General features: G+C 48.2%; 93 protein-coding genes, 1 pseudogene, 1 riboswitch and 1 other annotated feature (2 of these 96 cut by a window edge). Of the genes and pseudogenes, 29 read left to right on the top strand and 65 right to left on the bottom strand.

Annotation, left to right across the window (positions count from 1 at the left end; translation table 11 throughout):
* From ABID47_RS11675 to ABID47_RS11655, 5 genes are all read right to left on the bottom strand, one after another.
* Nucleotides 1–1,616 carry the 5' portion of an alpha-L-rhamnosidase-related protein gene (locus ABID47_RS11675; RefSeq protein ID WP_354496820.1) on the bottom strand. 784 nt of this gene lie to the left of the window's left edge, so 1,616 of the gene's 2,400 nt are visible here — the first part of the coding sequence; the start codon lies at nt 1,614–1,616; the stop codon falls past the left edge of the window.
* Between the two features lie 56 nt (nt 1,617–1,672).
* Entirely contained in the window at nt 1,673–3,379 is a 1,707-nt protein-coding gene (locus ABID47_RS11670; RefSeq protein WP_354496818.1) for a hypothetical protein, read from the bottom strand.
* A gap of 374 nt (nt 3,380–3,753) precedes the next feature.
* Nucleotides 3,754–7,218, bottom strand: a complete 3,465-nt coding sequence (locus ABID47_RS11665) for a DUF5722 domain-containing protein (RefSeq protein ID WP_354496816.1) — start codon at nt 7,216–7,218, stop codon at nt 3,754–3,756.
* Nucleotides 7,219–7,648: 430 nt separating this feature from the next.
* Complete coding sequence (locus ABID47_RS11660) at nt 7,649–8,716, bottom strand: glycoside hydrolase family 88/105 protein (RefSeq protein ID WP_354496814.1); 1,068 nt, start codon at nt 8,714–8,716, stop codon at nt 7,649–7,651.
* 100 nt (nt 8,717–8,816) lie between these two features.
* Nucleotides 8,817–10,871 carry a beta-galactosidase gene (locus ABID47_RS11655; RefSeq protein WP_354496812.1) on the bottom strand — a complete coding sequence of 685 codons (2,055 nt, stop codon included), beginning with the start codon at nt 10,869–10,871 and terminating at the stop codon, nt 8,817–8,819.
* A 123-nt stretch (nt 10,872–10,994) separates the two neighbouring features.
* Between ABID47_RS11655 and ABID47_RS11650 the strand changes: the two genes are divergently transcribed.
* Nucleotides 10,995–11,849 (top strand): AraC family transcriptional regulator, encoded by an 855-nt coding sequence (locus ABID47_RS11650; protein WP_354496810.1) that lies wholly within the window; start codon nt 10,995–10,997, stop codon nt 11,847–11,849.
* 241 nt (nt 11,850–12,090) lie between these two features.
* On the opposite strand, the gene ABID47_RS11645 is transcribed toward ABID47_RS11650, so the two are convergent.
* From ABID47_RS11645 to ABID47_RS11635, 3 genes are read right to left on the bottom strand one after another with little or no spacing between them, the layout of a single operon-like run.
* Nucleotides 12,091–12,588 carry an SRPBCC family protein gene (locus tag ABID47_RS11645; RefSeq protein ID WP_116231525.1) on the bottom strand — a complete coding sequence of 166 codons (498 nt, stop codon included), beginning with the start codon at nt 12,586–12,588 and terminating at the stop codon, nt 12,091–12,093.
* A 19-nt stretch (nt 12,589–12,607) separates the two neighbouring features.
* Entirely contained in the window at nt 12,608–12,931 is a 324-nt protein-coding gene (locus tag ABID47_RS11640; RefSeq protein ID WP_105443903.1) for an ArsR/SmtB family transcription factor, read from the bottom strand.
* Between the two features lie 19 nt (nt 12,932–12,950).
* A complete protein-coding gene (locus ABID47_RS11635) occupies nt 12,951–13,286 on the bottom strand; it encodes a DUF1801 domain-containing protein (RefSeq protein ID WP_354496808.1) in 336 nt (111 codons plus the stop codon).
* 258 nt (nt 13,287–13,544) lie between these two features.
* Here ABID47_RS11635 and ABID47_RS11630 point away from each other — a divergent pair, with 258 nt between their 5' ends.
* The 5 genes from ABID47_RS11630 (at nt 13,545) to ilvB (ending at nt 21,874) form a co-directional block, all read left to right on the top strand.
* Nucleotides 13,545–14,642 carry an AI-2E family transporter gene (locus ABID47_RS11630; RefSeq protein ID WP_354496806.1) on the top strand — a complete coding sequence of 366 codons (1,098 nt, stop codon included), beginning with the start codon at nt 13,545–13,547 and terminating at the stop codon, nt 14,640–14,642.
* A 182-nt stretch (nt 14,643–14,824) separates the two neighbouring features.
* Nucleotides 14,825–17,071: an EAL domain-containing protein gene (locus ABID47_RS11625; RefSeq protein ID WP_354496804.1), complete on the top strand. Its 2,247-nt coding sequence runs from the start codon at nt 14,825–14,827 to the stop codon at nt 17,069–17,071.
* Between the two features lie 4 nt (nt 17,072–17,075).
* Nucleotides 17,076–18,722 carry a thiamine pyrophosphate-binding protein gene (locus ABID47_RS11620; protein ID WP_354496802.1) on the top strand — a complete coding sequence of 549 codons (1,647 nt, stop codon included), beginning with the start codon at nt 17,076–17,078 and terminating at the stop codon, nt 18,720–18,722.
* An 18-nt stretch (nt 18,723–18,740) separates the two neighbouring features.
* A complete protein-coding gene (locus ABID47_RS11615; RefSeq protein WP_251674058.1) occupies nt 18,741–19,133 on the top strand; it encodes a carboxymuconolactone decarboxylase family protein in 393 nt (130 codons plus the stop codon).
* A 373-nt stretch (nt 19,134–19,506) separates the two neighbouring features.
* Nucleotides 19,507–19,778: a binding site (T-box leader), on the top strand.
* A 389-nt stretch (nt 19,779–20,167) separates the two neighbouring features.
* On the top strand, nt 20,168–21,874 hold the full coding sequence (ilvB, locus tag ABID47_RS11610) for a biosynthetic-type acetolactate synthase large subunit (RefSeq protein ID WP_354496800.1): 1,707 nt from the start codon (nt 20,168–20,170) through the stop codon (nt 21,872–21,874).
* A gap of 487 nt (nt 21,875–22,361) precedes the next feature.
* Here ilvB and ABID47_RS11605 read toward each other — a convergent pair whose 3' ends face one another.
* Nucleotides 22,362–23,039 (bottom strand): DUF1796 family putative cysteine peptidase, encoded by a 678-nt coding sequence (locus ABID47_RS11605; protein ID WP_354496798.1) that lies wholly within the window; start codon nt 23,037–23,039, stop codon nt 22,362–22,364.
* Nucleotides 23,040–23,338: 299 nt separating this feature from the next.
* Between ABID47_RS11605 and ABID47_RS11600 the strand changes: the two genes are divergently transcribed.
* Complete coding sequence (locus ABID47_RS11600) at nt 23,339–24,529, top strand: GDSL-type esterase/lipase family protein (protein ID WP_354496796.1); 1,191 nt, start codon at nt 23,339–23,341, stop codon at nt 24,527–24,529.
* A gap of 167 nt (nt 24,530–24,696) precedes the next feature.
* Here ABID47_RS11600 and ABID47_RS11595 read toward each other — a convergent pair whose 3' ends face one another.
* The 8 genes from ABID47_RS11595 to ABID47_RS11560 all read right to left on the bottom strand — a co-directional run bounded on the left by ABID47_RS11595 (nt 24,697) and on the right by ABID47_RS11560 (nt 32,342).
* The gene (locus ABID47_RS11595; protein WP_354496794.1) at nt 24,697–24,930 is read right to left on the bottom strand and encodes a glutaredoxin family protein; all 234 of its coding nucleotides are present in this window, start codon (nt 24,928–24,930) and stop codon (nt 24,697–24,699) included.
* A gap of 22 nt (nt 24,931–24,952) precedes the next feature.
* A complete protein-coding gene (locus tag ABID47_RS11590; RefSeq protein ID WP_152401705.1) occupies nt 24,953–25,156 on the bottom strand; it encodes a heavy-metal-associated domain-containing protein in 204 nt (67 codons plus the stop codon).
* A 55-nt stretch (nt 25,157–25,211) separates the two neighbouring features.
* Nucleotides 25,212–27,647 (bottom strand): heavy metal translocating P-type ATPase, encoded by a 2,436-nt coding sequence (locus tag ABID47_RS11585; RefSeq protein WP_354496791.1) that lies wholly within the window; start codon nt 27,645–27,647, stop codon nt 25,212–25,214.
* A 244-nt stretch (nt 27,648–27,891) separates the two neighbouring features.
* Nucleotides 27,892–28,242, bottom strand: a complete 351-nt coding sequence (locus ABID47_RS11580; RefSeq protein WP_285854921.1) for a metal-sensitive transcriptional regulator — start codon at nt 28,240–28,242, stop codon at nt 27,892–27,894.
* Nucleotides 28,243–28,452: 210 nt separating this feature from the next.
* Complete coding sequence (locus tag ABID47_RS11575) at nt 28,453–29,898, bottom strand: MFS transporter (RefSeq protein ID WP_354496789.1); 1,446 nt, start codon at nt 29,896–29,898, stop codon at nt 28,453–28,455.
* Nucleotides 29,899–30,129: 231 nt separating this feature from the next.
* Nucleotides 30,130–31,209: a sensor histidine kinase gene (locus ABID47_RS11570; RefSeq protein WP_354496787.1), complete on the bottom strand. Its 1,080-nt coding sequence runs from the start codon at nt 31,207–31,209 to the stop codon at nt 30,130–30,132.
* A complete protein-coding gene (locus ABID47_RS11565; protein ID WP_354496785.1) occupies nt 31,206–31,898 on the bottom strand; it encodes a response regulator transcription factor in 693 nt (230 codons plus the stop codon). The genes ABID47_RS11570 and ABID47_RS11565 overlap by 4 nt, the downstream gene beginning before the upstream one ends.
* 243 nt (nt 31,899–32,141) lie before the next feature.
* Entirely contained in the window at nt 32,142–32,342 is a 201-nt protein-coding gene (locus tag ABID47_RS11560; protein ID WP_076169045.1) for a copper ion binding protein, read from the bottom strand.
* A gap of 170 nt (nt 32,343–32,512) precedes the next feature.
* Here ABID47_RS11560 and ABID47_RS11555 point away from each other — a divergent pair, with 170 nt between their 5' ends.
* A complete protein-coding gene (locus ABID47_RS11555) occupies nt 32,513–34,024 on the top strand; it encodes a multicopper oxidase family protein (protein ID WP_435530620.1) in 1,512 nt (503 codons plus the stop codon).
* Between the two features lie 70 nt (nt 34,025–34,094).
* On the opposite strand, the gene ABID47_RS11550 is transcribed toward ABID47_RS11555, so the two are convergent.
* From ABID47_RS11550 to ABID47_RS11515, 8 genes are all read right to left on the bottom strand, one after another.
* Nucleotides 34,095–34,565, bottom strand: a complete 471-nt coding sequence (locus ABID47_RS11550; protein WP_354496780.1) for a C40 family peptidase — start codon at nt 34,563–34,565, stop codon at nt 34,095–34,097.
* Between the two features lie 4 nt (nt 34,566–34,569).
* Nucleotides 34,570–34,701: riboswitch (cyclic di-AMP (ydaO/yuaA leader) on the bottom strand.
* A 323-nt stretch (nt 34,702–35,024) separates the two neighbouring features.
* Nucleotides 35,025–36,035: a stage II sporulation protein P gene (locus ABID47_RS11545; RefSeq protein ID WP_354496778.1), complete on the bottom strand. Its 1,011-nt coding sequence runs from the start codon at nt 36,033–36,035 to the stop codon at nt 35,025–35,027.
* A gap of 137 nt (nt 36,036–36,172) precedes the next feature.
* Entirely contained in the window at nt 36,173–36,493 is a 321-nt protein-coding gene (locus ABID47_RS11540; RefSeq protein ID WP_354496776.1) for a hypothetical protein, read from the bottom strand.
* A gap of 308 nt (nt 36,494–36,801) precedes the next feature.
* Nucleotides 36,802–37,368: a YdhK family protein gene (locus ABID47_RS11535; protein ID WP_354496774.1), complete on the bottom strand. Its 567-nt coding sequence runs from the start codon at nt 37,366–37,368 to the stop codon at nt 36,802–36,804.
* Between the two features lie 361 nt (nt 37,369–37,729).
* A complete protein-coding gene (locus tag ABID47_RS11530; RefSeq protein WP_354496772.1) occupies nt 37,730–39,064 on the bottom strand; it encodes an ISL3 family transposase in 1,335 nt (444 codons plus the stop codon).
* A gap of 19 nt (nt 39,065–39,083) precedes the next feature.
* Entirely contained in the window at nt 39,084–40,271 is a 1,188-nt protein-coding gene (locus ABID47_RS11525) for an MFS transporter (protein ID WP_354496770.1), read from the bottom strand.
* A gap of 75 nt (nt 40,272–40,346) precedes the next feature.
* The gene (locus ABID47_RS11520) at nt 40,347–40,622 is read right to left on the bottom strand and encodes an ArsR/SmtB family transcription factor (RefSeq protein WP_425281307.1); all 276 of its coding nucleotides are present in this window, start codon (nt 40,620–40,622) and stop codon (nt 40,347–40,349) included.
* Nucleotides 40,623–41,062: 440 nt separating this feature from the next.
* Nucleotides 41,063–41,959, bottom strand: a complete 897-nt coding sequence (locus ABID47_RS11515; RefSeq protein ID WP_354496768.1) for a TetR/AcrR family transcriptional regulator — start codon at nt 41,957–41,959, stop codon at nt 41,063–41,065.
* Between the two features lie 247 nt (nt 41,960–42,206).
* Here ABID47_RS11515 and ABID47_RS11510 point away from each other — a divergent pair, with 247 nt between their 5' ends.
* Complete coding sequence (locus tag ABID47_RS11510; RefSeq protein WP_354496766.1) at nt 42,207–43,649, top strand: DHA2 family efflux MFS transporter permease subunit; 1,443 nt, start codon at nt 42,207–42,209, stop codon at nt 43,647–43,649.
* Here ABID47_RS11510 and ABID47_RS11505 read toward each other — a convergent pair.
* A complete protein-coding gene (locus ABID47_RS11505) occupies nt 43,582–43,935 on the bottom strand; it encodes a TetR/AcrR family transcriptional regulator C-terminal domain-containing protein (RefSeq protein WP_354497299.1) in 354 nt (117 codons plus the stop codon). The two genes, ABID47_RS11510 and ABID47_RS11505, sit on opposite strands and share 68 nt — an antisense overlap.
* A gap of 485 nt (nt 43,936–44,420) precedes the next feature.
* On the opposite strand from ABID47_RS11505, the gene ABID47_RS11500 reads away from it, so the two are divergent.
* Nucleotides 44,421–44,960: a methylated-DNA--[protein]-cysteine S-methyltransferase gene (locus tag ABID47_RS11500; RefSeq protein ID WP_163877623.1), complete on the top strand. Its 540-nt coding sequence runs from the start codon at nt 44,421–44,423 to the stop codon at nt 44,958–44,960.
* A gap of 280 nt (nt 44,961–45,240) precedes the next feature.
* Here ABID47_RS11500 and ABID47_RS11495 read toward each other — a convergent pair whose 3' ends face one another.
* The 16 genes and pseudogenes from ABID47_RS11495 to ABID47_RS11420 all read right to left on the bottom strand — a co-directional run bounded on the left by ABID47_RS11495 (nt 45,241) and on the right by ABID47_RS11420 (nt 60,766).
* A complete protein-coding gene (locus ABID47_RS11495) occupies nt 45,241–46,755 on the bottom strand; it encodes an alpha/beta hydrolase family protein (RefSeq protein WP_354496763.1) in 1,515 nt (504 codons plus the stop codon).
* 145 nt (nt 46,756–46,900) lie between these two features.
* Nucleotides 46,901–47,674 (bottom strand): ABC transporter permease, encoded by a 774-nt coding sequence (locus ABID47_RS11490; protein ID WP_354496761.1) that lies wholly within the window; start codon nt 47,672–47,674, stop codon nt 46,901–46,903.
* Complete coding sequence (locus ABID47_RS11485) at nt 47,667–48,587, bottom strand: ABC transporter ATP-binding protein (RefSeq protein WP_354496759.1); 921 nt, start codon at nt 48,585–48,587, stop codon at nt 47,667–47,669. The genes ABID47_RS11490 and ABID47_RS11485 overlap by 8 nt, the downstream gene beginning before the upstream one ends.
* A gap of 140 nt (nt 48,588–48,727) precedes the next feature.
* Nucleotides 48,728–49,660 (bottom strand): sensor histidine kinase, encoded by a 933-nt coding sequence (locus tag ABID47_RS11480; RefSeq protein ID WP_354496757.1) that lies wholly within the window; start codon nt 49,658–49,660, stop codon nt 48,728–48,730.
* Nucleotide 49,661: 1 nt separating this feature from the next.
* The gene (locus ABID47_RS11475; RefSeq protein WP_354496755.1) at nt 49,662–50,378 is read right to left on the bottom strand and encodes a response regulator transcription factor; all 717 of its coding nucleotides are present in this window, start codon (nt 50,376–50,378) and stop codon (nt 49,662–49,664) included.
* 200 nt (nt 50,379–50,578) lie between these two features.
* Entirely contained in the window at nt 50,579–51,019 is a 441-nt protein-coding gene (locus ABID47_RS11470; RefSeq protein ID WP_354496753.1) for an NUDIX hydrolase, read from the bottom strand.
* Nucleotides 51,020–51,230: 211 nt separating this feature from the next.
* A pseudogene (locus tag ABID47_RS11465) lies at nt 51,231–51,347 on the bottom strand (MerR family DNA-binding transcriptional regulator); the annotation flags it as partial.
* Nucleotide 51,348: 1 nt separating this feature from the next.
* Nucleotides 51,349–51,660 (bottom strand): SDR family NAD(P)-dependent oxidoreductase, encoded by a 312-nt coding sequence (locus ABID47_RS11460; RefSeq protein WP_354496751.1) that lies wholly within the window; start codon nt 51,658–51,660, stop codon nt 51,349–51,351.
* A 352-nt stretch (nt 51,661–52,012) separates the two neighbouring features.
* Complete coding sequence (locus tag ABID47_RS11455; protein WP_354496749.1) at nt 52,013–53,392, bottom strand: ABC transporter substrate-binding protein; 1,380 nt, start codon at nt 53,390–53,392, stop codon at nt 52,013–52,015.
* Nucleotides 53,373–54,752 (bottom strand): ABC transporter permease, encoded by a 1,380-nt coding sequence (locus ABID47_RS11450; RefSeq protein WP_354496747.1) that lies wholly within the window; start codon nt 54,750–54,752, stop codon nt 53,373–53,375. Before ABID47_RS11450 ends, ABID47_RS11455 begins: the two co-directional genes overlap by 20 nt.
* A gap of 42 nt (nt 54,753–54,794) precedes the next feature.
* On the bottom strand, nt 54,795–55,934 hold the full coding sequence (locus tag ABID47_RS11445) for an efflux RND transporter periplasmic adaptor subunit (RefSeq protein ID WP_354496745.1): 1,140 nt from the start codon (nt 55,932–55,934) through the stop codon (nt 54,795–54,797).
* 18 nt (nt 55,935–55,952) lie between these two features.
* Nucleotides 55,953–56,825, bottom strand: a complete 873-nt coding sequence (locus tag ABID47_RS11440) for a carbohydrate ABC transporter permease (protein WP_354497297.1) — start codon at nt 56,823–56,825, stop codon at nt 55,953–55,955.
* 23 nt (nt 56,826–56,848) lie between these two features.
* Entirely contained in the window at nt 56,849–57,688 is an 840-nt protein-coding gene (locus tag ABID47_RS11435) for a carbohydrate ABC transporter permease (protein WP_354496743.1), read from the bottom strand.
* A 173-nt stretch (nt 57,689–57,861) separates the two neighbouring features.
* Nucleotides 57,862–59,136, bottom strand: a complete 1,275-nt coding sequence (locus ABID47_RS11430) for a sensor histidine kinase (protein ID WP_354496741.1) — start codon at nt 59,134–59,136, stop codon at nt 57,862–57,864.
* Nucleotides 59,136–59,813 carry a response regulator transcription factor gene (locus ABID47_RS11425; RefSeq protein ID WP_251673981.1) on the bottom strand — a complete coding sequence of 226 codons (678 nt, stop codon included), beginning with the start codon at nt 59,811–59,813 and terminating at the stop codon, nt 59,136–59,138. Before ABID47_RS11425 ends, ABID47_RS11430 begins: the two co-directional genes overlap by 1 nt.
* 773 nt (nt 59,814–60,586) lie before the next feature.
* The gene (locus ABID47_RS11420; RefSeq protein ID WP_354497295.1) at nt 60,587–60,766 is read right to left on the bottom strand and encodes a DUF2961 domain-containing protein; all 180 of its coding nucleotides are present in this window, start codon (nt 60,764–60,766) and stop codon (nt 60,587–60,589) included.
* Nucleotides 60,767–60,914: 148 nt separating this feature from the next.
* Here ABID47_RS11420 and ABID47_RS11415 point away from each other — a divergent pair, with 148 nt between their 5' ends.
* A complete protein-coding gene (locus ABID47_RS11415; protein ID WP_354496739.1) occupies nt 60,915–61,220 on the top strand; it encodes a hypothetical protein in 306 nt (101 codons plus the stop codon).
* 226 nt (nt 61,221–61,446) lie between these two features.
* Here the strand turns inward: ABID47_RS11415 and ABID47_RS11410 are convergent, their stop codons facing one another.
* From ABID47_RS11410 to nfsA, 4 genes are all read right to left on the bottom strand, one after another.
* Nucleotides 61,447–61,791, bottom strand: coding sequence for a response regulator (locus tag ABID47_RS11410; RefSeq protein ID WP_354496737.1), 345 nt, complete (start codon nt 61,789–61,791; stop codon nt 61,447–61,449).
* Nucleotides 61,792–62,350: 559 nt separating this feature from the next.
* Nucleotides 62,351–63,082 (bottom strand): NADPH-dependent F420 reductase, encoded by a 732-nt coding sequence (locus tag ABID47_RS11405; protein WP_354496735.1) that lies wholly within the window; start codon nt 63,080–63,082, stop codon nt 62,351–62,353.
* Between the two features lie 141 nt (nt 63,083–63,223).
* Nucleotides 63,224–63,649, bottom strand: a complete 426-nt coding sequence (locus ABID47_RS11400) for a MarR family winged helix-turn-helix transcriptional regulator (RefSeq protein WP_354496733.1) — start codon at nt 63,647–63,649, stop codon at nt 63,224–63,226.
* A 106-nt stretch (nt 63,650–63,755) separates the two neighbouring features.
* On the bottom strand, nt 63,756–64,496 hold the full coding sequence (gene nfsA, locus ABID47_RS11395) for an oxygen-insensitive NADPH nitroreductase (RefSeq protein ID WP_354496731.1): 741 nt from the start codon (nt 64,494–64,496) through the stop codon (nt 63,756–63,758).
* Nucleotides 64,497–64,784: 288 nt separating this feature from the next.
* Here nfsA and ABID47_RS11390 point away from each other — a divergent pair, with 288 nt between their 5' ends.
* Together ABID47_RS11390 and ABID47_RS11385 are read left to right on the top strand one after the other, a co-directional pair.
* Nucleotides 64,785–65,153 carry a winged helix-turn-helix transcriptional regulator gene (locus ABID47_RS11390; protein WP_354496729.1) on the top strand — a complete coding sequence of 123 codons (369 nt, stop codon included), beginning with the start codon at nt 64,785–64,787 and terminating at the stop codon, nt 65,151–65,153.
* 354 nt (nt 65,154–65,507) lie between these two features.
* On the top strand, nt 65,508–67,808 hold the full coding sequence (locus ABID47_RS11385) for a hypothetical protein (RefSeq protein WP_354496727.1): 2,301 nt from the start codon (nt 65,508–65,510) through the stop codon (nt 67,806–67,808).
* A 115-nt stretch (nt 67,809–67,923) separates the two neighbouring features.
* On the opposite strand, the gene ABID47_RS11380 is transcribed toward ABID47_RS11385, so the two are convergent.
* From ABID47_RS11380 to ABID47_RS11350, 7 genes are all read right to left on the bottom strand, one after another.
* The gene (locus ABID47_RS11380) at nt 67,924–69,081 is read right to left on the bottom strand and encodes a glycoside hydrolase family 172 protein (RefSeq protein ID WP_354496725.1); all 1,158 of its coding nucleotides are present in this window, start codon (nt 69,079–69,081) and stop codon (nt 67,924–67,926) included.
* A gap of 29 nt (nt 69,082–69,110) precedes the next feature.
* Nucleotides 69,111–69,944, bottom strand: a complete 834-nt coding sequence (locus ABID47_RS11375) for a carbohydrate ABC transporter permease (RefSeq protein ID WP_354496723.1) — start codon at nt 69,942–69,944, stop codon at nt 69,111–69,113.
* Nucleotides 69,941–70,789, bottom strand: a complete 849-nt coding sequence (locus tag ABID47_RS11370; RefSeq protein WP_435530619.1) for a carbohydrate ABC transporter permease — start codon at nt 70,787–70,789, stop codon at nt 69,941–69,943. The genes ABID47_RS11375 and ABID47_RS11370 overlap by 4 nt, the downstream gene beginning before the upstream one ends.
* A gap of 179 nt (nt 70,790–70,968) precedes the next feature.
* Nucleotides 70,969–72,360 carry an ABC transporter substrate-binding protein gene (locus ABID47_RS11365; RefSeq protein ID WP_354496719.1) on the bottom strand — a complete coding sequence of 464 codons (1,392 nt, stop codon included), beginning with the start codon at nt 72,358–72,360 and terminating at the stop codon, nt 70,969–70,971.
* Nucleotides 72,361–72,473: 113 nt separating this feature from the next.
* Nucleotides 72,474–74,270 (bottom strand): cache domain-containing sensor histidine kinase, encoded by a 1,797-nt coding sequence (locus tag ABID47_RS11360; protein ID WP_354496717.1) that lies wholly within the window; start codon nt 74,268–74,270, stop codon nt 72,474–72,476.
* Between the two features lie 10 nt (nt 74,271–74,280).
* Nucleotides 74,281–75,888, bottom strand: a complete 1,608-nt coding sequence (locus tag ABID47_RS11355) for a response regulator (protein ID WP_354496716.1) — start codon at nt 75,886–75,888, stop codon at nt 74,281–74,283.
* A gap of 54 nt (nt 75,889–75,942) precedes the next feature.
* On the bottom strand, nt 75,943–76,818 hold the full coding sequence (locus tag ABID47_RS11350; protein ID WP_354496714.1) for an ROK family protein: 876 nt from the start codon (nt 76,816–76,818) through the stop codon (nt 75,943–75,945).
* Nucleotides 76,819–77,010: 192 nt separating this feature from the next.
* On the opposite strand from ABID47_RS11350, the gene ABID47_RS11345 reads away from it, so the two are divergent.
* From ABID47_RS11345 to ABID47_RS11320, 6 genes are all read left to right on the top strand, one after another.
* Nucleotides 77,011–78,480: a glycoside hydrolase family 32 protein gene (locus tag ABID47_RS11345; protein ID WP_354496712.1), complete on the top strand. Its 1,470-nt coding sequence runs from the start codon at nt 77,011–77,013 to the stop codon at nt 78,478–78,480.
* Between the two features lie 69 nt (nt 78,481–78,549).
* A complete protein-coding gene (locus ABID47_RS11340; protein WP_354496710.1) occupies nt 78,550–79,893 on the top strand; it encodes an ABC transporter substrate-binding protein in 1,344 nt (447 codons plus the stop codon).
* Between the two features lie 99 nt (nt 79,894–79,992).
* Nucleotides 79,993–80,868: a carbohydrate ABC transporter permease gene (locus ABID47_RS11335; protein WP_354496708.1), complete on the top strand. Its 876-nt coding sequence runs from the start codon at nt 79,993–79,995 to the stop codon at nt 80,866–80,868.
* 1 nt (nt 80,869) lies between these two features.
* The gene (locus ABID47_RS11330; protein WP_354496706.1) at nt 80,870–81,703 is read left to right on the top strand and encodes a carbohydrate ABC transporter permease; all 834 of its coding nucleotides are present in this window, start codon (nt 80,870–80,872) and stop codon (nt 81,701–81,703) included.
* A 30-nt stretch (nt 81,704–81,733) separates the two neighbouring features.
* The gene (locus ABID47_RS11325) at nt 81,734–82,822 is read left to right on the top strand and encodes a glycoside hydrolase family 172 protein (protein ID WP_354496704.1); all 1,089 of its coding nucleotides are present in this window, start codon (nt 81,734–81,736) and stop codon (nt 82,820–82,822) included.
* Nucleotides 82,823–82,862: 40 nt separating this feature from the next.
* Nucleotides 82,863–83,861, top strand: a complete 999-nt coding sequence (locus tag ABID47_RS11320; RefSeq protein ID WP_354496702.1) for a LacI family DNA-binding transcriptional regulator — start codon at nt 82,863–82,865, stop codon at nt 83,859–83,861.
* 77 nt (nt 83,862–83,938) lie between these two features.
* Here the strand turns inward: ABID47_RS11320 and ABID47_RS11315 are convergent, their stop codons facing one another.
* The 7 genes from ABID47_RS11315 to ABID47_RS11285 form a co-directional block, all read right to left on the bottom strand.
* Complete coding sequence (locus tag ABID47_RS11315; protein WP_354496700.1) at nt 83,939–85,363, bottom strand: glycoside hydrolase family 32 protein; 1,425 nt, start codon at nt 85,361–85,363, stop codon at nt 83,939–83,941.
* A 43-nt stretch (nt 85,364–85,406) separates the two neighbouring features.
* Nucleotides 85,407–87,686, bottom strand: coding sequence for a GH32 C-terminal domain-containing protein (locus ABID47_RS11310; RefSeq protein WP_354496698.1), 2,280 nt, complete (start codon nt 87,684–87,686; stop codon nt 85,407–85,409).
* Nucleotides 87,683–90,148 carry a PfkB family carbohydrate kinase gene (locus tag ABID47_RS11305; protein ID WP_354496696.1) on the bottom strand — a complete coding sequence of 822 codons (2,466 nt, stop codon included), beginning with the start codon at nt 90,146–90,148 and terminating at the stop codon, nt 87,683–87,685. The genes ABID47_RS11310 and ABID47_RS11305 overlap by 4 nt, the downstream gene beginning before the upstream one ends.
* 27 nt (nt 90,149–90,175) lie before the next feature.
* The gene (locus ABID47_RS11300) at nt 90,176–91,804 is read right to left on the bottom strand and encodes an ABC transporter substrate-binding protein (protein WP_354496694.1); all 1,629 of its coding nucleotides are present in this window, start codon (nt 91,802–91,804) and stop codon (nt 90,176–90,178) included.
* A 123-nt stretch (nt 91,805–91,927) separates the two neighbouring features.
* Entirely contained in the window at nt 91,928–92,824 is an 897-nt protein-coding gene (locus tag ABID47_RS11295) for a carbohydrate ABC transporter permease (RefSeq protein WP_145949425.1), read from the bottom strand.
* 13 nt (nt 92,825–92,837) lie between these two features.
* Complete coding sequence (locus ABID47_RS11290; RefSeq protein ID WP_354496692.1) at nt 92,838–93,788, bottom strand: ABC transporter permease; 951 nt, start codon at nt 93,786–93,788, stop codon at nt 92,838–92,840.
* Nucleotides 93,789–93,951: 163 nt separating this feature from the next.
* Nucleotides 93,952–94,920: a LacI family DNA-binding transcriptional regulator gene (locus ABID47_RS11285; protein WP_354496690.1), complete on the bottom strand. Its 969-nt coding sequence runs from the start codon at nt 94,918–94,920 to the stop codon at nt 93,952–93,954.
* A gap of 89 nt (nt 94,921–95,009) precedes the next feature.
* Here ABID47_RS11285 and ABID47_RS11280 point away from each other — a divergent pair, with 89 nt between their 5' ends.
* Entirely contained in the window at nt 95,010–95,297 is a 288-nt protein-coding gene (locus tag ABID47_RS11280) for a hypothetical protein (protein ID WP_354496688.1), read from the top strand.
* A gap of 144 nt (nt 95,298–95,441) precedes the next feature.
* On the opposite strand, the gene ABID47_RS11275 is transcribed toward ABID47_RS11280, so the two are convergent.
* From ABID47_RS11275 to ABID47_RS11260, 4 genes are all read right to left on the bottom strand, one after another.
* A complete protein-coding gene (locus ABID47_RS11275) occupies nt 95,442–96,092 on the bottom strand; it encodes a response regulator transcription factor (RefSeq protein WP_354496686.1) in 651 nt (216 codons plus the stop codon).
* Entirely contained in the window at nt 96,093–97,283 is a 1,191-nt protein-coding gene (locus tag ABID47_RS11270; protein ID WP_354496684.1) for a sensor histidine kinase, read from the bottom strand.
* Nucleotides 97,284–97,493: 210 nt separating this feature from the next.
* Nucleotides 97,494–99,710, bottom strand: coding sequence for an MMPL family transporter (locus ABID47_RS11265; protein WP_354496682.1), 2,217 nt, complete (start codon nt 99,708–99,710; stop codon nt 97,494–97,496).
* Nucleotides 99,711–99,910: 200 nt separating this feature from the next.
* Nucleotides 99,911–100,099, bottom strand: a complete 189-nt coding sequence (locus ABID47_RS11260; protein WP_354497292.1) for an Asp23/Gls24 family envelope stress response protein — start codon at nt 100,097–100,099, stop codon at nt 99,911–99,913.
* A 398-nt stretch (nt 100,100–100,497) separates the two neighbouring features.
* Between ABID47_RS11260 and ABID47_RS11255 the strand changes: the two genes are divergently transcribed.
* The 4 genes from ABID47_RS11255 (at nt 100,498) to ABID47_RS11240 (ending at nt 104,730) form a co-directional block, all read left to right on the top strand.
* A complete protein-coding gene (locus ABID47_RS11255; protein WP_354496680.1) occupies nt 100,498–101,499 on the top strand; it encodes a ketoacyl-ACP synthase III in 1,002 nt (333 codons plus the stop codon).
* A 265-nt stretch (nt 101,500–101,764) separates the two neighbouring features.
* Nucleotides 101,765–102,664, top strand: coding sequence for a LysR family transcriptional regulator (locus ABID47_RS11250; RefSeq protein ID WP_354496678.1), 900 nt, complete (start codon nt 101,765–101,767; stop codon nt 102,662–102,664).
* A gap of 158 nt (nt 102,665–102,822) precedes the next feature.
* Nucleotides 102,823–103,308, top strand: coding sequence for a DUF1572 family protein (locus ABID47_RS11245; protein WP_354496676.1), 486 nt, complete (start codon nt 102,823–102,825; stop codon nt 103,306–103,308).
* Nucleotides 103,309–103,560: 252 nt separating this feature from the next.
* On the top strand, nt 103,561–104,730 hold the full coding sequence (locus ABID47_RS11240; protein ID WP_354496674.1) for an MFS transporter: 1,170 nt from the start codon (nt 103,561–103,563) through the stop codon (nt 104,728–104,730).
* Between the two features lie 303 nt (nt 104,731–105,033).
* On the opposite strand, the gene ABID47_RS11235 is transcribed toward ABID47_RS11240, so the two are convergent.
* The gene (locus ABID47_RS11235) at nt 105,034–107,760 is read right to left on the bottom strand and encodes an alpha-L-rhamnosidase (protein WP_354496672.1); all 2,727 of its coding nucleotides are present in this window, start codon (nt 107,758–107,760) and stop codon (nt 105,034–105,036) included.
* Nucleotides 107,761–108,282: 522 nt separating this feature from the next.
* Here ABID47_RS11235 and ABID47_RS11230 point away from each other — a divergent pair.
* The 5 genes from ABID47_RS11230 to ABID47_RS11210 form a co-directional block, all read left to right on the top strand.
* Entirely contained in the window at nt 108,283–109,155 is an 873-nt protein-coding gene (locus ABID47_RS11230; RefSeq protein ID WP_354496670.1) for an AraC family transcriptional regulator, read from the top strand.
* A 73-nt stretch (nt 109,156–109,228) separates the two neighbouring features.
* Nucleotides 109,229–110,161, top strand: coding sequence for an AraC family transcriptional regulator (locus tag ABID47_RS11225; protein ID WP_354496668.1), 933 nt, complete (start codon nt 109,229–109,231; stop codon nt 110,159–110,161).
* Nucleotides 110,162–110,254: 93 nt separating this feature from the next.
* A complete protein-coding gene (locus tag ABID47_RS11220) occupies nt 110,255–112,141 on the top strand; it encodes a class I mannose-6-phosphate isomerase (protein ID WP_354496667.1) in 1,887 nt (628 codons plus the stop codon).
* 41 nt (nt 112,142–112,182) lie between these two features.
* The gene (locus ABID47_RS11215) at nt 112,183–113,109 is read left to right on the top strand and encodes an ROK family protein (protein ID WP_354496665.1); all 927 of its coding nucleotides are present in this window, start codon (nt 112,183–112,185) and stop codon (nt 113,107–113,109) included.
* A 72-nt stretch (nt 113,110–113,181) separates the two neighbouring features.
* Nucleotides 113,182–115,343 carry the 5' portion of a glycoside hydrolase family 38 N-terminal domain-containing protein gene (locus tag ABID47_RS11210; protein WP_354496663.1) on the top strand. It continues 352 nt past the right edge of the window, so the window shows 2,162 of its 2,514 coding nt (coding positions 1–2,162); the start codon lies at nt 113,182–113,184; its stop codon lies beyond the right edge, outside the window.

The raw sequence follows: 115,343 nt of genomic DNA, 5'->3' as shown, positions 1-115,343 counted from the left end.
TGCGTAAAGGAATTCCCGCGCTCCTCTTCGCCCAGCTCATACGCCAACGCGGCGGCCGTTTTCAAAAATCGATAGTAGAAGCAAGAGATGGCGGTTACGCGGTCCTCCCGGTGGATTTCATCCGACCAGTCAATAAAGCACCACATACCGTCCCGATCCGCGTCGGCAAACAATCCGGCGTCATCTTCCTGCTCCGTAAACCACGCGGCAAGCTTCACGATATGCGGCCATAATTCCTCTAAAAAAGCCCGATCCTTCGTATAATCGTAATATTCGGCTACACCAAACAGCCAATGCGCGCAAAAATCGGGCAACAAATAGGCGTTCCGCTGCGGTCCGGTGCCGGGTATGGAACCGTCGGCGTTTTGTATTTTCGCCGCCTGCAGCAATGACTTCCGGACGAGCCGGGGATCGTTGAACGTTTGATAGACCACTTTGGCCATGACAACCGAGTCGGCCACCCACAGCGCACCTTCACGATAAGGGCAATCCTCAAAATGGTTCTGGCTGTTGACCATGGTCGTATACCGGCCGACCTCCCAAATCCGGTTCAGCTTATCATCGCTGCTGTGGAAATGTCCCCCGTCCTTGTACGGATAATGAACAAAACGGACCCGAAGGTCACAAATACGCAAGGGAACGGGCGTCGCCATGACCCCAACCTTAAGATAGCGAAATGCACGCCTTCCGAACGGAGTGATCTTGTTTACGCCTTTGCAGAGGAGGTACGTATCCCTCAAATCCAATTCCAGCGACTCCCCATAAAACAGCTGCAGAACCCCGCCTTCCTCAGCAATGACTTCAAGCTCCGGATAGCCGACGATCTCAGCTCCGAAGTCATAGGTAATCTGGGGAAAAGAGCCGGGAATCGAAGCGTCCATGACCACCGGTCCCCTTCCTTCCGCCGTGTCAGCAGCTAATTGCGCTTCCGGGGCTTGGATGGACCCAAGTAACGATTCAGCCGATACCACTCTTACCGGGGATACCAAGTCTTCCTGCAGATACGGAATATCGCGCGCGACCAAGCGTGGCCAGGGGGAATCCTCCTTCTCTGCTGCTGCAATCACTTCGGCGGGCGGCCAGGATGAATCGTCATAATCTTCGCATTCCCAGCCGTCTTCCCGGGACATATCCATCAGCTCCCGGTATCCACCCCACATATGAAGGCGGCTTACTCCCGTTTTCCACCGGGGGGACCGCCTGCATTTCCATTCGGAGCTGCTGGCAACCGTCAGCAGGCCTGCCCCTTGGTCGTCAGCGCCGTATACGTCGAGCTGGCATATCAATCCGCCGGGCCCCTGCAGCTGCTCGGTGACGATTCTGTCCTTACCAAAATTGTGTGCTGCCACCGCAATGCAGTTCCGGCCGTTCCGGAGCAGTGCGGCAACGTCGTGCGTATCGAAAGACATCCATAACAAGTCGGATGGCGCGGGGCCTCTGCCCGCCTCGATGCCGTTAATGTACAGCTTATAGGATTGGTTGGCGGAAATCCGTACAAACGCTTTTGTAAAGGGTATCGTCAGTTCAAAAGATTGGCGGGCTTCCACATATACGTTATTTTCATTCCCCGTTCCCTCGGCCCAAATCCATTCCGCTTCCCAGCTTGGTCTATTCATCGCTTTACCTCCAGCTTGTGCTGATCTCGAGTATCCAGAAAATGAGTGCTTATGAATTATGATTCGTCGACCGATCTGTACACAAAGTTCAATCGTCCTTCCGGCGCCGTGTCGCCGTGCAGATAAAAGTCTGCGATATCCCCTTCGTTCTGCATATTGTCTATCCACTTGAACTCGATCCATATTCCTTTCGCCCGGTCCTCCGGATCTTCATCGCCCCTTAGCAGTGCGAGCGGGATTTCAACATACATTTCATTCCCCGAAACGAAATAACAGATCTCTGCCGACGCTTTCCAGTTCCACTCCCCTATGCTGTGTTCCAACAGCGTCTTGGAACGATCTATGACTGTCCTGTTCACAATGTAATGGTACCCCTCCCATCCCGGGCTATGTAGTCTCCGGTTACGGATGAGGAGCATCATCCAGTGATGGTCCGTATGGGGTGTGATGGGATCTTTCGTTTTTGCGTAAAAGTATAGACAGTGATCCGTATGAGCGGCTTTCAGGGTAACCAAATCATTTCTGCCCGTGTCTTGAAAATAATGAAAACTCCCATATCCGGCATGATCCCGGCGCATCGTATCCCCTTCAAAGTCCCTGTACAGCTCCGGTACAGACGGCCATGTCGTAAAGTCCGGCTCTGCGGCGAGGAAGGTTCCGCTGTGCACCGGTTCGGACATGCCCTTGTAGCGGCGGATATCACCAATTAGCTGCATATAATAATGGTCTTGATACCCGCCCTTCATCGGCTCGATATCCCGGCTGAATGCAAGCGTAGCTTGATCAACGAACAAAACCGGCCGATCCGGTGTTCCTTGCAAGCGCATGGCGATCCACTCGTTCCAGCCGGTAACGAAAATGATCTGCGGGTCCTCTGCAATAGCAAACTCCCATTGTTCGGCGATATTCATGCCCCGATGAATGGATTCGGGCAGATCAGTTTCCGGTTTCTCCATCCCTTCGTGATAATCTCTCCCCCAATTGTTCCCGTACCCGTAAAAGGGCGTATCGCTCATCGCTACACTGGGATGCTGCGCAACGGAAACGCTGATCACTTCCTTCTCCCCTTCATCATTAAAATACACCCGCTGCGGCCGTTGAAATTCGATCCATGGAAATCCGTTTACCTTCGCTTCTTCATTTGGCCATTGATTCCGGCGAAAGGTGAAAAAGGCCCGCTGTTTCTCCGTGCATTCCGCCGGATCTCCAATGATCAAAGGTTTGCCTTTCCAGTGAAACCATAGATGCTTATAGCGCCCCGGTCTGTATATATCTTCGTACAATTCCGCAATCGTTGTTCCTGAATCCGTATTCGTGTAAAAGGCAAACTGCGGTACGGTAAAGCCTTGTCCCCATACCTCGTCCAGCACGCGAAACAATACGTCGTATACCTTCTTGTACGTAACGGCATTAGTCGTGTCAAACACGATAAAATCCACGCCCGCACTCGTCAGAAGCTGCACGTGTCTGCGAAGCACCCAGGCATCGTCATTCAAATAATAGCCATACAAAGGCTCGCCCCAGAAGTGAAATGCATTTTCCCGCCCCCAGGCCGGGTGGGCTGGATCCCTCACCGCTTCGGGATATTGGCCGAGAATTTCGCTGTTATCAAAAGGGCCTGACGTTCCGTGCTGCCCCAGCCACAGAAAGTAAAATAAACCTACGTACCTGCCTTCGCGCCTCGGCCCCGTTTCTGCCCGCGTTGGAAGCTCCCTTCCCAACCCGTCAATGCCTCCCCATTGATCGGCGTGCGTTCGACTCACATGATTCCGCATCCTTTCTGCTCCTCCCAACGGATCCGTGTCACACATAGGCGGCTCGACCTCCATTAACGAATATCGAAAGCACTTATTTCTCTCATTAAGTATTCTTATTAATTATATAATATACTTTGTATAGGATGTTTACAACTAAATATATACATTGACTGGACCGTTCCCCAAGGTTCAGATTAAAGGACAACTGCTCGATATCAAAAAAAAGACTGCGGCACTCTACCGAGCACCACAGTCATTTCTTTATAAGTCGAGAAGCTTGAATGGATGATGGACGCAAGTACGTAAAATGTTCCTATGATCGCTCTTGTTTTCGAATTTCTTGATTGGATTGAAGGAATCATGCTGCTCCCTTGCTTGCATCATTCCAAAGGAAAGGTGAATTTACGGGAATCATAGTCCAACGTCAAAGTCAGATCCTTTTCATTCATCGGAGCAAATTGGGTAATCTGTAAGGTGATGTTCTTGCTCATCCCTGTTCCAACGTCGCCAAGATCCATACTTCCCGGGGATGCTTGAATTCCTTGGGGGAGCTCCACCCTCAGCTTCTTGTTCAGCTTCTGGGATCCGAGATTGGTGACCGTGACGGTAAGCTTCGCCCCAACCTCAAACTTGGGCGTCAGCTGCTGTACCGAAATCTTCAGGTTGGACGAATGAGGATCATATTTCACTTTTTCGGCAAAACGGGCTTCATCCACACGGAGTTCTCCCTTCAACGGGGCTCCTCCCTCGGAGCGCACCCAGATTTTCACCCGGTCAACGGACTTTGCTCCCTTCCATCCCCCAAGCGGAAGCGAGACCAGCTGCCATCCCTTCTCCGCATCCAGCTTGGCAGTTCCTTCGATCCGGTCGAATCCGCTGTACACAATAATTTTCGCCTCATATGCCTTTTCCGGATTCACATCGGCCAGCCGAAGCGCGGCTGTGAAATATGGTGTTTTTCTGGCATCGACCGGCTCCGTGAACTGTTTCTGCACGCCGGCCCAATTTTTCGCGTACGGGCTGTTGAATCTGGCTGCGAGGTAGCCCGTTCCGTTGAAGGCATCGCCGGAAGCTTTGCTCACTTCCTGCACCTCATCCGATGCGGCATAGCCGTCGGTCCCGGATTCAAAACCGCTTCCTTCCCTTGGCTTCTGCACGTCACGAATATAATCGAGGCCACCGATCGAAGGAATCGTCCGGTCCTGAAGCTGGCCGGGATTAAAATTCGGAATCACTTCCCGCCAATCCGAAATCCCGATGATCGGCTTGGCAAACTCGGTTACTTCCAGCGAGCGGGCCGTATCGATATATTTAAAGACATCATAAATATATTTCGGTTGATCCGGCGTCACGACGCTGTCCGGAGTATGGGTCCACAAGCCGAGATTCAGCCCGCCCTCTTGTCCATGGTCAACATGACGGTGGAGGATGAAGGCATCAATGCCATCCAAAAACTTCACTTTATAATAAGCATAGGCATAAGCAGCGGCCTGAAGCTTCTGATGCTCTTCCGAATTGGTCAAGCTGTGGAAGCCCTGCTCCGACAGAATGATTCGCCGCATCTGCCCGTTATGGAGAAGCTCCGGCTGCTTCATATAATCCACAAGAACGCCCAGGTTTTTAAACGTAATGCGCTGGGTGTCAAACGAATCCGTTGCCGTGGCATCATTCCAGAAACGCGGGTTGAACAAATCCTCCGGGTAAGGATGCGCGGCGATGTTCCAAGCGAAATCGCCTTCTTTACGCGATAATTCCGCCATTTTATCGACAATGACCTTGTTGTCGTATTTCCAAAGGGAAGCATCGTCCAGCTTTTCATTCCAGAAATGGTCCAAAGATACATACGTTCTGGCGTTGGCGTATTCGCCTTTGACGATCGTGTCGATCAGCCGGAAGGTCTGGACATACTCCCGGACGTAGGCATCCACCTTTTTGGGCCCCATATTGTTCCAAACTTTATTCTGGCCGACTTCATTGCCGACGATATAATTGACGGCTCTCCCGAATTGTTCGCTTGGCATGGAATAACGCTGTGCCATGAACTTGGTTGCCGCCTTCACGTATTTTACGCCCATTTCATTACTCGTATTGAGCGCATATACGGTTCCTCCAGGCTCGGAATCCGGATGGATCAGGAACTCATTGGGTGAATCGGGATCCTTGATATCATACATGATTAGGATCAGGGAGACGATAATGCCGTTGTCGGACAAGCTTTTGATGGCGTTATCCATACGTTCGATCCGGTCTTTGCGGAAATAGAAGGTTTCCCCTTCAAGGTCATAAGATATCGTGTTCTCCGGATGGTTAGCGGATTTGTACATCAGTTCGTTGTAGCTTACATTCAGTGCGGCATGGCTGATCCCAAGCTCCTGGGCGTCACCCGTCATTTGTACCTGAAGCCCCTTAATGCTTTGCGCCTCCGGATAGGGCTCAGTGTTACGAGAGGTGGCTTCCGGATTCGTGATATACTGCGGAGCGTCCATTGGGGTATATGTGGCGTCTTCCGCACGGAACGCAACGGCGAATTTGGAGTAGAGTCGGCTCCGCTGCCCGTCATTTACAGCCGTTTCGAACCGGAACGACTCGCCTATAGCGGTCTGTGCAAGAGGCGTCTTGGCTGAAAGCACATCCTTCGCATCCTCGTAGGTCGCCAATTCAAACAGCTCCAGCTGTCCTTCGGGATGAGCAGACACAAAGTCTGGATTAACTGTTCCTTCCACGATGATCCTGCCGTCCTGATCTATTCTGGCTTCCGCTTTGCCTGCATACGGCTGCTCCATTTCCGGCATCTGCCTGAAGCGAATCTGGTCCAGCTTGATCGTGCCGGCTGCTGCTTCCGGAATGATGCGGAATCCGGTGACGATGCCCTGCCATCCGGGATGATCCGAGAAGTTGAAATCTTGCGAGAAGGTGCCGCTAGCCGGAACGGTGAACGATTTCACCTGATCGTCAGACCATTCTCCCCCCTCGGTCCGCCACTGGATTTTCAGTTCCTGAGCGCCCGTCTCGTTCGTCATGTCGATCGTCATGCCGTTCCTCTGCGTCGTATCGATCTTGATTTCCGGTGATTCGATGTATCCCCCTTCAGCCTCCATGCGGTATGCCAATGCCCCGTCCTGTGCCTGAATTGAGCCGTTCATGGCGGTGAAGCCCTCGGTTTCCCCTTCCTGATTAAATCCAAGATCAATCACGTTCGTCGCGCAGATATAATCGATCTGAAACCGTCCATCCCAGGAATCGTATCCCGGCTGGCCCGGCTGCACATTTTCCAGATCAAAATTTTGCATAAAGGATATTTCCATCTTGGTGACGGCATGTTTGCCTTCCCAATCCCCCAGCCGGATGAAGATCCGCTTCCATTGATCCGGGCGGATATGGGCAATGCTCTCAAATTCGTCGTCTCCACTGAACAATTTCACCTTCATCACATAGTCTGCAGATGACTGCCACCCATAGCTGTCTGCCGCAAACGCCAGGAAACGGTATGCAGACAGGTCCTTCGGCTGCTCGTATTCCGTATAAATCGTGCGCCATTCATACACTTTGACCGGGTCCGGGACCTGTTCCAGAGCACCGCTTCCTTCATACGGCGAGTTCGGGCCGTTTAGCATACTTGTCACATACTTGACCTCTTTGGTGTTGGTTCCCGCTTTCCATGACGCTACATCTTCAGGTGTGTTGAAATCGTGGAGGACGAGGGCTGGGATCAAATCCTGGCCCGTGAGGACATGACCGGATTGCGGAAGATCCGGTACATACGGACCTGCGTGCACCTTGAATACCGGAACGAGCTGAATGAGCATGACCACGGACAAAATACCTGATAACAGTCGCAGACGCACTTTGTGAACCTCCTTTATCATTATATTCGGTATGTATTTTATATTCTAAGTATTCTTAATTCAATTATTATTTTTCAATGTATACTTAAATAATTCTCCAGGCCTATTCGTTCCGTTCCTCGATGGCAAAATTCCCTTGAATCAAGCAATTCTCTGCGATTTTTGCGAAAGTTTGCGATGTGAGATAATCAAGGTAAATGCCTCCCCGGGTCCTAGCCGGATTCTCGTTCTCTGTTATCAAGGAAGCTACTTTAATGAGCTTTCAATGTTTTGCTGCGGACTTGGATGAGCCCAACCGGCTATCTCTTCTAGACTTCAATGCTAGCTCAATCATAAAAAAGCAACGAATCATGTTTGATTCGTTGCTCTCTTGAGTGGTAATCCAACGCTCTCTATCACGATCTGTTACAAGAACATCATTCTATTCATCTCACAAAGCATCCACCGACTTGTGATCCACTCTCGCTTCATTTTTCTTGAGCTCCTCAATCACCGAGGTCAGAAACGCGAGCGCCAGTCCTTGCCCCCAGCCCTGGGCCCATTTCCTGTCGATGCCGAGGTATCCGGAGATGTCGTTCATGACAGCGGTGCCGCCCGATACGTTCAGCACGCGGCCGTTGCCGGCAATGTTCGCCAGCAGGCCGTCAAGCGCCTTCTGCACATATTTTGCGTGCAAAGGATTGCCTTGGGTTACCATGGCCGCCCCGATACCCGCCGTGGCCGATACCTCGCCGTAAGCTTCCGGATAATCCAGAACCGTTCCCCACAGGCCGTCTTCCTTTTGAAGCTTCTTAATCGCGGCTAGCTGATCGCGCAATGAGCTCCAAATATGCATCATTGGGGGATACAGATACCCTTCCGGCAGAATACGTGCCGCGCGGGCCATCGTATAGGCAGCCCAAGCGTTCGCACGCGCCCAGTAAATACCTGACATATGGTCCTGTTTAATATGGTTGTAGCCGTGATACCAAAGGGCGTCGTTGTCGTCCTGCAAGTAGTTGATATGCCAGAAAAATTGATGCAGAGCGTCGTTAATGAGGTGTTTTTTATCGAACAGAATGCCTGCACGCAGCATGAAATATGCCGCCATGAACAGCGTATCCGCCCAACATTGCTCCGGAAAATCGTTCCCCGACGATACCGTATGCTGAAGCACCCGATCGCCGAAACGCAGCGCATCATTCTCCAGGTAATCGAGTTTGCTGTGAATGATCTCCGCATACTTCTCGTCTTTTGTCTGCTCGTAAAGCGTGAGCAGCATGTGACCCATGGCGCATGTATTCACCGTCCAGTCCGGCAGACCGGCTTCGATATATTCATCCACCCATTCCTTCATCCGTTCAAGGTAGGCCTGCTCGCCCGTTACTTCAAATGCTCTGCTGACGCCATAGTAAGCGACGCCTCCCGGCCAATCCCACGTCAGGTCCATGTCGAACGTGTACGACGCCACTCGTCCGACGATTTGCTCCAAGTCGCTTAGGTTTGCGTTTATTTTCATCTCAGTTCATCCCCTATTCTCGTAATAGAGCCATGCGGTAACCAGGAACCTTAAGTTGTAACTCTGCCAACCTGATGAGCTTGCTTCCTGAGACGTTATGCTACCGATCGAGCTTGACAATCCATACATCATGTCCCATCAGTTCCGCCCTTCCGCCTTTTAGCGTACGGCCGGTCAACAGGTCGATGCCGGCCCGATCCCCCAGTTCGACGGTTTCAGCATCTGCATTATGATTGAGCACAAATAGGTAGTCTTGGCCTTCCTTGGATCGAAGCGTCGTTTCCACGCCTTCCGGCGCGGAGGGAATGTGGGGCTTAATCCCACGGGAGGCGCACAATTGCGACAGCCAGTCTTGAAGGAATGACGCCTCCGGGCTTGTCGCCACATACCAGGCTTCACCTGAGCCAAACTTGTTCACGGTTAGCGCCGGCATGCCGCGGTAGAAATCTTCGCCGTATACCGCCTTGACCTCGGCGCCTTCCGAATGAATCAAGTCACAGAGCAGGCCGCATTCGTATTCCGGCTTCATACCGGGGGTGCCGGCAGATACGACAATGCGGTTGCGCTGGTCCGGAAGCAGGGCATCGATTTCTTCCGCCCATATCCCGAGAAGCTTGCGCAGCTCGCCGGGATATCCGCCCGTCCGGACAAGATCGTTTTCATCGACAATCCCACTGAAGAAAGTCGTAACAAACGTGCCGCCCGCTTGTACGTATTTCTCCAGCTTGTCCGCTACGCCCTGCTTCACCATATACATCACTGGCGCAATGACCAGACTGTAGCTGCTAAGGTCCGCCTCTACGCTGACGACGTCCGCCGCAATCCCCGAACGATACAGCGCGTCATAGAACTTATGGACTTCGTCTACATAACGCAGAGCGATTGACGGACCGCTCGACATTTCGACCGCCCACCAGTTCTCCCAATCGAACAAAATGGCCGTTTTGGCCTGAACACGTGCGTCAAGCAGCGTATCCCCGAGCTGTGCAAGTTCCTTGCCCAGCTGGGCACATTCGCGAAACACGCGTGTATGCTCGTGACCGACATGCTCGATCACGGCTCCGTGATATTTCTCGCAGGCGCCGATTGATCGGCGGAGCTGGAAGAACAAGATCGTATCCGCCCCTCTGGCCGCTGCCTGGTAGCTCCACAGCCGCATGACGCCAGGCCGCTTAAGCGAGTTGTAAGGCTGCCAGTTTTGCTGGCTCGGCGTCTGTTCCATGAGCATAAACGGCTGCCCCGCTTTTAAACCGCGCATCAGATCATGCATCATGCCTGTGTAACTGTGGGGCGTATCAAAACGGGGATAGTTGTCCCATGACACGACGTCCATGTGCTGAGCCCATTTGTGGTAGTCGAGCTTTTTGAAGGCGCCCATCAGGTTCGTCGTTACAGGAACGTCCGGTGTGTGCTTTTTGACGGCTTCATACTCAAGCTTGTAGCACTCCAGCAGGCTGTCGGAATGGAAACGGATGTAGTCGAGCGAAATGCCCTGGAAGTTCGTCTCCGTCCGCCCGTTTGCCCCGGTCCATTCCTCGCTGAGTCCGCTCGGCAGGACGATATCTTCCCAATCGTAGAACGTATGGCCCCAGAATCCGGTGTTCCAGGCCCGATTCACCTCATCAAGCGTGCCGTAACGCGCTTTGAGCCATTCCCGGAAAGCCGCTTCGCAGTTGTCGCAGTAGCAGTTCCCCGCACCGCCGTATTCGTTGTTAATATGCCAAATAAGCAATGCCGGGTGGTCTTTGTAACGCTCCGCCAGCTTCTCGGCCATACGTGCTGCAAACTTGCGGTAAGTCGGGCTGTTCGGGCAGGAATTGTGGCGTCCGCCGAACTTCCGTTTACGGCCATGAAAATCGACTTGAAGCACGTCAGGGTACTTGCGCGCCATCCATGCAGGATGGGCTGCTGTACTTGTGGCGAGGCAGACGCCGATTCCATCCGTGTGAAGCTTGTCCATCATCTCGTCGAGCCAATCGAAATGGTACGTGTCTTCGTCGGGCTGGTTTTTCGCCCAGGCAAACACATTGAGCGTCACGACGTCTATACCCGCCAACTTGAACATACGTAAATCTTCGTCCCAGACCGGTTTCTCCCATTGATCCGGGTTGTAATCTCCGCCATACCAAATTTTCGCCTTTTTCGTATTGATCAACTTGTCACACCTCAATGTATATGATAAAACTGCAATGGATAACCCTATCTTAATGGCTTATGATATCTGTAAAAAATATAAAATTCGGGATTTTATATATAAGAATATGGAGGTTTTTATAAGATGCGCCGAGTCGTTCCCGCCTTCCCTTCGGAGCTGCTGCCCCTGCAGCTGGAGACGATTGGGATCAAACCCGACCAGGAGACCATAGCAAGGCCCTCGGGCTATCCCTATTTCCATTGGCTTCAGACATTACATGGAGAGGGAGAACTATCAATTAACGGGTACACGTGGAAAATGACGGAACGATCGGGCGTTCTTCTCGCCCCGGGTACGCCTCATCGATATGAGCCCAAAGGCGGCGGCTGGCAGACCGGTTATATCACTTTTCATGGAAGTATCGCCGCCAGTTTCGTCCGTTCCCTCGGCTGGAGTGCCGCTGAATGGTTTCAATGGGAAGCCGGCCATGATCCGATAACCGACCAGCTAAAAGGCATGCTGGCGTTCGCCGAATCGGGCGGCGATCCGTCGGGATGGCGGTATTCCGCGGATTTATACCGATTTCTTACGCTGCTTCGCACCGACGCCCGCACGGACAAGCGGCCCTCCATCTCGAAGCGGCTGGACCGGGTTCAAGGCCTGCTGAACTGGCTGGAACACGAATTCGCCAACCCGGAAATCGGCTTGGCGGAGATGGCTGCACAGCTCGGCATTAGTGAACGGCAGCTGAACGAAAGATTTCGTGACCTGTTCGGAATGACGGCTTATGCCTATCTCATTCAGCTAAGGCTCCGCAAGGCGAAGGAATGGCTCCCTTACCGGCCCGATTGGACCGTGCGCCGCATCGGAGAAGCGGTCGGGTTTCGCGACGCGAGTCACTTCGTGGCTACGTTTCGGCAGAAGGAAGGCATGACGCCGGAGACCTACCGAAAGCTGTACGGCACGGGGTCTGACCCGGAACGTCGACTGGACAACTAGCCGTAGGCTGATCAAAGGTAGATAAAGCCAAAAAGAGCTCAGCTGAACGCTGAGCTCTTAGCCCTTCCCTCTACTGCAGATTCTAGTTGGAAACCCTCTGCTCCCGGCGGTACCACCGGAAGTCTGGACAGAGGCGAATGAAGAAGTTCGAGTTTCCTTATGTTGCAATCTATTACCATGAATAGCAAAAGCCGCGGAGCAAATTCTCTCCGAGGCTTTCAGATGACCCTGGGTATTGGCTTTATTGTTGGCTAGCCAGGTAGTTTGTAAGTTGCTCAAAGGTACCTTCGAATCCTTGTGCAACCATTGGCGCCATCGAGTCGAATGCTTCCTGCTCCTCCTTAGAGGCATTGAGCGGTCCACCTTGCAGCGTCAGCACCGTCTTCCCCTCATTTTCCTCAAGCGTCAGAATATTCAGAATTTCCAGCGGCCAGTTCGGATTGAACGGAGCGCGAACGGTGTTACCTTCTTCATCGGAAAAGGACTGAACCCATACCAGCTTCTCCGGTGCCTGCACTTCCTGGTAAACGAATTTGCCCCACATCGCCTGCTGTCCATCCGGCGACTTCTGGCAGCCGAGAAACATCCCGCCTGGCCGAACGTCCATCTTAGCCACTTCAAGCGAAAACCCTTTTGGTCCCCACCAGTTGCCAAAGTGCGCCGGATTGGTCCAGACCTCAAATACCAGCTCCCGGGGGGCGTCAAACTCACGTTTCAATAAAAGTCCTTGAGTATTCATTAGATCTCCTCCTTGGAATTTAGGGATAATCTGATTTTTTTAATTGATTAAGATAATCCGATAAACGGTCAAAACGGTCTTCCCACATACTGCGAAACGTATGGAGCCATGCATCCATTTCCATGAATGGCTCGGGGCGAAGCCGGTAGATTCGCCGGTTGGCGTCCGCCCGAACTTCGACAAGGTCGGCTTCACTCAAAACTTTTAGATGTTTGGACGCTTGAGGTTGCCGAAGGTGCAGCCGATCCGCAATTTCCCCGACCGTAAGTGGACCTTCTCGCAACAGTTCAATGATCTGCAATCGGTTGGGTTCCGCAAGCGCGTTCAAAGTTGTCGTTTTCATTGTCCCCCCCGATTTCCTGTTACAACGTGCTGGAAGCTTGCTTCAGTAGACCTGACAGCAGAGCCAGATCTGGAGTGTCGCCTTCCCGCAATTTGATCCATTTCCGTTCAGCAGGCCCGTCGAATCCCTTTGGAAACTCGATGCTGTCTGCGTTCATGATCATGAACGCAATGGCGTCCTTTGCTGGCGAGATCACCGCTGCATAATGGCCGTTTTTCAAAAAATGCGGTTTCTTGTACTGAATGCGTTCTTCGACTTCCGAAATCGTCTCATGAACCATATTCCGCAGGGTTGAACTCATCTCTCCCTGCCATTTCGGCAGATTTTCGATGTAGGCTGTAACTTCCTGATTCATCCCGTTTTTCCCTCCCATTTGAATAGTGCTAAGCTTATGAGAAAAATATACCACCACAGGAATATTCCCGTCAAGGAATATTTGTTTTTTTTATTATCAATAAATTAAAGCGTTCTACCTTAATGACTGATGTTCATTACATTATGAAACGTCATTCTTAAGCCAGCGTAAAAGTATGTATCTTTAATACTATTGTAGAGATGAGACTGAACGCAGGATGCCTTTATTCGCGCATCAAGCAGGGGAGTTTTATACAAAATGGAGGGGAATCATTTGTTCACCACAAACAAAGCATTGCGCTTTGGCACGCTTATAGTATTACTGTTTTTGATAATTTTCTTAGGTTCCAAAGTAAGTTTCGTATTTCGTCCGATCATTGCATTAATCGAGGTAGTGTCCATCCCGCTGCTTCTATCCGTATTTTTTTACTATTTGCTCAGGCCGCTGGTGAAGTTAATGGAAAAATATAAAGTTAACCGGACCTTGGCCATTTTGATTATTTACGTCATTTTCGCGCTTGCCATCGTTTGGTTCATTACTAGCAAATGGCCTGTGCTCTACGGACAGTTTATCAGCTTTCTAGATAATGTCCCAAGTCTCTTGAGTTCCGTAGGGGAACAGATCAATGAGCTTGAGAAGAACGGATTCCTCGCTTCCTTATTTCCGGCCAATGAAAGCAATGGACTCTCTTCAATCACCAATTACTTAAACAAAGGCTTTTCCTTCATGTCGAATTATTTAGGCGGTTTGTTTTCGTTTGTGTCTAATTTTACGATTATCCTGTTCACCTTCCCTATCCTCCTGTTTTTCATGCTAAAAGAAGGAGAGAAGTTCGGAAATTTACTTGTGCGCGCAACGCCAACTCGTTATCAAAACGATTCCCGTGAGATTGTCACAGGAATCGACCATATGTTAAGCGGATTTATCGTCGGAAGAGTGATTGTCAACCTTTCGTTGGGTGTCTTAATGTATATCGGCTTCCTGATTATTGGCTTACCCTATGCTTTTTTGCTTACGGTCATATCCGTCATTGCAAACTTTATCCCGTTTGTCGGTGCCATCCTGTCTGCGATTCCGATTGTCATCGTAGGGCTGACGCAATCGCCGGCGACGGCTATATGGTCGCTTGTCATCATACTGGTTGCTCAACAAGTTCAGGACAACTTGATCGCTCCCTATGTATTCGGTAAAAAGCTGGATATTCACCCTCTTACAACCGTAATCCTTGTCCTGGCTGCCGGCAATATCGGGGGAATCATCGCGATGATTGTTATCATTCCCGTTTATATGATGCTGAAAATCATTGCGGTTCGCGTCTTCTCTCTATTTTTCAAAGAGAAATGGATGAAGCTGTAACATCAACCCAGTGCTCTCATTGGGGCTTCTTTTTTGTTTGCCATAATCACCCAGAATCTAACAGAAAATAAATTGAAAAAAACTTGGAGCGCCGTCATAATGAAAATAGAACCGGTAAATTTCAGCTACATATCATTCAAGTAAATTTATTGCATTTTTCTTGGTAAAGTAGGGGGATTGATTTGACGAAGTTATCCTTAATCTCGGAGTCTAAAATGAGATGTGAAAAGCTAGGTATTGATCCACAGGGGATTCCCTCCTTTACTAACTTTTTATCAGAAAGCGATTTGAATCTAAAACGGGCAGAATACGAGGAAATACTGTCCGTCATTGATTTCTTTGTTCATAAGTTGTTGGAGCTCATGAAAGGACTCCCGCTGCTCATCCTGATTACCGATGAGAACGGCTGCATACTGGAAATGGCCGGGGATGAAGCGATCAAGACTGTGATTCAGCAATCGGGCATTAAAGTTGGCCTCGTGTTCAATGAACACGAAGCGGGAACCAACAGCATTAATTTGGTTTTGGATCATCGTGAGCCGATTCAACTTGTCGGGGACGAGCATTATTATGAATTTTTATGGTCCTCGGCCTGTTATACCGTACCCTTTCAATATACAGATATCTCCAATTTGCTCGGAACCATTACGATCATGACGACGATCGACCAGCATAACCCCTTTTTACTGGCGATGCTATGCACGGTTGTCGATTCGATCGAAAGAGAACTGCTATTGAAAAAGCAAAACAGACGATTGCACATACTGAATCAGGTGGTCATCGAAACGACAAGAAACGGCATTATTATTACGGATCGGGATGGAAACATTACGGAGTTCAACAAGTTTGCTGAAATTTTAACCGGTGCCAAAAAGCAGGATGTCATCAATAAACCTATTCCGAATGCCAAAACAAACGACTTCATTAAAGAGGTCCTTCAAACGGGGAAAGAGTATGAAGATATGGAATTCATGCTGCGTCCTAAGATGGGACAAGACGAGCGGGTCTGCCTGTTTGACGCCTTCCCTATTCGTGATGAGAATATGCAGATCATGGGCGCATTCGCACAGTTTCGGGACATCACGGAGCGTTATCATACGCAAAAGCAAATCAATTATTTAGCCTATCATGACGATTTAACCGGTTTGCCGAATCGAAGGTTTTTCACCGGCCATATTGGTGAATTGCTGAGACAAGGGGTGAACGAAAACCGTATCTTTGCCGTCATGTTTCTCGATCTGGACAGTTTCAAGAAGATTAACGATACGCTGGGTCATAACAACGGCGACGTGCTGTTGCAGATGGTTGCCGAGCGTCTGAAAGCTTGCTGCCATGCTTCGGACCAACTGGTTTCCAGAATGGGCGGGGATGAATTCACGATCCTCTTGGAAGAGATTACGGATCAGACGGAAGCCATTCAGGTTGCGGAAGAGATTATTAGAGCATTTGAGAAACCATTTGCAGTGGACGGCTATGAGTTATATATAACAGCCAGCATCGGTATTGCCTTCTATCCTCAAGATGGCAGGGATGTCGAAATGCTGATGAAGAACGCCGACATTGCCCTTTACCAGATGAAAGACGATGGAAAGAACAACTATAACATTTTCAAATCTATCCCGAGCGGCGGCGGTATTGAACGGCTTACGCTGGAGAATTCGATCCGTAAAGCGCTGCAGCTAGAAGAATTCGTGTTATATTACCAGCCCCAGATCGATTCAAAGACAGGGGAAATCATCGGTACCGAGGCGCTTGTTCGCTGGAATCACCCGACTCTTGGCTTGATCCCCCCGGCTAAGTTCATCCCGATCGCCGAAGAAACAGGACTTATTGTCCCCCTCGGAAAATGGGTGCTCAAAACGGCCTGCCTTCAGCATCAAAAGTGGAAGGAAAAAGGGTTTACCCCGATGCGCGTGTCAGTGAATCTCTCTTCTCGCCAATTTTCAAAGCATGATTTGGTAGAGACCATCAAAGAGATTTTACTTGAAACCCACATCGATCCCTCCTATCTGGAGCTCGAAATCACAGAGTCGATGACGATGAATGTTGAAGTTGCAATCGAGATACTCGGAAAGCTGAAGGAACTAGGTATACTGATCTGCATCGACGACTTTGGGACAGGTTACAGCAATCTCTCCTATCTGAAACAGTTCGCGATTGACCGGCTGAAGATTGATCAATCCTTTGTCAGGGATATCATGACGGATTCGAATGACGCAGACATTGTGGCTACGGTAATCGCGATGGCCCATAAGCTCGGAATCGATGTGATCGCAGAAGGTGTAGAAACGAAGGATCAGCTGAATTTCCTGCGCAGTCAGAACTGCCATGAAGTACAAGGCTTTTATTATTACCCACCTATACCAGCAGAACAAATCGAACAGTTGTTGATGCAAACGACGACCATAAAAACCAATTTGCAGGGGTGATAAGATGAAACAAAGAGTGTATACAATATTAGTCGAGCATTTTAAAAAATGGGGAATTACCCACGTGTTCGGCATTCCCGGAAAGTCCATCTCTCCGCTGATGCTGGAACTCGAAAACTATGATATTCAATATGTGCTGGGTCGTCACGAAGCTGGCTGTGGGTTTGAAGCGTCCGGTTATGCCCTGGCAGCAAAAACGATGGGGATCGCGATCGGTACTTCCGGGCCGGGAGGAACAAACCTGATTACAGCCGCAGCGCAGGCCAAAGAATTCCAGCTGCCTGTATTGTTCATTACCGGACAGCCTTCGATGCAAGAGACTGGTCGCGCTTTAAGCCAGGATTCAAGCCAGTTCGGGGCAGATTTGGTTAAAATGTTCGAACCTGTCACCTTGTTCAGTGCTCGCATCGAACGGGGGGACACTCTCTATCTCTACCTTAAACATGCCTTGGAAAAAGCCTACACCGGTGAAAAGGGACCTGTTCATCTGTGCATCCCATTTGATGTGCTAATGGAGGAAGTGGAGACCTTCTACCTGCCATTGCCGGACCATATTTCACCCGTTGTATCTCCCGATATTGATAAGGCCATATCGTTGCTGGACGAGGCCAAGAAACCTGTCCTCTTCGTGGGCAAAGGGGCCGTCATGTCGGATACCTATGACCAATTGCAGACAATTGCAGAACATTGGGGAATTCCTGTAATGACCACCCCTGGCGGGAAAGGGGCCTTTCCTACCAATCATCCCTTATACTTGGGCGGATATGGCCTCGGGGGTTCCAAGTATGCAACTGATTATTTGAAATCCGGCGTTGACCTGATGATCGTCGTCGGCAGCAAATTGTGCGACATGTCTTTGTCCGGATTTACGGCCGATATGGAGCCGGACAAGGTTCTGCAATTTGAGTATGACCTTACGTTCGCAGGCAAAACCATTCAGGCGCCGACGCAATTGATCCTTGGCGATATTCGCTCCAACTTGACTCAACTTATTTTGCGGAGCGGAGCAACGTCCAAAGAGCATGAGATGCTGACACCGCGGGCACAAGCGGCTGCTGCGTCCTCCCAGATGGAATCCACCATGTTGTCAGCGGGGGCGGCGTTCAGGAGCTTGCGGGCCGTGCTTCCGAAAGAGGCGGTACTCTTCGGAGACGCAGGAAGTCACTCCTTTCATGCCGTACAGCATTTCGAAATCATCGAGCCCGGGACATTCTTTTTCGATGAAGTGTTCATCGCGATGGGGGCGGCGATCGGCTATTCGATCGGAGCGAAACTAGCTATGCAGGATCGCCCTGTCGTCTGTGTGACCGGCGACGGCTGCATCATGATGCACGGCACCGAGATATCGACAGCAGTGAACCACGGAATTCCGGTTATCTTCTTTGTGCTGAATAACGGTCGCTTAGATATGGTGGAAAAGGGAATGTCCTATAACACGGGACGCTCCGTCGGTGCTGTCTATGAGCGGCCACTGGATATTAGCTTATTTGCCCAATCCATGGGCGCAACGGCATTTCGCTGTGAGAATGAAACCGACATCAAGCAGGCGGTTCAAACAGCTTTGCAGTCGAATACGGCAACGGTCATCGAGGTCATGGTGGACCCGCAAGAAATCCCGCCGATCCTTACCAGACTGCTTAGCTTAGATTAAAACTTACGGAGGACGTATATGGAATCGAATCGGTATGATAAAGGAATAGATGTGTTACAACGGATGGTCAGTGAAGAAACGCTGAACGCGACGGTTAAAAAAATGGAGAAATTCAGTCCTGACATGGCCAAGCTGATTGTCGAGTTCCCTTATGGCTCGCTGTATTCCCGTCCAGGTCTGGATTTAAAGCAGCGGAGCCTGCTTACGATAGGGGCTATGATTGCTTCAGGAGCCGCCGCTCAACTCGATTTCCATATTCAAGGGGCTCTGAATGCCGGGCTTACGCCCAATGAGATTGTAGAGGCCGTCATGCACTGTGTATCTTATGCGGGCTTTCCCAAGACGCTGGATGCCATGTTTGTCGTCATGAAAGTGTTTGATGAACGGGGAATTACATACGAAGAAGCATGACACTTAACTGTCATGCTTTTTTTCTGCGTCTCTCCCCCCTGTGTGTTGTCAGAATTGGTGAGAAAAACCAACGGGGGAAAGCGCGCTGACAACTACTGTATTGTCTGGGGTCGGCATTGATTATCATCCACCGAACCCAGGTTTCATGGTCTATCAAGCCATCGTGAGCGTACCGGCAGTTGTCTCCATATTTCCGACATATACGGGTCCGGAAAGCTTCAATGCCGAGGCGTACTCGAACCCACCTACGATGTAATAATTAACTAAACCGGAATGCATGCAGCTTTCCGGTTTTACTAATCTTAAAACAAATATGAATAAGAACCTGTTGAAAAAATAATCGAGTCTGTGATAATATCCTCATAATATCATTTGAAAAGCGATGAAGAGGAAAAAGTACCAAGGGCTCTTATGTCCAGAGAGCAAAGGAAATGCTGAAACCTTTGCCTTAACCCCTTGTATAATAGTCACCTCGGAGCTGTTGATCGAAAACCGGATCCGATTGTTGATTTGGTGAGTAGTTCCAAACGGATGGGCACACGTTATCGTGCTGAAGTAAGGGATTCCTTACTTCATGAGGCCGGAATCGTGAGATTTCAGCAAACCAGGGTGGTACCGCGAAAATAACCCCTTTTCGTCCCTATCGTTCGGCAGATCGCTGCCGAGCTTGGGAGGAGAGGGGTTTTTATGTATATAACAAACAAGCGATGAAGAGAAAAAAGTGTCAAGGGCTCTTATGTCCAGAGAGCGAAGGAAATGCTGAAACCTTTGCCTTAACCCCTTGCATGACGTCATCTCCGAGCTGTTGATCGAAAACCGGATCAAGCGCTTGATTCAGTGAGTAGTCTCAACCGGATGGCACACGTTACCGTGCCGGAAGTAAGGAAACACTTTACTTCGTGAGGCCCAAAATCGTGAGATTTTAGGCAAACCAGGGTGGTACCGCGAAAATCAACCCCTTTCGCCCCTTTAGTACGGCAGTATGCTGCCGGCTTTTGGGATGAGAGGGGATTTTTTTATTGGAGGGATATCACATGGAAACGAAGAGAGACAAAGCTGAACTCATCACAGGATCCGAATGCCTTTTGCGCTGTTTATTGCTCGAGGGGGTTGAACATGTTTTTGGTTATCCCGGAGGCAACGCGCTGTACATTTATGACGCTATGGTCGACAATCCGGAGTTCAAACATATTCTGGCCCGGCACGAGCAGGGAGCGATACACGCAGCAGACGGTTATGCCCGGTCGACAGGGAAAGTCGGCGTCTGCATCGCCACATCCGGACCGGGAGCGACAAATCTGATTACGGGGATTGCGACGGCCTATATGGATTCCACACCTCTCGTCATCATTACGGGCAACGTGTCGACTACGGTCATGGGCACGGATGCTTTTCAGGAAGCAGATATCGTCAGCATGACCATGTCCATAACGAAACACAGTTACTCCGTTCGTCATGTGCAAGACCTGCCGCGTATCGTGCACGAAGCCTTCCACATTGCGAATACGGGCAGGAAAGGTCCTGTATTAATCGACATTCCTAAGGATGTATCCAATCACAAGCTGTATTACCAACCCGCGGAGGCGATTCATCTTCGAGGATACGATTCCGATCCGAAATTGGATACAGACCCGATCGATACCTTGATTCAAGCGATTACCGAATCCGAAAGACCGGTCATGATCGCCGGAGGAGGAGTGGTTTATTCAGGCGCAACCAATGAGTTGCTGGAGTTCGTGAATAAAACCAACATTCCGGTGGCGACCTCATTGCTTGGCTTGGGAGGCTTTCCAAGTGCTCACGACCTGTGGCTGGGCATGGCGGGCCATCATGGTGCATATGCAGCAAATATGGCCATCCAGCATGCCGATCTGATTATTTCGATGGGGTCGCGGTTTGATGACCGGGTGACCATGAGGGTGGATGGCTTCGCCCCACATGCCAAACGGATTGCCCATGTCGATATTGATCCGGCTGAAATTGGCAAAAACATCAAAGCAGATATTGCATGCATCGGTGATATCAAGGCTGTACTGGATTATGCGAATACGAAAGCTGCCGCCTCCCCATCCGATCGTTGGATCCAAGAAATTCAGGAATACAAACGAAAATTTCCGTTTCGGTACAAAGATTCGGATACGGAGCTTAAGCCCCAATATGTCATTGAAATGATCCATGAAACCACACAAGGCGAGGCGATCATAACTACGGATGTAGGCCAGCACCAAATGTGGGCAGCTCAATTTTACAAGTTTAACCACCCCCGCTCGCTGATCACCTCAGGAGGTCTTGGAACGATGGGGTTCGGGTTACCGGCCGCCATTGGCGCTCAGATCGGGAATCCGAAACGTCTTGTGGTTTCCGTAAATGGTGACGGGGGCATGCAAATGTGCGCGCAGGAGATGGCTATTTGTTTCATTCATCGGATTCCTGTCAAAATTGTCGTGATTAACAACCAAGTGTTGGGAATGGTTAAGCAGCAGCAGGAACTCAGTTACGCCAAGCGTTACAGCCAAATCGACCTTGCCGGCAGCCCCGATTTCGTAAAGCTGGCTGAAGCCTACGGAATCAAAGGGTTGAGAGCGAGTAATAAAGCAGAGGCTATCCGCGTTTGGCAAGAGGCTCTAAATACACCTGGTCCCGTACTTGTGGAGTTTGTCGTACCGAAAGAAGAGAATGTATATCCTATGGTCCTTGCAGGAACGGCGTTACATGAAATGATTCTGGGGGATATCGAATGATTTGTACGTTCCAACCCCGTGAGTAGGCTACTGCGTCGGACCGGTAGTCTGCAGCCGGCCGTTGGAAGGCAACACTGCATTTTACCGGATATCCGCCGCGATTTCGCATTTCATGTCCAGGCATCCCTAAATCTCGTCATATTCTATATAGTGAATATGACGAGTACCCATTTCACATATCCAAGCGGCTGATTACAGAAAAAGAACCTTGGTATCAAAGTCCAAAGATCTCTAAACAAACGAGTGACAGATTATTATCATTCCAGTTTATATGATGCTGAAGATCATTGACGTTCACGTCTTCTCTCTTTTTTTCCTAAAAGAAACGGATGAAGTTGTAAAGTTGATTTTTTCATAGGTTTACATAGATGCAGAAAGAAGTCCTGCGGTTTCTTTTTTTTAGAAGCTCGACATGTTTGGTCAAGGAGAATAATGAACCAAAGTGAAAACATAACATCGTGTGCAACTTTATTCCCCGCTACCAATACTACCAATGCCCCGTTAAAGACTGACCGTTCATGGTACAATCCCAAGCGGATTCATGATAGGGCTCATCGAGGGGAACCTGCAACGTAGCGATGCCGTCATGTCCCCAATCAATCTCTTGAATCGACTGCAACCCGGATACGGTCTGCATGAATAGTATTTTGCAGTTGCCCGGAGTCAACGAGGATACGACAGCATGAAGCTTGACGGCTTCCGCTTCCCCGATTTCTCCCCACCTGATGAACAGAACAGAACGACTGTGATCGAGCACATGTAAAAACCTTTGAATTCGACGAATAAGTCTCTCACTGTACACGCCGTAGGTGGCCGTCCAATCCTGGTAGGGGATAACGGGGAAATCATGGACGGAGATAACATTATAGCGTGTATCTAGAATATAATGAGCGTTATGATATGTCCCGGCTCCTTGCGGTACTGCGATTCCGTCTTCTAAATAGGCAGAAGTGCCTTCAATCTTCCGGAGCTGCCCAAGATCCATAAAACCTTCGAACCGATTCTCTAACAACCGGGTCACGTCCGTGACCGAATTCGAGATCATCCAGTCTAACGGAAAGGAGAAACGTCGCAGCTGACGTCGCCACAAAAAGATGGATGGCCCGCACCAGCTTCCCAAGCCGATTATAATGTCATAAGCACCTTTCACGTTCTCTATCTTCATACTCGTCACCACTTTCTAGATGCTAGATTTGATATATTCTATGCGCTCTAATGACAAGCCGTATAGACGTATGGACGCGCAGGGCGTCTGCTGATAAGTTTTTTCGGTAAGGTGCTATTTTGTCCTACCTATAGTTTGGTTTACGTCGTCTAAAATCTAATTTTAATTGCATCAATCCAATAGAAATGTTCCATCCACTTGTTCACTTACGGGCTAGTTACATTGCATGTATGGAATTATAATGATATATAAATAGATAAGGGGGGTATACTATCCTGAAGGGAAGGTGAGTATGTAGTATGTCTCAATGGAAAAGATCATGGTATGCGAGTCAAACCCAATTTGACGATCGGTTTTTTGGTCATGCCTTCTCCCATGCTTCATTCGAGAACCAGACTGTACGCATGGTGATACATCCTCATAATTACGGATCGATGTGGCGTATTCAATTCTCTAATCGTTACGGAGTTTATCCTTTAACACTTGACAATGTCACGCTAGCAAGCCACCGCAAGAATGCAAATATTGATGATCAAAATATTGGCAATGTTACATTTAAAGGGTCATCCAAGGTTGTCATACCGGTTGGGAAAGCATTGTATAGTGACCCTATCTCGTATCATGCTGATCTAAGCGCTGATTTAACCATTAGTCTCTATTTGCCCGTTTATACCAAGGTTTCAACTTGGCACTTTTCCCCTGCTCGTTCCACGTACATCGCGCAAGGAAACCAAACTAAGGTGAACGATGGCAAAATATTTGATACTACAACACATTCGTACTATTGGTTAACCGCTTTAGATGTAGAAGTGATGTCTTCAGAAGTTGATCCTGGGGTCTTTGTTGTGATGGGAGACTCCATTACAGAAGGCTATGCTTCCAGTCTAAATGCTAACCAACGTTGGCCAGACTTATTACTGAATCGAATTCGTCAAGTGAGTCATGATCAGCCGTTCCCCTCGATTCTAAACGCGGGACTAACCGGCAACATGATTTTAAGAGATGCAAGAGATGTTGAAGAAGGGGCAGCTCTTGGTTTAGCAAATGCCGGTGAACGAATGCTTGATCGTTTAGAGCGAGAAGGTTTTTCCCAGCCAGGTCTAAAGGGAATCATATTTAATTGCGGCATCAATGATATTTTCGGTGATGCTACCTCGGAACAACTGATAAGAGGGTTGAATGAAATGATCGACCGAACAAAGAAACAACATCTCAAGGTAGCAATATGTACCGTGACACCCTTTGGGAAATCGCATTTTTTTACTGATGAGCGGGAAAAAGTACGTCAAGAAGTGAATCAATGGATCCGTTCTAACGCTCAAACGGATCTAATCATCGACCTGGATCGGACATTGGCGGATCCACAAGAGCCGACTCAAATGCTCCATATTTATGATTCAGGCGACAAAGCTCACCCCAATGACGATGGGAACAAAGCCATAGCGGATGCAATACCATTATCATTTTTTTACGAGTCAAGCCAAAATTAGTAACCCATTTGGTCTAATATCCGCTGTACATTTTAGCAGGTGTTCATCCCGCCTCTTGGCTGGCTCGAACTTGTTCAAGAAATACCAACCTCCAGCAGGTTGCAACGTAAAAGGGCTCTAACTTGGAATTCTACAAGTTAGAGCCCTTTGAACCCTCCAAATCCTATTCATGCCAGTAATGCACTTATTTCCTTGAAGTTTTCTGCAAACCCAATGAACACTTTATCGTCAATAAGGATGGTCGGAACAATTTGTTTACCCGTAAGATTTTTAACTTCTACTGCATATTCAGGGTTTTCTTCGCAGTTATATTCTATATAAGGAACGTTCTGCTCTTTGAAGTATCGCTTCGCATGATTGCAATCACTGCAGGTGGGAATCGTGTAGATTTTTACTGACATGCCCTCACTCCTTTTCCCAATATTAATTAGCGACCTCATACCCTTTACTCCGGATAACATCCTTAATGTCTCCAAGGGTAAATTTTGATTCGTCGTACTTGACCTCAACGGTGCCTTGATCAAAATGAACCTTTCCCTCCACACCGATGGAATTCAATGTTCCTTCAATTTTACGAATGCATGAACGGCAGCTCATTCCATGTACTTTGACGTTTGCATCTTGCATCCTATTCACCTCCTTTCGCTTGCTGTTGGCTATCTTATCCTTTCTGCTGCAATCGTTAGCTGCGTACTTTTACACGCTGCAGCCGAAGTGCGTTCAGTACAACGGATACGGAGCTCAGAGCCATCGCTGCTCCTGCTACCCAAGGTGCCAGCAGGCCGATGGCAGCGATCGGAATGCCAAGGGTGTTATAACCTAGCGCCCAGAATAAATTCTGGCGGATATTACTCATCGTTTTACGGCTCATATAGATGGCGTCCGGGATACTCGTCAGATCGCCACGCATCAAGGTCACGTCCGCCGCCTCCATGGCAACATCCGTTCCTGTCCCAATAGCCATTCCTATATCGGCTGTGGCTAATGCCGGAGCATCGTTAATGCCATCACCCACCATGGCTACGGTTTTTCCTTGGGCCTGCAGGGCTTTAACTTCTTCTGCTTTCCCCTCGGGCAACACTTCTGCACGTACATGATCAATGCCAACCTGGGCAGCGATCGCTTTGGCTGTACGCTCATTATCACCGGTGATCATGATCACCTGAATGCCCATTCCTTTTAAGCGTTGGACAGCTTCTTTAGAAGTCTCTTTAATGGTATCCGCCACCGCAACCATGCCGGCATATTGCTTATCGATCGCTACGAGCATAGCTGTTTTTCCCGTTTCTTCGAGTCTGGACATCGTTTCGTAGGCATGCATAGCATCTACATCGTACTTTTCCATCAATCTTCTAGTACCGATCAGCAGTTCTTTTCCTTCGACGACAGCCTGGATTCCGTAGCCTGGAATAGCTTCAAAAGCTTCTGTTCCAGGAAGGGAAATATTGCGCTCCTGAATGCCGGTCACAATCGCTTCGGCCAAAGGGTGTTCCGAATTTTTCTCCGCAGCACCGACGAATCTAAGGAAATCCTCTTCGTCCAGTTCTGTGAGCACATCCGTAAGTTCAGGTTTACCTTTCGTTACCGTTCCTGTTTTATCCAGGATTATGGCGTCAATCTTATGAGTCTGTTCAAGGTGTTCTCCGCCTTTGAACAAGATCCCGAGCTCTGCAGCACGACCCGACCCGGCCATAATCGATGTTGGAGTTGCCAACCCCAGCGCACATGGGCAGGCAATAACTAGGATGGCGATTGCTTTTTCCAAGGCCTCTGCAAACTCGCCAGGTGTGACTAAGAAATACCAGACCAGGAAAGCGACCACCGCAATACCTACCACAATGGGAACAAAGATACCGGAGATCACGTCTGCCACCCGCTGAATCGGGGCTTTGGAGCCCTGGGCTTCTTCAACCACTTTAATAATCTGCGCCAGCGCAGTTTCCTTGCCGACTTTGGTTGCTTTAATACGGAGCATGCCATTTTTGTTGATGGTCGCTCCAATGACGGCATCTCCGGCGTTCTTTTCGACGGGTAAACTTTCACCGGTTAACATGGATTCGTCTACGGAGGATGTTCCTTCCAGCACCACACCATCAACCGGAACTTTGTCTCCGGGCCGTACAAGAACCATGTCCCCGACAATCACTTCATCGACCGGAATCGTAATTTCCTGACCATCGCGTACAACCAGTGCCGTCTTCGCCTGAAGTCCCATCAGAGATTTAATGGCTTCAGAAGTCCGGCCCTTGGCCAGCGATTCGAACAGCTTACCCATGATGACTAAAGTGATCAGGATCGCACTTGTTTCATAGTACAGTGATGGACCGTGGTGGGCGTTCGCTCCGTCAGTGAACCAGTCAATCGTCAGGTACAGACTGTAGAAATAAGCAGCTGAAGTCCCTAGCGATACCAACACGTCCATATTGGCGCTTCCGTTTCGGAGTGCCTTATAGGCCCCCACATAAAACTGTTTTCCGACATAAAATTGGACCGGTGTTGCTAAAATGAGCTGAAACCACGGGTTCATCAAAATTTCTGGCAGGTAGATCCACGAGGTGAACGAAAAGTGAGCCACCATACTCCACAGCAACGGAATGGACAAGATTGCCGATAAGAGCAGCAATCGTTTCTGATGCTTAATTTCTTGTTTCCGGTGGTCGACCGTTTTCTTGTTCTCCTGCTTCGTTACCGCTTTATAACCGAGCTGCTTAACTTTATTCTGCATATCCGAAATGGAGATGTCAGCTGGCGAATACTCGACTCTTGCCGTTTCCATCGCAAAGTTGACGGATGCGTTGGTAACCCCGGGAAGTTTGCTCAAGCCTTTTTCAATACGGTTAGCACACGCAGCACAGGTCATTCCTTCGAGGTTAAAATCAACGACTTCTTTCGCCGTATCATACCCGAGTTTTTTTATCGTTTCCTCCAACTTATCGACGCCTACCTTACCTGGATCATACGTTACACTTGCTTTTTCCAAGGCAAAGTTCACGTTGGCTGAAGAAACACCTTCCAGTTTATTCAGTCCTTTTTCAATACGATTGGCGCATGCAGCACAAGTCATTCCTGTAATTTGCAGCGTCGTCTGTTTGCTCTCTTTTCCAGCTACGGCTTCCATGTTCATCACTCCTAGAGGATAATGGCAAAGGCATTCTCACAGTTTTAAAACTTGCATGATATTACTTTTTTCATGGGTTGTTATATTAAAGCGTTTATTTTGCTTTCCAACAGCTTCTTTGTATTTAGTATACCCCCCTACCCTATAAACAGTCAACACTTTTCTAGATTCTTTTTGTGTACCCCAGTACCCTATATGATGATCCAAAATAAAAAAGCAGCGTGATCGCTGCCTCTAAAGGTCTTTATTTCATTAACTTATTCATGGTTTTCAATAGCTCATCTAAAACCTCAGTGTCACCTTCTTGGATCCGATCGATAACACAGCTCTTCATGTGATGCTCAAGTAAAAGCTTACCGACCCCATTTAAAGCCGATTGCACCGAGGCAATCTGGTTTAACACATCATCGCAGTAAGTGTCTTTTTCGATCAATCCTTTGATCCCTCGAATCTGACCCTCTATACGGTTCAATCTGGATATCATATTGTTTTTTTCTTTTTCGGAATGATGGCTCTTTCGCCCCAGTTCCTCACTTGAGCAGCACCCTGAATTTTCTGCTAAAGAACTTTCTACCGTCTCCAGTTCAACACTCATTGTCCCTGCCTCCATTCCTGTATAAAGATCCTTACAAACGTATTGGTTTACTTCATATATCACAGCATGATTAATCTCTTGCACTCAATATATACCCCCTACCCCTATAAAGTCAAGTTGATAACACCCATTCATGTCTCTGCCGCCAAATCACCTAAAATTAGCCGGAGTCAAAAAACTTCAGCCACAAGGTGACTGAAGTTAAAAAGATTACATCGATTTAGAGATGTCGGAGCCAGCCTTTTTTGGTGAACGAATGAAAATCAATGCCAATACAGCGCCAATAAATGCAACGATACCCGACCACAAGAATGCAGCTTGAAATCCACTGTTCAGAGCTGCCATTGGATCGCCACCTGCTTGTGCCGAAGTCGTTGTTGCTGCAATGGCAACCATGATCGCCAAGCTGATTGCTGAACCAATCTGGTAGCTTGTATTGGCAAGCCCTGATGCAAGCCCTGCTTCCTCAGGCTTAGCTCCGTTCATGGCAGACATCATGGAAGGAATATAAGCCAGAGACATCCCGAGCGCACCTAAAAGTGAAGCCGGCAGCACATTCGCTAAGAAGGTTCCGTCTACGGGCGTATTCGTGGAGAACAGAATCATCGAACCTCCTAAGGCAGTCAAACCTATCACGATATTCGCTTTTACGCCAATTTTGGCGATGAGCTTGCCCGTTATCGCAATCATGAAAATGGCGATGACAATGGTCATCGGCAGCAATGCGACACCGCCGGTAAAAGCTGAAAATTTCAAAACCTGCTGCATGTAGAGATTGAGGAAGTACCAAAGTGGAATCCATCCCCCTGATAACATTAACAGTGCGATATTACCTGCTGCTAGATTAGGTGCCTTAAAAATTCGAAGCGGTACAAGCGGTTCCTTTTTGACCGCCTGAACAATGAGGAAAAGAATAAATAGTGCTATACCTAAAATCAGGGTCCATATCGTCGTAGGTGCTCCCCATCCGTTATGTTCTGCGGTGACAATCCCATACACCATTAAAACTAATGCCGCCGTAACAAATACGGATCCTACGATATCAATGCTGCCTTTTCTGCGTGTTCCTTTTGCTAAAAGCCCGGGAGACAATATCAGGGCAAGAATTCCGACAGGGACGTTGATCAGAAATGTCCATTCCCAGCTTAACCATTCGGTGATGACACCGCCAAGAAACACTCCCGCCGAACCTCCTGCAGCAGCGGATGCCCCCCAGAATCCCAAAGCCTTTCCTAATTCCTTGGGATTTCCGCTAAACAACATCATAACGATCGTTAGCGCCGATGGTGCAATGAGTGCAGACCCAAAGCCTTGGAGCGCTCGGCCGATGTTGAGTACAGTATCGTTCCATGCTAGCCCTGCAAGTAACGAGGCTGCAGTTAGAATAAGAAACCCCCACATGAACATGCGTTTTTGTCCAAACAGATCAGACAACCGGCCCCCCAACAATAGAAAGCCGCCAAAGAAAATAACATATGCGTTAAACACCCACTGTAAGCTTTCTTGGGAATACCCCAGCGCTTCTTTAATAGCGGGCAAAGCTACCCCGATAATCGATGTATCCATAATCACCATAAAATTCGCAAGGCATAACAATGCGAGTGCCATCCAGCGCCTCGGATCAGCCTGGGCAAGACCTTGAGACTGAGTTGTCATTTCTATAATCCTCCTTTAGAGAGATAAAACCGGTCCTTCATCCCTTTCACGCTCGTGACGGCCGTCAGTGAACGAGGTGATCAATGCCATAAATTCCCGGTTTCGATGTGAATATAGTATAGCCCCCTACCCTATATTGTCAAGCGGTTTATTTTTTTCTTTAACCAATGAATATTGGAACAGCAAAAAACGCCCCGGTAGGAGCGTCATGAATTGCAGTCATTATAAGCCTCACCTTTGTATCGGTAACTGTACGTAAAATTGTGCACCATTTTCACTTTCAGCCCATATCTGCCCACTGTGACGCTCTACCAACGTTTTGGTAATGGCTAATCCAAGCCCACCGCCACCCATTTTACGGCTGCGTGATTTATCTACCCGATAAAAACGCTCAAAGATATGCGGAAGATCCGCTGATGGAATTCCTATGCCATTATCTGAGACGGTAATTTGGACCAGATCTAACCGGACGGTGCCCTTGACTTCAACGGTACCGCCTTCAGGTGTATATTTCAATGCATTAGATAACAGGTTTGTCCAGATTTGAATAAGCCGGCTTTCATCGGCAATCACGCAAACATCGGGTATATCTTTTTTCTCCAGGTTAACTCCCTTTTGTTGAAATGAAGGACGCATGAGGTCCATGACTTGATCCATAGACTTCTTTAAGGAGACTTGCTCAAGCATGAATTGAAAATCGATGGAATTAACGATTTGAAGCTCTTCCAAATCATGAACCAGCTGAATCAAACGGTGAATTTCTTCACGGCTGGACTGGATCCGTTCCGGAGTAGGCTCCCATATTCCGTCTTGAATAGCAGCGAGGTAACTATTCAATGTGGTTAAGGGTGTCCGCAACTCATGGGCAATATTTTCGGTCATAGCGATTCTCAATTTTTCTTGCTGCTCCAGTTGTTCAGCTAAGTGATTGATGGACGCGGCCAGCTCCTCCAGCTCATCTTTGGGCAAACTCTTCAACGGGAGACGGACATCCCGTTTTCCTCGGGCCATGATTAATGTAATATTTTTCATGCTGATTAATGGCGACGAAATCCGTTTGGCGATATACACACTTAACACAAATGAGACGATTAAAGCTCCCCCAATCGTTAAGCCAATGGATTGTATAATCGCTTGCTCCAAGTGAGAATTCAGTGAATCCGCTGAATGCTGCGCTTCGGACATTTCGCGTCCATACATTTGAAAATGGTAGTGGGTTGCATTGATCATAGCAATCGAAGCGATCACCAAAATAAAACCGGTATATAAAATCAGAACTGTGCTTAAGCGAAAGGATAATGTACGTTTCATAAACTTCCCCCATTAAAGCGGTACCCTGCTCCAAAAACAGTCCGGATGAATAATGGGTTCTTCGGGTCCTCCTCCATTTTTTGACGCAAATTTTTGACATGCTGATCAATAATACGCGAGTCTCCATCAAATTCAAACCCCATAACGAGTTCAATCAATTCTTCCCTGGAAAACGTACGCTCCGAGTTTCTCGCCATAACTAAAAGCAATTTATATTCGGATGGGGTTAAACTGATGGGTTTATGTTGCACGAAGACCTGTTTGGCATGGCTATCAATCATCAGACGTCCTTCGCCATATTCTAATCGATCGGCCAGAAGTTCTTGCTGATTGGTTCGCCGCAGTACAGTGCGAATTCTGGCTATGAGTTCTTGAGGATCGAAAGGCTTCACCATATAATCGTCTGCCCCAACCGACAATCCATGAATACGATGTGAAATGGACGATTTAGCTGTCAGCATAATAACTGGTGTGGGATAAGCTGTTCGGATTTTCTGGCATAAATCCTCTCCGTTCATGTCGGGAAGCATAAGATCCAATAAAACCAAATCAAAAGGTTGATTGGCTAATTCATTCCATGCACTCTCCCCTGTAGCCGCTTCGTGCCCTTCAAACCCTTCCTTTTTTAAATAAGCGATGATGACTTCTCTGATTTTCTCCTCGTCTTCAACAACTAAAATTCTACGCATGAATTCCCTCCAAACGTATAGACTGATTCTTTTTTCTACGCCTCAACTTCCGTTCTCTGCAAGACTATAATCAAACAGATCATTTCTCACAACGAAATGACCTGTTATGTTTCTTCCCGATTTTCTTCATTTTGACGACATCAATGCCTTTTATTAAGGATTCACTTGTTCCGAGCATAGTTAGAGGCGCCAAGGCTTTCTTGGCACCTCTATATATCACTTCAAGGTTACTTAACTTATTACTTAGACAACATCATAACCCTGGTCTTCGATGGTCTCTTTAATTTTGCTTTCCGTAAGTTTGGTCTCATCGAATTGAACTTCAACAGAGGCGTTGGACAAGTTAACCTTCCCCCCAGCCCCTATTTGCTTAAGAGCTCCTTCAATGGAATTCACACAGTGTTGACAGCTCATTCCGTTTACGTTTAAAGTAATGGTTTTCAATTTCGACTCCTCCTTTCGATTTATCATTAGTATACCCCCCTATAGTATAATATTCAAGCCTAAAGTTATACTACCCCAGCCATCTTCATCATTTCTATACATGTTTACTTTATGATGAATGAGGTTTACATCAAAAGAATTAGAAAGGGGTTCTTCAAATGAAAGCAGCGATATTAAGAACAATAATCCTCGCCAGCTCGGTGGCCGTTTTTGCTGCTGGCTGCTCGAAAGTAAGCAATATGAACGGTATGGATCATTCAAAAATGAGCATGGGTTCAAACTCCACTTCCAACTCCAGTGAATCCGCTACATCCGCTAAACTGACAACAGCAACACCTGTTGTGGATGGTAAAGAATTCACCATAACCGCACAGGAGAGTAATCTCGAAGTGGAAAAGGGAAAAACCATTCCTGTTTGGACATTTAACAACTCGGTTCCCGGTCCACAAGTCCGGGTAAAGGTTGGGGATACGGTCAAAATAAACTTGAAAAATAACCTCAAGCAGCCTGTCTCCATCCATTGGCACGGCTATCCGGTTCCCAACAACATGGACGGAATTCCAGGAGTCACACAAGATGCTGTCGAACCCGGAAAGACCTTCACCTATGAATTTAAAGCTACCGTACCGGGTACTTATTGGTACCATTCACATCAAGACAGTGTGAATCAAGTGGACAAAGGCTTGTATGGTTCTCTTGTAGTCGAAGACCCCCAAGATACAGCTGACCGCGATTACACCCTTGTGCTCGATGAATGGATGAGTTCTGAAGATATGAACATGGATAACGGTGGGATGAATATGGCAGGACATGATATGAGTATGTATGACCTTTATACGATCAACGGAAAAACAGGTGATGCGATCGATAAGCTTACCGTTAAAGAGGGTGAAAAAGTAAAACTTCGGTTGATTAACGCCGGCTACATCACGCACCGGATGCATTTACACGGTCATTCCTTTAAGGTTGTTGCATCCGACGGGCAGCCCGTGAATGACCCGGCTGTGATCAAGGATCAATTCGTCTCGATTGCTCCCGGTGAACGGTATGACATTGAATTTACCGCAGATCATCCCGGAACCTGGTTACTTGAAGAACACGCGAAGGATAATCGAGCACAAAATATGAGAGCCATGATTCAATACGAAGGTTCCAATGCGAAGCCCGACCCTTCCGATGCCTCCGAAGAACTTCCCGATTTTGATCTGGAGGAGTACGGAAGCCTGTCTGCGTCCGCATTTTCTTTGGATCAAACTTTTGATGAAGTCGTGACAATGAATCTAAATACCGAGATGAGAAATGGAGAGATGGTTTACACGATCAATGGAAAGGTTTTTCCGGACACGGATACAATCAAAGTAAAAAGAGGAGATAAGGTAAAGGTGACCTTTGTAAATCAATCCAAAATGGACGATCACCCGATGCACCTGCACGGCCATTTCTTCCAGGTCTTGAGCAAGAATGGCAAGCCCGTTCAAGGATCTCCGATCATGAAGGACACGCAGAACGTCAAACCTGGCGAAACGTATGAAGTTGCCTTTGAAGCTGACAACCCCGGTGAATGGATGTTCCATTGCCACGATTTACACCACGCGTCCGCTGGAATGGTAACTGATGTGATGTATGATGATTATCAAAATAATTATACGCCTGATCCCAATGTGAACAACGTCCCTGAATAAACAACAAAACGCACCGGCTGACTTCAGCCGGTGCTTTCATTTTTGAATTAGTTGGCTTATCCCGACTAGATCAAATTTCGCTGATCATTTTCAGGTAACTTTGTTGACTCACGACGCGGCGTGCTGTAACATACCGATTTTTATAATATGAATCGGATAATTTGCTAATGGTAACGCCTTTACTGCTTGAAGAGTGTGCAAACTCATTATTGCCGATATAAATACCCGCGTGAGATATTCCCGTACCGTCCGTATTAAAGAATACCAGGTCTCCTGCTCTAAGGTTTTCACGATCTACTGGGGTTCCGACTTGAGCCTGTGTTTTAGATGTGCGGGGTAAATCTAAATTGAATTTATCAAATATGTATAAAATAAAACCGGAACAGTCAAAACCAGCCACTGTTGTGCCACCCCACTGATAAGGAGTGCCTACGACCTTATCCACCTCACTTTCGAGTTTAACGGAACTGGCAAAGGAACTGGTTGCACTTGCTGAAAAAACAATGGCCGCACCTATCAATGACAACATTACTTTCTTCACTATGTAGTTCTCCTTCCGATGCCTACGGAGTTAGCTAAGGGTTCGGTAGAAGGTTCCCTCTATTCTTCAATGAGAATATTTCACCCCAAAATGGTTCCCCCGTTTTCAATTTCAAGAAATTCGGCAATAATTATTAAAAAAATGTAACCCTACATAATGTAGTATATAATCAGATTTTTTGTCAATGCCTAATTTAGAAGATTGTCATTAACCGTACCTTTCCCTACTGGTATTTGTTGAATTTTATTGAAGTTGCAGCGAAAATACATAGAGTTTGTCGATTTCTGTATCCCGAAATCAAGTTACTTATCTGAGTAACGGAACATGTTACACAAGAAAAAACAACAATTTTGTAAAGAATTGATTCCGAGCAAGAAAAAAACCAAGGCAAATATTCATATAGGCGCCAAACAAAAAAACCGATCTGGCATTGCCAGATCGGTTAAAGGTATTTATCTATCAAGACACAGTCGAACCATGATCTTCATGCCAAATCTCATGAATGACATCAGCCAAGATGGAGATCGTACGATAATTCTCTCGCAGCATATTCTCCACTCCTCCTATTTCTATCAAGGCACTGGATTCGACAAGGGATTGATTATATTTACCATTACCACTCGAATGATCCTTTTGATAAATGCCTTTGGAGATTCCTGGTATCCTTTTGTTTAGTTTATTTTGAATCCTAGTGGCAAATTGCATTGTTTTTTCCCAGTTTGAGTTATCCCTTCCGACCACAAAATATAATTGAGCATAATCAACATTGTTGAATTGGATCGTTGTACGATTTTTAGACTCTGAATCTCGATGGATATCAAACACATATTCGATAGATTTATGGTTAGACAGTTCCTGAGTGAGTGTAGCCTTGGAATATACATATGATTTTGCGTAATTAAAGTTATGGATTTCACTGGCGTAATCTTCGGTGGATTGAATGACACTCATGCCTTTTGCCGTTAACTTAGAAGCCAAATCTTTTCCTAATAAAGTAACATTGATTTTTGCGTCAAACGCCTGACTTGGATTCTTCTTCCCCTCGAGTTCTGGCAGCCAAGATTCCCGGTTGTGCGTATGGTAAATAAGGACCTGAGGTGGACCTGAATGAACCGGATTACTCTTTTGGGGCAACTTCTTCGTAACTGGAGTAGTAATTTGATTCTTTGTAGCTAACCTTGTATTGGCCTGATTCGTATCAGATGGCAGATTGCTTTTATCTTGTTTCAACGCTTGGGGCGTTGTCACACTTTTAGATGAAGGGGTTGTCTTTAATGAAGACGTAACCGCTATAGTTTTTTGGCGGCCCGTTTCGATGAGCGGATCATTTATTTTCACCTGATGCTCAGGTACCTCTTTCATGGGTAAAGGGGGGGCATCCATATACAACGGGATGATTTTTAAGGAGATAATGAAAGATGCTAGGAATGTAAATACCCCTAGTCCTTTAAATGCAGTTGGTTTTGGCATGTAGTTCTCCCTTTCTTTATTGTTGTGTGTAGTCTATTTTTATTCCGTATTTTCATAGAATAGAACAGACGACACATTCCAAAGTAAAGAAGGGAAACCATCCGAAAGGAAGGATATCCTTCCTTTCGGGAAGATCTTTATTTGGTTCCATGAACCAGAAGGGACTCTCCAGGAATTTCTATTCCTCGCTTTCCTTCATAGGGTTCGAAAGCCTCCTTGATTTTCAATATCAACCGAGATCGTATTTCATCATTAATACTTACCAACCCCTTACCCATCATGCCGGATGCCATCTCTTTTTGGTGTAGAAGCAGCTCCTTGATCGATGAAATCCGCTGAAGGTGCCGAACGGAGCGGATGTCGACATTTTTAAAACCAGCTCTTTTAAATATATCACTCAAATTTTCTGGATTTGATAGCGAAAAAACCTTAATTGTTTCCTCCCTGGGTAATGCCAACCCTGTTACCTCTTGCAATATTTGCATAGGAAGGCTAAGTGCCGGGTTATTTTCAGCATTAGACCATACGAGCGCAGCAAAGGCCGCCCCAATATTCTAATAAGAACCCATTGGTATAACGTCTACCTGAGGATGTATTGTTGAAAAAGAAAGCTCCACCTAAAGGTGGAGCTTTCTCCTATTCGGTAACATCCAAGATCATCATCAGACTGCCACCGTCTTGTGCACGTCTTCAAATGGTCCACCGTGAATATGCATTGGTTGGATATGATGCCACATGGACATCACTCTTTTGCTTCAAAACTTTTCTATTTAGAAAGTTCACTTTCGACTACCCATTGATGATTCTTAACGGGGTTTCCTCCTGTACTTGGCGTGTAGTCAACCATATACACCGTTGTTTTTTCAGCAGAGTCAATGGTGCCCTCTGCGCCTTTCATACCTTCCATGTGATCAGCCTCAATGGTCACCTTAGTTCCTGGTTGCAAGGGCTCACTACCCGCATCCTTTATTTCCTCCTGGATAATCCACTTGTGATTGGGAACGGGTTCACCTCCAGTGGTTGGAGTATACGTTACAGCATAAGCCACTGTGTCGTAGGCACCGACCACTGTAGCCTTGGCTCCATCCATGCCTTCCATATGCTTGGCATGGATCACAACCTCATCTCCAACTTTATATGTGGGATTTTGAGCTTCTTTTAACCCTGCAGGAACCTCACCAGAACCCGAATGATTCATGCTGCCCATATCCCCCATATTTGAATGGTCGCCGCCCATGTCCATGTTCGTATTATTGTTTGCATTATCCTTGTTTCCACACGCACTTAGCACCAGGATTGCTGCAAGGCTAATAAAAATGAATACTTTTTTCACAGTTTGTCACACACCTTTGCATATTTTTATTTGGATTGAATCCTCAGCTTCCAAACATTCTACCCAAAACTTATGAAGAACTTGTGAAGGCTGCCCGGACCACTCTCAAAAACTCTGCCCGGGGCAGAGTTTAGAGGACAACCTTATTCATTCAATGTTTGCTTTCGTACAAAAATCTGAATATACCCTAGACAAACAAAAAAGAGAAATCATCTCACCATGGATCCAGTGCAATGACATCTCTTTTTGACTATTAAAAGCCGGCTATGGGGCGTATGCCTGTTGCCGTAAATTGTGAGAAAAACCAACGGAAAAATGTTGATGCATCAAGGCGTGTTTTCATATTTAATGAGAGGAGACCTTATAATTCGTCCTTCACCAATTTATCGATCAAGGTGGGCAAATCAATTCCCAGGAAGATTATTTCTTCTGGCTCACGAACAACTTCAATAGTTGGCTTATTAAACATCGGGAAGTTTTCCTCCTGTAGATGGTAGCTATCAAACTGCCTCTGGTACTTGGGTTTGCATTGCTTTCTAAGTCCCTCTGTAAAGAGTATCTTGGCTCTTAGGGCCTCAAAAGAGTATCCCCTTCTTAACCGATTAATGACTCGAATAAGGCGAATTAGAGATTCCGTATAAGCATCTGGAATGCGATGGTCGAAATAAGCGAATATTTCTTCTTCCCAGTTCTTCATAGCCCTTGTCAGTGGTTCAAAAGCGGACTGCAGTTCCGTTGGTACTTTAGCTTTCCATTCGTTGTATTTAAGAAATGCCGTTTGTCTGCTATCACATTCCCAAATATCCAAATATGATTCCTTTAAGTCATAAGCAGTGACGAGAGAAGGAAGATTCTTTGTCCAAAGGTCTAGCGTAATCCTATCCTTCTCTGTAAGCTCTATATCCCGTTTTAAGAGGATAAAACGGCCTGGCATCAGCCCGCGGCGTTCTTTTGGCGATAATCCTTCAAGGATCTGCTTACGAATGGTTTCTAACGCTTGGTTTGCCATACGGACAACGTGAAATTTATCTACGATGATAAGCGCTTTTGGCAATACAGCCCTTACGGCGTCTTTATACGGTTGCCACATATCCATAGTGACGTATCGAATTTGTCCTATATTTGGAAGGCGTAAGAGGTAATCTACAACGGTTTCCTTGTTACGATTGGGCAAAACATCCAACAAAGTACATTCCTCAATGTTGGTTACAACGCATCTTGGTTTAATGATGTGAATTTCGTCAATCCCAAGCCAATTGGGAGTTTCATATCGATGCGTTTCTCTAAGACGGTTGATGTAATCACGAAAGATGTTGCGTATTGTTTTTTCATGCAATCCAACATCCTCGGATATGCTAACAAACGTACGTTTAATGCTTTGCGTCTCTATATAAGACAATAATCGTTTGGTGCAGTTTCGCTTTTTGTCTATGGTGTGGTCTAAGTGTTCCCAAAAGGTTCGATTGCAGCCTCTACAGCAATATCTCTGACGCTTTATGAGAAGGCCTACACGCTTGCCGTGAAGAGGCAAGTCCATACAAATCTGTTCCCTGCTATCATGTTTGTAGAGGTTGGCTATACATCCACAATGAGGGCAAGCCAAAGGTGGAGAGTTCGTCACCATTTGAATTAGGAATTCAAATTCATTCTCACAAATACTTAGGATGTTAAATTTCGGAAGATTCAGAAAATCCATATGAGTTCCTTCTATGCATTTATGATGCAATCTCCTTCTTTGTTTTCGCTTGGCTGGTCAAAATACCGCTGAATATGAAAGATAACAATGAACCGGCAAAGCATATAGCCGCAAACATGCCAACGGCGGAAAAACCGTTAAAAGCCGCGTAAATGAGGCCAGCGATCCAAGACCCGAGCGTTGTCGCAGCATACATGATTGAATTGGCCAAGCTGGAAGTCGTGCCGCGGATGGTTGGATGTAATGAATTCAACATTCCCAATATTAGGGGAAAAGCGATCCCCATGTTAACGAATATGAAAAAGTAAACACTTTCGAAAGCCGCAACCGATGGCAAGTGAGGCAAAACAATAAAACATGCGATAGAGACAAGAAAGCCCACAACTAGCGTATTGAAACGGTTAAACGTTTTGATCACATAGGCACCGCCGAAGCTTCCGACTATATTCCCGAGACCAAGAAAAAACATCACGTACCCCGCTTGATCAATTGAAAGATGAAAGCGATCTGTCACCCATTTTCCAATGAAAGAAAAGGCAGCAAAGAATCCACACTGAAATAAGAAGTGAGCGAGGAAAGCCATTCTCGCCATTCGGCTGTTCAATAAGGGGATGTATCTACTGAAGATCGGAGTCTTGGTTATGGTTTGTTGGCCATGATTTGGTTTCATTTCGGGCAAAGCGTAGAAGATGAATACCGCCACCAATAGTGCACATGCACCGATTGTAAAGAAAGGATAATACCAATGGGTTGAGGCAAGCAGACTTCCAATAGGGATGCCGAACGCTTGGGAAGCAGCTAAGCCTGCCATGACGATTCCTGATACTTTGGCTATTTTTGGTGTTGGAAACAGAGCAGGGATCGATGCCCAGACTTGAGGCGCCGTAAATGCTGCGCTGACTCCAGCTAAAAAACGGAATACGAACATCGACCAAAAACTTGTGGCAAAGCCGCATAATATGGTTGAAACCGAGAAGCAGACCATGCCAAAAAGCATTACTTTTTTGCGATCCCATCCATCGGAAAGCGGTCCAGCGATTAATGCGAAAATGGCATAACCTAAAGCATAAGCCCCAACCATCCAACCGGAATATTCCGTTGGAATATGAAACAAGTTCTGAAGCGTGGGGATGAGCGGAGAAATTAAAAACGTATCTGTACCGATAACAAACATGATGAGGAAAAATAAAGTAGTTAATTTGATCATTCTATTCACCCTTTATAATTTAGTTCCATTGTTCAATGATTATTGAACTAATGAAGAAAAAAAGAGAATTTCTTTCTACAACGTATCCAGAAATCCGGGTAAGTAAGTTTGAAATGTTTCCAAATCGATGCTCATATACTTCGCTTGAGCTTCCTTTCGTACCTTGATCAATTTCGCCTCCTTTAAAGTACGCAAGTGATACGAAGTATTTGATTTCGTAGTATCGCGAATGTGGCCGACTTCTCCACAATTCATCTCATTCTTGCTGATGTATAGATTTCGAATAATGTCCAATCTTGTTTCATCGGCTAACGCCTTAAATATTTTGACTCTGAGCTCATCATTTATCATTTTTTGAGTAGTCATAAAACCATTGTACTAAGATACCGCTACAAATCAAGTCCTTAGATAATTACCACCATATTCTCCGATTTTTAAGTGAAATGTTGTTTTTTGAAATCCTCATCAATTATGAAAAAATGGACTAGACCCCAGCTCGACTAGAAGTGGATTTCACAATCCTTCCCCCCATAAATAAGTATGGCTCCCGACAACGTATTGTTGTCCAAATGAATTGAATTCAGCAAACCATATTAATATAAAAAGAGACAGCTCTTTGTCCGCTGTCTCCGTCAGGCTTCTCCAAGATTGAGCTCCAATCATACAACGCCGATTTCAAATTCGGGCAGCTCCGCAAGTACATTCCTCAAGCCCATGTACAAGTGCGATTCTGTGTCTCGATGGAATGTTATTCCGAAAAAATCTCCTTACTGGGAAAACGGACTCTATCTTTACGGATTCAAATCTACAGGATAAAACCCTAGCTTTTTTAATGTATTCAAATAAATTACCAATTCATCAGTATTCATAATACTTTTTATATTCATTAAAGATTTCAAACAACTTGAAATTACGGCTTTCCGCGGATTCTCAGACATTGCTTCATTCTGTACAAATTGTAACAAATCAAGGGCTTGCTGTTTATTATCGTTATTCGCAGGAAGTTTCTCAATTAATTTTTTTAAATTCCCAGTACTTAACATGAGGTCATTATAAGGGAAATCTACTTGTCCTATGCTAAGAAAAGTCTGTTCAAAATCTTCAATATTAAAAAGTCGTATACGCTTATGTTTGAGTAATGGAAGGACTTCATCTACTAGATTAAAACAATAATTGCAAATTTCAATCATGGGTTTGGGTTGGATTTGAACATTATTTATTTCGTTGGCATTGTGCAGAATCCCCGTTAAAAAAATGGTAGCATCCGCAATATAATCCCGATATTCCGGGTAAATCTGCTTCATTCTTGTGAAGAACCAATATGCCCATTGTTGCCTGATCTGTTTTAAGAAAGCAATAATTTCATTATCGTTGGAAACTAGAGCGTCCATGAGCAAGGCATCGACTTTTTTTTCTATGCGATAGTTCATCATAACTTCTAACTGACGAATAAAGATATGTTTGTTCGTTTCATCCTGTCCGATTAAAAGTTGATCCCGCTCTACATACATTTTTTCTTCGGAATACACAAGTACATCCCTAAATAGTTCTCCTTTGGTTTGAAAGTGTTTATAAAAGGTTCCTCTTGAAATATTGGTTTGGTCAAGAATGTCCTGGATCGATGTGGCATGATAACCTTGTTCAATAAAAAGACGGAGAGCCGTCATTAATATATCGGATTTTTTCACCTGCACCATTATCATCCTTTCTGTTAACATTATACACCATATACTAACTGTTCAAATATATACTCCGAATATATTTAGTGATTGATTTTTTGCTCAATCAAGTATAATATAGTCCAAGTAAACTATGAGTTCAAAAATATACTTGTAGTATAGAAAACACGAAATCCGTAGCTCATATCGCTGTATCGATAATGCTAGGCACTGTAATGGGTGTCATTTATTCCATTCGGGATAGGAGGAAACCAACATGGAGAAAGAACAGTCTCTTCCAACGTTTAAACGGACTATACTTGTGGTCGTTATGCTTGCAGGTGCATTTGTTACCATGTTAAATCAGACGCTCCTCAATACTGCTTTGCCACAAATCATGAAAGATCTATCCATTTCCGCTAATACAGCTCAGTGGTTAACGACCGGGTTCATGCTTGTCACTGGAGTGTTGATTCCGGTTTCAGCTTTTCTAATAGAAAAATTTTCAACAAGAAGACTTTTTATTACGGCCATGTGCCTGTTTGCGTCCGGGACATTGATGGCTGCTATAGCACCAAACTTTCCTATTTTAATATTCGGTAGAATTCTACAGGCGGTAAGTGATGGGCTCATGCTCCCTTTAATGCAAACGATCTTTTTAATGATTTTTCCTGTTAAACAACGCGGGTCAGCAATGGGTATGGTGGGACTGGTGATGGCTTTTGCTCCTGCGATTGGACCGACACTTTCCGGTTGGGTTGTTGAGAACTTTTCATGGCGGGCACTCTTTTATATGATTTTGCCAATTGCTGTACTTATAATCATTTTTGCTTCGTTTATGCTTGAAAATGTTACGAAAGTGACTCGTCCAAAAATTGATATCATGTCCATTATTTTGTCCTCCCTTGGATTTGGAGGATTGTTGTATGGCTTCAGCAGCGCAGGTAATCATACCTGGAACAGTTCAGAAGTGGTCATTGCTTTGAGTGTCGGTACGGTCGCTATTGGTTTGTTTATTAGGCGGCAGTTGACTGTTGAAAAACCGATGCTTGAGTTCAAGGTGTTAAAAAACTGGACCTTCTCATTGACCTTAGTCATCGGTATGGTCGTTATGGTGACGATGATCGGCGTAGAGCTTTTTCTTCCGCTTTATATACAAACGGCAAGAGGCTTTACGCCGCTTGAATCGGGTTTGCTGTTGTTACCTGGTGCGATTGTGATGGGGGTTATGTCGCCGATTACCGGGAGGATCTTTGATAAGATTGGAGCACGACCGTTGGCTGTGATTGGTTCGGTTATCTTAGTAGGTATGACATTGTTGTTCAGTAACATAACCGCTTCTACGCCATACATCTATATGATGGTAATTTACGCCATACGAATGTTCGGAATATCTCTTATGATGATGCCAGTCATGACGGCTGGATTAAACCAACTGCCTGACCATTTGATTCCACATGGAACCGCAATGAGTAACACGTTAACGCAATTGGCCGCTTCTGTTGGAGCAGCCTTGCTGGTTTCGGTTATGACAAACAATACAGCGGCTGCCGTTCAGCAACACCTTCCCAATCCAATGATTCATGGGGTCTCAGCTGCCTTTACGTTCTCCACCGTTTTGGCATTCTTTGCTTTAGTATTGTCATTCTTTATTAAACCGATGAAAATATCACAGAAAGAGAATACAAAAGACGAAAGCCGTTCTGCTGCTGAAAGCTAAAACGGGTCTGTGCGCTGCCAAGCGCATAAAAGTCCGCGAACTTCGCGGACTTTTTGGCATTTATATGAGGAGAATTTATCCTTATCACTAAGAGGTAACGCTTAATAATAGAAAGCATCCGTTCAAGAAGGGAAACATAGTCCGTAGCTGTCGGCATGGTCTGCATCAGGAGCTGTGCAGAACAAGGAAAGGGCTGTAGTTGTTTCCTGAAATTCACACCCAACCGGAATAGCTGTTCGCTCCAATCCCCATTGTCCTGAAAGGCCGACAAGATGCGTTTTACCACTTCTTCGGCCAAAACGTGAAAGATCTGCTGTTTGCTTTTAAAGTGCCGGTATAAAGAGGCAGTTATGATTTTCTCCCGCAGCTTAGATCTGCATATCCGATTAGATGCTCTCCATCATGAATGAATACACTGACGGCCCCTTAAGCCCGGTCTTATCCCTTCCCTATGACGCTCGAGCAGAGAGCATCGTGGCGTATGCTTGCCCAGCTATACACCTTATCAATAATGGGCTTGATGTGGCTCTTTTCTATAAGTTACTTTTTAATCGACTATCTATTCCATAGCCACCTGGTTATGGCTCTGTCCCATCATTTTTTCACAAATTTAGAACTAACTTATCGCCTATTATTTTTTCGATCAACAACTTTTCCACTTTTATTTTCTATACTTAGTCTCTAAAATGAAAAATTGAGGGATCTATTGCTTCTAGGAAACGTCGAGTGAAATTATGAATTTCTAAACAGTGTCAATCATTAGGAGGAATTATGTATTTTTCGACAACATATTCATCACCTTTAGGTTTAATTACTATGGCAAGTGATGGCCACATGCTCTCGGGTTTATGGTTCGAAGGACAAAAGTACTTTGGAGGCACTATACATGCTGAAATGACTGAAAATATGAACTTATCCATCTTCAACAAAACAAAAATTTGGTTGGAAAAATATTTCGATGGAAAGAAACCAGCGGTCTCTGACCTCCCACTTGCTCCAAACGGTGGGGATTTCAGAAAATTGGTTTGGAATATTCTTTGTGATATTCCTTACGGTGAATATATTAGTTATGGGCAGATTGCAAAAATTCTAGCTTCAAAAATAAATAAAGCAAGTATGTCAAGCCAAGCAATAGGTGGAGCTGTGGGTCACAACCCTATATCCATCATTATACCGTGCCATAGAGTGGTGGGTGCTTCTGGGAGTCTAACCGGTTATGCCGGTGGTCTGGATAGAAAGTATAAACTTCTTCAGCATGAAGGTGTGGATATGACCAAACTCTCTATACCCCGAAAAGGAACAGCACTCTAAAGTATTCAGGAAATAAACTACGCAACAGAAAAACACTTCAGTGTAGCCATAACCGCGTCAAACCATTATGCTGCGACCGTTTTTTGGAACAGGGAACGGTCGTTTAGCTTTATACTAATCACATTATGGTATCGAGCCAATTGGCTTATGTAAGGCTGGGAAACCCGAAATCTTTCCCACTCAACTATGGGCAATTGAAAGTACAGTTTAAATTAAACTGTACTTCCCGTTAGCTTATTTAACCTGAGAATGTATTAATGACGATGCGACCTCTGGTACGTTAATGGGTCAGTTGCAGCTTTTTTAATTGCGGATGCTTGTAAGTTAAGGATTCCAATGCATTTTCAGTTTCATCCATTAAATGCTGGTCAAAAAACGCCAACGTTACGGATTTCGTAATTTCAAGGCATTTTTCCGGATCGATCTTCCCGCCTAGTCCTAAAAGCTCGCGAAGCTGGCGGTTGCCGATAAAGAGGCCCATATCCGTGAATTCCAAGTGGCTGCTGCCTTCGATGTGATAGAAATTGCCGGACTCTATTAGAACATCTATTAGTCCTAAAATATTTTGCCGCGCATGTTCGTAATCCTCGTTATAAGCTTTCTCGTTACCTCCATAGGGCGCCAGCGCTTTTTCCCGCATCTCGTCAGGAATATGGTTTATATTTTTCATCATCAGAGGTTCCCGATTTTGAATCAATCGTGTATTTTGATCACTGGCCAGCATGAGAAAGGGGGCCATCTTCGAAGTGTCACGAGGCGTAATATAGACGTCACCGTCCAAATCAATGGCAGCTTTGATTCTGCTGTCGTTCAACGCCAAGTTGTAAGCGGCAGATCCGCCAAGGGAATGTCCTATAGCCCCGATTTCGTTCAGATTCAGCTTTCCTTTAAAGTTGGAGTCGATTTTCCCTTCGTTGAGCTCGTTCAAGCTTGTGATCACGAATTCGGAATCGTCGGCCATAATTTGGGACAGGGCCGCTGTGGCCTCGCTCGTATCAAAGGTTGCCGTAGCCTCGCGGGCTGAAACCAATCGATCAGGTAACTGCGTGACGGAAGAAATATAAGGATGATCAATCGCTGCAACGATATACCCGTGACTTGCCAGATCTTCGCACTGGGACGTCTGGACTTCGACCGAGGTTCCGGCTCCATGGGAAAACAGGATCACCGGATAGCTTGGTTCTTGATCGGAGAGCGGCAGGCCTTCTTTTCCATTCGTTGTAACCCGGCTAAGATGCTGAAACAAGAAGGTGGGAATTCCAAAGCTCCCGATAAACGACTTTACATATGCCGGAGATTGATGAAAATAAGAAGCATAAGGTGCAGTACGGTCTTTCTCGGCTGGATAGTAGACTTTCACCATCAGCTCACGCTTTTGAGAGGGTGGATCCAGAAAAGGATCCGGGCGATTGGCATCGACCCAATTGAAGTATTTCACGCCCACCTCATAGCTTCCGGTCGGTTTGGGAAGCGTAAATACCGGAAAAACGTACGTGAGGATGGCAGTCAAAAGGAGCCCTGCCGCGGATAAGATCAATAGGGCAGCTTTTAACGGAGGCGGGCTTTTAAAAGTAAAACGGCCGCTTGATTTAACCCATGCATACAACGTAAGCAGGACGACATACGCGTAGGAGAAAATCAGTTGAAAACGGAACCCTTCTACGACTCCGTGAAGGCAGAGAATCACCAGATTCACTCCTGCAATACCCAGCCAAACTTTCCTGGAACGCTTGCGAAACACCAAAAATAATGTCGATAAGTTCGCCAACAGCAATATGATTTCATAGGTTCTCATATGATAACTCCTCTTCTACAACTCTTCTACAACTCTTCTAAATTCCTATTAAACTTCGATCTTCAAGCTTTCAGAGGCATGACAAAACAAGCGTGACCTCCATAGTCCGCATCGATTTCTTCCTATGCCGATCTAAACAGGGATTTCACGAACCGCTGTGCACGTCCGCCCGCGTGTAATACACGAGAGAGAAAGCCAATGAAATCAGGAACAGAGAGATTAAGGTGATCATCGCTGCACCTGCGTACGGATTGGTACCGCCTGCATAAGCAATGTTCTGGGCGAGTTGACGGACCGGCCAATAGGGCGCAAGCCAGGGGAATAAGATCGCGCCTCGGCTGTGGCCGATCACGCCGATCACGGTGACAATCGTGGCGAAGATGCCGACGACCGTGACAGGAACGATGCTTTTGCCGGCTATGCTCAGTGCAGCCGCAACGGGTACGGTACCGAAAGACAGCAAGCAAACGAACACGTTCATCCGCACGCCCGACCATAGCAAGTCGAGGTCCACGCTGCCGCTGATGGCATGCAGTATTGTCGTTACGGTAACGGTCGCGCAAGACAGGATCGAGCTGATTGCGATCAGCGTGAATACAACTGCCAGCTTGGCGGCGAAAATCCATGCCCGGGAGACCGGATAGATGAACAGTTGGTTGATTGTGCGTTCCTGGTATTCCCGTGCGAAGATCGAACCCGTCATCAGCGCGAAGATGGACGGCCCCATCATGACAAGCATCATCCCCTGACGGTAGAACATGTCCTGTATATCCAGTCCAGCCTGTTCTCCGTTTAACATCACGCGCGGTAAAAATGCGAAGAAGGAGATCAGGTTCGATGGAAGAGCACCAATGATCACCATCCACCATATTTTGGTATTTTTTAGCTTGAGCCATTCGGCGGAAAAGACGTTAAACAAGCGGATCCCCTCCCGTAAGCTTCAGAAAATAGTCCTCCAGGCTGTCACCGGCGCGCTTGATCTCCTCAACGGCGATGCCTTCGCCTGTCAGCGTCCGGTTGACCTTGGAGGGTTCATCCAACATTTCATACAGACGAAGCACCCCAGGCGCTGCCACGAGGTAATCGGATACCCCGAGTCTCTGCTCGAGGATATAGGCGGCGCGTTTATCGTCGCCCACCCGAATCTCCAGGTAACGTCTCGATTTCCGCTGCAACACTTCGTAATCGACCTCCTCCAGCAGCCGGCCCCCATGGACGATGCCGACCCGGGTTGCCAGCTGTTCGATCTCGCCAAGCAGATGGCTGGAGATCAGGAATGTGATGCCGCGCTGCCGGGCGAGATCCAGAAACAGCTGCCGCACCTCCTTGATGCCGGCTGGATCAAGACCGTTCGTCGGCTCATCCAACACGAGAAATTCCGGATGATGAAGCAGCGACCGGGCAATGCCCAGGCGTTGCTTCATACCGAGCGAGTATTCCTTGACCCGCTGATTTCGCGCGCCCAGCAGACCGACGGATGCCAGCACCTCGTCGATGCTCTCCTTGTTGCCCATTCCCATCAGCCGCCGATGCACTTCCAGATTGTCGGCCGCGCTCAGATTGAGATAAAAGCCGGGATATTCAATGATGCCCCCGATTCGCGCCATCGTCTCGTTCCTCCCGGCGGTACTCGAACTGCCGAACCAGTCGATCTCACCGGCGGTTGGACGAATCAGTCCCATAATCATTCGCAACGTCGTCGTTTTGCCGGCCCCGTTCTGTCCGAGAAAACCGTAGATGTCTCCCTGGCGAATATTCATATTGATGTTCTCAACAGCCAATTTATTCCCATATCGCTTACTCAGGCGATGGGTTTGCAGTACATAGCTCATGGGTGTCGCTCCTTTCAAAACCTAGGATACCGCGAAATTCTAACAGACCTTTATTAAATTTCTTACAAATCTCTTAAATAAGGAGGAAAGAGCTATGCATGGGGAGCGGTTGCCGGTTGAGGCAGCGAGGGAAAGCGAGATTATTGTCCTTGTCGGACGGAAAATGAAATTACTGTTTTGATGTTGGGTGAGCTCGCGGCAGTGATCCGGCCGCCTAACTTCTCGACGAGATTTTTCGCGATCGTTAGCCCCAGGCCGGTGCCCTGCAGCGCCGTATTGCGGGAAGCCTCACCCGTATATAACCGCTCGAATATGTGAGGCAGATCGGTGGCGGGAATCCCTCTGCCGCGGTCCCATATATCGATCCATACCTCGCCGGCTTCATCCCGAACTTTAACGCCGATCTCCCCGCCTTCCGAGCCGTACCGGAGCGCGTTAGAGAGCAGGTTGTTCAATATCCGGGTCAGAAAGGAGGCGTCAGCCATTCCGTATACAGGCGTCTCGGGGATCTCGATCGTCGGAGTAATGCCGGCTTTGACGAACTGGGGATAAAACCCGGCCAATGCTTCCCGCACGCTCTCGGCCAAGTCCATACGGCGCAGATCAGGCTCCGACTCGTCCGATTCCAGCCTGGCGAGCTCGAAGAAGTCTTGCAGAAGGTCCAATAATACGCTGCCTTTTTCCGAAGCTATTCCGAGAAAGCGTTCACGCTCCTTGGCTGAAAGCGTGCCGTCGCACCGAAGTGCCTCCAAGTATCCGAGAAGAGCGGTTAGCGGCGTCCGCAGATCGTGCGAGATATTGGCAATCATTCGCTTGCGCTCCTCTTCGAGGAACCGGGTTCGTTCATACGTGCGTTGAAAATAATCTACCATCCGATTCAGCTCGCCCCCCAGATCCGACAAATCCCTGTTGGATGTGACGCCCCGGTAACGCATATTCAGATTGCCCGTTCGGATTTCCCGCGTGGCACGTATCAGCTGCCTTAACTCTAGACGTAGGCGGAAATGCCTGTGAATCAAATATATACCCGCTATGAAGTTGATGATCAAAAGAATAGCGATCGTGATCAGCATATTATCTCCTCTCGCCCAGCTTATAGCCGAATCCCCATACAGTTTGGATGAAGACGGGGTTGGAAGGATCCGGCTCGATTTTTGTGCGCAGCCTGTTAATATGGACCATAACGGTGTTGTCGTCGGATATGCTCTCCTCTTCCCAGACAGCCTGGAAGATTTGAGCCTTCGTGAATACGCGGGAAGGATGGGACAGGAACAGTTTAAGGATCGCGAACTCCTTGGCCGTCAGTGTTTTTTTCTCGCCTGCCACGGTGACTTCGCAGGTCGCAGTATCCAGCGCGAGATCGCCCCAAGCGAGCATCTCCTTCGCATTCTTCGACTCGGAGGAAGGATTGAAAATCGTGTAACGGCGCATCTGGGCCTTGACCCTGGCAACCAGCTCACCTATGGTGAAGGGCTTGGTCAAATAATCGTCAGCACCAAGGTCGAGCCCAATGATTTTATCGGATTCGCGGTCCTTAGCCGACAGAATGATGACGGGTATCGTGCTTTTGGCGCGAATTGTGCGCAGCACCTCGTGTCCTCCCGCGCGCGGGAGCATCATATCTAGGACAACAAGCTGGTACTCGGAGCTTCCATGGCCGCTGAACCGCTCAATCGCTTCTTGACCATCCGTAACGGAATCGACATCGAAGCCATCTTTGCTTAGGTAGGTGGAGACGAGTAAATTGATCTCGGCGTCGTCTTCGACGACCAGAATGCGTATTGGATTCATAATTACCCCCTTAGGTTAGTACGAATTGTTCTTTTACATCCAAATATCACCATAAACCTATTATCTATCATAACCTAACAACAGTGTAGCATAAGCATGCTCCCCCGCCGTGTTAGTTGAGTAAAGCCAGCCGGTCAAAGTGATCGGCTGGCTTCTCGTCTTTATTGAGCTATCGTTTCCCGTTACTTCAACAAACTGTATTAAGAATTGTGATTAATAGTTCCTCTGAGTACATATGGTGCTGATAATTTACCAGTTATTAGTCCCTTGAACTCACTTGGTATATGTATGTATTCTTCTGCTCTTTGAGGTTCCATCCAAGTTACTTCCTCAATTTCTTCTGGAAATGAAATATTTATTTCTCCACCAATTACTTTCCCTCTAAAGGTAAAGAAAATTGTATGATGTTCCCTATCTACAAAAAACGCTTCACTTACACTGAAAATACCATTTATTTCAACCTCTAAGCCCGTTTCTTCTTTTACCTCACGAATAGCAGCTTCTTCAAGTGTTTCTCCCCGTTCTACTGTTCCACCAGGAAGTGTATAGTAGGAAGTTTTCATACCCTTGTTTTTGACCATCAATACATTTTTTCCTTGTTCATCAAAGAGAAGCACGTAGGCAACATCTACTCTTTTCATTTAATAAATCCCCTTCTCGAAGAAATGTGAATTATCAACAATTCGTTACTTTATTTGAACTATCCTGCCCGTTAGCTTAAAAGGCGATGATGCTGAATATATTAATACCTTGTCTGTTATTAAACTTCAGTTTCTGCTTCTTGTGCTTCATGATTTCCTTATTCTTCGACTTCTCTGATACGTCGGTAAAAGGTCGTCCTCTTCATATCGATCGATGCCCGTTTCGTTTTCGGCCTGCATAAGGCAGCAGTCCAATTTTCTCATAATATCGAATTGCATCTTCCGTTAAACCTGTTAATTCTGCAGCTTGCTTTATGGAGGTTACAATCTCAGCTATTGTAAGCTAGCAAATTGAAACGTGCGAATTCGGATTCGGGATCACTATTCATTGTTAATGAACCGAGGCCACTTGATAGGTTGACAATTCTACCGCTTGGAGATTTTTTTAGTAAGGGAAGCATTGCTCTCGTCACTGCAAACATGCCGAAAAAGTAAGTCTCAAAGGTTTCTTTTAAAACAGACAACTCCAGTTGACTGGGGGAAATGCCTCTTTCCAATGATACTCCAGCGTTATTTATCAAAACGTCCAGCGACCCAAATTCTTCTTCAATCTTCCTGAATGCTTGCCGTTTCGTATCCAATACCTTTTTTAGCTCCGGTAATCAAAACGGTACTACTCGGTCAGTTACAATGGTTCCGCAAAAAATGATTTCCATCCTAATTAATTCAAGTTCAATACATATTCCCCCTAACTTTGATCCTAAAAAAAACAGCCACTCCTTAAGTGGCTGTCATAGACCGGCAAGAAAGAAACGTTCCTTCTGCCTAAATATAAAAGCCCTGAGAGTGAGTCCTACCCTCAGAACCCTAATGTAATCGTTAAAAATTACTAAAAAGCAAGATTATTTTTACAGAAACAGAATCATAACCTAAAGTTCATCAACAATAAAGGGATGCCCGTAGTAAGGCCGCAGTAAGGCCGTTTCCGTTCTTCTATTCTTGCAAATACGTCTCTACTTTTCCTTTCACAATGTTGGCCACTTCTTTCGCGGTTTTCTGTCCACTGAAGAAAGCCATCGATTCCTCTAGAACGATATTGCGGATTCTCAGATCGCCTTCGGCATAAAAAGCCGCATTTTCCAGATAAGCTTTGATCTTCTCCACGTTTTCCGGAGCAGGCGCTTGCAGCGATACGGCCTGGCCATCCACCGTAGTGCCGCCCGCTCCATCTGCGCCAAGTTGATCCAATCTTTTTTGCTCGGCATTCTTATTGACGGAAAATCCCATCAAGTCGCGGGACGACTGCACTTCCTCGGACAACAGATACAAAATAAAATCCCAAGCTGCTTCTTTATGTTCGGATTTGCTGTTGACGGCCATCTGCAAATCGGAACGGAACGAGGCGCCGCGCGTTTCATTCTCGCTGGGCAGCGTATAGTAATGCGCCTGGCCCTCATACGCCATCTGCGTGAGCATAAACAAAATTCGCTCGTCATACTGGCTGACTCCGAAGGTCTGGAAAATGCCCAAATTCGCGTCAACACGATCTCCCGTCACCAATTGATCATCGTAAAACGACTTTTCCAGGTTGAGCAGATCAATAATGGCCTGAGTATCGATCGTTTTGTTCTGCGTGTCGAACAGTTTGCCGAAGCTGCTTTCCAGCATCCGGTTGAGCAGCTTGTCGGGCGGCATATTGACGAAAGCATACTCGCCCGCCTCCGTGATCTCCTCCGCCGCTGTCTTGAAATCGTTCCAAGTCCATTTAGAGTCGTCGATGTTCGTCCCCGCGATAGCGGACGAGTTGCCCATGAGGAAGTTCAATTGCACCCGAATCGGGATCGTATACAATCCGCCGTTGTACTCCAACGCCTTGAACAGATTGGTATAATATTGGCTCGGGTCGAAGCCGTTTTGCTCATTCATATATCCGTTTAAATCTTCGAACAGCTTTTTATCGGCATATTTCTGATAGGGCAAGCTGCCGTCCATGGCGATTATATCCGCGGCGTTCCCTCCCATCAATTCCGCATTGATCGAATTGACGAACTTCTCGTCGTCTTGCGGATCGGGCTTTCCGCCGATGACCGTTTTACCGTTCATGGTAGACGCGGCCGAATATTCCTTGATCTCGATCGTTACGTTCGGATTGGCGGCTTCATACTGCTGTTTCGCCAGATCCAGCAAACGGCTGGATTGTTTGATGGACATCGTCAGCGTAACTTGCTCCCCGTTGTTTACAGGCTCGGCCGTGCTCCCGCTGCCGGTGCTCGTACCGGCTGGCCTCTCCTTTGTTCCGGAGCAAGCAGTTAATGCGAGAACCGACACAATGACAAATGCTAGCAGTAAGGGTCTAACTCTCCTGGTGAACATTCGAAACTCTCTCCTTTTTCAATTGAGAATGATGATGAGCAGACAGGAACAGCACGGCGGTTACCGCAAAATCCGTCCACCCGACGGTATAGTCCATCCCCGATAACCGGATTGCTGCGAACGAAAGCGCCGTCGCCCCCGCCATCAGCAGCGCCAAGCGTTCCAAGTTTGCCGCTGGCGGCGATGGATGAAGGGCCGCCAATCGTATGCCGATAAGGAACGACGGCAATCCGAGCAGCATTCCGGCGAGAAACAAAAGGGTCACGAAACGATCGGCCGCCGCTGCCAGTAATTCGCCGGATGACGGCACATATCCGTATTGCGCGACCCGTGCCTGCCACAGCGACTTGATCTTATCCGCGTAAAAGCGGAGATCGATGAGTTGATCCGGCAGCCAGTCGGACGGGATTTGAAAGCGAAAGCTGACGATCAACCAAACAGCGGCTATACAGGCCCCCCAACCCGCAATTGCAGCGCCGAAAACGGCGACCTTCGCTCGTTCGGTACGGATAACATCAGTCCAGTTGGCCATTTCCATTTTTTCCTTGATGAACGTTCTTGCGGCTCCGACATTCGCCATTATAAGCTTGATACACAGCAGTATGGCAATGACGCCATAGACAAACCGCATGAGCAAACTCCATTGCGACAGAGCGGCATCGATCGTCTTCATATTGGTTATCTCATACCTGTCCGCCCTGTGGCCGATCGACTGCAGGGCGCTATGAATTCCCTGCTCATCCTCGATCGCCGAATTCGGATCCATGGCGAGTTCCAGCGTTTGAATCGTCAGGTTGGGACGGACGGCCAGCAGCGCGCTGACAGGAACAATAATGTCCGGTACGCCGTCATCCGACATTTGCTCCAATACCGTTCCCGAGCCGTCATACATCCCGATTACTGTAAACGGCGTGTTCCCGATATCGATCGAACGGCCCACAACATCCCTGGAGCGAAACAGCTTTTCGGCGACATCCGCATGGATGACAGCGACCCGTCTGCCCAATTCGACCGCTGAGGAATCGAAGAACGATCCCGACCTGATCTGAAGCTGATGAAAGTCCTGGTATCCTGCGCTCACTCCCACAATATCCGCACTCGCAGCAGGAGCAAGATCTCCATCTGCAACCTCCGTCATTCGCGCGATCGCGGTTAACGGCAGCGGGCTCCATCTCTCGCCGAGCCGTCCAAACTCCGCCAATGACAAGCCGCCGTCCGCTGACTCGACATTTCGATTCACAATCCATTTGTTCGTCCCGACGGCACCATTCAATTGCTGCCAGCTGCCCTGCACCGATGATATCCATTGGCTGCATAGCAGCATAGTGAGCATTCCGATTGCCGTTAATAGCGTTGCCAATCGTGATACCAGATCGCGTCAACCCCTTTCCCATCGCTGCCGTCATCCATCCGCCTGCAGCACCCGATCCCCGTCAGCCACCGGTTTGTTGCTGGAGACAACGACCCTGTCGAGCAGCGTGACTCCGCTAGCGATCGCGACGGATTCCTCGTCCGCATCGCCGGCTTCCACATAGGCTTTTTGCAAGTAATATTCGGTCCCGAGCGTCCCTTTTTTCTCCTGCACCACCAACACGTAACTTCCGTTCTCGTCTTCTCGGACAGCGCCGGCCGGCAGCAGGGCGGCGGGAGAGGAAGACTTTTTGGAGATGATAAACTCTCCCCGCTCCCCGCCCTGCAATCGCTTGTCCCGAAGCGACAGCGAGATTTCCTTCAGACCTTCGCGACTTTCGGCTGCATCGGCTCCCGCAGCGGCGGACGAAGCATCCCTGACTTCGATGATTTTCGCTGGTATCCGTGCGTTCTCGAGTGCCGGAAAAAGCACTTCCGTTTGATCCCCCGCCTGTATATATCCGGCCATGTCTGCCTCGATTGAAGCTTTGAGCGTCAATCCCTTCGACAGATCGGCTACGGTCACCGCAGCGGTTCCGCCGGCAATCGGCGCGCCTTTCACTGCGTTCAGCTCCGTGATGACTCCGTCCACCGGCGACTTCAGTACGGCGAACTCGTCCAGTTGCCGTCTCAGATTGTCGATTTGCCTCATCTGAATTTGCAGATCCAGCTTCGCGCTTTCGATATCCCGCGACAGACTGCGCTTTGCCTCATCTTCCTCATTTTGCGAAGCTTTCACATAACGATCCTGAAGCTCCTCCTGGCTCAATTGCCTCTGCCTGTAGCGGGCTTCTTGGTCTTTCAACAGGTTTTCTGCGTCTCTCGTTTGGAAGGTGATGATTTCGTCCCCCTTTTTTACGTGATCCCCGGCTTCCACCTTCACTTGGTCAACCGGCCAGGCCATTTCCGTATACAGAGAATGCGATTCGGCCGCTTCCACGAACCCCGAACCGCGCACTTCATGGCTCAGTAAGCCCTGTTGCGGCTGCACCCATCTCACCTGGGGCAGGGACATATTCAACAGCGTATTGGAGAAGAAAGTAAGTCCCACAAGGGTGACGGTGAAGACGATAATCGCCCTCCTCACTCCCTTTTTGCTGGAGCGTCCTTCCGTTGCCACTGTCATTTCCATCTATTCCGCGTTTCCTCCTTAGCCCTTGATTCCGGACAGTTGTATTCCTTCGACCAGGTAGTGTTCGGCATACAATGCGAGCAGGATCAAAGGCATCATATATAAAGCGGAAGCCGCAAACGCAATGCCAAGCTCGCCGCTGCCGATGACGGACAAGTAAATCGATAAAGGCTGTTTGGCGGCATCATGCAAAAAAATGAGCGGTTGTTCCACCATGTTCCAGTTGTCGATAAAGACCAGGATGGACAGCGCCGCGATTCCGGGACCGCACATTGGCAGCACGATTCTGGCGAATATGTACATGTAACCCGCGCCGTCCACCCGGGCGGCTTCCGCGTAGCTTTGCGGCACGAACATCATGAACTGTCGGAGCAGGAAGACGCCGAATGCGCTGAAAATACCCGGGAAAATAATCGACAAGTAGCTATTCAACAAACCGAGTTTATCAGCGACAATATAATTGGGTACGAGAGTCACTTGAAAGGGCATCAGCATCGTCACGATATAGATGAAAAACAGCGGCTCCCTAAACCGAAAGCGAAGCTGGGAGAATGCGTAAGCCGCCAACGATGCCACTGCAATCTGCCCCGCGATAATCGGAACAACGATTTTGACCGAATTCCAGAACAGCAACAGAAACTGCGGTTTCTCGATCAGTACCGAGTAGTATTGCGATAAGGTAACGAGCTGCGGAATCCACTTCAGCGTCACATGCTCCATATTGGCCGACGGGTCTTGCTCCCCATGTATCGCCTCGTACGTAACGGAAATTTCGGATTCTGTCATGAACGAGTTGGTGATCGTCAGCATGATCGGAAAGAGGAATAAGCCAGTCAATCCGATGAGGAGTGCCATGAGCGCCCACCTGCGAATGATGCGCAACGTTTTCATCACCTCCCGTAAACCTCCATGGATTAACTTAAAGATTTGGTGATTCGGCGCTCAATCATAAAAAGCATCAGCACCAATGCGACAATTACGAATGCCATTAAGAAAGCGGCTGAAGTCAATTTCTGATAATCGAGCGACCTAAACATGTTGTTCATGTAATGCTGCAGCATGTAGATGCTGTTGTGCGGGTATTCGCCTGCAATCAGATACGTCTCCCGGAACACTTTGAAAGAGTTGATGATGGACATAATGAACACGAAAAATGTAGTCGGCGTCAAATAGATAAGTGTGATCGAAGTCCATTGCCGGAATTTGCCTGCACCGTCGATGGACGCCGCTTCGTAATAATCGGCGGGAATATTTTGCAAACCGGCGAGGAACAAAATCATGTTGTACCCGATGTTCTTCCACAGGTAGACAATGATGATAACCGTCATGGCCCAGCCGCTTTCCATCCAATCTTGCGGATGGCCGCCGGCCGCTGCGAGCCAGCCGTTGATCAACCCCAAGTCGTCGAACAGCACTTGCCAGACTAGAACGACGGACGCGACAGGCACGATGAGCGGCGACAGATAAGCGATGCGGAACCAGTTGCGCATCCTCATTTTGCGGTTAAGCAGCATGGCCAATCCAAGCGAAAAAAACATGTTGAGCGGCACGCTGATGGCCGTAAACCGGAATGTATTTTCCGCCGCTCTGCGGAATACGGTGTTGCCTAGTAAATCCTCATAATTTTCCATTCCGACGAATGAACCGCCCACCGGACTGTCCATTAACGAATAATAGAAGCCGATTACAAACGGAGCGGCGAAAAATACGACAAATCCGATTAAGCTTGGCAGCAAGAACAAACTTGCGATCATTCCTTCGCTTTTGAGCCGCCGTGTAACAATGTCGACCTCCTCCTTTCCTCCCGTTGTTGGATTTGATTATGTCAAAAAGAAATTAGAAAACGATTAAAGGAAAAAAGAGCCGTCCCATTCGTCTAATGACTTGGGACAGCTCTTTATTGATATTGGAGGTTGATGTAGGTAGCTTAACCACCCGGTTTTGAGTGCCGTGGCAATTTAACGGTTACTGCGGTCGTTTGATCGCTGCGCGCGCTAATCGTGCCGCCATGTTTTTCCGCAATCCATTTGGCGATGGACAAGCCGAGGCCTGTGCCTCCGTCATCGCGGTTTCGGGTCTGGTTGCCGCGGTAGAACCGGTCAAAAATGTGCGGCAAATCCGCTTTGGCGATGCCGATTCCCGAATCTTCCACGATCAGCTCCGCATCTTGGCCGTTCCTTCGGCAGACGACGCGGATCTCGCCGTCCTCTGGCGTATACTTCAAGCTGTTGTCCAGCAGGATGACGATTAATTGTTGAAGTCTTTCCTTGTCCCCCATCATACTTACCGGTTGTACGGACCTATCGAACCGGATCCTTTTCAACTCCATGAAGGGGTTGAACTTTTGCGAGGCATCCTCCACGATTTCATCCAAACGAATATCCGTCAGCAGAAGCTCTGTCTGATTGGAGTCGGCGCGGGCGAGCGTAAGCAGCTGCTCCACGAGCTTCTTCATCCGTTTGGATTCTTCCAGCACCATAGAGATCGGTTCGCTCATCTGAAGAATGGAACGGTCGGGGTGGCGGAATACGTACTCTGCGTTGGCGTGTATAACGGAGATCGGCAGCCTGAGTTCGTGAGAAGCGTCCGCAACGAACTGCTGCTGTTTTTCCCACGAACGGCGGATCGGACGAAGCGCTTGGTTCGCCAAATATAAGCCAACCCCCACAGTACCGGCCGCGCCAACAACGATTCCGATTCCGATGATCTGCATCAGATTTCGCAGCATGTTAACTTCGGAATCCACATTGATGACGGCTTGCGCTTGGTCGATTACCGCGGTTTTTCCTCCAGGATATATGGACGTCGGCAAAATGACCTTTTTGGACGGATCGAACTTCAGCATCTGAACGCGATAATAGTGGGATTCGATTCGAATTGTCTTTGGATCACCGGGCGTTCGATAATTTTTCAATACACCGATGACACTGTCATTGTACTCTTCCGTCTTGAGCAGTGGAAAGGCATTGCCATCCGCGTCCCACAGAACCAGAAAACTGGCGGGATCGATGATCTGCACGTTTCGCTTCAACAACTCCGCCGGTTTGACAAACTGGCTGGATCTTTCCTTCAGCGATGCATCCACTTTGTTATACAAATTTAGGCTTACGTACATGTAAATGATGATGTTAAAAATGGTCAGTATGACAAAGAATACTGCGGCGTTCAGCATCGTCAGACGGGTACGCGTGGCATGGAACATCAGTCGTTCTCCTTCAGCATATAACCGACATTCCGAACCGTTTGAATCATCGAATCGCAGCCGTAAGCTTTCAATTTTTTACGCAAATAAAAAATATACACATCGACGATATTGGCGGAGTTCTCAGCTTCGATCCCCCATATGCGTGCGGAAATTTGTTCGCGATGTAAAATCTGCTCGCGGTTGAGCAGCAGGTATTCGAACAATTCGTATTCTTTCTGGGATAACTCGAGCGGCTGGCCGTCGACATGTATCTCTCTCATTTTCGGATGAAGCGTGATTCTTTTATAGTGGACATCCCCCTCTGTGTCGACTGCTCCCTGCCTTCGAAGCAGAGCTCGCACTCGCGCCAGCAATTCGCGCAATTCGAATGGTTTGGTCAAATAATCGTCTGCTCCGGTATCCAGTCCCTTAACCAGATCGTCGACGCTGTCCTTGGCCGTCAGCAGCAGAATCGGCGTCGAGGCGCCTTTCGACCGGATTTGCCGAATAATATCCAGTCCGTTCATGCCCGGCAGCATAATATCCAGCACCAGTAGATCGTAAGCGCCGTTTTCCGCCAAATAGCAGCCGTCATCTCCTGTTTCCACGCCTTCCGCTCGATATCCCTCTTCGTTCAGAATGGTTACAATCGTTTTTAAAAGATGTTTGTCGTCTTCCACGATTAGCACTTGCATTCGCTCCACCCCCCTATAGCTGCGCGCGATGGCAGCATGCGGAAGTATTATACAGAATTCACATTAGTATAAGATTAAAATCATGGATCCTGATGTCCTGTCGAGTTATTGAATCTCGCCGAACGAATGTTCTCATCCACTGCTACAATCACAAGCGAATTCAATCTCAATAATACAATTTCACATGTGATGCAATTACAAATAGTATTAAAAGTTTATATATACCTCTTAACGTTGCGGAGATAGAGAGCATCAGGGAGTCCGCTGTTTCTTTTCGCCAGTCGCTGTCTCAGCATGCACGCCATGCTATGAATCCTTCAATGGACTCATCCTGATGCAGGGTTGGGCGAATTAATAAACTCCTCAACATAGTTCAACTCACTTTACAGAAAATGGGTCAGACCCCACTAGAGTCTGACCCATTCACACAAACGCTTACTCATACAATTTTCTCATCCATTTTAAAAATTGACTCAGTAATTCTGCAAACTTTCTCACTACTTATGACACCACTCAGTCGATGATCGCTCGCTCTGTGTGTTGTCATAATTGTTGAGAAAATCCATTTGAAAAATGTTGATACATCAAGGCGTGTTTTCATATTTAATGAGAAGGGTTCCTTTAGTAAATGCTGGATATAATGCTTATTTTCATTATTAGTGAGAATTCCCGCAAACCTGAATTTGCATATTTATTCACCTACATACATCGATTATGGAATCAAGTCTCGGCTCGCCAAAAGCGATCCTCACCTTCTTTAAAGCGCTCCGTATTCAGATCCAGATAAGGTCATCGCGGTACCAATTTTTTTGAATGCGAAGGAGTTCATCCGTGTCGGGCTTCGTAGATAAAGTATACCCGGTATCCGCTAGAGTTTCGCATGCTTCTGCCCCATCATTTTCGATTTCGATCCTCGCTTCATCCGAAAAAGGCATATACCAATAAAAATACATTTCATGTCTATTCATCCCCAAATCTCATCGTCTTCTGTATAGAGAAGACGACAAACCAAATAAGGGGGCCTCCTCGATACAAAATAGAACTCTTCCATAAATATTTTTCATTTTTTTGTAAACCATACAGGTTGAAGGAGTGATTGAAGTGAAAATCAAAATAAAGCAGATGTTCCTTCTGCCGGCATTTTTATTTGTAATGAACGTAGGCGGGATTTGTGCAGCTGCACCAGAAGAGCAGGTAGAGAATTCAGCAAAAGACATACGAACCTACACGTTATCCATCCTCTTTAGGGAAATCAATGACGCGATATCAAAAGAATTGGGCATTACTGATTGGGGATTCATTCCTAAGAAGGTTTGCGAAATAAATGGCACCAGTCTTACTTTGGAAGGGGATCTCTTTAAGAACAATAAAGTCCAGAAAAAAATTAGAGAGAGTCGATTTAGATAAGATGGACAATTCAGACTATAAGGTAACCTGTGTTTCAGAAATTCCAGAAAGCACTATTGCGGACTAAGTATCGCGGAGCTGACTGCAGTGCCCTTCCTATTTTCGGAGCCAGAAACAAAAAATAACCTGCTCCTTTGAGTTGGCTTTTTTTAATCTATTATCCGAATGGATTGGCTTATGTACGGCTGGGAAATTCGAGAATCTTTTTCCCACTCGCTTTGTGGTCTCATAAATTCAACGAATCAATGCATTGTTTAATTCGGTTGAAACTAATGGGCTTTTCAATAAAACCCGCAAACCCCTGACAACGTGTCTTTGCGCTTGGATCTGTTGCAACGGCAATAATATGGGGCGGGTTAACTAAGGACGAAACAATCTCTTCAGCCGCTGAAATCCCACCCATGAATGGCATGTAAATATCCATAAAAATCAACTGATAGGATTTCGATCTTGTCGCTGCAACGGCTTCTAACCCATTGGTCGCAGTATCTGCAGAATAACCAAGTTTCTGTAAGATTAGAACCAATACGATACGATTGACTTCATAATCATCCACCACAAGTACATTCATTGAGAACATCCTTTCATCAAGCAGAGAAGAGAACCACGCACAAGCGATTTACCATGTAAACGCTCCTAATTAAAAGCTAACATTTTAATTTACCCATTTAAATAGCATGCGAAACCAAAACTCCAACTTTATTTGAATGATACTTGGGTAAACCTGATCATGAGCCCGTGAGTAGCCAAGTGAATTTGCTGCCCGTCTTTTCCCGGTTTCTCGAAAAGGACGGATTAGAATATCGCATCGGTATCAAAAAGGGAGAATTGGCATCCCTCAGCACTTTGGAGAGCGCAGCTAATTCGCTTGAAAATCCGAACTAACAAAAAAGAGAACATCCACAGGGAAGTTCTCTTTTTTAATTTATACGGGGAGTCAAATCTTCCTGCACCTGTAGCCGGTCTGTCCCATCTTTGACAACCTATCCTATTTTTCTGTTACGAACAAAAAGAAACTTCCTCCCCTCTCATCAGGGGAGATTGAAGGTTTTTATCTGGCTGCAATCTTTCTTATTGAACTTTCGTTTCCCGTTAGTTTAGGTCATCAACCTCAAATAAGGGCTTCTAACTTATGAATTGTATATTTCTTTATTTAATTTAATAATGTCTTTTATTGAATATCCTCCTGGAGCCGCTGATATATTCTCAATCACCTTATCCCGTAGTAATGGGGCTTTTTCCTTATTTGCTTTTTTTAATGCTTCGGTAAGTTCCTCTTTTGTAAGTTCTGTGCAGTATGCAGGAGTTCCTGGCTGTTGTCTCCACGATTCACTTAAAGATCCACTATCTACTGCGTCGAAGCCCAGCTCATTTGCTACATTCATAATTATTTGTTTATGCGATTGGTTATCACCAGCAATCGCTATGGCGATGCGTCCGCTAGTTCCTTGGGGAGTTCCTTGATGTTCTAAAGTATACGCCAATAAATTGTTGAAAGCTTTAATGATCGGTCTGCCCAATTGATTGGATACCCAAACACTTTCAACCATCCCGTTCTCAATATCTTCAATTTTATTGCTTATTTGAGGGTAATAATTTGAAGTATCTACAACAACTACTTCCTCCCCAACTTTATCTACAACGCTACGAATGCTTGGCAGTGCGTAGAAGGGAATTGATATTACTAGAACATCAATATTTTTAATAACATCTTCTACACTAACGGGTGTTCCTGCAAGTTTTTTTCCTTCTAGCCGTTCGATTCCGCGAGCATCTGCGATTTTGACATCATGTCCATTCTCAACTAACTTTTTTGAAATATTTGACGCGATTGGTCCTGCACCTATAATTCCAAATCTCATTTTCATTTCTCCTATCGTTTTAAAATTCTACTTCGCTCGACAAAGTATGATCGGCTGCCGCCATGTTTATCAATGTATCGACTAAGATTATCTTAAGCATATTGTTTAGCATGCTAAATAAATTCCCAAAGACATGGAGAGCTAAAATATATTTCTCTCCATTTGTAGCATTAATTGTCTTAATATCAACCGATCTTCCGTAGAAATGGACTGAAGTAATTTATCTTGCTGCTCCCTCCATTTAATCCCAACCGGTTTCTCTAATTCTTTGCCTTTGTCTGTAAGATAAATTCGCATTACCCTTGCATCTTGCTCATCTCGTTTACGGTATATAAATCCGTTCTGTTCCAGTGATTTAACCATATTCGTTACAGTTGGGGGTTCACATTTTAAGTGTTCACATAATTGCATTTGTGTAACCCCATCGCCTAACCACAAACGATACAGTAAATTATCTTGCCCGACATAAAGGTTAAGTTCCCTTAGAGATTCCCCATAATTTCGGCGCATTTGAGAGGAGATCCGATCTAACGACTGACGAATATCGCAATCCACTGCATCTGTCATGAGGACTAACCTCCTACCACCGAATATATTTAGCATACTAAATGTATCATGGTGAAATACAGGTGTCAATTTGCAGGAGGGACCACCAAATGTCAGGAGTAATAACTTATTTTTTTGCGAATCCTTGCTTGTTCAAATAATCCATCATTTCAGGCAGAATACTTCTCTGGAGATGATCTTGGATATGATCACTCCATCCTTTTACTTTCTTCACTGTGAAAGGAGCCTTAATCGGGCGACTCTCATAATACTTCAACATGGTTTCGTCATAGATGGCTAATTTTTCATGGTCAAGTGATTGATACTGATTTTCCAGCAACACCATGGATTGAGGCAGACGCGGCTTAAGTTCAGGTTTATTTCCAGCAGGAAAACCTAAGCATAATCCCACTAAAGGTATCACATACTTCGGTAATTCTAAAAGGTTAGATAATTCATTAATATTTGCTCTGACGCCACCAATAAATACACCACCAAGTCCCATGGATTCGGCTGCTGTTAAAGCATTCTGTGCCATCAGCCCAGCATCGAAAGAACCGATCAAGAGAAACTCAATATATTCTAAGTCCACATCTGGGGCAACTTGATGATTTCGGTTGAAATCTGCACAAAAAACCCAAAATTCAGTTGCTTCTTCGATATAGGGTTGATTAACACTGAGGTGCATTACTTTTTTTCGCAGATTCGGATCTGTAATTCGAATAATCGAAACGGCTTGAAGAAGACTGAAAGATGAAGTTTGACTAGCTGCTTTAAAGATTACCTCCCGTTGTTCCTCTGTTATAGATTTATTGGTGTAAGAGCGCACGGAAGAATGGTTATGAAGTAATTTAAGCGTATCATTCATTTAGATTCCTCTCCCTTCCTTGTATAATAATATTTCGCATACCATATTGGTTGGGAACGCCCCTATTTCTCGTGCAGTGTATTTCATTCATACTCCCTGTGGAACAACCGCGAAAGGCCCAGCGCTAAATCACTTTTGTGTTACAATAATGCTTAGCCTACTAACTAAATGTTGAGTTGCTTTGCTTAGTGATATTGAAATCATAATTTCTTTTGTTGGATCTGCATAGAGGGCAATATAAATGGACATAGTACAATTTTTTGTACCTTTAGACTAGGAGTGATCTCAATGAGGGTCTGTAATGAAGGTTTCGATAAAGACTTTATAGATGAGAACAGGGATATGTATGCGATTGCGTTTACCCAAAATATTCTTTCAGGACGTTGGAAATTTTTTATATTATGGTATCTAAAAGGAGAAACACGTCGCTATACGGATATAAAAAATTACCTAGGCGGATTATCACAAGGTTCCTTAACAAAGCAGCTAAAAGAGTTGGAGACCGATGGAGTTATTGTACGTGATGTTTACCCGGAGGTCCCTCCTCGAGTAGAGTATTCGCTCACAGACAAGGGAAATAAATTACTACCTATCCTTGAGAAGATGAAAGACTTCGGTAATGAATACGGGGAAAAATCTGCATCTGATAAAGAGTAGTTATGATTACATTAGGTAAGGCCCCTCGCCTCCTGTGATTCGTAATTTGTTGCAAATTTAAATTTAATCTCAGAGTTGCTCGTTAGCTTAACACCTGCAGCCAGTCTACAACTTTATTTTCATAGAACACCTACCAAAAAGGTTTAATGGGTTTTCCGGATATCCACGCCTTCGGCCGGGCGTATAACGGTCAACGGAATTCATCCAATCTTTTTAGCGGACAACAAGATTTTAAGCGCTAAAAATAATCCTAATTTCAAAAAATCCTCCTATTTCTTTCAAGTGTATCTCTCCCGAATAATGAAGGAAAGCGCTGCAGAACGCTAATTTGAATGAACATAGGAGAGTGAACTGATGCCGCAGTCCTTCATAACCATCAGTGAAGCTTTGAAGCAACCCAGAAGCCGTTACTTTGGCATCGTCTATAAAAACGGCTGTTATACCGCAAACGACAGTATGAGTTTCTTCGGGCGCAAGCTGCCAGACTCTGAATTGACTTTTGACATCGCAAACAATACAACTCTGATTAACGTAAATATGAACGGGTCGCTCAAACATGTGAACGTGTATAACGGGCAATATGCCAGTGATAACATTCCGGGCGTATGGACATGCAAAGACTTCCGCAGAACGGGACCATATGCTTTTGAGCTGAAGATCGGCGAGAAGCGATATGACCTTGGCCGGGATGATATTCCTTACACCACCTCGCTTCTCGATAATTTATTTCCTATTACAGAATACCGACTTGACGGTGTTCAAGCTAAGCTGCTTGCTTTCGCCCCCGTTTCCGCTGATGGAACGACCCGTCTGAGGGGAGTCATCTACGGCCTTTTTTTGGAAAACCAATCCAAGCAGAATCTGGATGGCGACATAATACTCCCAAGCCCGGATACCGAAGTGGGTCGGTTATTCTCGGGAGCGGACCTCTGCGTTCGATTATTAGAGAATGATGAATGTAGTACATCCAAAAAAGCAGTATCTTTTCATCTTCACCCGGGGCAGAGCACTTGGGTTCCAGTAGTAATCTACCCTCCCGACGAGCAGACGTTCCAGCTTATCAAAGAGAAAGGCTCACTTCATTGGCTAAATGAGACCTGGACGTATTACCGTAATATGCTCGGCCGGCTCAAAATGGAAAATGACCCGTTTGCCGCAGAGTTTTATGAAAGGGCGATTCTGCAGTGTTCTGGTTCGATTGCAATGAATCGCTATGGCGCTGTCGTTGGATCGAACTGGGGAACGTATCCGGCTACAGAGTTCACTTGGAATAAGGATATGTACTATTCCTTTCTCCCTCTCCATGCGGCCGAACCTGGGCTGTTCAAACAGGGCATATTGTGGTTTTTGGAACAAGGTGTACGGCCGTTAGGCAACCGCTACTCTGGCGGTATAACCCACTCGCTCAGCAACTCACTGTCTTCTGTTGTTATGGCCGGACTTTATTACCAAAGCACTGGGGACAAAGAGTTTTTTCTAGAACATCCGGATATCGATTTGCGCTTACGCCAGCTGCTGGAGGAAACGAGTAGAACGCGTAAGCAAGGAGGACCTTGGCTTTTTCCCTCAGTCTGGTTGTCGGATGCCTACTCACTTGGCGACTACCACACAGGCTCCAACGTGGTAGCCTGGTCTGCTTTCCATTTTTACGCCCGTAGCGTTCGTGAGGTCTTTGGAGATACGCAAACCGCCGAACGTTACCAAACTATAGCAGCCAAAATCAAAGTGGATTTGCAGAGGTTCAATACAGCAGAAGGCCCTTTTGGTCTTCAATATGTGGAAGGGGTCAGTACTGCTGGAAACACTCTGCGAGATGAAGCGAGGAAGTACACTGGAGAATACGCTGATTTCGGCATGCAATTTATTGGCTTTCTGACGAAGGACGGCTTCATCGACTTGTTCCATCATGACGGTGAGGAGTCGGATACGATTCTTATGCCAGTGTACGGATACGCATCCTATGACGATCCCGTATACCGGCATTTTATGCAATTTTCATTAAGCCCCTACAATCCAACCTATAATCCAGAATCCAAAGGTATTCAATGGGGCGATCACGCAGCCTGCACCTTTCCAGGCTATATGAGTGGCCTGGGTATGATAAAAGATTTCGACTCACTTTCTGGACCAGAAGGCTATTTTACGGAGGTACGGAAGCTGACCGATGTCGACGGTTCGCTCTGGTGGTGGCCTTACCTTAACGGAGCAAGGTACGGAGATGTTATCAGACACCACAATTGTGGAAAATGCGGCTGGGCGTCCGGGGTATATTCAGCCCTGTTCGTCTCTCAAATATTAGGGATTGTTTATGATGCTCCTGCTAAACAGCTCTCTTTCCGTCCTTTGCAGGCCGCCGGTTCCTTCACTTGGGAAGGACTCAGACTTGGAAGTGGTCTTTTTGATCTCACCCTTCACCAAAAGGAAAATGTTCTGGAGGCAATTGTGACTAATTACAGCATCCAACCGGTAAACATCCTCGTCGAACTTCCCGTTGGACACAGCGCGAAAATCAGAACTTATGTTAACGGAAAATCGACGAGCTCCCGCGTTGGCAAAGGTTATTACAACGATTCAATGACAGCTATATTTAAAGATATACTGCGACACAAAGAATCAAAGTCATTCATCATTACGGCCCACCTTCATTCTGAATGAACCGAAAGCAAGCTAGCCCTCTTATACTACTGTTCCCTCTGCGTGACCCGAAAAACAGCGGCAAGTTCGGAATCTCCCGACTTGCCGCTGTTTTTTCTACTCTATTAAGTTAAATTCAGAACGTCCGGTAGAATAATTTCGCACTTTCCTTCTCCGGTATTGGCAGCCGCTGCGATACGGACAGCATCTGCGGAAACGCTTTGTGTGGCTCGCGCTGATACCAGTATGCAACAGACGAGTAGTCATTCGATTGAGCATTGGCATGCCCATGCTCAATGCTAAAGCGGATCGACTTTCTAAAGATTATGGGGTCGACGATATGAAATCGATATTGTGTCATTTTCCCAGAATAGTCGTTAAAGGAGATCGTGTTACTCTCTTTCCAGGCATCGCCGTTTTCCCGGATTGGAGCGTAAAGAGACAATCCGTGATACGGTGCATCATATTTCCCAGAAGGGTAACCCCAGGCGGCGCAGAAATAATCTTCCGTTCCCGTCCCGTGTAGACGGGGCGGCCATGGTTCACCGTCAATAAAGAACATATCGTCCCCTTCACCCGGCCAACTAAAGCCAGGCATCGGATTCAGATGATCAATGCTTAAATTACATCCTACATAATGGCCTTCACCTACTGCATCAAGGATTACATAATTGTCTTCACCCGTTAGATTTTTCAGCTCATATACTTTCTGGTCGCCATAATTAGCCTTATCTTGCTTATCGTGTTCTGCTTTCAGTGCAGATAGGTCGACCAGGCCCTTCGTTGGGTTTTCTCTCCGCCACGATGCGTGGAAGTAAAAGCTATCTTCTGGTATTTCCTTTTCAACATAATCCACATAAAAATACAGAACGATTTCGTGTTCGCACTCGTTAATGATTTCAATCCGGGCTCCACGACGGAACGGCATTTCGAAGAAACAGTTCATGGCCGCTTTGTCTTCAATAACGTTTTGAGTCGTAATCATATTGAGCGGCATGGATACGTAATGGCTGGCCACGCCGTGACCAACGCCGAAAAAGTCTCCCACTGGTGAGTCAACACTCGGTTCCTGTTCATCATCCCAAAACATTCGGATCAACACTTTGCGAAACGCATATTTATCCCTGGAAGCGATTGTCATCCAAATATGCTGGATCACACCCGCGCTAGCAATTTCAGCAATCGCCGCTGATTGTCCCGCCCCGATCACGATAAAATCCTTATTCCCTCCAGTTCGATCCCAACTCGATAACCTACGGGATGTTCCTTCCTTACGTAAGTATAACTGGTGCATAACTTATACCACTCTCCCTCAATTATTGATCAAGCTTTAATCCCAGTTAGTGTAATGCCTTCGATGAAATAACGCTGCCCTATAAAAAAAACAATAATGGCCGGAAGCAAAACTACAGTCGCTGCTGCCATCATCAGATGCCACTCAGCCGAATACATACCTTTGAACTGCTGTAGTCCTAGAGCAAGAGTATATTTGGTTTCGTCATTCAAATAAACCAGTGGACCGAGGAAATCATTCCACGATGCCAAAAACGAAAACAAACCGACGACGATCAGCGCAGGCTTGGTGAGCGGCAGGATAATCGAACGAAATATCCGCCAATGCCCAGCCCCGTCTACATAAGCCGCTTCATCCAGGTCCCGGGGAATGCTGAGATAGAATTGGCGCAGCAGGAATATGTTGAAGGCGCCGCCGCCAAACCAAGCTGGAGCGATGAGCGGAATGAAAGAGTTGGTTAAACCAACCTTACTCCATCCAATAAACGTTGGAATTAGTGTCACGGCGTATGGCAACATCATGCTTGACAGCAACAGGCCAAATATTAGGTTCCTGCCTTTCCAGTTCATTCGGGCGAAACTGTAGGCGCTGATTGAACTGGTTAAGACCACACCTAGCACCGAAAAAACGACAACGATCGCAGTATTGACGAAATACCGGCCGAAAGGCAAAATAGTCAGCGCCTCACTATAATTGGAAAATTGAAAAGGGCGCGGTATCCACACGGGCGGCAGCTCGAAGATTTGACCCATATTCATCAAAGAACTTCGGATGAGCCAGATGAGCGGCAGTAAGCTGAAGATCCCTCCAGCGGTCAGCACTAGATAAATCAATCCTTTTTCAAACCAAGCTTTGGCTCTCATCGCGTACCATCCCCCTCGTAATAGACCCATTTGTTTGAAGTCCTGAATACGACGTAGGTCAAAATCATGATGATGACAAACAACACCCAAGCAATCGCGCTGGCACTCCCCATCCGAGAGAACTGGAATGCTTCTCTGTATAAATAGAACACGTAAAAGAGGCTTGCGTTATTAGGCCCGCCGTTTGTCATGACATAAGCCTGTGAGAACACCTGAAAGCCGTTGATGATGCCCATGATGAGATTGAAGAAAATTGTGGGAGTCATCATCGGAATGGTAATATGCCGCAGTTTAGCAAACCTTGATCCGCCGTCCATTTCAATCGCTTCGTAAAGCGACCGGGGAATGTCCTGCAATCCTGCAAGAAAAATAATCATTGTCCCGCCCGTCGTCCACAAGTTCATCAACGCCAAGGAAGGAACAACCGTCTTCTCTCCGAAAATCCACTGGCTTCCCGGGAGGCCCAGCGAGCGAAGCAGCTCGTTGGCGAGGCCAAGATCAGGATTCAGCAGCCACAGCCAAATAAACGAAATCGCGATAATCGGAACGATTGACGGTAAATAAAAAATCGTACGAAAGACTGCTTTTCCTTTGACGTTTTGATTCAGGAGAATCGCTAACAGAAAGGAGTAGATAATGCCGGTAGGCACACTAAGAATCACGAAATAGAACGTAACGGCTAACGACTTGTAAAAATACTGATCCTCGCCGCTGAACATTCGCTTATAATTTTCGAGACCGACAAAAGCCGGTGAATTCGATCCGGTGTAGTCAGTAAAGCTCATAAACAAGCTGTATATCATCGGGCCTAATGTAAACATCAGCAGACCTAAAATCGCCGGCATGGCAAACAGCCAGCCGTATAGGTCCTTCCGATTGGCCAGGCGCTTTTTCTGCAACCGGTTCCCAGTAAGAGCAGTAATGGTTTCCACAAGCAAGTCCCCCTCCATTGAAACACTCCCGAAGACCGGCGCCGTTTACACAGGCACGCTGTACCGGAACCGGCACTTCGGACAAACGTTCATTATTTTAAGTAGGTACCTTGTATCAACGGCTTCACTTTCGTCTCTACTTCTTTCATTGCTGCTTCAGCCGATTTCTCACCGAGCCACACTTGATCAAGTGCTGCAGATACCGCTGTATCGATTTCAACGAAGTTTTTGACGTTATTCTCCGGCGACGGCTCCGCATGTTCATAGGTTGAGCGCATCACAGCATCCTGAAACCCAGTCGGTCTTCCAGGAAGCTCCTCGTTCGCCCACTCGTCGATCAGCTTTGGATCCTCGTACCATTTTTTGAGTTGCGGCATCCAGAGGCCTTGGTGCAATTCAAGTACGTTCTGCGGATCGGTGAGGAATTTGGTGAACTCCCACGCTTCCTTCGGATGTTTCGTGCTTTTGAAAATAATAAGAGAGCCACCGAGGAAAAACGTTTTGTAGTCCTTAATAACCGGAAGAACGCCAACACCCCAGTTAATCTTGGTTTTGCTCAAATCCAGGTGATTCCAACTGCCGTCGATAATCATCGCTACTTTTTTGGACTGCAATGCGGTAGCCGGAGCGGGAATGCTGCTGGCTTGAACCGGCGATGGCGAAACATGGTGCACATTAATCAGATCGGCTATTTTTTGAAGTGCTTCGGTTGCTTCTGGCTTGGATAAACCGAATTCCTTGCCGTCCTTGGTCAAATAATCCCCCCCATTGGAAAGAACCATTGGCATATAGGACGACCAACCGAGGCTGAATTTAACACCATATTGCTTGATGTTTTTCGGGTCGAATCCCGGATCGTCGGGATGCTTACCGTTACGATCAAGGGTCAACTTCTTAGCCGCGTCTACGAATTGATCCCATGTCCATGCTTCCTCCGCCTTGGTCGGTGGGAGATCCACTCCCGCTTCCTTAAACATATCCGCATTGTACATAAGAGAAGGAACCACGGACGCCTGATACGGCCCGGCGCTCTTATCTTTATCCCAGTTCCACCAAGCATAATCAAGGTAATCCTCTTTCTTAATGCTCGGATCATCTTTCATTAAATCGAAGAAGTTGTAGATCAATCCTTCCTCGCCCATTTTCAGCTTCCATGCGGCCGAATAACTGACGTCCGGCGCTTCGTTGCCGGCAATCATGGCATTGAGTTTCTGTAGAAAATCCGTTCCAGGAATGTGTACTGGGTTGATGTCGATATTCGGGTTTTTCTTCTCAAAGGCTTCGATTGCCGCCTCGACTGCTTTCTTTTCCTCTGGACTTCCCCAAAAGGTGAACTTCAGCTTTACTTTTTCTTGTCCATCGGAACCAGATTTCTCACCACCCTGCTGTCCCTGATTCGTCCCTGCTCCGCAAGCGGTTACAAACAGAGCGAGAATGGTTAGGCATGCAATCATCATTCTTAGTTGGCCGGACTTTGTTTTCATATGTGGATACCCCCTACTTCAAAAAGTAAGCGCTGCAGTCGCTGCCTTTATTGTAAAATTGCTGCATCTGAAAACCTATTGAATGTTTTTTCGTTTTCTGTAATTTTTTTTGATCAATTCATTTTCCCTTGTGCTTTGCGGTAAGGAATGATCAGCTTTACCCGGGTACCTAGTTCCAGTACAGATTCAATGCTGATACCGTAACGGGTGCCGTAGCGAAGTTTGATTCGCTTATCGACATTTTTAATCCCAATGTTGGAGGTAGTTTCAGCCAGCACTTCCTTGAGACGTTTCGGGGTCATGCCTCGGCCGTTGTCCTCAACGCAAAACTCAATATCTTCACCCTGCCGACGTCCGTAGATCGTGATAAGTCCTCCACTCTCCATACCCCCGAAACCGTGAATGATCGCGTTTTCCACCAGCGGTTGAAGAAACAGCTTCGGCACGTTGACTTCCATCAGCCCAGGCTCGATATCGAAGTCAACCTTGAAAGCGTGATCGTAACGGTTAGACATGATGATAAGGTAATCCTTCAACCAGCCGATATCCTCTTGAAGCGGCATCTCATCCTTCCGGTTGTCCGTCGTATAATGCAGCATACGGGACAAGCTGACCAGCATCTGACTGACATGCTCTTTCTCTCCGTGAACAGCCATCCAGTTAATGATATTCAGCGTATTGTACAGAAAATGGGGGTTAAGCTGGATATTCAGCGCCATAATCTCGGTTTCCCGTTCCCTAAGTTTGGAGACATAATTTTCTTCAATCAACTGCTGCACTTGTTCGTTCATGCTGTTGAATTTCATCAGCACATGCCCTAGCTCGTCTTTCCCTTCCACCTTGATTCTGGCATTGAAGTCGCCGCCTCCGACCCGTTTGATGGCGAGCAGCAGTTTTCTGATTGGCGAGTAAATCCGTATAGATATCAGATAGGCGAACAATAGCGAGAGTAGTAACAGCGAAGCACCTAGCGTAATGATAAAAACGGTGATTGTTTGTCCGATATCCTTGGTTAATGCGCTGGGAGGAATCAGCACGACCGAGGTCCATCCTGTGATCCCAGATACCGTGTAACAGGCGATCATCCTTTTTCCGTCCACCATAACGTAGGACGCTCCGCTGCTGCGGCTTTCAAATTTGTCGATCCAGGGTAAGGGCGGTTTGCTTCCGACCAACGCCGCATTGGTGTGGGAAATGATCGTGCCATCTTGGCTCACTACCAAAAATACTGTATTATCGATCGGGATACTGTTTCGGAAAATATCAGAGTAGACACGATCTTGAAAATTCATCACCAGAATCGGTTTTTCCATCCCTGCCCTGGTCCGTACAATAGCGTCATTACGCACACAAGAAGGGTTTAATTGCCTTACCGCAGAAAATAATTGGCGATATTCGATGTCAGCTCCCGCTAAATCTGGCAGTTGGTGCATCCGGCTGTAGTCATAGGTTGGCACCCAGGTGAGCTTTCCCTTTTTCTCAGCCGCCTGTTTGTATAGCTCGGATTCATAAAAGTGATCCGGCGGATACGTGTTTCGCGTTTTACTGCCATAAACGAAACTCCGGGTCACGAGCTCCACAGAATATAGATCCTTGGACTGCGCGAAATACTGATTTAAAATTTTCGTTACCCTCCTATTTGTGTTCAAAAGTTCGCTGCCAGTAGGGGCAGCACCATCAAAAATTTGATACAGGTCGCATTCAACCATGAGGGAGAGACTTTCGTCTTCGATGATCTTCAACCGTTCATCGATAATCTGGTTGTTTTTCTGCACGATTTCTGTCACATTATCCCTGGCCAGTTTAAGCATGACATTTTTACTCGCATAAAAGGCCCCCGTCCCCAACGTGGCAAGGGGGAGGGTAATCAGTACAATGTAGGATAAAATCAGCTTGTTTTTCAGCCTCATAACGATTCACCTACTTCAGATCATTTTTGCGGAATTCTTCCGGAGAAAGACCGGTTTCCCGCTTAAAGATCCGGGTAAAGTATCCTGCGTCTCTAAATCCAACTTTTAAGGCGATTTCCGAAATCTTAAGGGTGTCGTCCTGTAATAATTCCTTAGCGTTGTCCATTCGGAGTTGAAGTAAATACTCGGTAAAATTCATGGATGTGTGCGATTTAAAGAATGTACTGAAATAGGCCGGACTAAAAAAGAACCGTCTGGCCACCATTTCCAGTGAGAGATCCTCCATATAATGTTCTGCCAGAAAAGCCTGGCAAAGCTCGATGATCCGACGGCTTTTGTTGTTTTTTCGATCCATAATACCGTTGATGATCTGGTCCAAATATTCGCCCGCTTTTGCCTTGAGTTCTTCTAGGGTGGAGCAGGCAGGAATCCGGAATTCCATCTCGGAAACAAAATTGTCCGCCGCTTCCTTTCCCAAGGCCGGCTCATTTGCCTTGATAAGTTGGACTAACACATACAGAATGCTATGCTTTAAGTGGGCAGGGGAAGGATAATCCCCCTCCAATAGTCGCTGAATCAATTGTTCCAACGCGTCCAGTCCTTTAACCCGGTCCCCGACCGCGACCGCCGCTGTAAGCCCGGTTTCAGCAGGGACCAAGTCCAATGATGGCCTGCGTGGATTGTAAGCGATTTCATTATTAATGACAAGCTTTCCTCTCCCGCAGTAAAACGTGAAATCTAACGCATTCAAAGCTTGTTTGAATGAACGGGGCGCTTCGTGACGGAGATCGCTCACTCCGTCACCTACCCCAATGGAAACGGTTAGCTCATATTCCACCCGAACTTGCTCGATAAATTGGACCAAATGCTCCGTCTCACTCTTCAGCAGCCATTCTAAGGAGTGCCGGGGCGTCATAACCGAGACAAGCATGTGCTCGTCTCCCTCCAAATAAAAGGAAATGACCTGCCCGATCGGTTCTGCGGCTTGTCGTATCCAGTTTCTTAGGCTGGTTTTGACTTCCGCGAATTCATCCCCGGTATACAGATTATCGACCTCGGATTTGTCGATTATAGACACCCATATGAAACCAATTTGTCCTTCCGGAATCAACCGTTCAACTTCTCGTATTTCATCTTCACTTGCTTCAGACCGTACCCAGCGGCTGAGAAGGTGCTGCTCATATACGGGAATGGCTGAGCTTAGTTTCTGTCTAAGGCTCTCCCGGTCCCGTATACGCAAACGCTCTTTTTCGATGGCTCCGTCCAGCTTATGGAGCATCTCCACAATGTCTTTTGTTTCTATTGGTTTCAGGAGGTAATCAAAGGCACCGAGTTTAAGCGCTTGTCTGGCATAATCGAAGTGCCCGTACACGCTTAAGATAATGATTTTAATCGACTCGCTTTGCTTTTTTAAGTGCTCAATCATCGTAAGACCGTCCATATTAGGCATACGAATATCCGTAAATATAATATCAATTCGGTTATCTAAAGCGATGCGCAATGCTTCTTCTCCGTCCTTGGCCGTAAATATACGGCAATCAGGTCGAAGCGATTTGATCATGTCGGCAATCCCGCGACGATGCCGCGGTTCGTCATCCGCAATGAGCACGCGATACATGGCGTTTCCTCCCTTTCAGTAAGTAGATTCGATTCGTTCACCGGCTTTTAACATTCATATGCTGGCGGCATCAATGCCCAGCGCAAGGGCACCGCACAATCCGGCATTGTCACCCAAGCCGGGCCGCACGATATAACTGTCCATACCGTTTAATATCGCACGGGAGGCAACATAGCCGTTTAAGGTTTGGGCGACTTCCTTACGAATGAGCGGAATCAACCTCTTCTGTTGCATAACACCGCCGCCAAGAATCACTTTTTTCGGCGAAAGCAACAGAATTACTCCCGAAATGGCCTGTGCCAGATAATAAGCTTCCATCTCCCAAGCCGGGTGATCTTCGGGAAGATTGTTTCCTTGTACACCCCAGCGTCTCTCAATCGCAGGACCACTGGCCATGCCCTCCAGACAATCACCGTGATAAGGACACGAACCAGGGAAGCTATCTTCTGGATGCCGCCGTGTCAGTACATGCCCCCCTTCCGGATGAACCAGTCCGTGAATCAACTTGCCTTCCGCATACACGCCAACGCCTACTCCCGTTCCGATCGTGTAGTAGACACAACTCTCCATTCCTTGGGCTGCACCCCACTTCGCCTCTCCGAAAACGGCAGCATTCACATCGGTATCAAAACCGATCGGTACGGGATAAAAATTTTTCATATACTTAACAAAGTCAAACCCCGCCCATCCCGGTTTAGGTGTCGTGGTAACACATCCGTAACTAGGACTCGAGCAATCCAGATCAATCGGCCCAAAAGACCCGATCCCCATCGCCTCAATGCCCTGGCCACGAAAAAACGCAGCCGCCTGCTCCAGTGTTTTTTCCGGCGCTTCTGTAGGAAAGCTGATCCGTTCCAAAATTTCGCCTTTTTCATTTCCAATGCCGCATATGAATTTCGTGCCCCCCGCCTCAATCGCACCAATTCTCATATCTAATTCCTCCTAGACAGTAAGTGTTTACAAAGTTAGTTTACTATTTTGAAAAACGTTTTACCATATCATATTTTTCACATTCATTTGTCTTTTATTTTTCTATATTTTATAGCAATTGTAACCGTTGACAAACAAAATACCTATGTTATTATGTTTTTGTAAAACGTTTAACCAAATGGAGATGACACGATGAAAAAAGTATTTTACAAACCGAATGACGGATGGGTTGGAGACGTCATTCCGTTCTATGACAATGGAGAGTACAAGCTTTACTATCTTCATGATCAAAGAGCCGGCGGCGATTACGGGAATCATACGACGTGGAACCTAATCACCACCAAAAACGGCCTGGATTTTGAAGAACATGGCGTAGCTCTGCCAAACGGCGGTGAGAATGATCCGGATCGGAACGCTTATACCGGTTCCGTCATCAAGGACAAGAACGGCATGTACCACCTGTTTTACACCGGTCACAATCCCAACCCCGACTTTTGCGTGGACGGAAAGCCATTACAAGTCGTTTTGAAGGCTACAGGTACTGACGGCATCCACTGGACAAAGGATGTCAACTTCAAGCTTTATGGAGACGGAGTGATTTACGAGAAGTTTGATTGGCGCGACCCGTTCGTTTTTTTTAATCAGAAACAGCAAGAGTACTGGATGTTCGTTACTTCTAGGGTGATGAATTCATCTGAAAAGAAAGGCGGCTGTATCGCCCTACTTACTTCCGCTGATCTTGTGCATTGGACATATCAGGAGCCGTTTTACAGCCCGGACAAGTACATCACCATGGAGTGTCCGGATTATTTCCAAATGGGAGATTGGCATTACCTGGTCTACTCGACATTTAGCGAGAAGTTCGTAACACATTACAAAAAAAGTAGAGACATCGAAGGCGCATATACTTCTCCGATTCCGGACACTTTTGACGGGAGAGGATTTTACGCCGCGAAAACAGCCTCGGATGGACGGCAAAGATACGCGTTCGGCTGGGTTCCTTCCAAGCAAGGGGCAAGCGATTATGGAGATTGGGAGTGGGCCGGAACCTTGGTTGTGCATGAGGTTTATCAAAACGGTGACGGCGATCTTCTTGTAAGGATGCCTCAGGCGGTATATGAGCATTTTAATACCGGGACGGACAGCGTTCCTGAAGCGGAGAAAAACTGCCGCTCTGATGAAAGACAAGGCTGCTTTAAACTGGAATCTCATGACGGACTGGCTTACCGCGTCTTCAATGAACTGCCTTCCCAAGTCCTGATCGAAGCAGTGTTCACGGATTGGAATCAGACGAAAGATTTCGGCATCGCTCTACGTACCGATAAAGCGCTCGACAATGGTTATTTCATTAAATTCGATCCGTTCCATAACCGTATTGCGTTTGATATGTGGCCTCGAACTGAGCCCGGTTTCTTTCAATGGCAAATTGCTGGAGACAAGCCGCAAATGATCGAATTGGAGCGTCCATTCTGCTTCGCGGAACACGATCAAATCAACATTAAACTGATATTGGAAGACGATATAATGTGTCTTTATGTCAATGACAGAGTTGCGATGACCACTCGAATATATAACTTCAAAACCGGCCAGCTCGGCTTTTTTGCCAATGAAGGTTCTGTCACGATCGACGAGGTCAAAATAAAAATCTCGAAAACCGTCTAATTTCATTCCGTGGTTAAAAGTCTGCAGACAGATTTTTAACGATATAACAAAACATGGAGGGGCTCAGAAATGACAAGTAACAGAAAAAGAAAAATATCGAACTTCTTATCTCTTATCATCATCTCAGCAATGCTTGCAACCGCTCTCGCTGGCTGCGGTGGTTCTGCTAATAAAAAAACTGGGGAGGACGCACAAAAGCAAGGGAATTCGTCTGGCAAAACCATTACCTGGTTGACAGCTCGGCCCGAGAATGGGGCGATCATACAAACCGTCCGGGAGCTGGCGGACCGCTATGCGAAAGATCATCCTGGGTTCAAACTGGACATTCAGGTCACGGCGGACAGACCCTCCTACCTCACCAAACTCCGTACGCTTATCGCATCTGGTGATGTTCCGGAATTTATCGATACAGATGCCGATCCGTACGCTCAGGAATTGGCTGATGCCGGTATGCTGGTCGATATGAAGCAGTTCCTTCAAGAACAAGGTTTGTATGATCAGTTCTACGAGCCTGCGCTGAAATATCAAGAGTTACCCGACGGGCGTTTGTTCCTACTTCCCTTGGAATACCATCTGGAGATGACTTGGTACAACAAGAAAATTTTCGCTGAAAATAACCTTACTGTGCCAAAAACGATCGACGAAATGCTCACAGTCAGCAAGGCACTTAAAGACAAAGGGATAACCCCGATCGCGGTCGACGGGGTCGATGTTTGGCCCGTACTGCGCTATGCAGCTATGATTCCGTTCCGAGCTACTGGAAACGATTTTGCTCGCAATCTCAGCCAAGGCAAAGCTAAGATGACTGACGAAGTCGGTATGAAGGCAGCGAACTTCGTTTCTGAAATCGGTCAATACTTCCAAAAAGGATTTGCTACAACGGATTACACGACCGCAAAAAACATGTTTCTGAACGGAGAAGCCGCCATGTACACGATGGGGACCTGGGAAATTCCGTCCTTCGTGGATGAAAATCTCCCAGACAACATGAAAGGAAATGTTGACTATTTCTACCTGCCAACGATCGCTGATGCCAAAACGCCGAACAACGAGTATTTCGGGAACAGTGGGATCGGCTTGGCCGCCATGGCCAGCAAGTTCGACGGTACTGCCAAGGATTTTCTAAGTTACGTTCTGAAGAACTACAGCGACGTTTACGTGGCTAAACAGCAGATGTCTCCGCTGAAATTCACGATTAAAGACGAGTCCAAGTTCTCCAAACTGTTCCTGAAAATCAAAAAAGATATGGACAACTATGGATCAGAATTTGCCAAACCTTGGGATACGCTGCTGGATGCCAATACGAATTCCGTTATGAGCGATTTAATCATGAAATTGTCTATGGGAGCCATGACCCCTGAAGAATTCGCCAAGCAAGTTGACGATACGATCGCCCAAAACGCGAGCAACTAACCGTTACACTTCAGATTAACACTCTCCGCCCGGCCCGTTTAGGTCCGGGTGGACCTTTCAGCTTTCGCTTGTCAATCTATATCAATGGAGAGATTCAACATGAACGTACTCAAGGATAAAAAGGCATGGTTGGTGTTTATCACTCCCGCCCTGCTGTTTTATTTGGGAACTGTCTTTATCCCGATCATTCAATCGCTGAACTACGGCTTTCAAGATTGGAATGGGATCAAAGATGCCCAGTATATTGGGCTGGGTAACTACATCAAGATGTTTCATGACCCTTACTTCTGGAATTCCGTGAAAAACAATCTGGTGTACGTCGTTATCGTCGTACTCATGCAAGTATTCATCGGTTTGTTTTTCGCGTTACTGCTCTCATATGTCAAAAAGGGAGCTGGTATTTTCAGAACGTTGTATTACTTGCCGGCTGTTGTGGTCACTGTCGCCATTGCCCAGATGTTCCGGAACTTTTATTCGCTCCAGCCGCTTGGCCTACTCAACATGTTTCTGGGGTGGATCGGCCTCAGCCATTTGCAAAATGCCTGGTTATCCGACCCACACACCGCGCTTATCGCTGTATCTATCCCCGAAGGCTGGCGTTTTACGGGGATGTACATGGTTATCTTTTACGCGGCCCTGATCGCAATTCCGAAAGAAATCGAAGAGGCCGCCACCATCGATGGTGTCAACGGCTGGCAGTTGATCCGCCATATCAAATTGCCGAGCATTAAGCATGTGCTGAGCCTGGCGCTTATCATGTGCACCACCGGGGCCTTACGTGGTTTTGATATTCCCTATATCATCGGCGTACCGGGTTCAACGACTGAGCTCGTCACGACTTATATGTACAAAAAAGCTTTCTCCACCATCCAATACGGATACGGAAGTGCGATTGCCGTATTTATCGTCATCGAAAGTCTGATTGCTGTGTTGATTATCCGGGCCATATTCAACTCCAGGAAAGGAGAAGCATAATATGCGATCCAAAAAAACAGCTTTATCCTTCCTGCTATATTTTATCGTCATTGTAATTCTGATCGTGCAAATTTACCCCGTGGTCTGGCTGTTCTTATCCAGCTTCAAATCGAGTATTGAATTGACGACGAATCCATTTTCCATGCCTGAGACTTGGTCACTCTCCAACTATATCGCTGTGTTCCAGGGCAGCGACTTGCTGCTGTATATCAAAAATACGGCCATCGTCACCTTCAGCTGCCTGGTGCTGATTATTTTTCTAAGCGCAACAGCAGGCTTCGCCCTCGTCAAAATGAATTTTAAGCTGAATTCAAAGCTGCTGTTGTTCTTTACGATCGGCATCATGATCCCAATACAGGTCACGTTAATCCCATTATTTATCATGTATAAAGACTACGGTCTGCTGAACTCGTATTTGGCGCTGATTCTTCCGCAAGTCGGCTTTGCCCTACCGTTGTCCATTTTGATATTCACCAGCTTTTACAGTTATGTACCCAATGAATTGATTGAAGCTGCCGTCATTGATGGATGCAATATTTATCAGGTTTTTTATAAAATTATTTCGCCGCTGACCATCAATACGACCGTAACTGTCGCCTCAATCAACTTCATTTTTATCTGGAATGATTTTATTTTTTCTAACACGTTCACGAACGACAAACAATACAAAACGATTGCCGTTGGTCTTCAAGAATTCATCGGGGCATTTGGGGCCACCGATTGGGGGCAGACGTTTGCGGCCATTTGCGTCAGCATCATCCCGATTATCGTTACGTACTTGTTCCTAAACAAATACGTAATGGCCGGCGTATCCGATGGAGCGGTTAAAGGCTAATTTAATAAAAAGGATAAGGAGAGAACAATCATGCAACCTATGAACCAACTTTTTGGTAGAATAAAAGGAAAAAGTAGAGCAATTACTGCGGAAAATCCCCGTGGCTTGAAAGGCGAAGGCGGGCAAGCAGCAGGCCCCCTTGGCGTCGCCCGGAAAGGGAAAGCCTTTATTTCGCTGGCTCAAGGCGAAACCGCCACACTCGTCGATGTTGAGGGGCCCGGCATCATCCAACACATCTGGATGACTGTGACTGACCAGACCGAGGCCGGCTGGTTCGTATTGCGCGATTTAGTGCTGCGGATGTATTGGGATGAAGAAGAGACTCCGTCCGTAGAAGTTCCCCTCGGCGATTTCTTCTGCAATGGCTTCGGGGCCAGAGCGGTCGTCAATTCCGTACCCATTGTGGTAAATCCGGTCGGAGGTATGAATAGTTACTTTGCAATGCCATTCAATAAAGCAGCCAAAGTCACCGTAACGAATGAGCATCCTCAAGAAATCGAGGCGTTTTTCTACCAGTTCGATTATATGCTTGTCGATGAGCTTCCGGAGGATACCGAGTATTTTCATGCCCAGTTCCGTCGGGAAAATCCGACCCAGCTTAAGCAGGATTATACGATTGTAGATGGAATAAAGGGAAGAGGGAAATATATCGGCACCTATATGGCCTGGACCTCCCTGTCCCGATATTGGTATGGTGAAGGAGAAGTTAAATTCTATCTTGATGGGGACCGGGATTGGCCGACCATCTGTGGTACGGGAACGGAGGATTATTTCGGCGGAGCATGGGGGTTTGTCAAATACGATAACGGGAACCCTGTACAGGAGCAGACGTACTCTACCCCATTTATGGGTTTTCCGTACTTTTCGGTAAAAGATACGACGAGAGCTCATATTTATGATGGAGCGGCCTGTCCAATGCGAGGCTTCTATCGTTGGCATATCCTTGATCCCATTTTGTTTGAAGAGGATCTACGGATCACCGTTCAACAGATTGGACACGATGGAAAGGCGTTATTCGAACGAAACGATGATATAAGTTCTGTGTGCTACTGGTACCAGACCGAACCACATCAGGCGTTCCCCGACCTGCCCGACGTACTGGATAGACGCCCGCGCTAATTCAGATCATACAGCTATAGAAAGAAATAGAGGTTGTAATATGGCAAAAAAAAGGGTTACTTTAGTTCAAGTTGCAAAAGACGCGGGCGTATCGCCTGCGACGGTCTCCCATTACTTAAACGGCAATTTTCAGAAAATGGGTGGTGAGACGAAAGAAAAAGTCAGTCTCTCGATCAAGAAATTAGGTTACCAAGTAAACCCAGTGGCCAAAAGCCTAATTACCGGCAGAATGCATACCATTGGGCTTGTTTTATCCGACAGTACCTACGACGGTGATGGTTACTTTGAGGACTTATACTTCCTCCATTTTGCCAAGGTCATTAAGCAGCAGTTAAAAGCACTGGGATATAAAATTATCCTGCTGGACTTTGAAGAAATCTTTATGAATATCCAGATGGTCGACGGAATTATCGTCAAAGCAACGTTGGAGACGGAGAAATTCATGCCCAGATTAATGGATCTTAACGTGCCGGTCATTACGGTAGGACGCCACAACTTATCCTACGGCGCGCATGTGCTACGCGTCAACGACTATCATAGCGGCCAGATCGGAGTAAACCATTTGTTATCCCGCGGCTATGACAAGCTAGTCATTTTGACATATCCGCACGGTCACGTCCCTGGCTTTGATGATCGGCTCAACGGTGCCAGCGAGTCACTGCAGCAGAACGGGAAACTACCAACCGTCATCACCGGCGATATGACAGAAGCCTTTGGATACGATACAGTTATGAAGTTGGCCAATAGTAATCAACTGCCTCAAGCGTTGTTTTGCTTAAACGATATTTCCGCCATAGGAGCGTTGAAGGCTTGTAAGGATTTGAATGTGAGCGTTCCGGACGGGCTTGCTGTTCTGGGTGTCGACGATATGCCTACCGTCTCGGAACTGCTAAGCTTATCGACAATCCGGCATCCCATCAATGAGTTGGCTGAAGCCGCATCCAAACTGATGATCAAATCTATCGAAACTGATGGGCAGCGCCTTGAACCTGTCGAAGAAGTGTTTCCGACGGAACTGATGGTGCGGCGAACCAGCTGATATTGGTGCTGTGCTAGGGAAAGTGTAGAAAAGATCGAGCTGAGGACAAACCAATCCTCTGCTCGATCTTTTCTGCTTTAATCTCTTATCAAGATCGTTACATCGCTAAACTGTGCACTGCCCTGATTGACAAACAAGCCAAGCTTCCCTTCAGGTATATCATACATTCTGGCGCTCATGGCTATGTTCTCATCCACGTAGATTTCGCATATCGATCCATCGATAAACACTTTGATTTCGTAAGGACGATCGGGAACCAGATTGATAGGGCGCTCCAGTTCAACTTCATAAGGGAACGTCTTACCACCTTCTTCCGATTGCATGATATATCCACGAAAGGTAATGCGGTCCCGCTGTGGCTCCAAGGTGACGTAATAGGCTTCATCCAAGGTATTCTCTGTCCGCAGCATGAACCCAATCCCTTGAGTTTGCTCGGAGAAAGAAATTGTAGAGGATATTTTGCATTGATCGGGCAAATCATCCCGGGTCATGCAGCCGGCAAACCCATACGGTGACGTACAGGAAAGTGAGTCCCCCCTATGTTTCCATTCTCCTACAATTTTATAGAAAGGTACATCCAACGGCTTTGCGAATGCGCCATCCACGGTTTCCGGCACTTTTACACCAAGGGTCCCATCCTTACGCTGAACGATTTCATGTACAATCAGGTTCCCCCCCCAATCCCATGTGTCGTAATCCTTGCCGCGAGACTTCGGCGGATTCCAGCCGAATAAATCGTCGTTTTTCGTTGGGTTCCACCCGAATAAAAAGCGTTTTTCCCCATCCGAAACAGACTTGGCTGCATAAAAGGCACGGCCGTCGAAGGTATCCTCCTTTGGGGTTATCCAAGGTCCGTTTAAGGAACGGCTCATCCGGTAAAAGGTCGCAAAACGTCCGGTATAGGAAGAGTAGACTAAATACCACCAATCACCGATCCGGAACAAGTCGGGACATTCATGGGCCCCCACGTGCAAATTCGGAGCATACAAAGGCTCGCGATACTCCCAGGTTTTAAGGTCTTTAGATGACAGCAGCGCAGTGCATCCTTTTCGGTTGGTTGGCCCCTTGGTCATCGCGGCAAGCAACATCCAATATTGGCCTTCTTCTTCATTCCAGAACACGAAAGGATCGCGCCAATCGGACAGTTCATAGATGCGGTCGTCAGCGGCAAAGGTATCTTCGGGAATGGGCTCCCAGGTCTTCAAGTCGCTGCTGATTGCGTGGCAGACGAGCTGCTTTCCCGGAGGAAATATACAGTAGAACATATGATAAATCCCGTCCACTTTCAAAATATGGCCGGTGCCGCCTTCGATTTTGCAGGCTCCTTCGGCCCGATAGTTCACGAAATCCTTCGTTCCGACCAAATACCAGCCATGGTCAAGGCCATCCTGGTAGTTTTCTCGCCAACCGTGCAGATAAAACAACTTAAACTCCCCGTCTTCATAATAAGGGATAACATCCCCTACCCAGGCATTCTCTGGCCGATAGAAAAATTCTTTCATTCTATGATTTCCCCCTTTTGTAAGGAGCGCTTTAGCGCTCTCATTACCAAATGGACTGCATATCCCAAACTTCCATCGATTTGACTGTCAAACTGCCATCTCCCCAAATCTGAATCCCCAGCGCATCCCTTCGACTCGGATACACTCGGGTCGTCAAGCTTTTCAATCCATTTGCATAGGCTTCGACCATGGAACGGTCCAAATACATGTGAAGCTTTAGATTCTCTCCATGCAGCTCTAAATTGCCCCCTTGGGTTCCTCCACATTTTTCTCCTGGATGAAGCGTCGTCTTCGAACGGTCCACCAGGAGCATCGAATGATTCAAGTCGTAGTAAAGCAGCGTTTCTTCTTCTCCGTCTGGCGTACGCCGGATCTTGATTCCGAATTGCTTGGCGCTGCCCGGCTCCATCTCCAGGCGGATCTCAAGCATATCGCCCTGAACATCCTGGAGCAGGACATTCGCTTCAGACAATGATTTATCGCGGAGAGATAATTGTTTCTCGCCGCGCAGGGACTCCAGCTCTTGGATCGGTTCTATGCCCAGTCGTCCGTCTTCCCGCAAATACACGCTGAGCGGCAAGCCGCCGTTATGCGCCCAACCCGATTGATATTCCAGTTCGGACGTCCGGTCTCCTTGGGCTATCGTAAATACGATTTTTCTGCCAGTCTTCGGATCAACCATTCCACTCGGACCGGTAAAATGGAAATCACCTACATCAATTAATTGAGGTTCTTCTTGATCAGGAATGAACATTAGATTCTGCTTATCCAGTTGCCCGATCCAGTAAAACACTTCAACATCTGCTCCCTCTCCCACTGGGCTGACCAGCAGAAGATGCTTGTTCACCCCCTGTTTGTCGCTGCCAAGGGGAAGAAATACGGGGAGCTCCCAGATCGGCCCTAGATAAGGAAACTTCTCGATGTCCGCTTTAAAAAAGGGCCCTTTATACGTCCAATTCAGCATATCCTGAGAAGAAAATGCCAATGCGGCTCCGCCTTCACCTTCGATCCCGGACCCGACCAGGGCATACCAACCATCATCATCTTTCCACACGAATGGGTCCCTGAAATCCCCGAATAAGCCTATTCCCTTCTTCTGCACGATTAACGGTTCCGGATGTTTGACCCAGTGAACTAGATCGGGATCCTTATCTCGGGAATAGGTGCTTCGGGCAAGCGCTACGCTCTGATTCGGCGAAGCACTGTCATTGCCCGCTGTAAAGAACAAGACCGGCAGGCCGTCTGCATCGTAGGTCGCGCTTCCCGACCAGATTCCATCGGGTGCGAGCTCATCCTTCTCGGGCGCTAAAGCCACGGGAAGATCCCGCCAATGCACCAGATCCTCGCTAACCCAATGTCCCCAATGGATCTGATGGAAGAAAGGTCCATGAGGATTATGCTGATAGAACAAATGGTATTGCCCGTCAAAATAGATCGGCGCATGGGGTTCGTTCATCCAGTGAGCAGGGGGGCTAACGTGATATTGAGGCCGGTGCCGGTCCGCCAACAGAGGCGTCCTGTCCAGCTTAATCTCATCATACTTTAATGACGGATGGACTCCTTCACATGTGCTATCCAATACGAGTTGATAAGAAGCGGCCACCTCATCTTCACTCAGTGCCCTTGGGTAGATTTTGAGCTCTTCCATAATGCCGCTGAACATGTGCAGGCTGAACACCTTCGCCAGCTGGCTGCTGTGATTATTTTTACCGATTAGGAGATTCGTGGAGGTCGCCTCGGTCAAGCGGGAACCACGAGGCAACCCGGTCGACGCAATCTTCCTGCCGTTCAGAAACAATTTCATTTCCCCTTGGTTTCCGTCAAACACAGCATTTACGTAAGACCATTCATATTTGGGCAATTCATACCCATCAGGTGACCAAATTTCCTTCCATTCTCCTCCTTCGAGTCCAACTTGGAAGGACCATGATCCATGACGATACATACCGAGTAGGTATCCCTGCCTTTGTTCTTTGTTGTGACGGTTCACAATGGCCGACAGCTTGCCATCGTCCCCCACCTCGTACGAACGAGGGGCAACCCATACCCCGATGCTGATCGCCGACCGGTATTGGGAGGTGCCCGCAGGATCTTCTTCTTGGAATGAATGGGAAATGTAAGTCGAATAACCGTCGAACGAAAGGCCGCCACCCAGGGCGCTCTTTCTCCACAGCGGGTCGCACGGTTCGGTAAACTTTGCTTGCTTAAATACGTACTGGATCTCATCCCGGACCTGGGATACGTATTCCAGAGCACTTGCTCCGGCTCCTTCATTAAAAGGCCAATACATCATCGGTCCCCGATTGTCGGGTCTTTGGTTCATGCTTCCACCCTCCTTGACTCCCACTCCGTGGAGCCGCCTGGAATAAGTATGGGGTTTAGCGTATGGATGTGAAGCGAGTTCAGAACATCCTGCCCTGCTTTCACGCTGATTTCGATCTGATCTAACGGAGCGTCAGGGAAAATTTGATCCGTCATGGCAATCAGACCATCATTCGCGTACACTTCGATCGCATTGCGGTCCAGCCAGATATGCAGCTTGATTATCCCGTCCTCCGAAACCAATTTGGCGCCATGATTGCACGGAAAAGACGGATGAAAATCGGTCGCTCCTGATTTCGTACGGTCAATGTACAGCCATTGGCGCTCAGGGTCAAATCCGATTAACGTTTCGCTCTGCCCGGAGGATTTTATTTTCATCCGAATCTCACTCCCAGAGCGGACGTCTATTTCAGCCTCAATCTCCAACAGTTCATCCTGCATCTTTTGTATAAAAGGGGCCTCTGGCGTAATCAAAATTGCATTCCAGCTCTTCGATTCTTTTCGCAGCTGCTCCATTTCCCTAACCGGCCTTTGGGTCAGCAGGATGCCTTCGTCACGGCTGATCAATGACAATACGCGAGGAAGTGTCATTGCTCCTCTCCAGTCCCCGGTAGGTGTTTCGTTGGCATACTTCCAGTTGCTCATCCATCCAATGATCACGCGCCGTCCATCAACATCGGGTATATCCGACCAAGTAACCCCCGCATAATTGTCCCGGCCATAATCGAGCCATTGGATATGGTCTGCAGGGTTGTCATTGATGAATGTGTTCCCATCGAACTCACCGATAAAATATTGCGTGCGTGAACCTTCCGGAACATCGGGATGATCCCCAATGCTTATGATCAGAACCCATTTGGAGCGTCCGCTGCCATCAATGGGCAGTTCAAAGAGATCCGGGCATTCCCAAACGCCATCATGCGAACCTTCTCTATGGCCGAATTCGCCCGTAAGCGACCATTCCAGCAAATTCTTTGATCCATAAAACCGGACATGATCTCCCGCGACAACCGCCATCACCCAACGTTCACTTTGCGAATGCCAAAACACCTTGGGATCCCGAAAGTCTATTAGGTCAGACTCGGTGAGTACCGGATTCCCCTCATATTTATGCCAGGTTCGACCTTTATCACTGCTGTAAGCCAAGCTTTGCCGCTGGCGCGGCTGTCCGGTTTTTGGACAGGTATCTGCATGGGTAAAGATCGCAACCAATCCATGGGACCCTTCAAATAGTCCGCTGCTGTTGTTCCAGTCAACTACACAGCAACCAGAGAAAATAGCGCCATGCTCGTCTGGGAACAGGGCGATTGGTTCATGCCGCCAATGCACCATATCTTGGCTGACAGCATGCCCCCAATGCATCGGACCCCATTGGTTTCCGTAAGGGTGATGCTGGTAAAACAGGTGATATTCTCCTTCGTAATAGACCAGTCCGTTGGGATCGTTCATCCAGTGAGAAGGTGGCGAGAAATGAAACCCTGGCCTGAATGGATCATCATTTTGCTGTTTACTGAACTCAATTTTCATCATTTCCTCTTTGGTTGGCATTGACAGTAGAGCCCCCTTACGTGTTGTTACTAATGCTCCACCTGCATTTGCAAAAGTCAGCATGCTGGTGATTTGCTGTCTGGTCAGCTGATTTAATGCATGATCGGTTTGAAGGATCTGATATAACAAGCAGCCCAGGAAAGCATCCCCGGCTCCAGTCGTGTCGATAACCTTCATTTGAAATCCGGGCACATATCCGTCATGACCAGCGAGCCGGTAATAGCAGCCTTTTTCCGCTAAGGTAACCACGATCAATGCGATACCGAATTGCTGCTGCAGCTCCTGCGAGCCTTTTTCCACATCGGTTGTTCCTGTTATAAAGCCAAGCTCCTCCTCCGATATTTTCAGAATATCGGCATAGTTCATGCCCCAAAGAATATTTTGTTTTGCTTTATCGTTACTCTCCCATAATGCAACCCGGATGTTCGGGTCAAACGAGAGCAGCGCTCCTGCTTCTTTGGCCTTCACGACCGCCTCTCTTGTTGCCGAACGGGCAGGCTCATGGGTCATCGATAAAGATCCAAAATGCAGTATACGGCAGTTTTGAATACGATCGAATGGGACATCCGCTGGGCACAACAATGTGTCGGCTCCCGGCCTCCGGTAGAAGCTGAACGATCGGTCTCCGTTGCCATCCAAATGAACAAATGCCAGCGTCGTGTTAGCTTCCGTTGTAGTCGAAAGAGCAGTCACATCAATGCCGCAGCTTAACAAAGTGTGCTGAAGTAGGGATCCGAAATGATCCTCCCCTACTTTGCTAACCAGAGCCGTTTTGGCTCCTAAGCGGGATAGTGCAACCACTACATTAGCCGGTGCCCCTCCAGGATTGCATTCGAACTGCTCGTTACCTCCCTCGCTTTGTCCTGCAGGAGTAAAATCTATCAAAACTTCCCCGATAGCAATTACATCAAGCACAGTTTCTCCCCACCTATCTTTTACTTATTATTTCTTTAAATTTTCGTTATAGCGATCCAGTCCAGTTTGGTAGATCTCCATCAATTCGTTTAGGCCCATTTTATCCAAAGTCTTCACATAGCTGTCCCACTGCTCATCCACGCCGCCATCGACAATAAATTTGCCTCTTTGAGTGTTCACGTATTTAATCAATTCAGGCTCAATCCGGTTGATTGTATCCAATTCTTCTGGTTTGAAGAAAATACTTGGATAGTTTTCTTTTTCCATATAAGGATCGTAGTACTTCTCCAAATCTTTTACACGCTGCTGAGCCCGAGGCTCCAGATCAACCACTTTCCCTAAATTTTCAGCAGTAATTACTCCCGGGGCCCCTGCACCTGGAGCTACCTTCTGACGGAATTCACCAGCGGAAGTACCTTCGGGTAGCGGAAGGTTCACCAGTTTTCCGTTTTCGTCTTTTTTAAATACGACATCCAACGGACCCCAGTGAATTTGAGCCGCCATGTAAGGTTCATACTGTTGATCAATCCAGCGCATCGTAATTTCGGGGTAACGGTCTTCTTTAGTAATCACGAAAGCCCCACGTCCTGGACCCCCGCCATTGTTGCGCCCGATCAATTGGTCCCCGTTTGGACCTTTGAGCGGAGGCAGCAAAGCATAATCCTTACTCCGTTCTGCTCCGACAACCTCTTCGACTTCCCACCAGACGTAAGAGCCAAGCGTTTCGTCTGTCGTTTTGCCTTTTGCCAAATATTGAGCCGCATCCTGAGTGAACGATTCGGGATCAATCAAGCCTTGCGCATACCAGTTATCATGTATATATTTCAATGCTTCCTTATATTGAGGTTGATTCGCGGTGAAAATCACTTTACCATCGCGGACGATCCGATGTTCCAGGTTATCCGGAAGCCCGAAAGCTCCGAATATGCCCGCAATGTCACTGCACCACTGCATGTGCATAAAGCTTAGTGGAATTTCATCCGCCTTACCGTTGCCATTCGGATCCTGTGTTTTAAAGGCGATCAAGGCCTTCGTATATTCGTCCAGCGTTTGCGGCATTTTCAATCCCAATTGGTCCAGCCACTTTTTATTGATAACATGAAAGAAAGGATTGGTCCCAAGGTTGTTCTCTTCAAAAGACGGCAGCCCATAGATGTGCCCATCAGGCGCCGTGATCGCCGATCTGATGTCGGGCCGGCTTTCTAAGAGCGCTTTCAAATTAGGCGCATATTGGTCAATTAAATCCTCCAGTGGGATGAGGGTCCCGTCTTTACCGTAATTGACAAGCTCGTAATCCGTGAACCCGGCTCCATAAAATGCATCCGGCAAATCACCGCTGGCCAGCAGCAAATTTTTCTTTTCGGTGAAGTCGGTGTCCGGAATGTTATTCCACTCGATCTTTACGTTGGTTTGCTTCTCCAGTCGATTGAAAATTTCCATTTTCGAATACTCCGGCGCCAGTGCGGCTTTTGGGGATACCATTTTTAATGACACGGCATCGTTTACAATTGGAAGCCCGGTTTTGTTAAAGTTCGCATCCTGGTCCGGATTTTTCGCCTGTTGCTTTGTATCCCCGCTGCTACCCGAACAGCCGCTGATGGCAAACGCTCCGGCCAACATGAGAATCCCTGCACTTTTAAAGATCGTTTTTTTCATTGTCCATAACCTCCCTTTAGATCATTCCACATGTAAAAATCGTGCATAGTCCTTGCTAGTCTAATCTGGATAACTTGGGCATCAATACGGCTGCACATCCCCCCTTTCAAGCCCCTGCCAACGTCATCCCTTGATTGATCCGATCATCACACCTTTGACAAAGTACTTTTGCAGGAAAGGATATAAAATCAGCAGCGGAAGGCTGGATACCATGATCACGCCGTATTTGATAAGCTCTGTGACACGCATCTTCGCCGCATAGGACTCTACATCTAACATCATGTTGGAATTGACCTGATTCTGGACTAGAATGTTCCGCAGCACGAGTTGAAGCGGATATTTGCTTTCGTCGTTCAAATAGATCAATGCGTCAAAGAAACCATTCCAGAAACCTACGACATGATAAAGTACCATTACGGCGATGATAGACTTGGACAACGGAAGCACGATGCTCCAGAAGAATCGGGTGTTAGAGCAGCCGTCAATCGATGCGGCTTCCCACAATTCATCCGGTATGCTGGATTGGAAAAATGTCCTCACGATAATGACATTGAATACTCCGCCCGCACCCGGGATAACAAGGGCCCAGATGGTATTTAGCATGTGAAGATCCTTAATTAACAGATAGGTTGGGATCAACCCTCCGCTAAAGAACATGGTGACCAGCAAAAACCACATAATCACCGATTTCCCAACCAGATCTTTACGAGCTAACGGATAGGCCGCAAATACCGTCACGGCTACGCCGATCAAAGTTCCCAGGCCCGCATATATGATGGAGTTGGCATACCCGATCCAAATGGATGAATCGCTAAAAATTCGCTCGTATCCGTCCAGGGTAAATCCTTTTGGAAATAACCATACCTCTCCTGAATAGATGAGGTTGGGATCACTGAACGAAGCAATCAACACGAAATACAGCGGGAATAATACGAGCAGCATAATGATGGTCAGGATCACGTAGTTAATGACGTCGAACCATACATCTCCCTTGCTCTTTCTCTTTAATAATGAATTCAACATGAACTCCCCCTTACCAAAGGCTGGTTTCCGTCATTCTTTTGGCGATTCGGTTGACGGTGAAGATCAGGATAATGTTAATTACGGAGTTGAACAGGCCTACCGCTGTGGAAAAGCTATACTGTGCTTTCTGAATCCCCATCTCATATACATAGGTTGGAATGATATTGGAGGTCGCGTAGTTCAGATCGTTTTGCATCAGAAAAGCCTTTTCAAAACCGATGCCCATAATGTTGCCAAGCGCCAGAATCAGTAGAATGACAATGGTCGGCAATATGCTTGGGATATCGACGTACCATACCCGCTTCCATTTACTTGCACCATCCATAATGGCCGCCTCATGCAGCTCTGGATTAACCCCTGCGAGAGCGGCCAGATAAATAATCGTCGAGAAGCCGGTCTCCTGCCAAATCCCTGACAAGATGTACAAAGGTCGGAACCAACCTTCATCGGCCATGAACAACCTCGGTTCTCCACCGAACCAAGTAATGATGTGGTTCACGAGACCGCTGTTAGGCGATAGAAACACATTGAGCATACCTACAAGCACAACCGTAGAAATAAAATGTGGTGCATAGATGACGGTCTGTATAAATTTCTTGTAGTTCTTACCAAGCATCTGATTCAGCATGATCGCGATGATGATTGGAACCGGAAAACTAAAAACAAGCGACAGAAAACTGAGCGTAAGTGTATTGACCATAATCGTCCAGAAGTTATAAGAATCGAAAAACTCTATAAAGTGCTTGAAGCCAACCCATTCACTTCCCCAGATGCCGCGACTTGGTGAAAAATCTTTAAAAGCGATTTGGACTCCATACATCGGGTAGTACTTGAATACAAGATAAATAATAATAATCGGCAGCAGAAACAGATACAGCTCATAGTTGCGCTTGACTCGTGTCCATGTTCTCCGATTTTCCTTGATGAGGTGTTGCTGACCCCCGGACTCCCTTGGATTCACCTTGATACTCCCTTTCTCCCTAAATTACAATCTCATTTTGAAACGTTTCCAATTAAATTGAAACGTTTCCAATTTGGCGCAAGAAATACGTCTTTCGACGTACATTCCAGTGAATGGGTTTGTTATGCGTGCGATTTCGCCATTTTACAATGTTCTTAATTTATCAAGTAGTTTCGCCAGCCCGAAATACGACGGGAAGACGGTAAACGTCCCGATGCAAAGATTCACCTTCAATTTTTTTGTAAAGCAGCCTGATTGTCATGCGTGCCATTTCCTCTACGGGTTGCCTGATCGTTGACAAAATCGGATGAAAGTAAGGATGATCCTGAATGCCGTCATACCCGATGACCTTTACATCCTCTGGAACGCGAATACCCATCTTTCCTGCTCTCTCTATATATTTGGCGGCGAACATATCGGTAATGGCAAAAACGCCGTCCACATCATGATGCTTATCCAAAAATTCATCAAAATAGGCATCGTCGTCCTCAACTGGGTCTGACTTCTCGTAAACAGCGTAATCGATTCCCAATGCCTTCGCTTCTTGAATAAAACCTTCCCTACGATTCATCGTTTCGCTGAAGACGGAAGTAACGCTGCCCATAAAAGCAGGTTTTTTAGCTCCGGCCTTTACAAGCTCCCTCAATGCCAAACGTCCCCCTTCATAGTTATCGGACGTAACGCATGTAATATTTTTATTAAAGTGCCTGTCGATACTGATGATCGGAATGTCGTTGCTTACGCTATTTTCTATATCGTTGTACGTAATGCCGACAATGCCCGCCACTTTGTTTTGCTGAAGCATATCCAAGTAATACAGTTCCTTTTCCGGTTTGCCGCCACTGTTGCACAGCATAAGTTTAAAGCCTTCTCGATCCAACTCATCTTCAATATAATAAGCCAGCTCAGAAAAAAAGGGGTGCCAGATACTTGGAAGCAGCAGAGCTACCATTTTGGACTTCCCGATTTTAAAATTTCGGGCAACCTCATTCGGAATATAGTTCAGCTCTTGTATGGCTTCCTCTACTTTTCTGCGTGTATCGGGTTTTACAGCTCCCGAATTGTTAATGACCCGGGACACAGTTCCTACGGCTACCCCAGCTAAGGTGGCTACATCTTTAATACTTGGCATCTTACCCCCCCATTTATTTATGAAAATCATAATAGCACCAAATTGGAAACGTTTCAACTTGTTTTTATTGCTATACCAGTAGACACTGGATGATTTCTCTTTCCAAAGAACCACTGGAAGACATCGAGCTGTACCAAGCTCAGTACCAACGATTGATCAACCTCTTTACCGAGTTGGCTGAACTAGGAGAAAGGGACGGCTCAATACGAACCGAGGGGCATACACCGAATATCTTGATTACCATGATGAACGTGTTCGGCAACTTTTCTAAAAAGATGGCAATGCTTAACGGTATTCCTGCTTTTCAGACACAGGTGGATCCGACCGAGCAATTTCAAATTTTAAAAAATCTGTTTCTTGAACCCTTAAAAGCATGAACGCAAAGAATTTCCCCTTCGTGCCTTGACCACAGGTTACGCTAAACAAGCTGACGCATCTATGACAGATGCGTGCTTGTTGATCAGATCTTTGATCAAGTTTATAGCCCATCCGCCCTTTGAATCCAAGGGTGCATTCCTTGTTTATATTTTTAATATCCCCTGCTCCAAGGCTGTAGCTACAGCCTGCGAACGGGAATCCACACCAAGCTTGTTATAAATATTCGTTAAATGTGCTTTTACTGTTCGCTCAGAAATCCCCATATCATAGGCAATTTCTTTGCTCTTGAATCCCCTTGCTACGCACTGCAATATAAACGTTTCTTTGTCGCTAAGCAAGTTGTTTTTCGGTTTAGGGATGATTTGTGCTTGATTCTCCCTTGTAGCGATCACCCGCTCCATAATTTCTGCAGATAGTAATGTTTCTCCTTTGATGGCTGCCTCTATGTTTCTGAAGAGGTTCTCACGGCTCGTATCTTTGAGTAAAAAACCTTTTGCTCCTAAAGCAAGCCCTTTTATCATCAGTTCTTCTTCATTATATGTTGTCAAAATAATGACCGGAATGGGACTGTCTTTGCTCTTAAGCACTTTCATGGCTTCCAGTCCACTCATGACAGGCATATTCAAATCCATCAAAATCACATCCGGCTGTACCTCTTCAATTAAAGACAGTGCCTGCTGTCCATTTTCCGCTTCACCCAAAACTTGAAATTGCTCTCCTGTCTCGAGAATTAACTTCAGCCCCTCACGGACGACGAAATGATCGTCGACGATCAACACTTTAACTGTTCGCATTTAATCTCCCTCTATCAATGGTATTTTTACCGTAATGATTGTTCCCTTTGAGTCACTTAACACATTCATTTCTCCGCCCATGAGTCTTGCACGCTCCTGTATCCCCAATAATCCATAATGTCCGGCATCTTTGCCGATAACGTCTGGGTTGAAGCCGACACCATTGTCTCTAATCTTCATCATAAACGAGTTATCTTCGTTGGTTACGGTAATCCAAACCATGCTTGCCTGAGCATGCTTTGCGATATTCGTCAATGACTCTTTTACAATGAGCAAACTGTGTTCCATGACCAGCCTTGATAAACTTTTATTTGGGCGAAGATCAGTGGATACGTGAATACCGGTCGCATCAATGAAATGCTGCACTTCATCTAGTATAGACTCTTTAAAGTTTACTTCGGACGCGGATCCGAGCCTCAGGTTATCGATCGCCCTGCGGGCATCTGCCAGCGTGATGCGCGCTTGTTTCATGGATTGATTGACAATACTTTGAGCACGGTCCCAATTCCCCTTCGTCATGTGCACGTTGATAGCCTCAAGCTGCATAATCAAACCGGCCACCCCCTGTGCCAGCGTATCATGCAAATCCCTCGCCATACGCTGCCGTTCATTCGAAAGAGTCAACTCCTCTACTTTACGATGGGCCTCTTGTAAATCCTTGAGAAAGTTCTGAATACGAATACGTTCGTGAACTTGGTGATAGAAAAGGATACCATAAGCCAACACAATAATAAGCATTAAACTAAAAATAGGAAGGAATGTTGCCAGTTCTTTTAAATCGCCTACCGTCAGCTCGGAATACAAAAACACCACGATACTGATTAGAAACACAAAAATAATTCTGCGAAGACGCGTCGAAACACCCAGACTCTGGGCTATTAAAGCAGGAAGCAACCCAACAAGAACGGGTTGATATGCCTCAGGCATTAAGATTGCGCAGAAGTAGATGAGCACTCCCTGGATCATAAAGTACAACCAGAAATACTTGGGACCCCATCGATAGGAATTCCAATACAGGAGTACATGGATCGCAAAAATCCCACTAAATACAATGCTCGATAATATTCGAGGTTCAATTATTAATTGCATGACTACTGCAGCAACATAAGTGAACGAAACCCAAATGAAAATGGGCAGTCTGGAAGCGAGCAGTTCACGAATATGATCTACTCCCGGTTTCGTTTGATTCAAATGGATGCACTCCTTGACTCCTTCATGCTGAATTACAATTTATACTAACACAGCAGTTCTGATTATTGCTGATCATGGAAATTGTGCTTATCACAGAAAGCCATACTTTTATTTTGCCCTTTAGGAGGGGCTTTGAACATCCCTCAATCTTCAAAAAAAGTAATAAAGCCCAGGAATTCAGGCTTTATTACTTGAAATAACGATCATTGGTTACTGCTCAGGCGAAAGTTTTAAATTCTCACCGGTCGCCTCCTTCTTATTAGCTTCTACTTCATGCATCATTCGCTCACCCTCCACGTCTAGGTTAGGTAGAATACGGTCAAGCCATTTTGGTAGATACCATGCCGATTTCCCCATTAAGATCATTACAGCAGGCACAATCATCAGACGTACCACGAAGGCATCAAATAGAATACCGAAAGCAAGAGCAAACCCCATCGATTTGATAATAGGATCTTCCGCCATCATGAAGCCCGTAAATACTGCAATCATGATTAATCCGGCAGCGGTAACAACTCCCCCGCTGTGACGTAATCCAGCTAAAACCGAAGCACGAGCGTCTCCAGTATGCTTAAACTCTTCACGCATCCGGCTGACTAGGAACACTTCGTAATCCATGGCCAGTCCAAATAGAATGCCTACGACAATTATAGGTAGGAAATTTAATATCGGGCTAGGACCATGGAAGCCAAACAGGCCTCCCAGATGCCCATCTTGTATCACCAACACGGCGAATCCCAGGGTTGCAGCAAGGGATAAAACAAATCCAAGGACAGCCTTGATTGGCACGAGTAGGGATCGGAAGACAATCATTAACAACAAAAATGCCAATCCAACAATCACCATACAGAACTTAGGCAATGCATCATTGAGTTTCTGCGAAATATCAATACTTACAGCTGTACTACCAGTCACCAGCAATTCAACATTTCTCTGTTTTTGTATATCCGGTGCAATATCGCGAATGTGCTCAACGAGGATCCTTGTCTTCACATCATGAGCACCGGTTGCCGGGATTACGTTGATCATGAATACTTTTCCGGATGGGCTTGGGATGGCCGGGGTCATCGTTCCGATCTCAGGTAATTTTTTTAATTGGTCCATCGCAGCTGTAACATTCTTTTTGGATTGTTCGCTACCATCTGTTTTGGCTAATATGATCAAAGGACTGTGGTAACCAGGGCCGTAACCTTCCGAGAGTAAATCATACGCACGACGTTCTGTCTTATCAGTAGATTTCTGTGCATCATCCGGCATCCCCAGCTCCATTCGAGAAAACGGCAAAGCCAGTGCGCCCAGAAGTATTAAACCGATCATCACGATAACCCACGGACGGCGAGAGACAATGGCCTCCAAACGATTTTTCTTGTTCTTCGACATCGAACGACGGTATATCTTTTGAAAAAACCTGTTTGGGCTGCTTGGGCTAATCTTCTCACCAAGCACCGCAAGTAGAGCCGGGACCAAAACAATCGCAGTCAGAACCGCAACCAACACGCACAATGCTCCGGCAAGGCCCATGGCTGTAAGAAAAGGGATCTTTGCTACACTGAGTCCAATAAGTCCAATCATGACAGTAATCCCTGCAAACACAACTGAACTACCCGCCGTTCCATTGGCTATTGCAATTGATTCTCTAATATCATAACCCATACTTAACTGGTGCCGGTATCGTGAAACGATAAATAGCGCATAGTCGATACCTACGGCCAGCCCGAGCATGGCTGACAAGGATAGCGAGGTTGAGGACATGTCCAATAGATTAGAACCAAGCAAGACCCCCATTAATCCGATACCAAGACCAACCGCGGCCGTAACGATCGGCAACACACCAGTCAAGAACGAAGCAAACGTAAATGAGAGAATAATGAATGCTGCCAGAACTCCTATGGCTTCAGTAACGCCGCCGATTTCCATTTTGACATAGCCTGCACCGGTCAGTTCTGCTTGCCAACCAGCCTCACGCATATTTTCAGCAATTTTCTCCACTTTTTCCTTGGACTCACTGGAAACCTGATCTCCTGGTACATTATACGTAATTGTTGAGTAACCAATCGTTTTGTTAGCATTCAACGAATGGTTATCGTACGGACTCACGACACTCTTAACCTGTGGATCTTCTTTGATTTTTTTAAGGTTTATTTCCAAAAACTGTTGAACGGATGAAGACGAAAGTGTTTTCTGAACTGGTGCTTTGAGTACCATCTGAATCTGTCCGCCTTCTTCCTTAGGGGACGGAAACTCCTTATTTAGGAGCTCTAAAGCGGACTGTGATTTAAGTCCAGGTATTGGAGTATTTTCATTAAATGCTGGTCCGATAGCTAACACCAAAACCACGACAGCCAGCAAAATTGCTACCCCACCTATGATTACCTTCTTGCTATGTTTTGCCGACCACATTCCAAGCCGGTATAAGTACTTTGCCATTTTGCTAACCACTCCAATTCCAATTTTTGATTTCTATATATTCATCTTAGAATGAAAGAAAAGGCGATACATCGTACAAAGGGGCGCCAGATCGTGTACAATTGGGCAGAAAAATTGCCCGAAAGGGCATTATTAGTCCACAATATCCCTTATGACCAATTGTTAGTGTGAATTCAATTGCGCCTTAAGAAATTCGATGGTTACATCTTTTCTAAGACGATCCCCTCCACGTGAATATGAACTTGATCAATAGAAAGCCCGGTATAATGCTTAATTGATTCACGGATGTTTAATTGTAATTCGCGGCACAAGTTACGTATTTTTATTCCGTATCTTACGGATACTTTTACCTCGATGGATAGATCAGCATCAGATCGTTCAATTTGTATCCCCTTTTGATTTACCTTAAATACTCGATATCACCTCGGTAGAAATCGTACGTTTGGGCAGTCAGCGATGTACAAAAGGGCAGGCTTAAAGAAAAAAAGAGTGTTCAATTTAGAACACTCTTGCCTGAAGATTATTTGGAGTCCTCGTTCCGGGTGTATTAGCCATATAAAAAACGAGGGATGCTAATTATTATTATTTATCAACAATTATGAAAAAATTATCATTAAATATGACAACACACACACACCTATTGACCTCTCCCCAATTCACATCTATAATTAGTACCAGATACTAATACTTGATATCAAATAAATGGCCTTAGTTTTTATATTTCCTAATATACACCCATCCCTTACACCCTAAAGAACTCATATTTTACTAAAAGGAGCGATTGATCATGAACCTTACGGTTTCGACAGCCCGCATTACGGCTATTGGCAGCTATGTTCCGGAAAAAAAATTGACAAACGCGGATTTGGAGCAAATGGTGGATACGAGCGACGAGTGGATCGTTCAGCGGACCGGTATGCGGGAGCGGCGGATTGCCGGTGAGAACGAATACTCCTCCACAATGGCTTATAAGGCCGTGGAAGACTTGGTCAACCGCTACGGTCAGGACTTGACCGACGTGGACTGCATCATCGTGTCGACGACGACGCCGGATTACGCTTTTCCGAGCGTGGCCTGCCAAATTCAAGGGTACTTTCACATCCCCAGCACTGCGGCATTTGACCTGAACGCCACCTGCGCTGGCTTCACCTATGCGCTGCATATGGCCAACGGCCTGATTACATCCGGTCTGCACCGGAAGGTCCTGGTCGTCGCGGCCGAGACGCTGTCCCGCGTAACAGATTATACGGACCGGTCGACCTGCATCCTGTTCGGCGATGGAGCTGCGGCCGTTCTGGTCGAGAGGGACGAACAGCGTCCAAGCTTTATCGCGGCCCATCTGGGCACGAACGGCGAAGGCGGCATCCACGTCTATCGCACGAACCTTTCCACAACGATGAATGGTGAGGAGCTGTTAACGAGCGAGAAAATGGTCCAAAACGGACGGGAAGTCTACAAATGGGCAACGCGCACCGTGCCTCAGGGCGTAGAAACTTTGCTGGCGCAGGCGGGAATGACGGCCGGGGACGTGAATTGGTTCGTTCCGCACAGCGCCAATTTCCGCATGGTCGAATCCATCTGCGAAAAAGCCGGCATCCCTGTGGAGAAGACACTGACCAGCATGGAGTATTACGGCAACACGTCTTCGGTTTCGATTCCGCTGGCGCTTCAGCTCGGTCTGGACGAAGGCAAGCTGCAGAACGGAGACACGCTGCTGCTGTACGGATTCGGTGGCGGCTTGACCCATGCCGGACTGATCCTGAAATGGGATTTGGATGCCCGCGGCTGATCAGCGTCAAAGAGTGTGACGTAAAATGTTTAAAGGGCTTCCGACCATGTCGGAGGCCCTTTTTTCCATAAATTCTTTAATGCATGAACCTCTCACCTGCGACCTTTACGGCCAGCATTTTGCAAAGTACAATAAGAACAACTCATCGATCTGATGGATGCAACATTTCAACGCATTAAAAAAATCGATGATTAGGTCATAAACAGGTGTACAACTACAATTAATTGCAATTTGAATACAATCCAACGACAAAGGTGGGAAAAGGATGAATCTGCACGCGTTGCGCGTATTCGCGGAGGTGGCCAGTACGGGGAGCGTGACCCGGGCCGCCGGCAACCTGCTGCTCAGCCAGCCCGCAGCCACCGCCCAGCTGCGGAATCTGGAGCAGGAGCTCGGGATAAAGCTGGTTGCCTCCAAGGGGCGCTCCATCCAATTGACGCCAGCCGGCGAGCGGCTGGCCGCCCGGGCACGGCAGCTGTTTTCGCTGGAATACGAGATGGAGCGGGAGATGAACGCACTCAAAATCGGGCTCGAAGGCAGCCTCCGGATCTGCTCCACGGATCTGCCCGGCCGGACGGTGCTTCCCGCCTGGATCGTCCGCTTCAAGCAGCAGTATCCGAAGGTGCATGTCCAGTTGACCCGGGGCAGCTCCCGTATCGCAATGGAGCGGCTGCTCGACCACTCGGTGGACATCGCGCTCATCTGCGGCGAGGGTCCGAAGGATCCCGGCTTGGAGTATGTCACACTCTTGGAAGATGAGCTGATCTTCATCGCCCACCGGGACCACCCCTTAGCGGGTGCCGCCACTACGCTCCAGGAGCTGATGGCAACCGCCTTTATCCTCCGGGAAGAAGGCAGCTATACCCGCAGGAAGCTCTTCTCCCTGTGCGACGCCTACGAAGTGCCGAAACCGCGGACCGGGATCTGCATTGAAGGGATGCATGAAACGATTGAAGCCGTCAAATCGGGATACGGCGTTTCTTTTGTGCCCTCCCTTGCGGTAGCCCGGGAGCTCAAATCCGGCGAGCTTGCGGAGGTGCGCGTTCCCGGGGTGCGCGTCAAGGACCCGATACGGCTGTACACCCGGATTGGCGAAGAGCCTCTGGCGCCGGCGGCTAACTTTATGGCCATGATTGCTCCGCCGCTATCCCAGGTCGGATCGTAAATCATCAATTATTTTGATGATACCACTTGATATATATATTGGATTTATACTCAAAATCTCATTATGCTGAAAGCACAGCACGGTCATGAAACCGCTGTGGAGAAGGCATGGATGAGATTTTTGTTTTTCAGACCGATATCCCAAAGGAGGCACAACCGATGACATCAACACTGTTCACAACATATCAAAGCGCGGTCAAAACCCGCCTGGAAGAAATGAAACGCACGGCCGAAGCGGCCATCGGGCAGCTCGAGGATTCTGCCCTTGCTTGGGCCCCGGAACCCGGTTCCAACAGCATCACCGTGATCGTCAAGCACATGAGCGGGAATATGATTTCCCGATGGACCGATCCGTTTACCACCGACGGGGAGAAACCGGACCGAAACCGCGATGCGGAGTTCATTCATGAAGAGCTTGACCGAGCAGCCCTGCTGGATCGCTGGGAACATGGCTGGAGCCTGTTCCTGGGACAAATCGCCGCGCTCCGGGAAGAGCAGCTGCTGACGGAAATCAAGATCAAGGGCCGGTCCGTCACCGTCATCGAGGCCATTGAAAAAAGCCTGTTCCATAACGCATACCACATCGGCCAAATCATTTATATCGCCAAGCAGTACCGCAAGGATCAATGGGTCAGTTTGACGTAATCCGCGGGCAGTGTCTTTCAAAACAGGGGGCATGCCGGCATGCCCCCTGTTCCTTTCCATACCGCACGAATTAAAGTAACCCATTCACTAGGTGGGCATGCCCGAAACACTTACGGTTACAGCGGCACTTCCCGTGCTGTTTGGCATATTTTTATACCACCAAAGTTCATGACAATAATTGTCACTATTAACGATACAATGGCAGCAAGAACACCCTCTCTAAACCCACGAAGAAGGAAAGGAGAAGTAAATATGAAACTTACTGCGTTGTTTTTTCTGATCATGTTTATGATCGGGACAGATACCTTCCTCATCTCCCCGATGATTCCGACGCTTCAGGACCTGTACGGCGTCCCCACGGGAATGTCCGGCTGGATGATGGGCTCCTACACGCTTGGCGCCGCGGTCTTCGCCTTGATTGCCGGCCCGCTCTCGGACGGTTTGGATCGGAAAAAGGTCATGCTGCTCGGACTGCTGGGCTTTGCGGTGTCCACCGCGCTCTGCGGAATCGCCGCAGACTTCTGGATGATGTGCCTATTCCGGCTGCTCGCCGGGATCAGCGCAGCTTTTGCCGCACCGCAGGTGTGGGCGTCCATCCAAACGCTGCTGCCCGCAGAGAAAAAGGGCAAGGCGATGGGGCTTGCCTATGCGGGGCTCGCGGTATCCCAAGCGTTCGGGGTTCCGATCGGCAGCTGGCTGGCGGCAGAACGCTGGTCCCTCCCCTTTTTCGCTATCGGAGTCCTGTCCCTGCTGCTTGCCGGAACGGCCTTCTTCATCTTGCCTTCCATGAAGCCCCAACCGAATGCCGTTCCATCGCGGCAGGCCTTCTGGCACAGATACGCGCCGCTTCTCGGAAGCGGCAGGGCGAGAGGCGCCTTCCTGGCTTATTTCCTGATCCATCTGGGCAGCAATGCCGCGTTTGCGTTTTTGGGCAAATGGTCCGCGGAACGCTTTCACCTTCCCGTTGACCAGATCGGCACGATTATGATTTTCCTCGGCGTGGGCAATTTGGCCGGCAGTCTGGTCAGCGGATATGTCAACAACCTGTGGACGCCATCCAAGATCGTAGCCGCTGCGGTGCCGCTCCTGATGATCGGCTATGCCGCGCTCCCGCACCTGCCGTCTTTCATGGCCGCGTCGATCATGTATTTCGCCATCTTTTTCATCCTTGGCATTCTTTTCCCGATGATCATGGGCGTGCTGAACAGCCTGAATCCGTCGCTGCGGGGGACGATTTCAAGCACGGCTACGGCGACCATGAACGCCGCCACGACGGTCGGCGCCTCCCTTGCAGGCCTGCTGTACGCCGGATCGGGCGGGTATGCGGCCGTCGGCCTGTTCTCGGCCTGTTGCTTCGCCGCATCTCTGCTTATCTTCGGCACGAGCCGCGTGCTGGCGAGAGAGCCGGTGCCGCAGGCGTAAAAAGCTATCCACGCACATTCTAAGCAGCCGGTGCCGCAGGCGCAAAAAATCTATCGATGCACATTCTAAGCAGCCAGCCCCCTTTCAGCGGAAGTTTTTCTTGAGGCATAAGGAAGTCCTTGTCTCTGAAACTGTAATCCCCTATATCTAAAAAAAGCCCCGCCGACCCTGTCGGCGAGGCTTGCTTTCTTTTACAACGAACATCCTAACAGTGCGGGTAGGAACAGGGAGCACGGGCATAAACGAACCAATCCGGTTGTCCCAAGCTCAATGCTATAGATCACCCCATAGCACGCCTTAGCCTCACGCCCCGGACAATGCTGGGCTCGGCTGCTGGACGGTCACCCGGTATACGCCGGATCCCAGCTCCAGCTTCAGTGTGCCGTCGTCTTCCCTGGCGCTCAGCACGCCCGATGCCTGATCCGCCGGCTGCCCATTGACCTGCGTTGAAGCGATCGACGCGCCCGGCAGTTCGACCTCTGCGGTCGTGTTCGGCGGAATTTCGAACTCGTAGGACGCCAGTCGGCTGTCCCCGTCCCCGTCCACGTCCGCCAAGCTCCATTCGCTCCGGATCATGCCGTACATCGAATCCAGCGCTGCTTTGGCATAAGACAGCGCCGAATCGATCCGCGGACGAAGCCGGATCCGCTTGTACCCCGGTCCTTCAGCTTCATTCAGATCCAGCCCCGCCACGGCCCGGTACAGCCAGTCGCCGATGGCGCCGAAGGCGTAGTGGTTATACGAGTTCATGTCATCGCTCCAGAACGAGCCGTCCGGCTTGATACCGTCCCAATGCTCCCAGATCGTGGTCGCCCCCTGCTTGACCGAATACAGCCAGGACGGGTAATCCTCCTGCATCGCCAGCTTCACGGCCAGGTCGTGGTAGCCGTTCTCCGTCAGCACATGGCACAGGTACGGCGTACCGACGAATCCGGTGGTCAAATGGTGGTTCTGTTCCTTGACATACTCCGCGAGCGTAGCGGCCATCCGGCGCTGAACCTCCCCTTCGACCAGCCCGAACATCAGCGGAAGGATCATGGCGGTCTGCGTATGCGCGGCCAGCCTTCCGCCCGGCGTGACGAACTCGTTCAGGAACGCTTCGGCCACCTTTTCGTACAGCTGGCGGTAAACGGCGGCATCCTCGGTGCGCCCGAGAACTTCAGCGGTCTTTACGAATAGGGAAGTCGAATATGCATAGAAGCAGGTGGCGATCAAATCCCTTGGCGTCGCCCCGACGTAGCTGCCTTCCTTCGCGTCAAGCGCCAGCCAGTCGCCGAAATGAAACCCGGTATTCCACAAATATTCATTGTCCCCTTGGGCGCGGATATGGTCGACCCATGCCTTCATGCTGTCATATTGCTCCTCCAGAATCCGCTTGTCGCCATAACAAAGATAGATCGTCCACGGGCAAATGACGGCGGCATCTCCCCAAGCCGCGGACGAACAGGCATTATCGTCGAGAACCTGCGGTACGACATGCGGCACGCCGCCATCCTCCCGCTGGTCGGCCTTCAGGTCGTGCAGCCATTTGGAGAAAAACGGTGCCACGCCGAAATTAAACGCGGCGGTCCGGACAAACACCTGAGCGTCCCCGGTCCACCCCAGCCGCTCGTCACGCTGCGGGCAATCGGTCGGAATGTCCAGGAAGTTGCCGCGCTGGCCCCACTCGATGTTATGCTGCAGCTGGTTCAACAGCTCATGCGAGCATTCGAACCTCCCTGTCTGCGGCATATCGGTGTGCATGACACGGCCTGTAAAACTGTCCGGATTCAGCGGCTCGGCATCCGGCCAGCCCTCGACCTTTACATAACGGAAGCCCTGGAAGGAGAAATGGGGCTCATACGTTTCTTCACCGCCGCCTTTGCAGATATACGTTACGGATTGCTTTGCCTTGCGGAGATTGCCCGTGTAAAAATTCCCGCGGCTGTCCAGCACCTCTGCATGCTTCAGCGTAATCGCCGTGCCGGCCGGCAGGTTCAGGCGCATTTGCATGCGGCCCACCATGTTCTGCCCCATATCGAGTACGGTATCTCCTTCAGGCGTCCGCAGAACTGTAACCGGTTTCAATTCTTGAATGACCCGCACCGGTTCATTTTCCTGCATGACGAGGATGTCCTTGGCGTGATCCAGCTTTACCACACCTGCCCAGTCTGCATCATCAAACCCGGGCTGGCTCCAGCCGCCCTCCTCCAGCCGCGCATCATACGTTTCCCCGTGGTAAATTTCCGACATGCGCACCGGACCGGTCGACGCTTTCCATGAAGGATCGCTTCCGATGATTTCCGTGCTGCCATCCGCATATTCAAGATGCAGCTGAAGCAGCAGCGCCCGCTGATCCCCGAACAGGTTGCGATGGTTCTCCCAAGCCAGATTGCCCTTATACCATCCGTTGGCCAGCGCCGCGCCGATGGCATTGTCAGCCCGGGATCGGATCAGGTCGGTGACGTCATAGGCCTGAACCTGCAGACGGTGCCGGTAGCTGGTCCAGCCCGGTGTGAATGCCCAGTCACCCACCCGCTCGCCGTTCAGCTCCAGCTCATAGAAGCCAAGGCTCGTCGCGTATATTCGTGCCTTCCGGACGTCCTTGCTCACACGGAATGCTTTGCGAAGAATGAATTCTTCCTCCGCCTGGGGATCGATCATTCCCGGTTCGGGTGTAATCCAGTCTGCACTCCAGTCCGATATCCGCAGCAGTCCCATTTCAAAATAGGACGTGTCGCTCCATTCCGACTCCTGGCCCTGCTGATCCCACACTTTGACGCGCCAGCTGCAGTGTTGTCCGGACTGAAGCGCGGCACCCGCATATTCGACAAGCACCGATTGGTCCGAGTCCACGACGCCCGTGTCCCAAATCAGATGATCCCCGTCAAAATCCCCTTCCTCTCCCGCCACTTGAAGATGATAAGCCGACTGCAGCACATGCATCCGGCCGGATGTGAGCTGCCAGCTGAAGCGGGGACGCGTCGTGCCGAGCCCGAGCGGCTCACTGCGGTATTCGCAGGTCAATTTCGTAATGCCTAGCGTTGACATAGACTTCCCTCCCGTTTTTTTGCGTTGGATGCTAGCCAAGGTCTTTGGCCATGTGTTTCAACTACTGCTTCCATTTGTACCTTCAAAGAAGACAGACCGCGTTTAAAGGTATTTTTCCTTGCAATATCAGGAAGCTAGGCTCTGGTGTTTATTCTTTCTGATATTATAAGAAAAACGTCAATCGACGCACCTTCAAAGAAGACAGACCGCTTTTAAAGGTATTTTTTCTTGCAATATCAGGAAGCAAGGCTCTGGTGTTTATTCTTTCTGATATTATAAGAAAAACATCAATCGACGCACCTTCAAAGAAGACAGACCGCGTTTAAAGGTATTTTTTCTTGCAATATCAGGAAGCCTTGGCTCTGGTGTTTATTCTTTCTGATATTATAAAAAAGGCTGATCGGCGATACAGGCGGTGATTTGGACGAAAATATAGGCTGATCTGGACATATCGCCAACGATCACCTAGGATAGGAGCAAAGGTTGATTTTCCGAAAATCCACCATCGAGGGGGGAAGGCAAATGAGCATAAAACGAAGCCAGGCCTTGCTGCGGATGGACGCTTTTTTCGAGCCGGGGGTGCCCTTCTATGTCAACCGCGTATCCGAATCGTTCGATATGCTGGAACATTCGCACGAGTTTGTGGAGCTGACCTATGTCAGCGAAGGCTCGGGCGTCCACTATATCGGCGGAGAAGCCTGGCCGGCCGAGCAGGGCAGCCTGTTTCTCATCCCAATCGGACTCTCGCATGTATTCCGGCCAAAGACCCCGCGAAAGGACCGGCAGCTGGTCGTGTACAACTGCATCTTTCCGGCCGATTATCTCCGAGAGCTTGAAGCTGCTTTCCCGCGCGATCGGGAGGTATTCGCCGCCTTTCTGGAACCGGATATGCCGTGGCTGGAAATCAAAGATCAGAGCGGCGAGTATCACGCCTTGTTCCGTGAGCTGTACCGGGAATATGCCGGCCGAAGCCCCGGCTGGCTGCTGCTGCTGACTTCGCTGCTGGTCCGCGTGCTGACCGGCCTGTACAGGCACCGGCTGCAGCTGGATCCGCCTGCCGTCAGGCGCCAAGGCTCACTGACGATCGACGAATCGATCGCTTATATGGAGCGTCACTTCGCCTCCGATTTGCGGCTGGGCGAGCTGGCGGCGCAGGCCAGCCTCAGTCCGCGGCATTTCAGCCGGCTGTTTGTCCGCCAGACGGGAATGAGCTTCACCGCTTATTTGCAGGGCATCCGCATGGACGCCGCCTGCCGTATGCTGCTCGAAAGCGACGGCAGCGTAAGCGAAATCGCCGCCCGGGCCGGGTACAGCGATTTGAAGTTTTTTCACCGGCTGTTCAAGCAAAAGACCGGCCTCACGCCCAGGCAGTACCGGCAGCGGCGGAAGGGCTGAGCCGCCAAGCCGCCATCTTTATCGCTCGTGAATGCCGAACCGCACCCATCATTCCAAAGGAGAAACGCCTGCCATGACGATCCAATCCGTTTTCCGCCGGGCCAACCAAATCTGCAACCGCGAACTGACCCGGCTGGAGGAAGCCGGCCTGTCCATCGCCATTATGTACTGGGGGTTTATGCCCACGCACTATGACAATTCCATGCACCGCCACTCCTTCTTTGAAGCCTGTTACGTTGTGGACGGCGAAGGCGAATACATCGAACAAGGCAAAGAATACCCGCTGAAGAAAGGCACCGCTTTCCTATCCCTGCCCGGCGTCTGGCACCAGATCCAAAGCGAGACCGGTCTTACGCTCGTCTATGCCGCTTTTGAGGTGGATGAAAAGCATACCGGGAGCCCATACCTGGAGGCTTACCGGCACTTGGCCGAGCATGGGCAGCCGGTGGTGGATGGTGCGGACGAGCAGCCCGCCGGGCATTTGTGGGATGCGCTCATCTCTATGTTTCAGACTCCAAAACCGGCCCTCCAACCGGTACTCAGCCACGTCTCGATGTCGCTGATGCTGTCCATCCTCTCCCTGCACGGAACACAGCAGCAAGATACGCCGGAAGCCGGCTCGGATGTGGCAGCGGCCGAAGAGAACTCTCTCTTTCGGCAGGCCAAGCTGTTCATTGACGACAACCTGGGCGAAGAGCTGACACTCGCCATGGTTGCCGGGCACCTGCATATTTCGTCCCGCCATTTAACGAGGTTGTTTCAGGCCAACCTGAGCCAATCATTCGTCCACTATATTCAGGAACGCCGGGTGCGCCGGGCTTCCCAGCTGCTGCTTCAGAGCGACCTGCCCGTCAAGGACATCGCATCGCAGTGCGGCTTTCAGTCGGTCCATTATTTCACACGAATATTTACCCGCCGGCTCGGTGTATCCCCCGCAAAATTCAGACGTTCCCAGTTCACCGAAGGGCGTTCGGGCAAAGAACATTTCCCTCCGAACATGTCCTGATTGTACAAAAGCTGTTCTGGATCGTTTAAAGACGCTTCCTCTCCCTCGTCTTACAATGTTACACATAACGACAGACAAGAGGGAGGAAGCACCATGACTGCATCAGTACCCCCATCCTTTAATCCGTTACCCGTCAATTCCATTCCCGTTCACAGCCTCGAGGAACCTTCTCTTATTCTGGACGGCTTCTCCAAAGATTACGATTCCTTAATGGCCCGGCTGACCGCCATGTACAAAAATCACAGCGGCGAGGCTTTTGCCGTCGCGATCGATGCGGCGAACGGAGCCCAGTACGGCCGCTGGGTAAACCGGCTCCGCACTTACTGCGAGGAAGAGGACATTCCCTGGATCGAAATCGACACTGCCCGTTATATGAAGAAACCGGAAGATCTTCTGCGGCAGTTTCATCCCTATCTGACCGATAACCGCGCGTTTGGCAGAATCGCCGCCGACGTTTCGGAAGATGGCTATTTTCAGGAAGGAGCCGGGAAAAAGTGGCTCCAGGACGTTCAGCAGAAGCTGAGAATCTGCAGCGAAGCGGTCAAAGCCGGCGAAACTCCGATTCCGATGGTCGTGACCGCCGGTCCCGGGGCGCTCTTCCTCTGCCCCTCCCCGAATGTTTCCGTCTACTGCGACCTGTCCAGGGAGTATCAGCAGAAGCTCCACCGGATGGGCATGGGCAGTCTCGGCCTAGGCGAAAGCGCCGATCCGGTTGAGACATACAAACAGGCCCTGTTCCTGGAATGGCCCGTGTGGGAGAACTATCGGAATCGGCATCTGTATGATTTCGATGTGTATATCGATATGAATCAGCCGGAATCGCCGGCCTGGGCTACCCTCCCGGCGCTCAGGGAACTGCTCGCTGCCGCCGCCCGCCGCCCGTTTCGGGTCAAGCCGTTCTTCGCGCCGGGCATATGGGGCGGGCAGTATCTGAAGGAGCTGTGCGGACTGCCTGAAGATTGGCGCAACTGCGCTTGGGCATTCGAGCCGATCGCCCCCGAGAATACGCTGTTGATCGAAGCAAACGGCTGCGTCATCGAAGTGCCGTTTCCTCTCCTGCTAACCACTCACCCGGAGGAAATCATGGGAGGACGCAACGTGGAGCTGTTCGGGGATTATTTTCCGATCCGCTTCGATTACCTGGATACGATCGACGGCGACAACCTGTCGCTGCAGGTCCATCCGCAGCAGGCATATATCGAGCGGACGTTCAACGAAACGATGACGCAGCAGGAATCCTATTACATTATGGAGCAAAAACCGGGGTCCTCCCCCATCGTCGCCTTGGGCTTCCAGGAGGGAATTGGCGGGAGCGACCTGCTTCAAGCGGTGGATCAGGCCCATGAGACGCGGCAGCCGCTCGACATCGGGCAGTATGTCAACGTATGGGAATCCCGCAAAGGGGATCTTTTTCTGATCCCGCCGGGCGCCGTCCATTTTTCCGGCAGGGACAATCTCGTGCTCGAAATATCGTCCACCACCTGGTGGTTTACCTTTAAAATTTACGATCATCTCCGCCTTGACCAGGACGGCCTGCCCCGTCCGATCAACCGGGACCATGCGGAGCAGAACATGATCGATGCTTTCGACACCACGTATGTCCGGGAGCATCTGATCGCACAGCAGAAGATCAGCCGCGTGCAGGGAAACAGCACCGAGGAGCTGCTCGGCGAGCGGGACGACCTGCTGTTCCAGGTCAAGCGGCTGCGTCTGGACGGACCGTGGGAGGATCATACCGAAGGTGGTTTTGTCATGTACAACCTGGTCGAGGGGCAGCGCGTCCGTCTGATTCCGGAACGCGACGAGGAAGCCGCCGTGGAATGGGGGTATTCAGAAGCCTACATCGTTCCCGCCTCGATCGGCGGCTACCGGCTCGAGCCGGTTGGTCCCGGGCCCTGCACCTTGATCCGCGCCCAGGTTTCGCCGGGCTGGAATACGCCGCTCCTTCCGCACCACTGGAAGCCCGGTGAGCGGGCATGAGCGGAACCCCCGGCCAAACGCCGGCTGGGACGGTCGTCACATTGGCCATCGATGCCGGCGGAACCTTCATGAAAGGCGGCGTGCTGGAGAACGGGATCCTTCTGCCCGAGCCGTATCTGGAGCAGCCTTCACGCTCGGAAGCGGATGCCGAAAGCTTCACCGCCCATTTCGCCAGCCTGATCATCCGGCTTGCCGGAGCATACATGAAGGGAAGCGGCACCCCGGAGCACGATGTGACGTTTCGCATCGGGACGGCCTTCCCGGGCCCCTTCGATTATGAACGCGGCATCAGCCGCATCCGGGGGCTTGGCAAATATGAGCAGCTGTACGGCCTGCCCGTAGGTGAGCTGCTCAAGAAGGAGCTTCGCCGCCGCGCCGGGCTGCCGGGCAGCGACCCATGGATGCGGTCGCTCGCGGATGCGGACATTGCCTTCGGCAACGATGCCGCCCTGTTCGGCATGGGCGCCGCCAAGCGCTACCCCGGCGAGCGGCTGCTCTGCCTGACCTTGGGCACCGGTCTCGGCTCGGTCTTCATGGACCGGGGCCGGACGGTCAGCGGTTCGGACGGCGTGCCCGAGAGCGGCATGCTGTATGCCGAGACGTTCGAGGGCGCGCCGGTCGACGGCCAGTTCGGCAGGCGCGGCGTTATGGCCCTGGCGGACGCGCTCCAGGCCCGGCGGGAAGGCGATGATGTCATCGACCTCGCAGCCGCGGCCGCCAGGGGCGAGTCCGCCGCCCTCCGGGTCTGGCGGACCTACGGCGAGCGGCTCGGACGGATGCTGCGCCCGTATGCCGCCAGCTTTAGGCCGGACCGCCTGATCCTGGGCGGCCAGATCGCCAAAAGCCTGCCGCTCTTCGGTGCTTCCCTTACGGACGCGCTGCTGCCGGTACGGCTGCCCGTGCTGTATGAAGACGATCTGCTGCGGCTGGTCTTTTACGGAGCCGACATGCTTTTTGTTTTTGACTAATACGGAGCCTTTTTCCCTTAATCGGCTTTCGCTGGAAGGCCCATACAACTCTCCCCTTAAGGAGGATATACGATGACATTAGAACAACAGTTAAAACAGGCCGACGCGCCGCTGCCCACCCGCAAGTGGACGATTTACGCCATTCACCATTCCCACACCGATCTCGGCTATACGGATCGTCAAGAGAAGATCGAGCAGTACCATGTCGATTTCATCCGCCAGGCGCTGCGCATCGCCAATGCCGCTCATGCAGGCGCCAAACCCGAGTGGAAGGGCTTCCGCTGGACCTGCGAAACGTTCTGGGCGGTGGAACAGTTTCTGAAGGCGGCCTCGCCCGAGGAGCAAAAGTCGTTTGCCGAAGCCGTCCTCCGCGGCGACCTCGAGCTGTCCGGCACCTATCTGAACATGACGGAGCTGCCGGACGAACAGCTGCTCAGCAGCCTTCACAGCAAAGCCCAAGCCTACGCCGCCTCCATCGGCAGCCGCGTGGACAGCGCCATGACCGCAGATATCAACGGATACGGCTGGGGGTATGCCGACAGCCTGCTGAACCATGATATCGAGCATTTGTTCAGCTGTATCCATACGCATCACGGCATGTACGCCCTTGGCCGCAAGCAGGCTCCTTTCTGGTGGGAAACGCGCGACGGCCGCCGCCTTCTCGTCTGGAACGGAGAGCATTATATGATTGGCAACGAGCTGGGCCTGTGCCCCGGAGCGCTCGGCAAATACATGATCCGCGACGAGTTCAATCACCAGCTCGTGGAACCGGAAGCGATCCATGACGGCATCGCCACGGTCCGCATCCGCCGGTACTTGGCGCAGCTGGAAGCCGAGCAGTACCCGTATGCGTTCGTCCCCGTCATGCTCTCGGGACTCGGCACCGACAACGGCGCGCCGAACAGCCGGATCATCGAATGGATCCAGGCCTGGAACGAGCAGCACGGCGACCTGATTACGATCGAAATGACCAGCCTGAGCGGCTTTTTTGCCCGCCTGAAGCAGGAAAATCTGGCCGAACTGCCCGTCCACCGGGGAGACTGGCCGGACTGGTGGACGGACGGCGTCAGCTCTACACCGATGCATACCCAGGTCTTCCGGGATGCCCAGCGGACGCTCCGCAAGGCGGTCAAGCTGGACCCTGAAGCAAGCGTACTCCGCCGGGCCGAGATCGATGAGACAGAGGAAGCGCTGGCGCTGTATGCCGAGCATACGTGGGGCTACCATTCCTCCATTTATGAACCGTGGCATAAAAATGTCCAGCTGCTGGAGGTCCGCAAGCTGGCGCATGCCGCTGAGGCAAGCCGCCTGGCCTACCGCGCCTTGGACAAGGTGCTGCTGCAGCAGGGCAGCGCCACGCTGTACCCGGATCGGCCGTACCGGTTCCGGGTCAGCAATCTGGCCGGGCGCGAAGTGACGGAGCTCGTCACGCTCCAGCTGGACGGCTGGGAGCCCGGCGCCCTGCGCGAAGGCGTCGAAGTCGTGCGGGAGGGAACCGGCGAAGTGCTGCCGCAGCAGTCCGTCCATCCGCACACCATCGTCACCGAGCTCAAGCTGCAGGCACAGGAAACCTGTTTCCTGCTTCTGCGCCCGCTGGCTCAGGGACGGCAGCAGGGCACGACGACGACCAACACCCGCCTGATCGGAGCAGACCAGGTGTACGACATGGACGACATGTTCCAGGGGGCTTCCGGCTCTGCCGGCCATCCGCCGATCCGCATGACCCGGAACGGCCTGGAATCCCCGTTCGTCCGTCTGTCCTGGTCCGACAGCGGCATCCATTCCTGGTTCAACAAGGAACTGGACACCGAAATGCTGCGCAGCTGCAATCCGTATGGGGCGTTCACCCCAATCTATGAAGTTACCCGGCCGGCGGATGAGACGGATGCCTCCCAGGTATGGAGCACCCGGGCCCGGATGGGCCGCAACCGCAAGGGGCTGCACGCCGAGCGCTCCGCCGGGCGCATTACATCGGTGCGCACCGTGGAGAACGGACCGCTTTATGCCACGGTAGAAATCACGTACCAGTTGAACGGCTTGTCCTACTTCGCTTTGTTCCTGCGGGTCCATGCCAACCGGAACCGGGTCGACGTGTCGGCGCGCTTCCATAAAGACAGCGTCTGGAGCCCGGAGAACGTCTACCTCTCGCTTCCTTTTACAAGCGGGAACACCTTGCGGGATACGCTGTATGCGGATAAACCGGGAGGCTTGGTGCGTCCGTGGAAGGACCAGAT

It is taken from the genome of Paenibacillus favisporus, from assembly GCF_040545415.1.
Taxonomy (GTDB): domain Bacteria; phylum Bacillota; class Bacilli; order Paenibacillales; family Paenibacillaceae; genus Paenibacillus_AQ; species Paenibacillus_AQ favisporus.
Note: the sequence above shows the minus strand (reverse complement) of the source record. Positions and strands in the feature narration are given on the sequence as shown.

Coding starts and splice junctions, on each gene's coding strand:
- ABID47_RS11235 (WP_354496672.1), bottom strand. CDS start 107,760: ATGTCAACGCTAGGCATTACGAAATTGACCTGCGAATACCGCAGTGAG.
- ABID47_RS11430 (WP_354496741.1), bottom strand. CDS start 59,136: ATGTTCCATGCCACGCGTACCCGTCTGACGATGCTGAACGCCGCAGTA.
- nfsA (WP_354496731.1), bottom strand. CDS start 64,496: ATGAATGATACGCTTAAATTACTTCATAACCATTCTTCCGTGCGCTCT.
- ABID47_RS11375 (WP_354496723.1), bottom strand. CDS start 69,944: ATGAGAGCCAAAGCTTGGTTTGAAAAAGGATTGATTTATCTAGTGCTG.
- ABID47_RS11400 (WP_354496733.1), bottom strand. CDS start 63,649: ATGACAGATGCAGTGGATTGCGATATTCGTCAGTCGTTAGATCGGATC.
- ABID47_RS11385 (WP_354496727.1), top strand. CDS start 65,508: ATGCCGCAGTCCTTCATAACCATCAGTGAAGCTTTGAAGCAACCCAGA.
- ABID47_RS11595 (WP_354496794.1), bottom strand. CDS start 24,930: ATGTCAGTAAAAATCTACACGATTCCCACCTGCAGTGATTGCAATCAT.
- ABID47_RS11495 (WP_354496763.1), bottom strand. CDS start 46,755: ATGAGAACCTATGAAATCATATTGCTGTTGGCGAACTTATCGACATTA.
- ABID47_RS11600 (WP_354496796.1), top strand. CDS start 23,339: ATGTCTCAATGGAAAAGATCATGGTATGCGAGTCAAACCCAATTTGAC.
- ABID47_RS11620 (WP_354496802.1), top strand. CDS start 17,076: ATGAAACAAAGAGTGTATACAATATTAGTCGAGCATTTTAAAAAATGG.
- ABID47_RS11330 (WP_354496706.1), top strand. CDS start 80,870: ATGCGATCCAAAAAAACAGCTTTATCCTTCCTGCTATATTTTATCGTC.
- ABID47_RS11340 (WP_354496710.1), top strand. CDS start 78,550: ATGACAAGTAACAGAAAAAGAAAAATATCGAACTTCTTATCTCTTATC.
- ABID47_RS11220 (WP_354496667.1), top strand. CDS start 110,255: ATGACTGCATCAGTACCCCCATCCTTTAATCCGTTACCCGTCAATTCC.
- ABID47_RS11285 (WP_354496690.1), bottom strand. CDS start 94,920: ATGCCAAGTATTAAAGATGTAGCCACCTTAGCTGGGGTAGCCGTAGGA.
- ABID47_RS11455 (WP_354496749.1), bottom strand. CDS start 53,392: ATGTTCACCAGGAGAGTTAGACCCTTACTGCTAGCATTTGTCATTGTG.
- ABID47_RS11470 (WP_354496753.1), bottom strand. CDS start 51,019: ATGAAAAGAGTAGATGTTGCCTACGTGCTTCTCTTTGATGAACAAGGA.
- ABID47_RS11520 (WP_425281307.1), bottom strand. CDS start 40,622: ATGATAAATGATGAGCTCAGAGTCAAAATATTTAAGGCGTTAGCCGAT.
- ABID47_RS11635 (WP_354496808.1), bottom strand. CDS start 13,286: ATGAATCAGGAAGTTACAGCCTACATCGAAAATCTGCCGAAATGGCAG.
- ABID47_RS11230 (WP_354496670.1), top strand. CDS start 108,283: ATGAGCATAAAACGAAGCCAGGCCTTGCTGCGGATGGACGCTTTTTTC.
- ABID47_RS11410 (WP_354496737.1), bottom strand. CDS start 61,791: ATGAATGTACTTGTGGTGGATGATTATGAAGTCAATCGTATCGTATTG.
- ABID47_RS11320 (WP_354496702.1), top strand. CDS start 82,863: ATGGCAAAAAAAAGGGTTACTTTAGTTCAAGTTGCAAAAGACGCGGGC.
- ABID47_RS11380 (WP_354496725.1), bottom strand. CDS start 69,081: ATGCACCAGTTATACTTACGTAAGGAAGGAACATCCCGTAGGTTATCG.
- ABID47_RS11630 (WP_354496806.1), top strand. CDS start 13,545: ATGGAGGGGAATCATTTGTTCACCACAAACAAAGCATTGCGCTTTGGC.
- ABID47_RS11615 (WP_251674058.1), top strand. CDS start 18,741: ATGGAATCGAATCGGTATGATAAAGGAATAGATGTGTTACAACGGATG.
- ABID47_RS11525 (WP_354496770.1), bottom strand. CDS start 40,271: ATGATCAAATTAACTACTTTATTTTTCCTCATCATGTTTGTTATCGGT.
- ABID47_RS11485 (WP_354496759.1), bottom strand. CDS start 48,587: ATGAGCTATGTACTGCAAACCCATCGCCTGAGTAAGCGATATGGGAAT.
- ABID47_RS11265 (WP_354496682.1), bottom strand. CDS start 99,710: ATGGCAAAGTACTTATACCGGCTTGGAATGTGGTCGGCAAAACATAGC.
- ABID47_RS11435 (WP_354496743.1), bottom strand. CDS start 57,688: ATGATCGCAAGTTTGTTCTTGCTGCCAAGCTTAATCGGATTTGTCGTA.
- ABID47_RS11645 (WP_116231525.1), bottom strand. CDS start 12,588: ATGAATACTCAAGGACTTTTATTGAAACGTGAGTTTGACGCCCCCCGG.
- ABID47_RS11325 (WP_354496704.1), top strand. CDS start 81,734: ATGCAACCTATGAACCAACTTTTTGGTAGAATAAAAGGAAAAAGTAGA.
- ilvB (WP_354496800.1), top strand. CDS start 20,168: ATGGAAACGAAGAGAGACAAAGCTGAACTCATCACAGGATCCGAATGC.
- ABID47_RS11255 (WP_354496680.1), top strand. CDS start 100,498: ATGAACCTTACGGTTTCGACAGCCCGCATTACGGCTATTGGCAGCTAT.
- ABID47_RS11275 (WP_354496686.1), bottom strand. CDS start 96,092: ATGCGAACAGTTAAAGTGTTGATCGTCGACGATCATTTCGTCGTCCGT.
- ABID47_RS11580 (WP_285854921.1), bottom strand. CDS start 28,242: ATGAGTGTTGAACTGGAGACGGTAGAAAGTTCTTTAGCAGAAAATTCA.
- ABID47_RS11425 (WP_251673981.1), bottom strand. CDS start 59,813: ATGCAAGTGCTAATCGTGGAAGACGACAAACATCTTTTAAAAACGATT.
- ABID47_RS11585 (WP_354496791.1), bottom strand. CDS start 27,647: ATGGAAGCCGTAGCTGGAAAAGAGAGCAAACAGACGACGCTGCAAATT.
- ABID47_RS11420 (WP_354497295.1), bottom strand. CDS start 60,766: ATGTATTTTTATTGGTATATGCCTTTTTCGGATGAAGCGAGGATCGAA.
- ABID47_RS11605 (WP_354496798.1), bottom strand. CDS start 23,039: ATGAAGATAGAGAACGTGAAAGGTGCTTATGACATTATAATCGGCTTG.
- ABID47_RS11355 (WP_354496716.1), bottom strand. CDS start 75,888: ATGTATCGCGTGCTCATTGCGGATGACGAACCGCGGCATCGTCGCGGG.
- ABID47_RS11250 (WP_354496678.1), top strand. CDS start 101,765: ATGAATCTGCACGCGTTGCGCGTATTCGCGGAGGTGGCCAGTACGGGG.
- ABID47_RS11500 (WP_163877623.1), top strand. CDS start 44,421: ATGTATTTTTCGACAACATATTCATCACCTTTAGGTTTAATTACTATG.
- ABID47_RS11510 (WP_354496766.1), top strand. CDS start 42,207: ATGGAGAAAGAACAGTCTCTTCCAACGTTTAAACGGACTATACTTGTG.
- ABID47_RS11475 (WP_354496755.1), bottom strand. CDS start 50,378: ATGAATCCAATACGCATTCTGGTCGTCGAAGACGACGCCGAGATCAAT.
- ABID47_RS11545 (WP_354496778.1), bottom strand. CDS start 36,035: ATGCCAAAACCAACTGCATTTAAAGGACTAGGGGTATTTACATTCCTA.
- ABID47_RS11590 (WP_152401705.1), bottom strand. CDS start 25,156: ATGCAAGATGCAAACGTCAAAGTACATGGAATGAGCTGCCGTTCATGC.
- ABID47_RS11575 (WP_354496789.1), bottom strand. CDS start 29,898: ATGACAACTCAGTCTCAAGGTCTTGCCCAGGCTGATCCGAGGCGCTGG.
- ABID47_RS11365 (WP_354496719.1), bottom strand. CDS start 72,360: ATGAAAACAAAGTCCGGCCAACTAAGAATGATGATTGCATGCCTAACC.
- ABID47_RS11445 (WP_354496745.1), bottom strand. CDS start 55,934: ATGGAAATGACAGTGGCAACGGAAGGACGCTCCAGCAAAAAGGGAGTG.
- ABID47_RS11315 (WP_354496700.1), bottom strand. CDS start 85,363: ATGAAAGAATTTTTCTATCGGCCAGAGAATGCCTGGGTAGGGGATGTT.
- ABID47_RS11310 (WP_354496698.1), bottom strand. CDS start 87,686: ATGAACCAAAGACCCGACAATCGGGGACCGATGATGTATTGGCCTTTT.
- ABID47_RS11660 (WP_354496814.1), bottom strand. CDS start 8,716: ATGAAAATAAACGCAAACCTAAGCGACTTGGAGCAAATCGTCGGACGA.
- ABID47_RS11640 (WP_105443903.1), bottom strand. CDS start 12,931: ATGAAAACGACAACTTTGAACGCGCTTGCGGAACCCAACCGATTGCAG.
- ABID47_RS11405 (WP_354496735.1), bottom strand. CDS start 63,082: ATGAGATTTGGAATTATAGGTGCAGGACCAATCGCGTCAAATATTTCA.
- ABID47_RS11440 (WP_354497297.1), bottom strand. CDS start 56,825: ATGAAAACGTTGCGCATCATTCGCAGGTGGGCGCTCATGGCACTCCTC.
- ABID47_RS11390 (WP_354496729.1), top strand. CDS start 64,785: ATGAGGGTCTGTAATGAAGGTTTCGATAAAGACTTTATAGATGAGAAC.
- ABID47_RS11335 (WP_354496708.1), top strand. CDS start 79,993: ATGAACGTACTCAAGGATAAAAAGGCATGGTTGGTGTTTATCACTCCC.
- ABID47_RS11240 (WP_354496674.1), top strand. CDS start 103,561: ATGAAACTTACTGCGTTGTTTTTTCTGATCATGTTTATGATCGGGACA.
- ABID47_RS11360 (WP_354496717.1), bottom strand. CDS start 74,270: ATGAGGCTGAAAAACAAGCTGATTTTATCCTACATTGTACTGATTACC.
- ABID47_RS11280 (WP_354496688.1), top strand. CDS start 95,010: ATGATTTCTCTTTCCAAAGAACCACTGGAAGACATCGAGCTGTACCAA.
- ABID47_RS11225 (WP_354496668.1), top strand. CDS start 109,229: ATGACGATCCAATCCGTTTTCCGCCGGGCCAACCAAATCTGCAACCGC.
- ABID47_RS11245 (WP_354496676.1), top strand. CDS start 102,823: ATGACATCAACACTGTTCACAACATATCAAAGCGCGGTCAAAACCCGC.
- ABID47_RS11570 (WP_354496787.1), bottom strand. CDS start 31,209: ATGAAACGTACATTATCCTTTCGCTTAAGCACAGTTCTGATTTTATAT.
- ABID47_RS11480 (WP_354496757.1), bottom strand. CDS start 49,660: ATGCTGATCACGATCGCTATTCTTTTGATCATCAACTTCATAGCGGGT.
- ABID47_RS11530 (WP_354496772.1), bottom strand. CDS start 39,064: ATGGATTTTCTGAATCTTCCGAAATTTAACATCCTAAGTATTTGTGAG.
- ABID47_RS11350 (WP_354496714.1), bottom strand. CDS start 76,818: ATGAGAATTGGTGCGATTGAGGCGGGGGGCACGAAATTCATATGCGGC.
- ABID47_RS11370 (WP_435530619.1), bottom strand. CDS start 70,789: ATGCCGGCGATTTTAGGTCTGCTGATGTTTACATTAGGCCCGATGATA.
- ABID47_RS11300 (WP_354496694.1), bottom strand. CDS start 91,804: ATGAAAAAAACGATCTTTAAAAGTGCAGGGATTCTCATGTTGGCCGGA.
- ABID47_RS11650 (WP_354496810.1), top strand. CDS start 10,995: ATGCGCCGAGTCGTTCCCGCCTTCCCTTCGGAGCTGCTGCCCCTGCAG.
- ABID47_RS11345 (WP_354496712.1), top strand. CDS start 77,011: ATGAAAAAAGTATTTTACAAACCGAATGACGGATGGGTTGGAGACGTC.
- ABID47_RS11565 (WP_354496785.1), bottom strand. CDS start 31,898: ATGCGTAGAATTTTAGTTGTTGAAGACGAGGAGAAAATCAGAGAAGTC.